We start from the raw sequence: 104,587 nt of genomic DNA on the forward strand, positions 1-104,587 counted from the left end.
GACTGGGTGTGCGTGGCACCGTCGAGCCGGGTGTCTTTACCGGCAGCTATCGAGTGCGCCCGGCGCTGCCGAGCGAACAAGTCACATTGCTCATACTGACCCGCTTTGTGCAGCAAACAGTCGCGGTCGGATCCAAACGCCGCTGCTACGCCGAACATTTTGTCGATACGATTCTACAACACAAAACGTGTACCGACTTCCGGCTCGTCCTGGTGATTGATGAAGGTGGCGAGGCAATGGCGCAGGTCCTGGCAAAGCGAGACCGCCGGATCGACGTGTTGGTACACCGCCGTGGCAGCGCGCCGTTCAATTTTGCAGCCAAGGCAAATTTTGCGGTGGCATCGGCCGCTACCGAACGGGTGGTATTACTGAACGATGATATGGAGGCGTTGGACGACGGCTGGCTCGACAGTATTCTGGAGCCATTGGAACTTCCAGGCGTCGGCATTGTCGGTGGGCGTCTGCTCTACGCCGATAACACCGTGCAGCATGCCGGCATCGTACTCGGCCTGCACGGCGCAGCGGGCCATGTGTTCTGTGGTACCGACGATGCTTATATCGGCTACAATGGCTTTACCCATGTGATGCGCAACTATGCCGCAGTAACTGGCGCTTTCATGGCCTTCCGGCGCAGGCTGTTCAACCGGATCGGGGGGTTCGACGAGCGCTATCCGATCGATTTCAACGACGTGGATTTCTGTCTGCGCGCGCTCGAAACCGGCCAACGGGTCGTCTACACACCGTTCGCGCGTCTGCGTCATTTTGAATCACGCAGCGCACCCCGCAGCGCGGCCGATTCAGTGGACACGGAACGGTTCTCCCATCGCTGGCAGGCCATTATTGCGCGCGACCCGTATTACAATCCCAATCTTTCACGCCACTCCAATCTCTGCGAACCGGCATGACATCGATGGCCGATATTCTGACCTGCCACAAAACTCTGGTGGAGCGTTTCGGTGCTGTCGCGACCGCCTGCGCCGATGAACCCTTTATTGTGCTCGTCAACGATCCGGCCAACCCTGTCACGTTTGGCGAATCGTATGCGCGCGCACAGCAATTCGCCGCGTTATTCGCCTCACGCGGTGTGCGGTCTCGCGATGTGATTGCCGTGCTGCTACCGACTCATCGTGATGCGGCTGCCGTGTTTTTTGGTGCCATGATAATCGGCGCGATTCCAAGCTTCTTTCCGCCGCTAAGTCCGAAGCAGGACGCCACGATTTTCTGGGCCTCCCACGGCGCGTTGTTCGCCCGGATCGATGTCGCACTGATTGTCACTGATGATTTCAATATCCCGCTGATTATTGAGCATCTTCCTGCCTATGCGCATCGCTGTGTCGACATTGAAGCCGATTTGCCGGGTCCGGACCGCACCCTGCAGATTGCGGCAGATCGCCGCGACATCGCGTTCCTACAGCACAGCTCAGGCACAACAGGCTTGAAAAAAGGTGTTGCACTGACCCACGGCATGGTGCTCGACCACATCGATGCAATGGTCGATTGTCTAGCGATCACCGAGCGCGACGTCATCGCCTCCTGGCTGCCGATCTATCACGACATGGGGTTGATCGCCTGCTTCGTAGCACCCGCTCTGCTCGGCATTCCAGTCGTCACGCTCGACCCGTTCGCGTGGGTGCGCAGGCCGGCGAGCCTGTTGGATGCAATTGCCGATTTCGGCGCGACGCTCTGCTGGCTGCCTAATTTTGCATTCCACCATATCATGCGCATGGCGGATCCCCGTGCCACATACGATCTGTCGTCCCTTCGCGCAATCATCGATTGTTCGGAGCCCTGCAAACCATCGACGCTGGATGCGTTCCGCGTGCATTTCGCAGCGCACGGGCTCAATCCAATCGCACCACAGGTCTCCTACGCGATGGCCGAAGCCGTATTCCTGGTCACCCAGACGCGGCTTGGCGCGATGCCCCGCAGCATGGATGTCGATGCTGAAACCCTTGATCGCGACGGTACTGCCGTGATCGTCAGCGATCCTCAATCGCGTCGCGCCATTTTATCCTGCGGTGTCCCGATGCGGGGTGTGCGTCTTCGCATTCTTGATGCCGATGGCGCACCGTGCCCGGATCGTCAGGTCGGGGCGGTCATGGTCTCGAGCGACTCCCTGTTCGAGGGTTATTTCCGTTTGCCGATGCCGCCCGGCAAACTCGAGGCAGGCTGGTATCATACCGGCGATCGTGGCTTCCTCGATGCGGGTGAATTATTCATCACGGGCCGCTCTGATGATCTGCTGATCGTTCACGGCAAGAATATTTATGCCCATGACGTTGAGTTCTGTATCAATACCCATTGCAACGTGAAGCCAGGCCGCACGGTTGCGATCGCACCGTTCAATGCGGCAACGGGCAGCCAGTCGCTGGTCGTCATCGCCGAGACCGAGGCGAGCGATCCGATCGTTCGACGCGCCCTTGCCCGATCAATCAAATCGGCGGTCCACGCGGAATTTGCCGCGACTTTATATGAGGCCATGATCGTACCGCCTGGATGGCTGGTGAAGACGACCAGCGGAAAATTATCACGTGCAGAGAACCTTGCTCGCTATGTCGCTGCCCGACCTGCTTTCCAGGCGGCGGCATCATGAGCCCGAAGCCGATCCCGCTTCGACCGTCACCTCCGCCGATTGGTTCAGCTTCCAAGATCGACCCGATTTTGCTCCATCGTTTTGAATTCGCAGTTCCGACGTCTGCGCTTCGCCTGGGCGAAGGTTGGGGATTGCCCGAGGTTGTGATGCGCTGGTCGCTCGGAGTCACCAGTGACATGATCGTCATGATTTCCGGTGCTCAGCAAAAGAATATCGACCGCCGAATTATCGGGGTGATCGAGGCGGCTCCGTATCTCGGACAGAATCCGCGTGCGTCGCAACGGATCTCCGTATACGTGAACGGGACCATCCAATGCGAAAGCGCTTTGAGTCGTCCAGGTCTGATTGCGTTTTTCATCCCGGATGAGGCGCTCGGCCAACCAATCAGCATCAGCCTCGACCATCCTGACGCCCTCTCGCCTGCCGCAGCCGGTCAGGTAGAAGATCGGCGAAGACTCGCTTTTGCGTGTCGTCGTCTGCACATCTGGTCAGTGGCCCGTTATCCACAGAGCACGCAGCCGTCCTTGTGCCCGGTACTCGGAACCCCCGCCGAATTGCTCAGTGCTTTCGAGAGCCTCGGTGATAATTGCGAATTCGGCATCGCACAACGCCTGAGCGGTTGCGAACCGTTGGGCCTGCTTCGCTTCACTGCAACACCATTGCCTTCGCTCATCGATCTGCTGCTGCATGAAGGTGGCGGAATCGGTGATCCCACGACGATCGAGCTTGATCTGCGCGGCGAGCCGCAGGAATACATTCTGACAGAAAAACGATACAATCTGACGTATCATACTTTTATCTATGCCGATCAAATGCCCGCGGCCCGGGTACGCCACCGCGAATCGCAGAAATTAACGCTGTTACGTCGGCGGATGCTCGATGATCTAAAGTCGGCGCGCCGCATTTATGTTGTCAAACATAACGTCGCCCTACGCGAGGAGGACGTTATTTCGCTGTTCCTGTTGTTACGCCACTACGGTGCAAACCGACTGCTCTACGTCGCCCCGGCGGAAATCGATAATCCACCTGGGTCGGTTGAACTGCTGATGCCGGGTCTCGCTCGTGGCTATATCGATCGGTTTGCCCCATACGATAACGCTGCCGATGTCTCGCTTGAGTGCTGGCTCGCGATCTGCCGTCAAGCCGAGCGCCTTCTGGCGGGGGACACACCGTGTTGATGCGCTCAGGATGCAGCTTTGCTGCCCGACTCTATAACAGTCAAAAAATCAGCGACGGTTTCCAGATGATCCATTTGCGCCGGCGTGAACACGATACCGAATTTCGTTTCGACGCCAAGAATAACGCAGGACAGATTGACCGAATCCCAGCCCGGGATATCCGCCAAAGCTGTGTCTGGTGTCAGGTCGAGCGTCGGATCGGCCAACTCCGTCGCAAAGATGTCGTGCAGAATCTTGAAGTCAGCGTTCATTGTCATCTCCTTCAATCACAATCGCCTGTTAGTCTATTTTCCGAGACAAGGCCAATGGTTATTCCGATATCCTCCCCGGCAATACGCGGTAACAGACTGTGAAAGGTCACCATTCATGGATCAACACGCATTCGACCTTGCCACCTACTTTCGCAAGGAGTCAGTTCGGCGTCGCCCGTATGGCGGCCAGCTGACACCTTCGTTCCAACACGCATTGGCGGCCTATCATAACGATATCGAGGAGCCAGACTGCGAGTTCTACCACAGCATCACACTGCCGGATGGTCGCGTGATGGACGGTGCCTGGGATCTGCGGGGTCACGAGGCGGACTATCTCGGCGGGATCCCCCTTGCCGGCAAGACGGTACTCGAATACGGGCCCGCCAGCGGCTTTCTCTCTCGCGCCATCGTCGAGGCCGGCGCCGACCTCACGGTGTTCGACCTGCCGATTGGCCACGGCCCCGAGATCATGCCATTCGGCGACATCACGATCGGTGAGGCCGCCATCAGCGGCGCCCATTCGGCGGGCCGGTTGCGCAACAGTTGGTGGTACGTCAAGCGTGCGTTTGGATTCGAAGCGCGCGCCGTCTATGCCGACATCTTTCATCAACCCGATGACCTTGGGACTTATGATATCGCCATTTTTGGTGCGATTCTGGTTCACCTTTCAAACCCGTTCCAGGCCCTGCGTGAGGCAGCCGCGGTGACCCGCGATACCATGATCATCACCGATTTGGTGTCCCTGCCTCCGATCCCCCAACTGCCCGGCCTTATGCAGATCGGCACCTCCGCGCCACCGATCGGCCATATTCACTGGTGGAACTATTCAACCAGCGCGTTTGAAGTCATGCTGAGTCGCCTGGGTTTTGCCAATCAGACCGTGACACTCCATTCACCCAGAGCCATGGCGGATCAGCCGCCCATGGTAACAATTGTTGCTCATCGGAACTGAAACATGATTCCGCCGTTCACCTACTGGACTGTTAGTTGGCTTTGAACAGGATCGCCCATGACAAAACTCGTCAGATCAAACCATAGTATGGCGACACCCAAATCGCTCACGCGGTTGGCGGACTCGTTCGTGGCTCAGGAAACGCTCGTCCAACCGATCGAGACAGTGTTGCCTGCATCGGTGGTGTTCACTAACGCGGGCCGGATCGGGTTTGATGCCTTCGAGCGCAAGATGTTGAATACCACGTACCGTTCACGCTTGGCCGCATTCGATCCGGTTGTGCTCGGGCGACTTCCGCGTGGCACCACAATGCTGGGTGGCGATTCCTACTGGATTTGGCACGAAGATTGTCTCGTCAGTGATCAGATCAATCCATTGACCAGCGATCGGCTGCAATCATTTGAAGCCCTGAGTTCGATGCCGTTCAAAACTGAGACCATCGAAGAGCCGTGCCTGCTCGTGGCCCGGTATGGCGACGTAACCTGGGGCCATTGGGTCGGTGAAATCCTGCCGCGCGCTGTCATGGCCGAACGCGCCCATCCCGGCCGGTTTCGTTTCGTACTGGGTCAATCGATCACGACCGCGCCCGAAACGCGAGGCTATGCCACAGTAATCCTGGAATCGCTCGCCGCGTTCGGGATTGGTGAAGAGCGGATCCTGAAAGTACGCCCCGATCGCCATTACCGGTTCAAATCTCTGCATGCCGTCAGCGGCATCTGGTCGATCGCGGGGATGAATCCGATCGTGATGGATGCCATGCGCGAGGCGATGCGTAAGAGCGTGAGGCCCGCCAAGCACCAACGCATCGCGATCTTGCGGCGCAATAACCACACCCGTGGCTTTCACAATGGCGAGGCCGTGCACGCCCTGCTGGCGGAAAGCGGGTTCCACGTCCCCACGATTGAAACGCTGCCGTTCAGGGAGCAGGTCAGCCTGTTCCTCGGTGCCGAGATGGTTTTCGGGGTTCAGGGGTCGGGTCTGATCAATCTGATCTTTGCGCCGCAAGGCGTCAGGGTAATCTCGATGGCGCCGGCCGCGTGGCAGGATTCGTACTTCCATCCGCTGATCCAGGCGCGCGACGGTTGGCACGCCGACTTGCGCGGCCCGACGCTGTGGACCGGCGAAGGATTGCAGCGCGACGCACCGTTCCTCGCCATCGAACCTGATATCACGGCGGCGATCACACATCTAGAGCAGGCACCGGCGGTTGTGGCACGGTCAGGAGTAATCGAGCTTGCCGGCAGTACGTTGCCCAGGCGGTTGGGCAGCCAGCTCAAGGAGGTCGCCTTCGGTGCGGCGGGCAACGCGTCTGACTACACACAGTTCGGCTGGTCGCATCCCGAGCAGACTCATACTTGGGCAGTCGGTCCGTTCAGCACGATGCGGCTGATGACGCCACAGAGCCATGGCCAAATCGTGCTCGAACTCGATGTCGTCGCTCTCGTGCTTGATCGCGGACTAATCGGGCGCCCGCTCGATGTCGTGGTGAACGGCGTGCCGGTCGGCGGAACCGTGGTCGATTCGTTCACCACGCTTGCCGTCGTGTTGCCCCATGCGTGTCTCGCGCGCCACGACAGGCTCGACATCGTGTTTATCCACCCGGTCTGCCTGTCGCCCCGCAGAACCGGCCATGGTGACGATGACCGCGATACCGCAATCAGTTTCCTGGCGTTACGCCTGATGGCAATCGAAGGTCTGCCGAACAGCGAACAGAAGGCCGCAGCCTGATGCGCTTGCAGATATTTAACTGTCACCACGCGGTGCCCGATCGTCCATTGACGATCGGCCCTTTTACCACGCTGGTGTCTGGTTTGCACTCCGATCCTGCGGGGCGGTACCTGGGCGATCTCGACGGCGCGAATATCGCACATCGGCTCGAACATTCGGAGATGCGCCAGCAATACCATGTTTGGAAGGATCATCTCTGGAAATATGATTATGTTGGTTTCGAACACTACCGCCGGCTGTTCTGCCTCGATCCGTTGCCCGGCTCCGAGATCGCGAGCCGCTACAAGGACTGGCGGCCGATCCGCCAACGCCTGCTGAGCGACCAGACGGCCTGCCGCCACGATCTGTGCTCATCGATGTTCGACCGTTATCTGGACATGCGGCGTGGCTTTGATCCCGGCGCAATCAGCCGGCTCACACAATGGATCGGTGCACACGACGTCATCGTACTGCGCGCGATTCTTCCCGACCCGATCGATACCCAATGGGCGACCACCCACATGGCCGAATACTGGCCTATCCTGGTGGGGGCCGTGATCAGCAGTTCATATTTCAAGGATCGGTCGGTGGAGATCGATTTTGCGATGAATCAGCCCGCCTATTGCAATATGTATATTCTGCGGGCCGAGATATTCGATGACTATATGAGGTTCTGGCACGAAGCCGTCGGGTTCATCGCCAGCCACATCACGGTCTATCCCCGTCTGGTCGGGCATTTCGCCGAGCGATTGTTCAACTTCTATCTGATGCAGAAACGCATGGAAGATCCGCTGCTGAAGGTCGGCCGGCTGCCCTATCTGTTTTTGAACACCGAGCTCGATGCGCACGCCGCGGCCTGATCGGCCGCCAGCATATCCATGATCGCATCGTGCACCACGCCCCGCTCCATCAGCGCGAGGCACCCGGACATGTGGCCGACCCCGAACCGGTAGGGGGTCGCAACCACCTGATCAAAACGGCGGATGAGATCGACATAATATCGTTCGGCGGGATTGTCGTGATCATAGAACACATGATGCGTCAGCCGGGCGGTCCGCGGCAGGGCCTCGAGCAACTCTGAAATCTCGTCCCCCCGACCAGCGTATGCCGTATAGGTCGCATCATCCATTACTGCCGGCGGTATCGCAGGCGGCAAGCCGGCCATCACCGCTCGATGGGCCGGCGCATGCCCAGTCTGGGGGTTGATGGTAAAGCTGTCGACCGCCAGTTCCGGGTGGCGCTGGCTCAGCATCGTGCCGATCATCAGGCTCGCGAAACCGCCTGAACTCAATCCGGACAGAACAACCCGCCGATACCCGCACCGAATGATCGGCGCCAGCATCGCGCAGATGGTATCGGCCTGATCGACATACCAACGGGCCGGGTCGACCCGTTCGGCGAACCGCACATGGTCAAGTGCCAGGCAGCGCGGGAGATCATAAAACTCCCAGCGCGTGTCTCGCCCATCGAACGGCCTGCCGATCGAGTTGAACAGCACGAGGAGAGCATCGAGCGAGCCCCCCAGACTCATCGCAACATTCAGTCGTTGCGGTGCCGGCGGTGCAGTTGCGCTGGCGCGCATCGAATCCAGAATAAAGCGCAGTTCGAGTTCAGGTGCCAACATAAAATCACCCGCAATCACGATCCGGCCGTTGTCATGGCGTGTTACTTCCGTGAACCGCGTCGTCGCGACGCCGTTCGACGCGTGAAACGTCACTATGCCATCCTCAAGGGTCCAAAGCGCCTCGAACGCGCCGTCGTGGCCGGCAACTGCGCCGTCACTAATCAAGCGAACGCGCTCAGCGAACACGGGGCCGTCGCTGCGACGGTACTGCCAGGTCCGGCCGAGCAGGTCAGCGTGAGTTATAGGCGCTGAATGTGCAGCGTGTTCAGGCATGCGATCGGCGATTGGGTTTCCTGACTCAAGGTATGGGCGCGGGCATCCGCCAGGAACGCCGGCGCGTTGAGTGCGACAAGGTCATCGACCGTCATGGCGCCGAAAGCAGTCGCGACGTCGCCCGGCAGCCCCGCCAGATAATCGCGTAACAGCCACTGCACCCCAAAAATCGGATGGCCGTGCGGCGGCACCGTGCAACTCAGTACATCGGCCTTGCCGGCAAACAAATTGGTCAGTCCTTGTGCCGTCATGTTATAATAGTGATGGGGAAAGCCGTGCACCGGCTGCAAAAACGGAACGTCGATCAACAATTCGCCGCCCGGCCTCACCACCCGCAGCAACTCCTGAGCGCATTTGAACGGGTCGCGCACGTGTTCCAGCACCGCAAGCGACAACGCGGCATCGAAACTGTTGTCTTCAAACGGAAGCGCTTCGCCGATCGCGAGGACGTCGGTCGATGGGTAATCGACGATCTCGACGTTTACAACACCTGTAGTGCGTTGCGGCCGCGAACCGGCGCCGCAATCGAGCACCACGCCCCCTCGGCCGGTTACCCGCTGGATCAGCGCCAGCGCCGCCGGGGTATACGGATTGGCGGATACGTTGGCGGTGCTGGCAAGATTAGCCTCGATCGCCAGCGGGACCGAAATCATATCGAACGCATTGCCGCGCTGCGGAAACGCGACCCTGCACGCCCGGCAGGTGACCGCTGCCGGGGTAATGTCAAGGCCTGTCGCACCGCAGGCCGGGCAGCGGAGATGAACCTTGCAAAAGGCCCGACTGGCCGCTCGCTTGGCGGCATCGTCGAGCCAGCGGTCATGCAGCGCATCTGTCACCTCGACTCGATGGCGCTCCCGATCCTGATTGATCGACACCATAATATCCAGAGTGCGCGAGGGTTTGAAAGCGCGTAGGTCGGCCACCGCGGTCAGGCCAGCCGTGAACGGAAACTGCGGCATCGCCGCGCGTACGTCGGGCCGTTCATACGATTCATGGGCGATCGGCGTTCCGTTCACCGTTACCATCGCTGCGGTCGGGGTCGGCCCCGCGACCCAGCCCGTGACCACCAGAATTTCGGAATCAACGACAGTGCGAGGTAGATCGATAAATGCCGGCATTGCCGTGTCCCTGTTTTTTGAGTCGCTGCAGCTGTTAAAGCGACTTGTGTCTAAAAACTTATATCTATGATGCATAATCGTGAACAGCAAATTATGTTGCGGCCGCACGTCAGACCGTTGGTTTAACCCCACCGCGCCCGGCCGTGCCCGCTTGACGCGATAATCCCAGGGCGATATGTCCAAGCCCACGCCAATCGGGTCTCATGGCTCCCAAGCCGTGGTCCGATTTTTTCTATTCCGCTTTCCAAAAGAGATACCTGAGTTCATGGCAAATATCGCATCCGCCCAGAAGCGCATCCGTCAAACCGTGGTTCGCACCGCCCGTAACAAGGCGCGCCGCTCACGGGTCCACAGTTTCGTCCGGAAACTGGAAGAGGCGATCGCCGGTGGTGACCACGCGCAGGCACGTGCAGCGTTCATCGCGGCCCAGCCGGAAATGCAGCGCGCGGTGACCAAGGGTGTGCTCAAGGCTAACACAGTATCACGGCGGATTTCGCGTCTCTCTGCGCGCGTCAAAGCCTTGGCGGCCTGACAGGTCTCGGCACGGGCCTTCTAGGTCCCGGAGCGTCCAGCCCTCGTCTGAAATGGGGCTGATAAAGTCCTGAAAATCACTCTTTATCAGGTTTTTGAGGCGGCCTGACCATGAGCCGCCCGCCTTCTGTCGTGCCCCGTGGGTCGCCGTACAATCAGACATGACCCGACGCGACAGGATTTTTTTACAGTTCGGAAACCCGTATCAATCGCCTGATTTCATGGAGAGATTTCGAAACCTCGACTTCAGGCCTCAGTTTTTTCGAACATAACATCTCTTGCGTCCGGGCCGTCACTTGGCCTACCTTCTGCTCCTCAGACAAGGTTCCAGCAGTCGGACGCTGAATGCACGAATGGTTGACACAACCACAGCGTGTTTCCAATTTATGTGACGTCCAGGTGTGGCGTTGAAGGCTCGGGGCACGGTGGAAATAGGGGAGGCGATGCTGTTGGAAGCGCAGGTAGGGCAGGTTTACGACGCAGACATCCCCCTTGAGGCCGGCAGCCAGCGGGATCCGTTGGGCGAGTCCGGGCAGGATGCGGCGCTGGCACTGCAATGGAGCCGCGTTCGAGCGCGCTTGCAGGATGAAATCGGCGAAGTCGAATACCGCAACTGGCTCCGTCAGGCGGCCCTCCACGGGCTTGATGGCGATGAGATCACGGTGATGCTGCCGACGCGCTTTTTGCGCGATTGGGTCAACAAGGAATACGGCGGATTGCTCACCAGCCTGTGGCAGTCCGAGAACCCTGCGGTTCGCCGGGTCGACATCCGCACACGTCCGGCCGGCGGCATCACCGCCGTGCCCAATCTGGCCGAGCCGAGTGCGGTTCTCGCCAAATCGACCCAACCCGCCCGCCGTGACGCTGAAGACCGGTCTGAAACTGCCGCCCCGCTCGACCCTCGCTTCACGTTCGACACGTTCGTGGTCGGCAAGCCGAACGAATTTGCCTACGCCTGCGCCCGTCGCGTCGCTGATGGCCATGCGAGCCCCGGCTTCAACCCGCTTTTTCTATACGGCGGCGTCGGCTTGGGCAAAACCCATCTGATGCACGCGATCGCGTGGGAGCTCTCCCAGCGGGCCGACGAAGTCACGGTCGCCTATATGTCGGCCGAGAAATTCATGCACCGTTTCGTCAGCGCGCTGCGCCGGCAATCGACCATCGAGTTCAAGAACGAATTGCGTAGTGTCGACGTGCTGATGGTCGATGATCTGCAGTTCCTGATCGGCAAGGACGGCACCCAGGAAGAATTCTTCCACACGTTCAACGCCTTGGTCGATAGCGGCAAGCAGATCATCGTGTCCGCCGATAAGTCGCCATCGGATTTGTCCGGCATCGAAGATCGGCTGCGCACCCGCCTTGGCTGCGGCATGGTGGCCGATGTTCATGCTACCACCTATGAATTGCGCCTCGCCATTCTGGAAGCCAAGGCCGCACGCGCCGGCGTGCCGGTGCCCGGCCGGGTCATGGAGTTTTTGGCCCAGAAAATCACCGCGAATGTCCGCGAACTCGAAGGCGCGCTTAACCGACTGATTGCCCACGCCCATCTGTTCGATCGCCCGGTCACGCTCGAAGCCGCGAACGAGGTGCTGCACGATTTGTTGCGCGCCTATGATCGCAAGATCACCATCGAGGAAATCCAGAAGCAGGTTGCGGAGCACTACAACATCCGGATCAGCGAAATGTCCTCGGTCCGCCGTGCCCGCAACATCGCGCGCCCGCGCCAGGTCGCCATGTATCTCGCCAAGCAACTCACCAGCCGGTCGCTGCCCGAGATCGGGCGCAAATTCGGCAATCGCGACCATACCACCGTGATGCATGCGGTCGCCAAGGTGACCGAACTGATGGCCGCCGACACTGATTTCGCTCAGGACGTCGATCTGTTGAAACGCATCCTGACGGTTTGATGCCGCAGGAACGGCGCAGAAACCTCTTGAGTACCGGGAACAAAACAGCAGCAGACCAACACCCTGGTCATAAGCCCGCGCCGATACCGCGGCACGAACCCACCGTAGAAAAAAGTTTTTTGCTTCTTTTTTACAAAAAAGAAACGCTTTCTTCTCTGATATCGCGCGCACCAGCCCGATGATCACCGGCAATATCCTGGTCGTCGACGACGAGCCTCAGATCCACCGCTTCCTCAAACCAGCGCTCGAAGCCGCCGGCTTTACCGCGTTACGCGCCGAAACCGGCACGGAAGCGCTCCGTCTGGCTGCTTCGGTCGCGCCCGACCTCATCCTGCTCGACCTCGGCTTGCCGGATATCGATGGTCAGGCCGTGCTCGTACGCCTGCGCGCCTTCTGTTCCGCACCGGTCATCGTGCTCTCCGCGCGCGACCGCGAGGTTGAAAAAATCGCAGCGCTCGATGGCGGGGCGCATGATTATGTTGAAAAACCCTTCGCACTGGGCGAGTTACTCGCCCGGATCCGTGCCGCCCTGCGTCTGCACGCGCACGCCGGCGACCCGAGCCCCGGGCTAACGCTCGGCAACCTGACGCTCGATCCTGAACGCCGCGCCGCCAGTCTTCTGATTGAGGGGCAATCGACCGACCTCGGTCTGACGCGGATTCAATACACGCTGCTTGCCCTGTTCGTCCGCAACCAGGGGCGCGTGCTGACGCATCGGCAGGTACTGACGGCGGTGTGGGGGCCAGCGCACACCGAGGATATCGCCTATCTTCGGATCTATGTCAGCCAGCTGCGCCGCAAACTGATCGACACGGGGTTTTCCCTGATCACCGAGCCCGGCATCGGCTACCGCCTCACCGAGACCGTCCGGGCTAAATAATCAGCAGAATCAGAACCACCACAATCACCAAGCCCAGCCCGCCACCGTAATAAAGGCCATGGGCACCGATGAACAAACCGCCGTGCAAACCAAATCCGCCGCCAAGCACCAGGAGGATCAGGAGAATAATCAGCAGCAGACGCATGTCGGTTTCCATTCACGTTTTGACGATCATGATATGATTATTAATGTGCTCGGTTCCAATACCCGGCCGGCACAACCGTTGCTTTATGCTGCGACGTCCGATTTCCGTCGGCTTGGCTTGGCCAATGGAGCGGTGGATCCGCCGATGTGCCCACACGCCGTAACGGTCCGTGGCATGGTCCGCCCCCGGCATTGGCGCACTGGCCTGCTTGGGCTATAACATCGTCTTGCGTCCGCGGGCATTGCGGGTCGGCCGCATCATGCCGATGTGATGTCGACGTGATTCTCATTGAGGAAGGATCAGGATTATGGGTGGTTTGAGCATATGGCATTGGCTGATCGTTCTGGCGGTCGTGCTGATCCTGTTCGGCTCCGGGCGGGTCGGTAACCTGATGGGTGAACTCGGCAAGGGCATGAAATCGTTCAAGAATAATCTGGCCGACGACCAACCCAAAGATGCTTCCATGCTCGAACAGCACGTACCCCCACCGCCGGTGCAAGCGACCACCACCGATCGCACAAAGGTCTGAGGTAATCCCATGGGCTTCGATTCTCCTGTTCATTGGATCATCGTCATCGGCGTCATCGCCCTGCTGTTCGGCGGCTCGCGCGTCGGCAATCTGATGGGTGAAGTCGGCAAGGGCATCAAGGCGTTCAAACAGAACGTGTCCGATCACGACCCCGCCAAGCCGGCCGAGCCGATCAATCAGCCCGCACCCCAGGTGCAGACCCGCGTCGTCGATGGTGCTCCGCCCGCCGAAACCGTGGTTCGCCAACCCGATCCGGTCAGCGCGTCGGACCAGACGCGTCTCTGACCAAGGCGATCCTGATGCACAACAGCCTGCTCCAGGCGGCGCGCGGCCTGGTCGCGATCGGTGCGCGCATGGATGCGCGCGGCTGGGTGCCGGCCTCCTCGGGTAATCTGTCGGCACGGCTGAGTGATCAGTCCATGGCCATCACGCGCAGCGGCGTGCACAAGGGGCGGCTGACCGAGACCGATATCATCGAGGTCGATCTCGATGGCGCACCGCGTCACCAGGCCGATAAGCCGAGCGCCGAGACCCTGCTGCATTGTCAGCTCTATCGTCATTTCCCCGCGGTCGGCGCCGTGCTGCACGGCCATTCGGTCGCGGCGACCGCACTCTCGATGGTCACTCACGAGCAATCTCTGGTCTTGCAGGATTACGAGATCCTCAAAGCCTTCCCCGGCGTCACCACGCATCAGACCGTCGCGAACGTCCCGGTGTTCGACAATGATCAGGACATCGCCCGCCTGGCTGGCCAGATCGCGCCCTCGCTCGATGCGGCGCCGATCGGCTATATCCTGCGCGGTCATGGCGTCTATGCCTGGGGTCCGGACATCGAGCGCTGCTTCTGGCGGCTCGAAGCCCTGGAATTCCTGATATCCTGCGAATGCGAACGGAGACAAATGCGATGAGCGGCCTGCGGATTTTCGACGACAACGCCCCCGGCGCGCCGGTCCTCGACACCGGTGATGCGACCGAAATTGCCGCACATCTCGCCACCATCGGCGTCCGCTTCGAACGCTGGGACAGCCCGGTGACCCTGCCGCCCGATGCTGAGGCGGACGCGATCCTCGACGCCTATCGCCCCTATCTCGACCGGCTGATGGGTGAAACCGGCGCCGGCTCCGCCGATGTCATCAAAATGACGCCCGATCATCCGCAAGCCGGCACGCTGCGCGAAAAATTCCTCAACGAGCACAGCCACACGGAGGACGAGGTCCGCTTCTTCGTCAGCGGCGCTGGCCATTTCGTCATGCACACCGAGGGCAAGGTGTTCGACGCCCTCTGCACCAAGGGCGATCTGATTTCGGTTCCCGCCAACATCAAGCACTGGTTCGATGCCGGCGAACGCCCGGATTTCATCGCCCTGCGCATCTTTACCGACCAGTCCGGCTGGGTCGCGCATTTCACTGGTGATGCGATCAGCGCGCGCTTCCCCGTCACCTGACATCGCCGGCACGTGACCATGCCTGACACCGCGCCGCCGGCGGTCGTGCTGCTCGATATCGAGGGCACGATCGCGCCGATCAGCTTCGTACACGAGGTGCTGTTTCCCTATGCGCGCACGCGTCTGGGCGGTTTCCTGGCACGCCACGCCGATGAGCCTGACATTGTGGCAGCTCTGGCCGAACTCGATCAGATCACGCCCGGCGCGCCACCACTCGAAACCTTGCTGGCCCTGATGGACCGGGATGCGAAACTCGCCCCGCTCAAGCATATCCAGGGCCGTATCTGGGCGCAGGGCTTCGCCGCCGGCGCGCTGACCAGCGATTTCTACCCCGATGTCCTGCCCACCCTGCAAGCCTGGCACGCAGCCGGCACCACCATCGCGATCTATTCATCCGGTTCCGAACAGGCGCAGCGTCTGCTGTTCCGCCATAGCATCGCAGGCGATCGCGAGAGCCTGATCAGCGCCTTCTTCGATACCAGGATCGGCCCCAAGCGCGAGGCCGCCAGCTACGCCGCCATCGCTCGCAGCTTGGCGGTGCCCCCCGGCGCCGTCCTGTTCCTTTCGGATGTGGAAGCGGAACTCACCGCGGCGGCAGCAGCGGGGCTCGCCGTCTGCCAACTGGTCCGCCCGGCGGATGGTACGATCGCCGGCACCACCCACCCTCATGCCGCGGAATTGACCAGCGTCGCACGGCAATTCGGCCTATCTCAGCCGGAATAACGGAGGCTGCCCGATGTCAACGCTGACCCAACGAAGGTGGACGGCAACCCTGCCCGCACGCCTGAACACCGACCCCTGGCGCGCGTTCGGCCTGGGCCTGCTGGCCGCCCTGGCGCTGCCCCCGTTCTATCTGCTGCCGCTGCTCTGGTTGGTGGTGCCTGGCTTGCTGCGCAGCCTCGCCCGTGCCGGAAGCTGGCGCCGTGCGATCTGGATCGGCTGGTGCTTCGGCTTTGGTTTCAACCTGCTCGGTCTGTTCTGGGTCACCGAGCCCATCCTGATCATGGCGCAGCAATTCTGGTGGGCAGTGCCGATCGCGGCACCCGGCCTTGCCGCCGCCACCGCCTGCTATTTCATGCTGCCTGCCGTCGCGGTGTACTGGATCCGCCCGTTCCGCAACCATGCCGCCGCCGCGGCGATGGTCCTGATGTTCGCCGGCGTCATGGTGATGGCCAATCTGGCGCAACAATTCCTGTTCACCGGCTTCCCATGGAATTTCTGGGGAGCGGACTGGTCGATTCCCGGCGAAATCGGCGTGATCATGATGCAGCCGGCCGCCTGGGGCGGTATTTTCCTGCTCACCCTGCTCACCTGCCTCGCGGCCGGCCTGCCGCTGCTCGGTCGGCGCGGCTGGATCGCGAGCGCCATACTCATGTTCTGCTGGGTCACCTTCGGCCTCGTCCGCACCGCCGCCGGGCCCGCACCGGACCGTGACCTGACGGTCGCGATGATCCAGCCGCGCTTCGCGGTGCCCGGCAGTTTCACCCGTCCAGCACTCGAGGCGCGCTGGCAGCGCGACCTGCACATGACGCAGCAGGCCATGCAGCAGGCCGGCCCCGGCCGGAAAGTCATCGTCTGGCCCGAAACCGCGAGTCCCGCCCTTTTGCAGTCCGATGCATCCGCCCGTGCCGCCATTGCCGCCATCACCGGTACCACGCCGGTCCTCGCCGGTTCGTTTCGTTACGGACGCACCGGCAAGGTCTATAATTCACTCATAGCGGTCGATGGTCCGGGTCCCGCCGTCGCCTGGTACGACAAATGGAAACTGGTGCCGTTCGGCGAATACACGCCGGCCATCATCCCGTTCAAAATCACCCCCGGCGGCGGTTTCGCGCCCGGCCCCGGTCCGCGCACCCTGCATGTTCCCGGCATCCCGGCGGTCGGCCCGCTGATCTGCTACGAATCGATCTTCTCGGGTGAAATCGTCGACAAGGCGGATCGCCCGGGCTGGTTGCTCAACATCAGCGACAACGCCTGGTTCGGCGACAGCACCGGCCCGCATCAGAATTTCGCTACAACCCGCCTGCGCGCGGTCGAGGAAGGGTTGCCCCTCGTGGTCGACACCAACTCTGGGATTTCCGCAGTGATTGGCCCGCACGGCCGCATCCTGGCCCGGCTCGGCCTCGATCGGCGGGGCCTCCTGGTGCACAAACTTCCGGTTGCATTGCCGTCAACCCCTTACGCCAAGTTCGGGCTAACCATTGCCGGGATCATTGCTTTTTATTCAGTGGCTCTTGCCGTTGTCATGCTGATATTCTCGATAACGCCCAAGGTTAATAAAACCTGAAAAAAACGTCTTAAAATTTGTTCGAGCTTGCAGAATTTTGAAGGTGCTGCTATTGCAGATTGTCAAGTCCGTGCTCTAATAACGATCTGCGGTAGAATTAGCGTCGAAACACCCTGTTTTCTTAAAATATAGACATAGTTGTATTTCTGGATGATACTAAGGCAGTTCAGGGGCTTGGAACTCGGTTAGGCGCTGGTCCGGGTTGCTCGGATCAGGGTCGTGATAAATGGCATGAGTGGCACCACAATAGTGTTATGCTCATTGATTGTAATCGATATGGCAGCGGTGCCCTTAACGGCCCAACGCTTGGAGAGTCGGAAGTGACCAGGGTGGCAAATGAAATGACCGAACGTGGCGAACGAGACGGGCGCCCCAGTCCAATCGATGTCCATGTCGGTTCACGAATCCGGCTACGGCGGACCTTGCTGGGCATGTCGCAGGAAAAGCTGGGGGACGCACTGGGGCTTACCTTCCAGCAGGTCCAGAAATACGAGCGCGGCGTCAATCGCGTCGGCGCATCGCGCCTGTTCGATATTTCACGCGTGCTCGATGTACCGATCAGTTTCTTCTTCGACGATATGCCCGAAGGCATGGACGCGACGCCGATGTCCGGGCCCCGCGGCCGCAGCCATGGCTTTGCCGAATCGCAGGAACCGTTCGGTGTTGGCCTCGATGATCATATGACCAAGCGCGAAACCCTCGAACTGGTCCGCGCCTACTACCGCATTGCCGAACCCACGGTCCGCAAGCGCATGTTCGATCTGATCAAGTCGCTTGCGCCATCCGATACGTTTCCGTCCGAGTAGGCGCAGGTCGATCCGAGCAAGCCCATCCGCGTGCGGGAACCGCCCGGACGTTACAGGGTCGGGTTGTTCCAAAAAATTGCAACCGGCGCATTAAATCCGCCCGCCATCTCGGAAAAATCAAATGAGGCGGGGCGGATTCGCGTGCCAATATTAAAGCCTGAACATTAAACCGGTTGCGCGCTTGTGAAGGCGCGACACACTTCGCTACAAGCATAGCCATGAGGGAACCACCCGCAGCGGCACCAATCATTGCACCAAGCCTGCTCGCCGCCGATTTCGGCCGCCTCAACGACGAAGTCGCGGCAATCGAGCGGGCAGGGGCCGATTGGCTCCATCTCGATGTTATGGACGGGCATTTTGTTTCCAACATCACCTTCGGCCCGCTGGTCATCAAAGCACTCCGCCCTCACTCCAAACTCGTGTTCGACCTGCATCTGATGATCGCCCCGGTCGATGCCTATCTGGCCGATTTCGCCGCTGCCGGCGCCGATCACATCACAATCCACGCCGAGGCCGGCCCCCACCTGCATCGCTCACTGCAAGCGATTCGCGCGCTCGGCAAGAAAGCCGGTGTCGCCCTCAACCCCGCCACCCCGATCGATGCGGTCGCCAACGTGCTCGACCTGATCGACATCATCAACGTCATGACAGTCAATCCCGGCTTTGGCGGTCAGAAATTCCTGGCCAGCCAGCTGCCGAAAATCGCTGCCCTGCGCTCGATGATCCGGCAGAGCGGCCGCAAAATCCACATCGAGACCGACGGCGGCATCGACCCGGCAACCGCGCCGCAAGCGATCGAGGCTGGAGCCGATGTGCTGATCGCCGGCAGCGCGATTTTCGGCAAGCCTGACTATGCTGCCGCCATCGCGGCGCTGAAACCCTCATTATGAGTGGCCGGTCATGAGTGAAGGCGGCCCGATGATGCGCGGCGCCCGACAATGGATGGCCAAACTCGCCACCCTGCGTGGTGGCGGCGTGCCGGACGCACCCGCCTTGCCGGTGCGCGATCCATGGCCCGGCGAACCGGGCCGCGGGGCCCGGATCATCAAGGGCGAACTCGAGTATCGCGGCGCCCTCCGCCCATTGCGCCCGGGCGGTTTCTCCGCAAGCGATGCCTCGCCATTGATGCTCGCGCATATCCACGGCTTCGGCTGGCTGCGCGATCTGCGCGCCCTCGGCACCGATGCCGCCCGCTCCCGCGCCCGCGCCCTGATCACCGATTGGATCGGCTGCGACCAACTTCCCGCCATCGCGACCGCGCCGCCGGTCAGCGGTGCCCGGCTCACCGCCTGGCTCGGCCATTACGATTTCTTCGCAGCCTCGGCCGATGACGATTTCCGCCAGATGCTGATGGCACGGCTCGTGCACGATGCTCGGCAACTTGCCGCCGCCATGCCGATCGAAGCGCGCGACGGCCGCGCCTTCACCGCCATCAAGGGGCTGATCGCCGCCTCGGTCGCCCTGCCCGAACATGCGGCCTTCCTGCCGCGCGCCCTGAAATTCCTGGTGCCGGAAATCGGCCGCCAAATCCTGCCGGACGGCTCACACGCCGAACGCAGCCCCGCTGCCCATCTCGCCGCGCTGCAGGACCTCACCGAGATTCGCGCCCTGCTGCAATCAGCCCGCGCCGAGGCCCCGCCGCAACTTCCCGGCACGATCGAGCGTATGGCGGTCGCGCTGCGTGCGCTCCGCCACGCCGATGGCGGTCTCGCACTGTTCAATGGCACCGCGGAAGACTGGCCCAATTTGATCGACCTGGTGCTGAGCCAGGCCGGCCGCACTGGCCGCAGCAACGTCTCGCTCGCCCAGTCGGGTTTTCATCGCCTCACCGCCGGCAAAACGACCATCATCGTCGATGCCGGCGCGCCGCCCGGCCAGGGCATGGATCGTTTCGCCCATGCCGGCACGCTTGCGTTCGAATTTTCGGTGGGACGCGAACGCCTCATCGTGAATTGTGGCGCGGCGCCCGCCTCCGCCACCGAATGGCGCGACGCGCTGCGCGCCACCGCCGCCCACTCCACCCTGATCATCGCCGATGTCTCATCCTCGGAAATCAGGCCCGAAGGCCTCGGCCGCCGCCCGAGCACCGTCGAACTCACCCGCCACGAGGCCAATGGGGCGCATTGGCTCGAGGCGAGCCACGATGGCTGGAAAAAACCGTTCGACGCCATTCATCGCCGCCGCCTCTATCTGTCCGAAAGCGGCGAAGACCTCCGCGGCGAAGACAGTGTCGAAGCCGGTCAGCCGCAGCCCTTCACCCTGCGGTTTCACCTCCACCCCAACGTCACCGCAAGCATCCAGCAGGATAACGAAGCCGCGTTGCTTCGCCTGCCATCAGGTCAGGGCTGGCGCCTGCGGGCGGGCGGTGCCGCTCTCACCGTCGAGGAATCCATCTATTTCGGCGGCGCCGAACCCCGCCGCGCCGAACAGATCGTTCTCACCAGCACCCAGGATGGCCCGCAACAGGTCAAATGGGCCCTGACCAAAATGGGCTGAGCGCATGGCACGCATTCTCTTGACCGGCGGCGCCGGCTTCATCGGCTCGCACACCGCCGTCGTCCTGCTCGAGCGCGGCTACGATGTCGTCCTGCTCGATGATTTCTCGAACGCAGCGCGCGACGTACCGGCCCGCCTGCACCGGATCACCGGTGTTTCGGTGCCCCTGATCGAGGCGGATATTCGCGACGAAGCAGCCATGGCGGCAGCCCTGGCCGCATTCCCGATCGATGCGGTCATTCATTTCGCGGCGAAAAAAGCGGTCGGCGAGAGCGAGGCCGATCCTCTTCTCTATTACGACGCCAACATCGTCGGCACCGTGCGCCTGCTGGCCGCCATGCGCCGCGCCCGCGTCGGGCGCATCGTGTTCTCATCCTCCGCCACCGTCTACGGCGAGCCGGATGCCTGCCCGATCACCGAGGATGCGGCCCTGCGAGTCACCAACGTCTATGGCCGCACGAAACTGGTGATGGAGGGCATGATCACCGATCTGGTGCGCACCGGCACGCTGCAAGCGGCGGCGGTGCTCCGCTATTTCAACCCGGTCGGCGCGCATCCATCCGGCGTGATCGGCGAAGACCCCAGCGGCGTGCCGGCCAATCTGATGCCCTACCTTTGCCAGACCGCCGAAGGCAGGCGGCCGCATCTGAACGTGTTCGGCAACGACTACCCGACGCACGATGGTTCGGGTGTGCGCGACTTCATCCATATCATGGACCTCGCCGAAGCCCACGAAGCCGCACTGCGCCGCGTCCTCGCCCATGACGGTGATTTCACGGTCAACCTCGGCACCGGCACCGGCTATTCGGTGCTGGACATGATCGCCGCGTTCGAAGCCGCAACCGGCATCAAGGTTCCGTACAAAATCGCCCCCCGCCGCCCCGGCGACGTCGCCGCCTGCTACGCCGACCCCGCGCGTGCCGAAACCCTGCTCGACTGGCGCGCCACCCGCGGCATCGAAGACATGTGCCGTGACGCCTGGCGCTGGCAGAGCAAAATCGCCCTGACCAACCAGACCGCCTGACCCCATACGCCCGCGCGTCCCCATCATCGCGGCCCTGCCATGCGCCCCCGCCACCTCGTCTATCTGATCGGCGAAGACTGGTTCTTCGCCTCGCATTTCCGCGCCCGCGCCAGCGCCGCGCGCGCGGCGGGCTGGCGCGTCTCGGTCATCACCCGCACCGGTGCCGCAGCGGATACCTTGCGCGCCGAAGGCTTCGATCTCCACAGCGTCGATTTCAAACGCGCCCGGATCGACCCGATCGCGGAATTTCGTCTGGCCCTGCACATCGCGGCACTCTACCGCGAACTTCGCCCCGATCTGGCCCACCACGTCGCCTTGAAACCCATTCTGCTCGGCAGCATCGCAGCCCGCATCGCCGGCGTCCCGGCCATCGTCAACGCGCCGGTCGGGCAAGGGTTCGTGTTCGCCTCGCGCACCGCCAAGGCCCGCCTGCTGCGGCCGTTCGTAAGCACCGCGCTGCGGGCGACCATCGGCACCCGCAGTGCCATCGCGGTGTTCGAAAACGAGGAAGATCGCAGCGCGATGATCGCATCCGGTGCCATCCGCGCCGATCATACCGTCCTGATCCGTGGCGCCGGCGTCGATCTCGCCCGTTTCCGACCCCATGCGCTCAACGCAGCGCCCATCCGCATCGTGCTCGGTGCCCGCATGCTGCGCGACAAAGGCGTCCGCGAATTCATCGAGGCCGCGGCCATCCTGCAAGGGCAGGGGACGGAATTCATCCTCGCCGGTATGCCCGACCCCGACAATCCCGCCTCGCTGACTGAGGCCGATCTGCGCGCCGCCCACCACGTTACCTGGATCGGCCATTGTGACGACATGGCAGCCCTGTTCGCAACCTGCCACATCGCCTGCCTGCCCTCGTACCGCGAAGGCCTACCGAAATTCCTGCTGGAAGCCATGGCGTGCGGCCTGCCATGCGTCGCAACCGATGTAACCGGCTGTCGCGATGCGGTGATCGCGGACCAGACCGGCCTGCTGGTGCCGCCGCGCGACGCACCAGCCCTCGCCGCCGCCCTCGCGCGTCTCATCGCCGATCCGTCGTTGCGCGCAGCCCTGGGTCAGGCCGGGCGCGCACGGGCCGCGCAGCTTTATGCCGAGCCGGTTATTTGCGCCGAGACGCTCACGGTCTATGAACGCGCCATCACACAAGGAGCAGGGCGATGAACCTTTCTGTCCCAAGCCTCATCACGGCAGCCGCGCTGATCGGCCTCGCGGCACTTCCAATGGCGGCCACCACCGGCATCGCCCACGCCGAGACGCGGATCGGCGCGGTCTCGACCAATTTCCGGCTCCTGGGTGCCGACGACAAAGTCGTTGTCGAACGGCTGGAAGACCCGAAACTCCCCAACGTCGCCTGTTACGCCAGCTTCGCCAAAACCGGCGGCGTCAAGGGCAGCCTCGGCGTCGCGACCGATCCGTCCCGCTTCGCGCTCTCCTGCATCGCCACCGGCCCTGTCACGCTGCCGGCCGGCCTGCCGGCAAAAAAACAGATCGCGGCGATTTCTGCCTCGTTCCTGGTCAAACATTTCAACCTCTATCGCCTGGTCGACCCCGATCACAAGGCGGTGGTCTATATGCTGATCAGCACGAAAATCATCCACGGCTCGCCGGCCAATGCGGTATCGGCGGTCCCTGTTACCGGCGGCTGATGCCCATGAGGTAAGGTAGGCAAGCACTTCTTTTTTTGAAAAAAAAGAAGCAAAAAAACTTCCGTCCTGTTGTTCTGTGCCGTTGAAACCGTTTCCGCCTACTTGAAGGCTCTGTATGCACGATAAAATCATTATCCAGCGGGCGCTGATCTCGGTGTCCGACAAGACCGGTCTGCTTGATCTCGGCCGGGCCCTGGCCGGCCACGGCGTCGAAATCCTGTCCACCGGCGGCTCGGCGAAAACCCTGCGCGACGCAGGCATTCCCGTCATCGAAGTCGCCGACTACACCGGCGTGCCCGAAATGCTTGACGGCAGGGTCAAAACCCTGGTGCCGAAACTGCACGGCGGCCTGCTCGGACGGCGCGACCTGCCGGCCCATGTCGCCCAGATGGCCCAGCACGGCATCCCGCCGATCGATCTGTTGGTCGTCAACCTCTACCCGTTCGAGCAGACCGTCGCCAAAGGGGCCGCGTTCGACGAATGCGTTGAAAACATCGATATCGGCGGCCCAGCGCTGATCCGCGCGGCAGCAAAAAACCATGATTTCGTCACCGTCATCACCGATCCCGCCCAATACCCCGATCTGACCGCCGCCCTCGCTGCCGGCGGCACCACCCTGACCCAGCGCCGCCATTACGCCGCCGCTGCCTATACGCGCACCGCCACCTACGATGCGGCGATCGCCACCTGGTTCACCGCCCGCAACGGCGATGCCGACCCCGATCTGCGCGTCACCGAAACCGTGCCGCCGCAGACCGGCGAAATTTTCCCTGCCCGCCTCGCCATAGCCGGCCTCAAGCACCAGGCGCTGCGCTACGGCGAAAACCCCCACCAGATCGCCGCCTTCTACAAAACCGGCGACCGCCCCGGCGTCGCCTCCGCGCGGCAGCTTCAGGGCAAGGAACTGTCCTACAACAACATCAACGACACCGACGCCGCGTATGAATGCGTCGCCGAATTCGATCGCCCCTGCGTCGTCATCGTCAAGCACGCGAACCCCTGCGGCGTGGCGACCGGCGTCGACCTCGCGCAAGCATGGGATCGCGCCCTGGCCTGCGATCCGGTCAGCGCCTTCGGCGGCATCATCGCCGTCAATCGCCGTCTCGATGCCGCATCGGCCGAAAAAATGGCGAGCATTTTCTCCGAAGTGATCATCGCACCCGATGCCGAACCCGAAGCCATCGCCGTGCTCGCGCGCAAGAAAAACCTCCGCCTCCTGATCGCCGGCGCCCTGCCGGACTCGGCGTCCGATGGCCTGACATTTCGCAGCGTCGCAGGCGGCTACCTGGTGCAGACCCGCGATTCCGGCCGCATCACGCGCGATGACCTCAAAATCGTCACCCAGCGCGCGCCGAGCAACGCGGAGTTCGACGATCTCTTGTTCGCCTTCCGTGTCGCCAAACACGTCAAATCGAACGCGATCATCTATGCGCGCGCCGGTGCCACCACGGGCATCGGTGCCGGCCAGATGAGCCGGGTGGATTCCTCGCGCATCGCCGTCCTGAAGGGGGGCGACAGCATCGCGGGCTCGGTCGTCGCCTCCGATGCGTTCTTCCCGTTCGCCGATGGGCTGGTCGCCGCGATCGAAGCGGGGGCCACCGCCGTCATCCAACCCGGTGGCTCGATCCGCGATGCGGAGGTAATCGCCGCGGCCGATGCCGCCGGCATCGCCATGGTCTTCACCGGTATGCGGCATTTCCGCCATTGAGCCCGCACCCCACCGGCAAAATCTTCGGCGAGGCAACCGGCCCCCAGCGCCTCGGCCTGCCCGACCCCACCCGCATGAGCGAAGCGCAGCACGCCGCCCATGATGCCATCGCCGCCGGCCCGCGCGGCAAGGTGGAAGGCCCGCTCGCGGTCTGGCTGCACAGCGCCGAACTCGCCAACCGCGCCCAGGCGCTCGGCGAATACTGCCGCTTTGGCTCCTCCCTGCCGCCGCGCTTGTCCGAACTCGCCATTCTGGTCATGGGTGCTTTCTGGCAAGCCGGCTTTGAATGGCACGTCCACGCCCCGATCGCCGAAGCCGCCGGCATCGCGCCCGCGATCATCGCGGCCATCAAAACCGGCAACCAACCGGTCTTCACCGAACCCGATGCGCAAGCGGTCCACGATTTCGCGCGCGAACTGCTCCACACCCGCGCGATATCCGACGACACCTACAAAATAACCCGCCACGCACTCGGCGACCGCGGCCTGGTCGATCTGGTTGGCGTGCTCGGCTATTACGGGCTGATCTCGATGACAATAAAAGCGTTTAGAGTTGATATTCAGGACTAGATCATCATAATTGTATAAAATCTTATTATTGAAGTATCGATGTCGTAATTTGTGTCAGTATTTCTTACGCATATCAATCTTTGAAACGATTATGGCTTTGAAAAATAACGGATATTTATTTGGCACGGAGTTTGCTTATGAGGGGCTTGGCTCAACCTCCTATAGGACATTCCAATGAAAAGACTTTTGCTTGCTTCAGTATTTAGTGTGGCTTCCATCGCCAGCTTCGCGTCAGTCGCACTCGCAGGACCGATCTCCCCGACGCTGTCGTTGGGCTATTCGATTAATGATGGACCAATCACAACGCTTCAATCGGGTAGTGCGAACTTTTTCAACCAAACCTATTCGTTCGGAAATTATGCGGTGTCTGTGACGGCCAATGACTTTGGTGCGTATTCGTTTGACCTCGGTGTAAACGGTGCCGTCGGACAAGGTACATTTTCAGAACCGATTACCGTGTATCTAACCGAACAGAATGTCTCGGCTTACGGTCCGATTGCGGTTAGTGGGCTTCTTACCAACACGCCCCAAGGCGGTTCCTCGCCAATGGGCTTGACCTTTGCGGTGCTGGGTTCAACGGCGAACGCTTTATTTGCCGGCACAAACCTCGGGATGGCGACGATTGACCCGAGCCTTACCGACGCCGCGTCGGTGTTCGACCCGTCGTTCATCGTGAACGGTCAGTATTCGCTGACGCAAGCGATCACGATCTCACCTAATCTGACCGGGGCGACTGCTTTAAGTATCGACAGCCGTGTTTCCGTTCCCGAACCCGGCTCGCTTGCCCTGCTCGGCACGGGCCTCGTTGCCCTCGGCCTGCTCGTCCGCAAACGCCAGAAGCGCGCCTAATCTTCCATTTCGCCTACTGCTAACACGCCTCCGGTCCATACCGGAGGCGTTTTTTTTTTGGCACGACGGCAGCCCCCCAGCAAAGCGCGCCCAATCATCGACCAATCGATCATTTTGTCTGGAAAACTTTACACTCCCGAAATATCGAGTTCGCAATTACCTGATTCAAAACGATATAAAATTTGGCACCAAAATTGCTTACCTTCAATTGCAGCTCAAAAATTTACTACCGGAGATTGTTTTATGAAAAAACTCAAAGCCGTCCTACTCGCCAACGCCCTCGTGCTCGGCCTCAGCGGTATCGCCCATGCGGGCCTCGCGCTCAACGATACCTACCAGTTTTCGGTCTGGAGCGGCACTTACACATCGCTCGGCATCACCGGTAACGCCACCACCAATCTTGGCGATGAGCCGACTGGTGCTCCCACGGCCCAGTTTACCTACACCGGCCCGCTCAACTTCGTTAACGACGGATCACAATCCAGCACCAATCTCGCCGGCGCATTTTTCGGCACCTACGCCAGCGGTATCGATGCGAACGGCTTCGTAAGCAACACGGGTCAGTACTCCGGCGCCGCCGATTTCCTCGCGCACGATCAACTGAGCAGCATCGGTCTGAGCGGCAACGCACTTGTCACTTACATGATGATCACCGGGGTCTACACCGCTGCCGCCGGTACCAATGTCACCATCAGCCATGATGACGGTGCCTCGCTCTATGCCGGTATCGGCAACACCCCGGTCATTCAGAGCGGTTCATTCACCGGACAGATTCCCTCACCCGGCGTCCTGCCCGTAGCGACCGATGCACCATTCCGACTTGTCTATGTCGAAGCCAACGGCGCTCCCTCGGTCCTGCAGGTTTCGGTTCCGGAACCCGGTTCACTCGCCCTGCTCGGCACCGGTCTGCTCGGCCTTGGCCTCGTCCTGCGCCGCCGCAACCGCAACCGCACCTGATCAGCCACGCCAACGCGCGATCCTGGCGCGAGTTGCCAGGATCGCCGCGGCCACACTCCGGCGCGGTGCCGCGCGCATCCAGCGCATCGCCACGCTGCCATCCGCCAGGCTGGTCTTGTACCGGTCATCCCCCGCCAGAAAATCGTAACCATCCAGCCCAAGCGCCTGATAATGCCGCATCGCCGCGACATGGCACACCAAGCCGGGTTTTTCATGCGGTTGCGCCGGATCATACGCAAACCCGCTCTGATACGAGCTGACCCGGCCGCGCCACACGAAATTATACAAATACCCGATCACCCGGTCCCCCGCCGCCACCCGCAGCACATCGACCGCACCGCACGCCACACCGCGCGCCACCAGCGCCGCATGAAACCGCCCAAACCCAGCCCCGGCGAACGCCCCCGCCTTGCCGCGCGTCTCCCACGTCTGCCGGTGCAAATCCGCCAGCGCCGCCAGCCAGGCCTCTGCCTCCACCACCGTTGCCGCCCGCGCCACCGAAATCGGGCCGCTGGCCTCATACCGCCGCCACGCCCGGTTGATCTGCTGGCGCGTATTGGCGGAAATAACATCGAGGCAATCGGCCCCCGCCGCCCGCAACCGCGCGAGGTCGCGCCACGGTGCCGCGCGCAGCATCCCGCCATCCGTCACGCCGGCCAACCGCGCCGCCGCCGCATCCTCCGGGCCAAGACCCGACAGGCGCAATATCCAGCCCAACCCGGCACGCGGCCGCAGCGCAGCCTCAAACCATGCCGCCCGCGCCTCCGGCCGGTCCCGCACCACCAGCGGCCCGTTATGTTCGATGAACACGCTGTCCTCATCCGCGACGCCGGTCTCCGCGAGCCAAAACTGGCTCAGCCCGAATCGCCGTCCACCGTAGCCCAGCAGCCCGATCGCAACGATCCGCTCCTCCGCCTCGATCGTCAGCACCAGCGCACGGCGAAACCGTTCATCGAACCGGCAGCCCAGCCACAACCACGACTGAAACACCGAGCCATCCGCCTCGGCCTCGACCCGCCGCCACAAATCCCCCAGCTGCTGCGCGTCGCCGGCCGGGCGAAGCGCCGCCACCAATCCCCGGCCGGCCGCCCATCGCTTGTTAGACCCGGCCATCCATGTCATCGTGCCATCGTATTGGAATTGCCGAAAGCCGCAATGTTCCCGGATATCCTGCCGAACCCCCGCGCCGTGAGCATGCGCCAGCCCACCCGTGTCGCCACCGTGCTGATCGACACCGAGGAGGATTTCGACTGGGCGGACCCGACCGAAGGCACCGACTACGCGACCGCCTACCTGACCCGCATCGCCGATCTGCAACCCATCTTCACGGCGCATGGCGTGGTGCCGACCTATCTGGTTACCTACCCCATCCTCGAAAACCCCGACCTCGTGCGCCTGTTCGCCCGCTACCGCGATCGCGGCGAAGCGGCGCTCGGCATCCAGCTCCACCCCTGGGTCACCCCGCCGTTCGAGGGTCATGGCACCGCTGCCCAATCCTTCGGCGGCAATCTCGCGCCGGATGTCGAAGCCCGCAAGCTCGCCGCCCTGTGCACCCGCTTCACCGCCTGTTTCGGCACCGCACCGCTGGTGTTTCGCGCCGGCCGCTACGGCCTCAGCCGCCAGACCGCGACCCTGATCGAGCAGGAAGGCATCCTGATCGATACCAGCATCGCGCCGCGCACATCGATGCTCGATGAAGCCGGCCCCGACTACAGTAGGATCGATTTTTCCCCCTTCTGGTTCGGTGCCCGGCGGCCCATCCTCGAACTGCCGCTCGGCCGCGCCATCGTCGGCTGGGGCGGCAGCGCCGGCAGCCGGCTCTACCGGACCTTGATCCGCTCGAACGATGCCTGGGCGCCGCTTGCCGGCCTGCTCGCGCGTATTGGTTGCGCCGAACGCATCACCCTGTCACCGGAAGGCAACGACCCGCGGGCAATGATCCGCCTGGTCAAAGGCCTGCTCAACCGCGATCGCACCATCCTGCCGCTCAGCTTCCACAGCTCCTCGGTGGCCCCCGGCCGCAACCCCTACGTCCGCTCGCGCGCCGATCTGCACCGCTTCTACGACGATCTCTCGTCGATTCTCTGCACCCTGTCCGATGATTTCGGCTGCCGCTTTGCCGCCGCCACCGATATCCTCACCCTCCTCGATCAGCCCCCCAACCCAGGCGGCCGGCCGTGAGCGCGCGCGACGGCATCATCCTGATCGCGAATAATTTCCCGCCCGTGCAAGGCGGCTCGGCGGTGGTGTACGGCGCGCTCGCCCGCCAGGCCGCCCCGCAGGTCAGCGTGCTGGCACCGCGCGTCAGCTATACCGATGGTCTGCCTTTGATCGGCTGGCGCGAACACGACCGCGCCGCCGCCCAACCGCGATCCGGCGCGCCCGGCTACCGCGTCCACCGGCTCGCCCTGCTCCGCACCCCGATCGGTGGTCCCCAGCAGGGCGGCATCGGTCGGCTGCGCTTCATCGCGCGCGACCTGCTGATCCGGCTGCGCATCCTCGCCGCCCTGCGCGCCATGCTCGGCTCCGGGCGCATCGGGGCGGTCTGCATCGGCGAACTCGTGCCCTCCGGCTGGCTGTTCGCCGTCCTGCGCCGCTGGCCCGGCGTGCGCCGCATCGTCTATATCCACGGCGAGGAAATCACCACGCGCGATGATTACGACCCCGATTGGTCGCGCCGCCGCCGCAGCCTCGCCGCCGCCGATGCCATCATTGTGGTCAGCCGTTTCACCGCCGAAGCGGTCCGCACCCTGCTTGCCGGCACGTCCGCGCCGCCGATCGTCCTGATCGAAAACGGCGTCGATTTCCGCCGCTTCTCATCGAGCGCGCGGCGCCCCGACCTGATCGCGCATTACGGTCTGGAGGATAAATTCGTCTATGTCTCGGTCTGCCGCCTGCTCGAAAAAAAGGGCATCGATCACGCCATCCGCGCCTTCGCTTCGGTCTGGGCCGATCACCCCGAATGCCGGTTTCTGGTCGTCGGCGCCGGCCCCTTTGCCGATACCCTGCGCGCCATCGCAACCGAATCCGGTGTGGCCGATGCGGTCATTTTCGCCGGTGCGGTCGCCGATGTCGATCTGGCCGACCATTACGCGCTGGGCGATGTGTTCGTCATGCCCAACCGCGCGCTACCCTCGGGCGATACCGAAGGCTTCGGCCTGGTCTTCCTGGAAGCCAATGCCGCCGGCCTGCCGGTCATCGCCGGGCGCGACGGCGGCAGCGTCGATGCCGTGACCGATGGTATCAACGGCCTGGTGGTCGATGGCCACGCGATCCCCGCGATCGAAGCCGCCATGCGCCGCCTGCACGACGACCCAGCCCTGCGCGCCCATATCGCCGCCCAGGGGCTCGCCTGCGCCCAAGCCGCCGATTGGCAGGTCAAGGCGCGTGACTTCGTCGCCGCCTGCCTCGATCGCACGCCCACCCCCAATTCCGCATGACCCAGCATGACCGCGGATGATATCACGGCCGGCCCGGCGCGCCTCCTCGCCTGGTCAGCGCTCGACGCGCCGACCATCGCCCGCTTCGCTCATCCCACGGCCGATCTGTTCGCAAGCCATCTCTGGTTCGATCTACTGGCCCGGGCCGCCGCACCGCCGGGCCTCATAGCCGGCTGCGTCATTACCGCCGATGCCGCGATCCCAGTCTGGAGCCGGCAGGGCAGGGTGGTCGCCGGCCTGTCGAGCCCCTATTCGCTCGCCTTCACCCCACGCCTCGGCGCCACCCCGGCCGCCGCCGGCCGCACCTTCGCCCGCATCGCCCGCCGCCACGCCACACTCCGGCTCGATGCGCTCGACCCCGCTCAACCGGGCCTCGCCCCGTTCCTCGATGCGATAACGTCCAGCGGCATCATCGTGCAGCGCTTCAGCCATTTCGGCGACTGGCAAGCCCCGGTCGAAACCGACCGTTTCGATGCCTGGCTCGCCGCCCGCCCCGGCAGCCTGCGCAGCACCATCACCCGCAAACTCAAACGCGCGCGCGGCGCCACATCGTTCAGCTTCATCGACTCCGAAGCGGGCCTCGCCGCCGGCATCAGCGCCTTCGAACAGGTCTACGCCGTTTCCTGGAAACAGCCCGAACCCTTCGCCGCGTTCAACGCCGCCTGCATGCGCAGCCTCGCCGATGCCGGTCTGCTGCGTCTCGGCATTCTCGCGACAGCGTCGGGCCCGATCGCCGCGCAATACTGGGCGGTGTCCGGCGGCCGTGCCATGCTGTTGAAACTCGCGCATGACGAAGCCCACACCGCCCTATCCCCCGGTACCGTCCTGACCGCGCAGATGCTCGCCGCCATTCTGGCCCGGGATCGTCCCACCGCGCTCGATTTCGGCCGCGGCGATGATCCCTATAAACGCCTCTGGGTCGACCAGCGGCACGAACGGATCGGCGCCCTGCTGATCAACCCGCGCCGACCGGCGGGCGTGCTCGCACTGGTCCGCGGTCAGGTTGGTGCGTTAAGACGTCGGCTCAGACAAAGGAAGGACAACACTTAAGCAAGCGCTTCTTTTTTGAGAAAAAGAAGCAAAAAACTTTTGGTCCTATAGGGCTGTGCCGGTGCCAACGCCCGTGCCCCAGATTAACAAAAGTTTTTTGCTGCTTTTTTCCAAAAAAGCAGTACTTCCCTACCCCTTCCGCCGAACCAGGACCCATTCTGCATGCGTATTCTCTACAGCCACCGGATCCAGTCGCGCGATGGCCAGTCCGTCCATGTCGAAGACCTCGTCGCGGCATTCCGTGCCGCTGGCCACGAAGTTCTGGTGGTCGGCCCCTCATTTTACGAATCGACCGGCTTCGGCGCCGAAACCACCTGGGTCGCCAGGCTGCGCGCCGCCCTGCCCGGCGCAATCGGCGAACTGGCCGAACTCGCCTACAATATCCCCGCCTGGTGGCGGCTGCGCCAGGCGGCCGCCGGTTTTAACCCCGATTTCATCTACGAGCGCTACAATCTGTTCTACCTCGCCGGGATGTGGCTCGCCCGTGAGCGCAAAATCCCTTTCCTGGTCGAGGTCAATTCACCGCTCGCCGAGGAGCGCATCGCCCATGGCGGGCTGAAACTGCACGGTCTCGCCCGTTTGGCGGAGCGCGCGGTCTGGCGCGCCGCCACCCGCGTGTTCGCCGTCACCAAGGTGCTCGGCGCGCGCATCACCGCGGTCGGCGTCGATCCCGCCAACCTCGTCATCACGCCCAACGGCATCAATCTCGACCGTTTCGCGCCCCGCCCCCCAACCACCGATCGCCGCGCGGTGCTCGGCTTCATCGGTTTCGTGCGCCCCTGGCATGGTATCGAACCGGTGATCACCGCGCTGGCCGAAAGTCCGGACAAATTCGATTTCGTCATCGCCGGCGAAGGTCCCGCCCGGCCCATCCTCGAATCCATGGTCGCATCGGCCGGCCTCGCCGATCACGTCAGCTTCGCCGGCCTGGTCGCGCGCGATGCGGTGCCCGGCTTCCTTGCCGGTATCGACATCGCCCTGCAACCCCGCGCGGTCGACTACGCCTCGCCGCTCAAACTGTTCGAATACATGGCCGCCGGCTGCGCCATCGTGGCGCCGGATCAACCCAATCTGCGCGAGATCCTGGTCGATGGCGAAACTGCCCTGCTGTTCGAGCCGGAAAACTGGGCCGCGCTCTGGGCCTGTATCGCCCGCCTCGCCGCCGATCCCGCCCTGCGCGCCCGCCTCGGCCAGGCCGCGCGCGCCGAGGTGATCAGCCGTGACTACACCTGGGCCGGCAACGCGCGCCGGGTCATCGCATCGCTGCCGTCATGAGCCGCAAGCAGCGCATCCTGCACGTCTTCCCGAGCTTCGCCGCCGGTGGCGCACAGATGCGCATGGCCGCACTCGCCAATTATTTCGGCGCACGTTTCGCCCACACGATCATCGCGCTTGATCACGAGACCACCTGCCGCGATCGGCTCGACCCGGCGCTGGATGTAGCATTTCCTGCCGCGCCCGCGATGCGCCAGCCCTTGCCGCAGCGCCTGCTCACGATCGCCGCAGCCATGCGCACCCACCAGCCGGATCTCCTGATGACCAGCAACTGGGGCGCGATCGAATGGGCGATCGCCAACCGGCTGGGCCCGCGCATCCGCCACATCCACACCGAGGATGGCTTCGGCCGTGACGAGCGCGACCGCCAACTGCCGCGCCGGGTATGGACGCGCCGGCTGATCCTCCGATCGAGCACAACGATCGTCCCCTCGCAGACCTTGCTGGACACCGCGACCACCATCTGGCGCCTGCCGCCCCGCGCCCTGCACTACATTCCCAACGGCATCGATCTTGCCACATTCACCCCGGCCGCCGCGCCGCGCAACGGTCCGCCGGTGATCGGCTGCGTCGCCGCCTTGCGGCCGGAGAAAAATCTGGCCCGCCTGCTCCGCGCCGCCGCCATCGCGCGGCGTCACCACGCGTTCGATCTGGTCCTGCTGGGCGACGGGCCGGATCGCGCCGCCCTCGAAGCCCTGGCAAACGACCTGTCCCTCCCGGTCCGCTTTCTCGGCGCGCTGGCCGAGCCTGCCCCGGTATATCGCGAGTTCACCATCTTCGCATTGAGTTCGGATACTGAGCAGATGCCCCTGTCGGTGATGGAGGCCATGGCGTCGGGCCTGCCCGTCGTCACCACGCGCGTCGGCGATATCGCCCGCATGGTCGCACCGGAGAACCTCGATTTCCTGACCGCGCGCGATGATCAGGCGATGGCCGATGCCATGGGTGAATTACTCGCGGACCCGGCACGACAGACCTCGATCGGTCTTGCGAACCGTCGCCACGCCGAACAGCATTTCGATTTCAGCGTTATGGCAGCGCGCTGGCAGGCCCTGATGGCGCCGGACGAACCGCGCGCGGCGCCAGACGCAGCCTAAAAAATCCGCATTCCAAGTTCAATGATCGCCCACCAGCAAATCAAAGCCAGTGCGATCATGATCGGAATCGCCATGCGCAGACTGAGCCGCTCATGATCCCCCGCCCCGAGACCAGGCTGCACCTGATCATCGGTCTGATCCCAGTTGCGCCGGTCCGGCCGCACCAGCACGGTCCGCCTGCGCAGACCAAAGCCCCAGCCACGCCGGCCGGCCGGTCCGTCGAAGCCACCCGCACTGTTGGGGCGCTTCGTCATGATGTGCGACAAGGAACGATAGATGAGCACTCCCTTCGAACGATAGACAACACCGAGACCCATGAACTGATTCCCAAAAAATGACTATCGCACCATTTTTGAACTTCGTCTTGATCATTCATATTAAAAAGCTGTTAACACAAGGTTAATTGTCCAGAAGAAAAGGAAATGGACCGGCCGCAGCCGTCGTTGTTCGCGTATCGGTAGGTGAGGTTTCATGATATCGTGTCGCTATTATTGATGGTTCGACGTCCAGCGCCGGTCAATTTCGCGTCCCGGTCGGACGTATCGGGAGATTTGAGTAGATGTGTGGTTTTACCGGATTATTCGCCCCGCGGACCGCGCGGTGCGACGCGCGTGACATCGACACCGCGCTACTGCATCGCATGACGGCGGCAATCGCCCATCGCGGTCCCGACGACGAGGGATTTCATACCGAACCTGGGATCGGCCTCGGGTTTCGCCGCCTCGCCATCATCGATCTCGCCGCCGGCCACCAGCCGATGGCGAACGAGGACGGAACCGTCACCATCGCCTTCAACGGCGAGATCTATAATTTCCAGTCGCTGCGCGACGAGTTGCTCGGGCTCGGCCATGTCTTCGCGACGCATTGCGACACCGAGGTGATCATCCACGGCTGGGAAAGCTGGGGCCTCGCCGTGCTGGACCGGCTGGACGGCTTCTTTGCCTTCGCGCTGTGGGACCGCCAGCAGGCAACCCTCCTGCTCGCCCGCGACCGGCTGGGCAAAAAACCACTTTATTACGGCACCGCCCCCGATGGTAATTTGGCCTTCGGCTCCGAACTCGCTGCCCTGACGCCGGTTCCCGGCCTCACCGACCGGCTCGATCCCGCCGCCCTCGAAGATTATCTGGCGTTCGGCTATGTCCCAGACCCGGCCTCGATCTATCAGCGCATCCGAAAACTGCCGCCCGCGCATTTCATGCTGATCGAGGCTGGCGCACCGCTGCCGCCGCCCCGCCGCTACTGGACCCTGCCGGAACCCACCACCCCGCCAGCGAGCCTCGATGAGGCCGCCGCCGATTTGCGCACAAGGCTCGACAAGGCTGTCGCCGCCCGCATGATCGCGGATGTGCCGCTCGGCGCGTTTCTCTCGGGCGGCGTCGATTCCAGCGCCATCGTCGCCCTGGCCGCGCGCCACGCCAAATCGCCCTTGCAAAGCTTCACCATCGGCTTTCCCGGTACCACCGATGAACGCGCCACCGCCGCCGCCATGGCAGAGCATTGCGGGGCGCTCCATACGTCAGAAGTGGTCGCACCGACCGACGTGATCGACGCTGCCCGCCACCAGGCCGAGGTGTTCGGCGAACCGTTCGGCGATCATTCCTCGGTCCCCAGCCTCGCCGTCGCCAGGCTGGCACGCGCCGGTGTCAAGGTCGCGTTGTCCGGCGACGGTGGCGATGAGGTGTTCGGCGGCTACCGCCGCTATCGCTGGCATGCCATCGCCGATCAGGCCCGCCGGCTGCTGCCCGATCGCGCCCGCCGCGCCTTGCTCGCCCCGATCGCCGCCGCCTATCCCAAGCTCGACCGCGCGCCCGCCTGGCTGCGCGCGAAAACCACCCTCACCGAAATCAGCCTCGATTCCGCCCATGGCTATTACCGAACCCTTTGCAAACTACAGGATACCGAGCGGCGCGGCCTGATGTCGCCCGCGTTGCGATCCCTGCTCGATGGCCACGACCCCGCCGCCGGTATCATCGCCGCCCTCGATACCGACGCCGATCCCCTGCGCGCCGCCCAGATGGTCGATCTCGCGACCTATCTGCCTGGCGATATTCTGGTGAAGGTTGATCGCACCAGCATGCGCAGCGGCGTCGAAGTCCGCTCGCCGCTGCTAGATCCCGCACTGCTCGCCTGGGGCATGGGCCTGCCGCCGGCCCTGAAGCTACGCGCCGGGCAGGGCAAATCGGTCCTGCGCGCAGCCGTCGCGCCGCTGCTGCCGCGCGACGTGCTCGATCGGCCGAAACAGGGGTTCGTCGCGCCGATTTCCGCCGAGTTGCGCCGCGCCGCGCCGCGCCTGCGCGGCACGTTGCTCGGCGCCGCGATGCTCGATACCGGCTGGTTCGACGGTGCGGCGATCGGCCGCATGATCGACCAGCACGAATCGGGGCAGCACGATCACGGCTGGAAACTCTGGCACCTGCTGGTGCTGGAAGGGTTTCTCGCCCGCCACGCTGGCGCCGCCATGCCCGCCGCCACCCCAGTCCTGGTCGCCTGAGCACATGGCCGATCCGATCGATCTCCCGGCCGATGCCGGGCTGAAAAGCCTCGCCCGTGAAGGCTCCGTTCTCTCGCGTACAGCGCGCGGGGCCGGTTGGATCGTCGGCTGGCGGTTCATCAACCGCATTCTTGGGCTGATGAGCACCCTGATCCTGGTGCGCCTGCTCGCCCCCTCGGCATTCGGCATTGTCGCACTCTCGATGAATTTGATGTTCAGCCTTGCCCAATTGTCCGAAGTCGGCATCCAGGGCGCGATCATCCGCAACGAGCGCCCCGATCGCGAATTATACGACACCGGCTTCACCATCAACGCGATCCGCGGCTTCGCCACCGGCATCATCATTGCCGCATTCGCCGTCCCGATCGCCGGGTTTTTCCACAATCCAGACATGGTCGACGTGCTCTACGTCGTTGCGATCGGCAGTTGTGTCAGCGCGCTCGAAAACATCGGCGTGGTCGATTTCGTCCGCTTCATCGCGTTCGACAAGGAGTTTCAATACAAGCTGGTGCCGCGGATCATTTCGGTGATTTCCGGCATCGTGCTCGCCTTCTGGCTGCGCAATTACTGGGCATTGGTGTTCGCGATCCTGATCAATCAGGTCGCGACCGTGGCGATCAGCTACTGGATCCATCCCTACCGGCCGCAGTTCACCCTGTCCGGATGGCGGCGGATTTCCGGCTATTCCAGCATGATCTGGCTGCTCAATCTGGTCGGCGTCGTGCAGAGTGCCACCAGCAACATCGTGATTGGGCGGGTTTCCGGTACTGCGGATGTCGGGATCTACGGCGTGGGTGCGGAAATTTCCGGCCTGCCGAGTTCGGAACTGATCGGCCCGCTCTGCCGCGCCGCTTTCGCCGGCTTTTCCGAGGCGCGACAGGCCGGCGACAACGGTGCCGTGATGATGCTGCGCCTGCTCGGACTGATGGCGTTGATCACGGTGCCCGCCGGTTTCGGCTTGTCGCTGATCGCCTACCCAATCATCAAGCTCGGCTTTGGCGCAAAATGGCTCGGCGCGGTGCCGATCCTGGAGATTTTCGGGATTGCCACGACCGTGACGATCTTCGGCTCGATCGCAACCACCCTGTTTGCGGTACAGGCATGGCTCAAGGCCAGCCTGAAGCTCGATATCGGGCTCACCATCCTGCGCGTCGGCCTGCTGCTGGCCCTGGTGCCGCGCTACGGGCTGATCGGCGCGGCGGTGGCTGTCTCGATCGTCGATGTCGTCGCCCAGGCAGTCTATTTCATGGTGATGACACAGCGCCTGCATGTTGGCATCGCCGCCATTTTCGCGCGGGTGTGGCGCACGCTGATCGGTGCCGGCGTGATGACGGCCGTGCTGCTGACGGCGCATCTCGGCTGGGGCACCTGGGCGGGACGCAACTTGATACTGGCTACCCACATGGCGGGTGCCATCGCGCTCGGTGTCGCGAGTTACGGGTTGACCGTTCTCAGTCTTTGGCTGATCAGCGGTCGCCCGGACGGGGCTGAAGCCGATCTGCTGCTATCGGTGCGCCGCCTGTTAAAGCGCTGAACGAACTGGCTCCGCGTTCGATGCGACCACTTTCGGCAAATGTTCAGGCACGCGACCGAACCAAACGCGCGGTCTGCAATGCAAGCAGCACCGCGAGCATCGGCGGCAGCGCAATCACCGCCGGCCACCCATTCGTCAAAGCGGCCGACGTGGCTGCCCCCACCAGATATAACGACATCGCGCCGATCTGACGCCAGGTGATCGGCTTGAGCCCCCCGCTCGGCGTTCCCGGGCGAAGCGCGCGGATCACGCCCATCATGATCATCGTCAAAGTGGTGGTGAACACCACCGTCGGAATCCCCGGCAGATCGATCGCGCGCGCCGCCACGCTTTGAACACCCATGGCACCCGCCGCCAACAGGATCAGCACGAATAACGGCGCATGATACACCGGATGCGGCAGCACCGCCCACAGCACCGCGACGCCGATCAGACAGATCGATTCGACCAGCAGCAACCGATGAACCTGTATCGCGGGTGATGCTGTCTTGTCATGCAGCAACGTCGCGGCACCGCTGCCGATCGCAAAGCCCGCGAGCGCTGCCAGCGATCGCGCGGCATCGAGCAGATGCCCCCGGCCGAGGGCCAGCCCCAGCAGCGCCGTGTTCCCGGTCATCGCCGAGGTAAACACGTCGTGCAGTTTGAGGAAGGCGAACACATCGGCGCTGCCGGCGGCAAACGCCAGCGCACCGATGATCCGGTCCGCTGGCGTCAGAGTTGGGGTGTTGGCATGGTCCATACGGCGGGTCTATTCCACATTGCCCGCCGAATGGACAGCACCGCCGATCGCGGATGGGTCGTCTTATTCCGCCGCCAACAGCGCACTCCGTCGCGTTGCGGCACTGACCACGGCGAGCACCACGATATTGGCGATCAACGCGATGATGCCGACGTTCAGGTCCTTGATCGCCTGCGGCAGAAACGGCATCAGGCTGCCGACCGAGGCATGGCTGAACGTGAGCCAGGCCGCAACGCCGACACCGACCACAATCCCAGCCATCGCCCCCTGGCGGGTCGCGCCGGAGTTGGGAAACAGGCTGGCCACCAGGGCCGGGAACATCTGTGTCACGAAACTGTAGCCGACCAGCAGGAGCGTCACGATGGTCGAATTGCCCGTGAGCGTAAAGAACACGGCAATCGCCATCACCACCGGTACCAGACATTTTGCCAGAAACACGATCTGATCATCGGTCGCGTTCTTGTTGTAGGCACCGTAAAGATTGCGCGCGGTCAGGGTCGCCGCGGTCATCGTGATCATCGACCCGGGGACGAGGGCGGTGAGCACGCCGGCGGCGCCGACGATGCCGACGGCCCAGGGCGGCAAGGTCGCCACCACCAGTTTGAACAGCGCGAGATTACTGGCGGCCCCTTTGAGAGCAGGAATTTTCAGCACCGCAGCGAAGCCGACGAAATAGACGAACAACAGGATCAGCTGATAAATCGGCAACACCATCGCGTTCTTGCGGAACACCTTGGCCTCGCGCGCGGTGTAGCAACTGGCCAGCGAATGCGGCCACATGAAGAAGCCGAGTGCGGTGAGCAGCACCGTCGAGACGAACCACCAGACCGATTGCCCCTTGGGCGCGAAGGTGAGGAAGCCGGGCTTGGCCTTGGCGATTTCCGTAAACATCGCGCCGACGCCGCCGTACAGATGAATCGGCAGATAAATCCCAAGGAACAGCACGACTGACAGGATCATGATATCCTTGGCCACCGCGGTCCACGCCGAGCCGCGCACTCCGGAGCTGATCACATAGATGGTGACCACGACAGCACCGATCAGAACGGCCACCGTGTTGGAAATCCCGCCATAACCGGCAGCGACGACGATGATACCAAGGCCGGTGAGTTGCAGCACCAAGTAGGGAATCAGAGCGACGATATCGACCAAAGCGACGATGATGCCCAGTGCCGGACTGTCGTATTTATGCGCAAAAAAATCGGGCTGAGAGACTAGATGATGCTGCTTGGCGTAAGTCCAGACCTTCGGCAGCATGAAATAGCCGAGCACATAGGCGATCGTGCCATAGGCCAGAATGTAATAGGCCGGCGCGCCCTGGCCGTAGGCGAAGCCCGAAGCGCCGAGGAAGGTGAAGGTAGTATAGATTTCGCCGGCCAGCAGCAGAAATACCAGAACGAACCCGAAACCGCGATTGCCGACGGTCCATTCTTCGAGCCCCATGGTATGGCCGCTCCGCGCGCCGATACCGAGCAACAGCGCAAACACAGCCGTGAGGCCGAGCAGGATCAGGGCGATCGTCATCGCGCATCTCCCCGATTAGCGGGATCGATGGCGTAGACGATGCCCATGATGATCGCGAGCAGCACGATCCAGACGGAGATCCATCCGAGCGGGAACGGCATACCCAGAATGAGCGGGTGGACGTGGTTGTGAACAACCGGCCCTGCCAGCATCAGAATGCATGGAACGACAGCAAGCCATTGAAATGGTTTCATAATTGCCCCCTTGTTATGTGTGCCCAGCGCTTCTTTGCAACACTGTGTGCCGAGACGGAGTTGCTGACAAGCGGAGGTGGAGGGGCAGATGGCCAGATTTGCCTTTTATCAACGGGTCAGGCGTGGCGCCGCACGCGCTCGTCACAATCCCGATCGGGACCAGGAGAGTTGCACCACCAGACAGGCGTCTTCAGCGTCGGCGGACGAGATCGTTGATGAAGCCGAGTTTTTCGATCACCGCGGGCGACAGGATGAATGGATAGAGGTCGCCATGCCCCATACTGCGCGCCAGGCTGTTCATGGCAAACGTCAGCGGCAGCCACATAGCGACCATCTCCTCGATGGATTTCGCGCGATACGGGTCGAAATCGGCCGCCAGCGGTGCGGTGCCGGCGGCCTCACCGGGTGGCTTTACCCGCAAGCCGAAGGCGGTTGCGGTTTCGATCGTATCGACGATGTGGAGATACTGTGCCCAGGTCTCTGCGAAATCTTCCCACGGATGGGCCGTGGCATAGGCACTGATATAATGGTCCTGCCACCCGGGCGGTGCCCCTTCGGCGTAATGGCGCTTCAGCGCTTCGGCATAATCCTGCCGGTCATCGCCGAACAAGGCACGGCAATCGGCGAGCTTGTCGCCGTCGCGCACCAGGATGTCCCAGTAGAAATTGCCGATCTCGTGCCGGAAATGTCCCGACAGGGTCCGGTAGGGTTCGCCCATCGCGGCCCGGTTGCGCTCGCGGATCGCGTCTTCCGCCTCCTCGATATTCAGGACGATCACGCCTTCGTCGTGGCCGGTCAACGGCTTCGGCTTGCCGGGGACGGGCGCGAGGAAATGAAACTCCAGCCCATGGGCCGGATCTTCAAGGCGGTCGGGAATCGGCAAGCCGAGCTGGCGAAGCGTGTAGATCAGCCAATGCTCCGCCAACTCGATCCGGCGGAACCGCGCCAGGTTGGTCGTGTCATCGAGGTCGGGCACAATCCGGTTGAACCGGCATGCCTCGCACAACACCGCGCCATTGCCCAACTCGGCCGGTACCACCCAGTTGCACGCGTCATACAACGCATTCGCGCAGAACCGAACCCGCCGATCAGGCGCCGCCAGCGGCTGCCACAAACCGGCCGAGCCCGCCTCTTCATCCAGACACACCAATGCACTCAGCGTATCTGTATCAGACAGATAGCCGAGCCAGTGGTTACAGGACTCACAGTACCGATTTTCGAAGTAAAGCCGGGCACCGCAGAATTGGCAAAGAAATAATCGCATGACGCACGCCCCCACCGGGGCGGTTTCGCCAAGATTACTTGATCTTGGCTTCCTTGAACGCGACGTGCTTGCGCACCACCGGGTCATATTTCCGGAACTCGAGCTTACCCGTCTGTGCCTTCGCGTTCTTGCGAGTCACATAGAAAAAGCCGGTGTCGGCGGTGGAAATCAGTTTGATCTGGACAGTGCTTGATTTGGCCATGAGTGTTCTCCGATGCGGGGGATATGAGGGAGCTGACCGTCCCGGTCAAGTGCCATTGGCGGACGGGCTGGGTGGTGGATTGCCCGATGCCGCCAGCAACGGCCGGATCAGGGCGGCATGATACGCGGCTGGATCGTCGATCAAGGCGGTCGCTGCCGCGAAATAGCCATTGGCACCCACCGTCGCGGGGCAGGAATCTCGCAATGCCAGCACTTCGGCCAGCGGCATTGGCGCCCGGGCGGCACGCGTCTCGGCCAGCGGTTTCGCCAGCATGTTATCGCCCGACTTGAGCGCGGCGATCTGCTGGTCCAGCACATTGGTGCCCAGGCTGACGCAGACCTGCGGAAATACCCCCAGGCCCTGGAGCGGCCAGCCACGGGGGGCGATCATCCGGCTCCACGTCACGTATAATTCGCCGCCGCCCGGCAAGGTGGTCAGGCTCTGTACCAACCCTTTGCCCAGCGTCGCGCTGCCGACCACCACGGCGCGATCATTATCGGCGAGCGCCGCTGAAAACACCTCGGCCGCGCTCGCCGTGGCCCCATCGACAAGAATGATCACCGGCAGACCATGCGCGATATCCGCACCCTCGGCATGAAACAATTTATCCGCCGCCGGATCGCGCCCGATCGTGCGGATGATCGTGCCGTGGCCCAGCAACGTGTCGACGCTGAGCGCCGATTGCCGCAACACCCCGCCACGATTGCCGCGCAGATCGATCACGATGCCTTTGGGCTCCGGTGTTGCCGAAACCAGCGCCCCCAAGGCCCCGGCGAACTGCTCACCGGTATCGTGATCGAAGCCGATCACCCGGATTACCCCGATCCCATTGTCCATCGCGCCGAACACGCTCTGCGTCGGCACCAGGCCGCGCGTCAGGCGGATGGTCTGGGGCAGGCTCGTGGGCGGGCGCACGGTAATCCTGATCGTCGAGCCCAGCCTGCCGGCCAGACTCTGCTGCAGCGCCGCAAGATGCTGCCCCGCCGTCGCCGTGCCATCGATCGCGAGAACCGCCATGCCAGGCGCCATCCCCGCCTGGTCGGCCGGGCCGGAGGGGGCAACCCGCGCGATCAGGATCGCGCTGCCCTCGCGCCCCAGCGTCAGCCCGAGCCCGGCATGACCAAGCCGCATCGCCCGGTCTTCATCCGCCTCGCGCGGCGCTTCGTAGCGCGAATACGGATCGAAATGATTGAACAATTCGTCGAAAAAACTGCGGATCACGCCCTCGGTGCCGGCCCGCGCGAGCGCGGGCGAGGCGGTGAACGCATGCGCCGCCACAGCGGCACAGGCATCGCCCCAGGCGGCGGCATCGGCCGGCGGCGGTGCCGCGGCGGCAAACAGCACCCGGTTCGGCCCATAGAGCAGCAATTTGCCCGCTTGTTCCTGCACCGACAGGTCCGGATCGAGCGCCGTGATACCCGACAATCCCCAGACCGCCATTTGCGGAATGCTAAGCGGTTCCAGCGTGCGCGGCGCGATGAACGCGAGGGCCGCACCCCACACGGCGCCCGCGCGCGCCTGATCGAACGCCGGTGCCGCCGCATACGCGCCGCACAACGGCAGCACGACGCAGAGCAACGTGATTGCCCGCCAGAACGATCGTGCCGGGCGGCGGCTCATCGCTGCTTGCGCTTGCCTGATTTCGGCGCGCGGCCGGGCGATTTGCTTCCCTTGCGGCGGGGGTTGTTGCCGCCCTCGCGCCCTGGTGCTCGATCGCCCTTGCCGGAAAACCGTCCGCCTTCGGGCCGGTCGCCGCGCGGCCGGCCGCCCTCGATCATCGAAAACAGCAACCCGCCGGTCACCGGCTTGGCCTCGCGCAGGCGCACCATCACCGGATCGGACAAATGAAATACCACCCGGCTGCGCTTGCCCGACAGCGTGCTGCGCGCCTCGTCGAAATGCCAGAAATCATCCGCCAGCAGCGCCATCGGGATGAAACCCGAAGCGCCGGTCTCGTTCAGCGTCACGAACAGGCCAAACCGCGTTACCCCGGCGATCCGTGCGGCGAAATCCTCGCCGATTCGCTCGGCCAGATAGGCCGCCAGATACCGATCGGTCGATTGCCGCTCGGCATCGGTCGCGCGGCGTTCCGTGATCGTGATGCCCTGGGCAATCGCGGGAAACTCGCCACCCGCCTCGATGCTCAGCCCGTCGGTGCCGAGTTTCAACCCGGCGATCAGCGCGCGATGCACCAGCAAATCCGCATACCGGCGGATCGGCGAGGTGAAATGCGCGTAGGATTTCAGCGCGAGGCCGAAATGCCCGATATTTTCGGGCGAATATTCCGCCTGCGACTGGCTGCGCAGCACGGTTTCATTGACCAGCGGTGCGGCATCGGTCCCGGCGACCAGCTTGAGGATATGGTCCAGATCGCGCGGGATCAGCTGGTCGCTCTGCTTGAGCGAAATATCGAACGTCGCCAGCAGCGCGCGCAGCGCATCGAGTTTTTCGGGCGAGGGCGGCGCGTGGATCCGGTACATGCAGGGCTGGCGCAGCCGCTCCAGCTCCTCCGCCGCCGAGACATTGGCGAGGATCATGAACTCCTCGATCAAGCGGTGGCTGTCCAGCCGGGCGCGCGGCACCACGCTCGCGACCTTGCCGTCCTCGGTCAGGGTGATCTGGCGTTCCGGCAAATCCAGATCGAGCGTGCCACGCGCCTGACGCGCCGCGATCAACGCCCGGTAGGCGGCATACAGGTGATCGAGCGTGGCCTCGGGCAGATCGGCGCCCGATCCCGCATCATGCGCCACCTGTACCGCCTCATAGGTCATGCGCGCGAAGCTGCGCATCAGGCCGCGGCCGAACCGGTGCGACTGTTTGCGCCCCTCGGCATCGATCGTCATTTCGACGAACAGGCACCCGCGATCCTCGTTCGGCCGCAGGCTGCACCAGCCGTTCGACAGCGCCTCCGGCAGCATCGGCACCACGCGGTCGGGGAAATACACGGAATTACCGCGCACCCGCGCCTCGCGGTCGAGCGCTTTGCCTGGCCGGACATAATGCGCGACATCGGCAATCGCGACGATCAGGCGAAACCCCGAACCAGCGGGCTCGGCGAACACCGCATCGTCGAAATCGCGCGCATCGGCCCCATCGATCGTGATCAGCGGCACGCGCCGCAGATCGGTCCGCTTGCCGAGGCGGGTTGCCCGTGCCGCCTCGGCCTCGTCGAGCGCGGCCTGCGGGAAATCGACCGGAATGCCGAGCGAGGCGATCGCGATCAGGCTGATCGAGCGCGCATCGCCCATCTTGCCGAGATGCTCGATGATCCGAGCCGGCTTGGCGCCATGGCCGAAGGCGGGCAGGGGGGTCGCGCGCACCACATCGCCGCCGGCCGCGCCGTTGGTCTCACCCACCGGCACCATCCATTCCGAGCGGCTTTTGCGCTCGACTGGCTCGATCCAGCCGCCCTGCGTCTCGTTGGGTTTCGCCGCGCGGAATACGCCGATAATCGTCGCCGGTTCGTCATCGAGCCGCTTCAGCGTGCGCCCCTCGTACCGATCACCATCAATCCGCCGCACCCGCGCCAGCACGCGCGCGCCGGGCGCGAGCGCGGGTTGGCCGCGCTGTTCGGGCTGCATGAAAATGATCGGCGGCCGCCCCTTCTGGTCCCAGCCGACCGGCCGCGCCAGCGGATCGCCATCGCGGTCGGTGCCGGTGATTTCGACCACGCAGCGTTCGGGCAGTACTTCGGCCTCGCGCACCTGCTTGCCGCCCGCGCGCACCAGCGCGCCATCACGCTCGAGCTCGCGCAGCAACCCGCGCAACGCCGGCTTCTGCTCCGGCGTCAGGCCGAAGGCGCGGGCGATATCGCTCTTGCCGAGCCGGGTGCCCGCCTCGCTCAAAAACTGGCGCAGCACGGCAGCGCTGGGCAAGCCTGGCTCAGGCTTGCCGGGTCCGGGCTTTGCGGGTTTTCGTGTCATGCCGACGGCGTGCCTTGGTTGGGGTTCCGATCGACGGATGGCATGACGATCGGGCCGTCCAGAAACCAGGGCCTCTGGACTTGGTTCACAGTGTCGCCCGACGCGTCAGCTGATCTGTTCAATCGGTTCCGCATACCGCCAATGTGGCGCGCCGACAACGCTGATGCAGCGTTTCGCCGGGCACCACACAGCAAGTTTTCCGACTATGGTGTTCTTGCCACAATCAGCCGGTCGAGCGAAGCGTTGAACAGCGCGCCCAGCAGCAGCGTATAGGCCGTTAGATAAAACCACATCATCAGGCCGATGATCGTGGCCAAGGGGCCGTAGGTGTGGCTATAGGCGGCAAACTGACCGACATAGACTGCAAACCCGTAGGACAGGATCAGCCACAGCAGAATCGCGACGGCGACGCCCGGGATCACGGTATGGCCGAGGTCACGCCGAAACGCCGGGCCATAGCGATACAGCAGCCCGAGGGCGACGGCCATGAACGCCATCATCAGCAAAAACCCGATCACGATGGCAAGAATAGCGGATTCCTTGCCCAAGCCGAAAAACGTGAACAGCAGCGGCAAGCCCACCAGCACACCGATCGCGATGACCGCGCCGATAATCGCAACCAGCGTCATCCCGAGTGTCACCAGCTGAAACCGGATGATGCCGCGCGATTCTTCGCGCTTGTGGATCACGTTCAGCGCATAGATCAGCGCCTTGGTGCCGGAGGCGGTGGAATACAGGGTAAACACCAAGGAAATGGCGAGCCCGATGCCCAAGCTGGTCTTGCCGCCGGACACCAGTTGCTGGATCCGCCCCGCAATCAGCTGAAATGCCGCCGGCGGCATCAGATGCTTCAAATATAGCAGTTGCGGCTCGACCGTAATCGGGTTGAACGCCAGCCCGTACAGCGAAATCAACGTCGTGATCGCGGGAAACAGCGCGAGCGTCGCATAGAACGCGCATCCGGCCGCCACGAGCGACATCTCGCCGCTCAGCAGCGAGACCACGGCGGTCTTCAGGCCACTCCACCACAAGGTCACATCCACTCGCGGGCTCAAGCGCCCCTCGCCAGAAAATCCCGGATCGCATCGATCGTCGGTGTGTCCATCAAGGCGGGCGCGTGGCCCGCCTGCGTCACGGTCAGTGTCGTCCCACCGGCGGTGGCCATGGTAGCAAAGGTCGCTTCGGTGAGCAGATCGCTATCCTCGCCCCTGATCGCCATCACCGGCACACGGATCGCCTGCCAGATCCCGGACAGGTCGGCATCCATCGGGATCGAGGCGCGGATCGGATCGGCGATCGCGGGATCGTAGTGCAGCGCAAATCCGCCACTCGCGACCGGACGCGCCGAATAGCGCGCTAAATGGCGCCATTGCGCATCGCTCAGCCGGCCAAACGGCGCGTGAACGAGCCGCAGATGCGCCTCGAGCGCGCCGATATCGGCAAAGGTATCAGGTGCCTTGGTCATGTAATCGCGGATCCGCGCCAGCGCTGCCGCCGGGATCAACGGACCGATATCGTTCAGGACCAGCCGCGTGATCGGGGTATGGGGCGCGGCGGCGACCATCATGCCGCAAATACCGCCGAGCGAGGTGCCAACCCAGGCGACCGGCTTGTTTAAATACGCGAGCAGATGCGCCAGCGCCACGACATAACTCGGTGGCTGATACAGGCTCGAATCGGCGAGCCAGTCCGACCGGCCACGGCCCGGCAGATCGGGGCAGATCACGTGGTAATCATTAGCCAGCGCCTCGGCCAGGATATCGAAATCCCGCCCGTTCCGCGTCAATCCATGCACACACATAACCGCGGGTGCTGCCGGATTGCCGAATTCGACAAACCCCAGGCGGTGAAAATCAGCGCCCAGGAGGTAAGGAATTGCCGCTTGCCGTGCCATGTGCGCGAAGCGTTAAATGATCTGGTCGCGGCGCAGTGCCGCGCGTTCTGATGCATCGAGTCCAAGCATATCAGTCAAAACCTCATCGGTATGCTCACCCAACATGGGGGGCGGTAACCGATAATCCACCGGTGTTGCGGATAAACGGACCGGATTTGCGACCAATTTCACAGGATTGCCGTCCTTCCCGGCGATCTCGATCAGGTTGCCGCGCGCAATGACGTGCGGGTCGGCGAACACCTGTTCGAGCGTGTTGATCGGGCCGCAGCCAACTTTGATCGCCTCGAGTTCGGCGAGCCACCATGCCGAGCCGTGGGCCGCCAGCACATTGGCCAGGGTTTCGGTCACCAACGCGCGATTAGCCACGCGCGCCGCGTTGGTCACGAATTTGGGATCGGCCAGCAGATGATCGAGACCAAATCGCTGGCAGAAGCGCGCAAAGGTCGCATCATTGCCGATCGACAGCACGATATGGCCATCGGCCGTCGCGAAGACCTGATAGGGCACGATGTTCGGGTGCTGATTGCCCAGACGCGGCGGGTTCTGGCCGGAGGCCAGATAGTTCATCCCCTGGTTGGCGAGCCACGCCACGTTCGTATCGAGCATGCCGATATCGACCTGCTGGCCCAGACCGGTCGCTTCCCGGTGGCGCAAGGCGGCGAGCACGCCGATGGCACCATAAAGCCCGGCAAACAGGTCAGCGACCGGCACGCCCACCTTCATCGGCTGCCCATCGGGCTCCCCGGTCAGGGACATCACCCCGCCCATCGCCTGGATCAGACTGTCATAGCCCGGCCGTGCCGCATAGGGTCCGGTCTGGCCAAAGCCGGTGATCGAACAATAGATCAACCCGGGATGCAGCTTGCCGAGTTGCTCGTAGCCAAGCCCGTAGCGGGCCAGCGTACCGACCTTGAAGTTTTCGACCAGAATGTCGCATCGCGCGATCAGATCATGTGCCAGCTTCTGGCCCGAAGGTTTGGCGATATCGATGGTGACCGATCGCTTGTTGCGGTTGGCCCCCGCAAAATAGGCGCTCTGATCGGTGCCCGGCATCGCCGGCGGCACGAACCCCCTCGTATCGTCACCGCTGCCGGGTTTTTCGATCTTGATGACCGAAGCGCCTAAATCGGCCAGCATCTGCACACAGGTCGGCCCGGCCAGCACGCGGGTCAGATCGAAGATTGTCAGCCCGGCGAGCGGCCCCGATGGCTGCGGCGTCTGGGTGGAATTGGCGTGTGACATGGACGACCTCCGACAATGGGAGTGTCGGCATAGCGGACCGCCTCGTTCGAGGTCAAAACGGCTTGGACATCACGCGTCAGGGTGTTCAGGACAGGCGCAAAAGAAGCACTTAATTTTTTAAAAAAAGCAGCAACAAAACGTCGATTGCTATGGCCTCGGCCGCCGAAAGCGGTCGTACTTTTGCTCAAAAACAGTGCTTCCCTTGCCTCGCTATCCGCCCCCCGCGCCTCTGCGGCGGCTGTTTTCAGCCGCGCAGACGGTGCCGCGGCAAGGGCGCGCATGTTCGGAGCGCCAAGCGAACAAGCCGGTTTGCCACAATGGGCAAACCGGCTCGTTCGGCATCCTGGGCGAGAGAGATCAACCGATCGGTCAGGATCAGAGGGCTGACGATCGGGGTATGATGGTCGGCGATTTTCGCCGTCGCATAATCGGACATCGTGGGTTTTTCCTTTGACAGACCAGCCTTTTTGGCTGACCCCAACTCACCACGCCGAAGTTACGTTTCAGTTAACAAAAAGGGTCACGGACGAAAATAAGTTTCCGTTGCGGTTCAGCGTTCATTTTCGTCGGCGTCGCGCTCGACCTCGATATCGGTCTCGATCGCATCCGCATCGTCTTCCAGATCGTCCGCATCCTCCAGAATGTCCTCGTCGGCGCCATCGTCGACGGCGTCGACCTCAGCATCGTCGCCCGGCACCAGCGCGGCTTTCGGCGATTTCTTGACATCATCAGGGATCGGCGCGTTACGCTTGAGCTTCGGCTGCTCGATCGGCTGCTCGGTGCCGCATTTCGGGCAGACGGCCGGCGATTTGCCCAGATCGAAAAACCGTGCGCCACAAGAGACGCAGGTATGTTTGTCGCCAAGTTCCGGCTTCGGCATGAGCCCCTCGTACAAATAAGGAAATGGTCGCTTCAGGGCGCGCGCCATGCCACCCATCGCCCGCTATGTCAAACGCGCCACATCATGCTAAGCGCCGCGCCATGAGCTCCGAAACCCCGCACGCCCACCGTTCCCATCGACCGGCCACGCCGCTGAGCGGTTCAATCACCGTGCCGGGCGATAAATCGATCTCCCATCGCGCGCTGATGTTCGCTGGTCTCGCGATCGGTGAAACCCGCATCACCGGCCTGTTGGAAGGCGAGGACGTGCTGCGCACCGCTGCCGCCATGCGTGCCCTCGGCGCCGCCGTGCGCCGCGACTCGGATGGCGCTTGGCTCGTCGCTGGTACCGGCATCGGCGGGTTGCACAGCCCGGATGACGTGCTCGACATGGGCAATTCCGGCACCGCCGCGCGGCTGCTCTGCGGCGTTCTGGCCAGCCATGACATTTTCGCGGTGATGACCGGCGATGCTTCGCTGCGCCGCCGGCCGATGCGCCGCGTGATCGACCCGCTGGCCGCCTGCGGTGCGGTATTCGCCGCGCGCGAGGGCGGCCGCCTGCCGCTCGCCGTAACCGGTGCCGCCGATGCACGGCCGTTGAGCTATCGCCTGCCGGTCGCTTCCGCCCAGGTGAAATCGGCCCTGTTGCTCGCTGGGTTGAACGCGCGCGGCATTACCGAGGTCGAAGAACCGGAACCGACGCGTGATCATTCCGAAAACATGCTGCGTCATTTCGGGGCCGTCGTCAGTGTGGTGCCCCACGGCGCGGGCAAGCTGATCCGCCTGCAGGGCCAGCCCGAACTGATTGCCGCCGATATCATCGTACCGGGCGATCCGTCCTCCGCGGCGTTCCCGATCGTGGCCGCGCTGCTGGTGCCGGGCTCGCGCATCACGATCGCAGGCGTCGGCCTGAACCCGTTGCGTACCGGCCTGTTCACCACGTTGCTTGAAATGGGTGCTGATATCACCATCACCAACAAGCGCGAGGCCGGTGGTGAGCCGGTCGGCGATCTGGTCGTCGTCGCCTCGAGCCTGCGCGGGATCGACGTGCCGGCCGCGCGCGCGCCCTCGATGATCGATGAATACCCGATCCTGGCGGTCGCCTGCGCCCTGGCGCGCGGCCCATCACGGCTGCGCGGACTCGGCGAACTGCGGGTCAAGGAAAGCGACCGTCTGGCCGCAACGCTTGCGATGTTGCGGGTCAACGGCGCGCATGTCGAGGTCGAGGGCGATGACATGATCATCGACGGCGGCGCCAACCGGCTGGGCGGCGGCACCGTGCTGACGCAGATGGACCATCGGCTCGCGATGAGCGCACTGGTGCTGGGCATGGCCGCGGATGCGCCGGTGATGATCGACGATGCGCGCTTCATCGACACCAGTTTCCCCGGGTTTATGGGCCTGATGCGAGGCCTGGGAGCCGCGATCGAGGCTGAACCGGAGGCTGCATGAAACCGATCGTCATCGCCATCGATGGTCCGGCGGCGTCTGGCAAGGGCACGCTGGCCCGGCGCCTGGCGGCAGCCTTCAACCTGCCCTATCTCGATACCGGTCTGCTCTACCGCGTGGTCGCCCGCCGCGTGCTCGACCACGGCGGCAATCCGGCCGATCCCGCCATTGCCACGGCTCAGGCGCGCGGGCTCGGCCGGCTCGACCTCGGGCGCGATGATCTGCGCACGCCCGAGGTTGATCTGGCGGCGAGTGCGGTCGCCTCGATCGCCGCCGTGCGCGCCGCCCTGCTCGATTTTCAGCGCAATTTCGCCGCGAGTTCCGGCGCCGTGCTCGATGGGCGCGATATCGGCACCATCGTGTTCCCGCAGGCCGCGGTAAAACTGTTCATCACCGCCTCGCTCGACGTGCGGGCCCAACGCCGGTTCGCCGAACGCCAAATACAGGGCCATACCGCGACGCTCGATGCGGTGCGCGCCGACCTCGCCGTCCGTGACGAGGCGGACCGCACGCGCACCGCCGCCCCCTTGCGCCCGGCGGATGATGCCCACGTGCTCGATACCAGTGCGCTCGACGCCGACCACGCCTTCGCCGCCGCCGCGGCATGGGTCAACCAGGCGCTCGCGAAAGTATAACCCGTTGTTTGGGCTTCTGTGGCAGAAGGGTTTCGCAATCCAACGAATCGAGGCCGGCACGTGACTGATCTGTTCGACCAATCCGCCGCATCGGCGGCGTATACCGCCAAGGATATCGAGGTTCTGGAAGGCCTGGAACCGGTCCGCCGGCGGCCCGGCATGTATATCGGCGGCACCGACGAGGGCGCGTTGCATCACCTCGCCGCCGAACTGCTCGACAATGCGATGGACGAGGCGGTCGCGGGGCATGCCTCGATGATCGAAATGAGTCTCGCTGCCGGCAACTGGCTGAGCGTGCGCGACAACGGGCGTGGCTACCCGATCGATCCGCATCCGAAATTCAAGGACAAATCGGCGCTCGAAGTCATTCTCACGACGCTGCACTCGGGCGCCAAATTCTCCGGCAAGGCCTACGCGACATCAGGCGGGTTGCACGGCGTCGGCAGTTCGGTGGTCAATGCATTGTCCGAGCGGCTGGAAGTCGAGGTTGTGCGCGATCGCGTGCTGTGGAAGCAGGATTATGCGCGGGGCAAGCCGCTGACGCCGCTGATCAATGCCGGCCCGATGCCGAACCGGCGCGGTACGCTGGTCCGCTTCACCCCCGATCCTGAAATTTTCGGCACGCTGCGGCTCAGCGCGGTTCGGCTGTACCGGTTATGCCGCTCGAAAGCCTATCTGTTCCGCGGCGTGCGCATCCGCTGGTCGTGCGATCCGGCGTTGATCCCGCCGGGCAGCGAGATCCCGGCCCAGGCCGAGCTGCATTTTCCCGGCGGGCTGGCCGATTCGCTGGCTGAGGAACTCGGCAGCACGTCAAAACTGGTCGTGCCCGTCTGGGCCGGCTTGGCCGATCTGCCGGATGCGGCGGGGCGGATCGAATGGGCGTGCGCCTGGCTGGATAACGGCGATGCCGCGCTCGACACCTATTGCAACACGATCCCGACCCCGCAGGGCGGCACGCATGAGGCGGGGTTTCGCGCGGCGCTGTTGAAGGGGTTGCGTGGCTTCGGCGAGCAGCGGGGCAACAAGCGCACCAGCGTCATCACCGGCGAGGATGTTACGGGTACTTTGTCGGCCAAGATGTCGCTGTTCATCCGTGATCCGCAGTTTCAAGGCCAGACCAAGGAAAAACTCACCTCGCCGGAAGCCCAGAAGGTCACCGAAGCCGCGCTGCGCGACCGGTTCGAACATTTCCTTGCCGGCGATCCCGCGAGTGCTGACAATCTGCTGGCCTATGTGATCGAACGCGCCGAAGAGCGCATCCGGCGCCGCGAGGCGAAGGACACGCCGCGCAAATCGGCGACCAGGCGGTTGCGTCTGCCGGGCAAACTGACCGATTGCACCCGGGAATCCCGCGAGGATACCGAGATTTTCCTGGTCGAAGGCGATTCCGCGGGCGGGTCGGCCAAGCAGGCGCGCAACCGGGAGACCCAGGCGGTGTTGCCGCTGCGGGGCAAGATTTTGAACGTCGCTTCGGCTTCGACCGAAAAACTGCGGCAGAATCAGGAGTTGAAAGACCTGATCGAGGCGCTGGGTTGTGGCGTGGGCGATCGGTTCCGGCTCGACCAGCTGCGCTACGGCCGCATTATCATCATGACCGATGCCGATGTCGATGGCGCGCATATCGCTTCGCTGTTGATGACGTTCTTTTACCGCGAACTGCCGGAGTTGATCCGCGCCGGGCATGTGTTTCTGGCGCAACCGCCCTTGTTCCGCCTGACCCAGGGCAGCAAATCGGTCTACGCGATGGACGATGCGGAGCGTGACCGGTTGCTGAAGACCGCATTCAAGGGCAGCGCGAAGGTCGAGATCAGCCGCTTCAAGGGCCTCGGCGAAATGCCGCCGGCGATGCTGAAAGAGACCACCATGGACCCGAAGCGGCGGGTGCTTCTGCGCGTAATGACGCTGCCGGAGGCGCGGGCGGAGACTGCGGAGATGGTCGAGAGCCTGATGGGGCGCAAGCCGGAGTTACGGTTCCGGTTCATTCAGGATCGGGCGGCGGGGGCAGGGGAGCTGGATGTTTGAGGGCCGCCATAAGGACGAGGCGATTGCCTACGCCATATTTAATTCGGCCTTCACTGCCCAGCGACAAACTGACGAATGATGTTTCCCGCGCGTGGAAAATCAGCCGGAATCGTGGCGGGTCCTTTGTTGCGGCGCTCGCCAATCAACTGCGCGAGATCGGAGACGTTGGAACTCCATGATATATCGCTGACGCGAGCGACTTCGCGCAGAAAGCTGGTTTGGTGATCGCCCGCTCCGCGCGGATTAGGGAATGCAACAAAGGGTTTTCGCGCGATTAAAAGCTGGATCACTGTAGCGCCCCCATGCGAGATGACGAGCGTTGCCTGGTCGATCAGGTCGGCAATACTGGGTCGGCCGATAAACTGCTCGCCGTTCGCGAGTTGATATTTAGACTGGCCGGTTTGGCAGATCAGCGGCTCGCCGAGTTTGCCCTGACCAGCGAGTTGATCAATTTCACGCAGTAATTCATCGAACGGCATTGTGGTGCCGACTGTCACGAAGATCATAGAATACTGCCTAATTCACTGGCGGGGTAGCGTTCTTGCAATTTTGGCCATTGCACGAGAAAGCGTGACGACAAGCGCAGGTGATAAATCATGCGGCCCGTGTTCGAGAGTTTATCGACGCGCGTGATACTCTCGATATAGACGGATCTGCAGCGCGTCGATCGGCCGGCGAGCAGCATTGGCACAGCGTGGCTACATCCTATTGCGATGATAACATCGATCGCTTCGGTGCGGATCACACGGCGCGTGGTCATGAAAGTCTTTATGAAGGCATCAATGCTGCGCAGATATGAGCGCTGGGTCATCGAGGAAAACGAGGGTACTTCATAGCGCACTCCAGGCGGGATACCGGGCTCACCCGGTTCGCCGCCGAACCTGGTTGCAAGGTAAACGAATCGAAAACCAGACTCGATTTCCCGCAACAAGCATTGCGTCTCGAAGGTAAATCCGCCGCCCGATAAAATGATTAACGCGATCGGCTTTGAATTTTTTGTCATACGTCTAACTGAAAAAATCCAATCTTATACAAACATTGATCTACTTTTTGAACGTTTAAAAATCTGTATAAATTCGCATTGAGTAATATTTCTATTTATAATTCCATCAATTCAAAAATATAATTTAAAACACACAACCTCTGAAACTGAGATGCATCTTTAATTTTTTCTGGCTGAACAAAACTATCTGTAGCGGATGGATCTGATTTGATCGTCGTCGTAAGGTATTGTTCAGATATTTCTAATGGAAATTGACCTCGTTTCTCTAAAAAGTACTTTATTTTGAAATTATAGGGCCTGGCTATAATCGGCTGTACTAGAAGTCTTAAATCGCCCAATCGCCGCCGCCACGGCGGATCACGGTCGAATGCATAGCCGTGTGACGACATATGGGCGGCGATTGTGGGCGACAGTGCGTTGATCAGGCGACCTTGGAACACGCCGAAATGCTTCAGGGCCAGCGGCACTTGCAGAGCCGCGCTGACGATCGCGGGTTCGAGGTAGGGGGTGGCACGGTGGCCGAAGCGATTGTCGAGGCTGGTGTCGCGCCCGAACCAGGAGCGGCAACGCAGATGGGGATAGAGGCTCTGAACATGCGCGCGGGTGAGGTGCGGGCGGTCGAGGTCGAACAAGGTGATGATTTTGCGGCTGAGATTGGCTTCGTATTCGGCCTGCAGTCGCGGATCGACCAGAATGGCGGGATCATAGCCGCTGAAGAACGCGCGGACAAAGCTTTTCACGCTCATCGACTGGCCGCGGAATTTGAAGAAATTACGGAATACCTCGCCGCCACCGCCGTTCATGATAACGCCGTCGCCGGCACAACGGTCGATCCGGGCGTAGTTTTCGGAATCCGAGCAGAACATCCAGTATTGTGAAAACCCATCGTTCATTTCGGCACTGGCGCGCAGCATTTCGGGAAAGGTTTCGAGGGTGACCGGGCGGATGCGCGTCTTGTCGATATGTTCAAAGCTGACACCTTCGGCGCGGGCAAGTGCCGCGGCGTGGCGGACGTCCGGCGCATCTTCGGCGCCGTAGACGAAAAGATGCGGTTCGACACCGCAGTCGCGCGCGAGGGCGAGCAGCAGGCGGCTGTCGTAGCCGCCGGAGAAGCTGATGCGGATGCGATTATCGAACGCGGAGGCATAATCGCGCATCGTGGCGCGCAGGCTGGCGAGGCTACGTTCGATCAATTCGCCGATCGGCGCGGGGCGTTCGGCCTCGATCAGGCGGGGACGGGCGATATGTCGGCGGTTGGTATCCGCGAAGTCGATGGTTTCGCCGAGGTCGAGCCGGTCGATTTCGGTGACCGGCGTGCCGGTGCCGAGGGTGACGCCGCCGATGACGTATTCGAGACATTCCGCGGCACGGATGCTGCGACGCGGCAGGCAAGCGGCAAGTGCGAGGAACGCGGTGCTGAACAGGGTGCGGCGATCGTCGATATAGAGTTCGTACGTGCCGTGTGGGTCGGCATGGAGTGTGGTTCGACCCTGGCGGCTGATCAGCAGGAGATAGGCACCCCGGCATCGGTCCCGAGGCGGGTCGGGGTGGGTAAAATACGCGCGCAGGGCTTCGATGCCGGTTTTGCCCTGAAACAGAAAGGTGCCGACGGCGAGGGCGAAATCGCCATTGTCGAATTGCAGGATCGTGGGCGTTGTTCGGCGATATTTCGGGTAGACGTCGATCAGCAGATGATCAGTTTCGACGGTGACCGGGTCGGTCAGCCCGGCGCGCGCGAAATGCGGGCGAGCGATGCCGGCCAGAGCTTTGCGATGCGCCAAGCTCGGATCAGCAGTGATAAATAGCCCGCCCATATTCGTCAGTGAGCCTTGCGCGATGAGAGCGGAACAACCCAGAATTGTTCGGTGGTTTCGTAGCCTTGCATGTCGATAAACGGCGCACCGCTGTGTAGCAACCAATCATAGGCTTGAAGCGCTTCGGCGGAATGCGTGGCGTTATAGACGCTGGCAAGTGCCGCTAGGCGCGTGAGCCCGTAGTCTCCAATGCTATGCGCCCAGCCTGTGCCATTTGCCTGACCACCATCACGGGTATCTTGATCGAGTTGAGCCCATGTCGTTGCTATTTGCTTGGAATTTTTGTTTTGAATGAACAGGTTATACGAAATGCCGTTATGACGGTTATAACCAGTCGTTTTTGTCAGGAGACTGCCGGCAAGAAAGTGATCTTCCCATAACAGAATTTTTCGGGCGCCTGATATTCCCTGGAAAGCCATTGTTGCCATTGTAGTTGCAAAATAATCTTGTTGCCACGGCGCAAAGGCGTTGGTTCCGCTTCCGTACGTTCCCACTACATAACCATAGATATCTCCTTGCTGCTTGGTCCAGAGCGGGATGCTCTTTTCGAGAAAGGCCATGTTGTTCTTTATCACATGCTGAAAATAATGGCGCATCGGAGACCCATCAGGATTGATATAAGCGGCGTCTGCCACCTCGCGCAGACTCCAGGCGGCGCCGCGGACTTGTTCGCTTGGGCCGACAATGATGCCTTCACCATTGTTGCGAGCTTGTGGCGCAGGCCATTGGCCCACTTCAGAATAATCAGCCTCGGCGTTCTGTTGGTCGAGGTAGTAGCGCCGGCCGGTCAGCAAGTAAGGGATATATGACAGATCTGGCTCATGGGCGACGTCGAGCGCCCAGCCGGTCTTTCCATCCACTTGCTGAGTCAAGCCAGTGGTGTAGGGAGCCGAGCCGCCGCGACCATCGACCCACAGATTGGGGAAATCCGCTGTGGTCACGAATTCGCCGGTTTTGGGATAGAAAAAATGCCACGGCACCGCACCCGCGGCATCGGCCTGCCCCATGGCATATTCGGCGGCAACCGGATTCTGGGTGATCAACCAGATCGTGTTGGCTGCGTTGGTCGGCCCTATATCACCGCGACCACCGACGCCGGGCATGTATTGCGTGACGCCGTTCACCGCTAATGGCGCATCCCACCCCGGTGCCGTGATCGATTTCAATTCGTCGACGAGCGTGCTGCGAGTCATCCCCACTTTCAACTCATACGCAGGCACAATGCCGATCCGCTCCATCGCCGCGACATCGTGCACCACGTTGATCGGGGCGCGGCCGCCGGAGCGGATGATCGTGTGCCAGTCCTGGTACTGGAATTGGTGAATGTGCGGCACTGCGAACACCGGCTTGCCGTTCTGGGCGATGATGATGCCGTAGGTTTCGGTACCCCCTTTCGGGCTCATCGCGATGTCGTTGTTCAGTTGCACATCCGCCGCCACGCTGCCGCTTGCGTATGCGCGGATATCCAGCACCAGCCGCAGCGAGCCTTGGATGTGCCGTGAGACCCGGGTTTCCGAAACCAGCGGGCCGGCGAGCCAAGGCGAGGTTTGCCCGGCGGCCCGGGCTTTGGCGAGCAGCTTGGCGGCGTATACGGTCACGTAGCGCGTCGGCATGCCGGGGTCGTTCAGCGCGAGGGTGATGGTGATGTCGTGTTTTTCCAGCGCGGGCATGATCGCGACGGTGCCCGGGGTCGGCGCGGCCTTGCGCAGCATGACCGGCGCATCGGCGCCGCTGGCCATCGCCGGGGCGCGCAGGGTCACCACGCCGAACAACACCGAACCATCCGGATAGCGGTTCTTGACATCGATCTGCGCGGGTTCGCTCTTGCCGCCGACCATTGCGGTGATCGCTTCGCCCTTGGGCAACTGCCCGCGCGCGAACACGGTGCCGAAGGTGATATAGCGCGGTGTAATCGCGTGGGTCAGGGTGTTTTCCAACACCACACCCACCAGGTCGCCCGGTGCGGTGGGTTGCGGCACGGCGGGTGCCCGGATCAGGTCCGCGGCCAGAACAGTGCCGTTGAGCGCCAGCGCCGCGCTGCAAGCGAGGCATATGCTGGCGATGCCTGCCCTGATCCGCCGATGCCGTTTCATGCAACCTCCGTGTATGTCCCCGCGCTATCGTGCCCGAACTGGCGATGCGGCGCCAGAGCGTCTAGCCGGCCGGGTCGGTTTCGATCGGCCAGTCCATCGCGGCGAGGCGGCCCGGTGCGAGCAGCGACATGACGATACCGAGGGCGAACAATGCCGCCGCGCAGCCGACCGCCCAGAGCGCCGGGCCGTGGTCGAGCACGCCGAACCCCAGCAGCGCCATTACCGCAAACGCGCCCGCCATGGCGAACATGAGCGTGACGCCCTTGCCGCCAAGTTCGCGCCAGAGCAGAGGCAATGCCGGCGCGTGGCTGGCACCGAACACTGCGCCGAAGGTGCAAAATGCCACCGGTATCGCCTGGATCGGTGTAACGACGCCGAGCGACAACGCAACGGTGACGACCACGAGCGCGTTGATCAGGCTGATTTCGATCATATTGGTGCGAAACGCCCGCACCATGGCGGCGGCGAAACCGCTGCGGCCACCATAGCGCCCCGCCATATAGAGCGCGGGCCAGTCACCACGGCTGATCAGCCATTGGCCGCTGCCGAACAACCCGAGCGCCACGCCGAACCCGATCGATTGTGGCGCCTGCTTGATCAGCGCGGCGATGAAATCATGGCCGGTGATCCAGGCGAACGCCGGCATGTAAAGAAGTAGAACGCCGATCTGAATACAGGTGACGATCAGCAGGCCGATCGGGCCCAGCGCGATGCCGAGCATGGCAGGCAACGGCTGCACCGGCATGAAGCCGGGTTTCCAGGTCATGATCCGGCCGATCGGCCGCAGGATCGTGCGCAGAGCGCCGGTTCGCGGCGCGGCGGCGGCACGATCGGCGCGATCCGCTTGCGCTTCGTCCTGGCTCGCCGCCCGTGCGGGGACATAGCGCAGGCCGGAGACGACGAGTGAAACCGCGAGACCGGTGATCAACAACGCGATCGGTGCCGGCGCAAAGACGACGTATGCGAGATAATGCGGCTGTGATCCGACGAACATGACGGGTAGAAACAGGAGTCCCCGAAGCCGTGTGACCCCCTTGGCCTGTCCGGTCGCCCCCCCGCTGCTGAACGCGGCACCGGTCGCCATGGCCAGCGCAGCCAGCGCGAGCGCGCCGGCAATGGGGGCGCCGAACCCTATCAGAGGGATCGCGAACAGGGCGGTCAGGATCACCAAGGTGATGGCAACGGCGCTGAGTTCGGCCGATTTCAGATCGGGGATGGCGGTTGCAAGATTGGACCGCACCTGCCGCCAATAATGCATCGTAAAACAGGCCGGCACGTAGAAAGCGACATACCACCAGAAAAACAGGAACATCGAGCGATGCAGGAACAACGCCTGAATACCGCCAATCGCTACGATCGCCGCCGCCTTCGGCGCGCTGATCGCACCCGCGGCCAGCATGCAGCCGGCGGAGGCCAGCATCGGGTTCTCGCGCACGAACACTGGCGAGGCGTAGTTGCGCAGCGCGGCCGCGGCGAGGCGCGGCTTCATCGGGTCATTTCCAGAAATGCCGTTTCCAGATCGGGGATGCGCACGTCGGGCGCTGCCCCGAGCGTCGCGGCCAGCGCGGCGGCGCTTGCCTCGTCCCAGCCATCGACCAGCAAGGCGCCCGTGTCACGATCTTCGGCAAGGCACGAGACGTGTTGCGGCAACGCGTCGCGCGGTGCGGCCACCCAGCGCGCGGAGGTGCGGAACCGCGCCATCGGCGTATCGTGGATGATGCTGCCGTGCCGCATGAAAATCGCGCGGGTCGCGATTTTTTCGAGGTCGGAGAGAATATGCGAGGAAATCAGCACGCTCCGCCCCTCCTGCGCGCAGAATCTGGTCAGCAGCGCCATGAAATCGCGGCGCGCCTGCGGGTCGAGGCTCGCGACCGGCTCATCCAGGATCAGCAGATCCGGCGCATGGCGCATCGCCAGCACGATCGCGAGGCGCTGTTTCTGGCCACCGGAGAGGGATTTGACCCGCGCCTTCGGGTCAAGCCCGGCCCAGTCCAGCAGCCAGGGCGGCGGCGCGCCCGGTTCCTGCGCATAGAATTTGCCAAGATAAGTGATCAGCTCGCCGACCCGGAACCAGCCGAACCCGCTCATGGTCTGCGGCACGAAGCCGGTGCGGCCGCGCAGCGCCGGCGACAATTCGGCCGCCGTTTCACCAAACAACCTGATCGAGCCGGCGGAGGGCAGCAGAAACCCCAGCAGGCAGCCGATCAACGTGGTCTTGCCCGCACCGTTCGGGCCGAGCAGGCCGACGATTTCACCAGGGCCGACGGTGAACGTCACGTCGGCCAAGGCGATCCGCGTGCCGAATTGCTTGCCCAGCGCCTCGGCCGCGATGAACGGTCCGGCGTATCCTTCAGACATTATGCCTCTCCTGCGTTTGACGCAGGCTATGGGATCGAGGTCGCGTAAGTCAAAGAAAAGGCTTCTTTTTTATATAAAAGAAGCAAAAAATTTTCGTGAATTGATAACCATGGCTTCGCTCAGCGGCGCAGGATGGTGCGGCCGGCGAAGCGGCCGGCGGTGCCCAGCTCCGCCTCGATCCGCATGAGCTGGTTGTATTTCGCGGTGCGGTCGCTGCGGGCGAGGCTACCGGTCTTGATCTGCCCGGCGTTCACCGCAACCGCGATATCCGCGATCGTCGCATCCTCGGTCTCGCCCGAACGGTGGCTGATGATGGTCGCCATGCCGGCACGATGCGCGAGCTCGATGGCTTCCAGCGTTTCGGACAGCGTGCCGATCTGGTTGACCTTCACCAGGATCGCGTTGGCCGATCGCGCCTCGATGCCGCGGCGCAGCCGGGCCGGGTTGGTGACGAACAGATCATCGCCAACCACCTGCATGGTGCCGCCGAGTACGCTGGTGAAATGCGCCCAGCCTTCCCAATCATCCTCGGCCAGCGGATCCTCGACCGAGATGATCGGGAATTTTTTGGCGAGAGCCGCGATGTAATCGGTCATGCCGGCGGCATCGAGCACTTTGCCCTCGCCTTCCAGGTGGTATTTGCCGTCTTTGAAAAATTCGGTCGCCGCGCAGTCGAGCGCGAAAGCGATGTCTTCGCCAGGCTTGTAGCCCGCCTGCTCGACCGCCTTGCTGATGAAACCGAGCGCCTCTTCGGCCGATTTCAGGCCGGGGGCGAAGCCGCCCTCATCGCCGACATTGGTGTTGTGCCCGGCATCGTGCAGGATTTTCTTCAAGGTGTGAAACACTTCGGCACCCATCCGCACCGCATCGGCCACGCTCGCGGCACCAATCGGCTGGATCATGAACTCCTGAATGTCGATCGGGTTATCGGCATGTTGGCCGCCGTTGATGATGTTCATCATCGGCACCGGCAGGGTGCGCGCGAAGCTGCCGCCGATATACCGGTAGAGCGGCACGCCCAGATCATCCGCCGCGGCTTTGGCGACCGCGAGCGACACGCCGAGAATCGCATTGGCACCCAGGCGGGATTTGTTCGGCGTGCCGTCCAGCTCGATCATCAACTCGTCGATCATGACCTGCTCGGACGCATCCATGCCGCCGATCGCATCGAAAATCTCGCGCTCGACCGCGGCGACCGCCTTGGTGACGCCCTTGCCGCCGTAGCGGGATTTATCGCCATCGCGCAGTTCGACCGCTTCATGCGCGCCGGTCGAGGCGCCGGATGGCACCGCGGCCCGGCCCATGGCACCCGAATCGAGCATCACGTCGACTTCGACCGTGGGGTTCCCCCGGCTGTCCAGAATTTCGCGGGCGACGATATCGGCGATGGCGCTCATGGTGGCTCCCACTGGTTGATGCCCGGGCTGATACGGCACCCGGCGCAAGACGTGCGGGAAATACGACAAGCGGTGAGGGCGCGCAATTACCGGAGCAAGAACATTCCCTCGACCTCGACCGCACCATCGAGCGGCAAGGAAGCAACGCCGATGGTCGACCGGGCGTGCCGTCCGGCATCGCCGAACACCGCGACTGCGAGGTCGGAGGCACCGTTCATCACCTTGGCGGCGTCGGTGAAAAATGGCGTCGCCGCGATGAAGCCGCCCAGCCGCACCACTTGCGCGACCGAGGCCAGGCCTTCGGGCAGGCTCGCTTGCAGTTGGGCGAGCACATTGATCATGCAGAGCCGGGCCGCGCGGACGCCCTCGGCGATATCGACTTCCTGACCCAGTTTGCCGGTCACCGCGACCTGACCGTTTTCATAGGGCAACTGGCCGCTGACAATGGCGAACCCACCCGCGATCACGACCGGTACATAATTGGCAACGGCTTTGGCAGGCGTCGGAAGCACGATCCCGAGTGCGGCAAGGCGCTCTGTGGCACTCATTCTCAACTCACCAGTTTCAGGGTGGGGCGCTGGCGCCGGGGCCGGCTGCCCTCGGCCGCCGGCAGATCGAGCGGCAGCAACGGTGTGGCCGGGGCCTCGCTGGACGCGGCCGTCGCGTCGTCGTTGGTGGCGGTCGCGAGATCGTGCCGGTCGAGGTAGTTGGCGGCCAGATGGCGGAATACGTAGTCGATCAGCGAGCTTGCCTGGGTAATTTCGGCATCGCCTTCCACCGCACCGGCGCTGCCGAACCGGGTGAACGCGAATTCATCGACGAAGTCATCGAGCGGCACGCCGTGCTGCAAACCAAGGCTGACGGCGATGGCAAACGCCTCGGCCAGCCCGCGAAATGCGGCGGATTCGCGGGGCAAGGTCAGGAATATCTCGCCCAGCCGGCCATCCGGATACTCGCCGGTGCGCAGAAACACCTTGTGGCCGGCGATGGTGACTTTCTGGGTATAGCCACCGCGCCGGGCGGGCAGTTTGTCGCGCGCGGTGCCGCGCGCCGGGGTGCGAACCGGCAGGCTGGTCTGCAACGGCGGCAGAATCGTGCAAAACGGTGCGATGGCATCATGCATTGCCTGCAGGCCGGCCCGATCGGCGATGCCGAACGGATCGGCGCCGGCGATGGTTGCCGCCAGCGCATCCTCGGCGGTGCGGCCCGATGCGGCCAGGCGGGCGCGCGACCAGGTGGCCAATTTGCCTTCGCCGTTCAGCGCCGAGAGCGGTGCCGCGATGCCGATGGTCTCGACGCCGAGCAACGCCTCCACCGGCCCCGGCGGCAACAGGCCGGTCAGGCTGAGGTGCTGGCGCAGACCCAAGGCTTGGGCTTGCCCCTGCGCGCGCAGCGCAGCGGCGCGGACCGCCTCGATCGGGCAGGTGCGGGGCAGCGGCGCGGTGGTGATCGCGCAACCGGGTGCCATGCCGCGCGCGAGCAGACCAGCGGAGGCGATATCGGCCTGCGCCGCGAGCAGGGCGGCGAGGCTCGCCGCCAGCGATCGTGCGGCATCGCTGGCGTAATCGAGGTCGAGTCGGGCCAGCAGCATGGCCAGATCGGCCATGCCGAGCGCGAGGCGCTGAGCCGATGGGTTGCTGAGGCTGAGTGCGATGACCGCGGTGCGGACCGCCTCGCCGAACCCTTCGGTGTCGAACTGCTGCGCGTCGTCGAGAAACTGCGACACGTTGAGGACGAAGCCGGGGATCGCTTCCGGCACGCCGCGCCAGATGCCGGGGGAGGGCGCGCCACGCCGGCCGATCAGCAGGTGATGCAGCACGTTGGCCAAATCATCCTCGATCCCGGCGGCGGCGGCGCGTGCCGCGATCGGCTCGATCCAGGCGGATGCCGCGGCCGGTGCCTCGACCAGGCGGGGCGATGCGCGCAGAGCGACCAGGCCGGCAGCGGCTTGTTCAGGCCAGGCGACCGGGATAACCGCTGGTTCCGGCGTCGCATCCGGATCGGAGCCGATTTCCAGGCGCCGCATGCGAATGCCGCGCCAGGGCAGCGGCGGGTGGGAGCGGTACGAACCGGCGTGATCTTTGATCATACTACAACTCTAGTCCGTTCGCAGCGCCGTTTCCAGCGCGATTCCGCGTCATGTTGTGGATATCGATGACGGCCGCCACAAAATGTTGTGGATAACCGTGCTGTCTGGTGCAGTGCGGCACGGATGGACCGATCTGACCAGTTCCTTTATAGAGACGAGCATGAACGCAACCGACGACACTGTGGCGGGCGAAGACGCGCGGCACGATGGCAAAAACCGGGCGTCGCGACCCGGGGCTCCCAGCTTGGCATCGCTGGGCGGCTGGCGGGCGCTGATCAACAACCCCGGCCTCATCCTCAACACGTTGCGCCACGGCGGGGCCGTCGGCCAGGACGCGCTCGGCAACCGGTATTTCGAGGAACGCCGGCCGACCCGGCAGGATGGCCGCGCCCGTCGCTGGGTGCTCTACGCCGGTCGCGCGCGCGATGCCTCGCTGGTGCCGCCCGAGTGGCATGCCTGGCTGCATTTCACGACCGATGCGCCGCTGTCCGACGCCAATCGCCGCCCTTGGCAACGGCCCCATGAGCCGAACATGACGGGTACGGCATTCGCGTACCGCCCGAAAGGGCACGATTATGCCGGCGGGGCACGCCCCCATGTCTCAGCCGACTATGAACCATGGACACCGGACGCCTGAACCAGCAGACATAGGGTTCCCCGTGATTTCGTCCGTAGACCCCATCGTTAGCACGCTAGACAGAAAGTAGCAGATGCAGAGCCGTTTTTCCGAAATAATCGCCGGTCTGGCCGTTCTTGTCGCGGTGGTCGCCTTCCTGGTTTTCGCTTTCTCCCGCACACATACTCAGCCCAGCGATGGCTATATGCTGCACGCCCAGTTCGGCAGTATCGGCCCCTTGAAGGTCGGTTCGCCGGTAAAGATTGCGGGTGTGACGGTCGGCAAGGTCGCCGCAACGACGCTCAACAAGGCGACCTACGCCGCGATCGTCGATTTCGACATCGATCCCGGCGTCAAAATCCCGAAGGACAGCAGCGCCGCGATCGAAAGCGCTTCGTTGCTTGGGGGGGACTATCTATCGATCGCGCCTGGCGGGTCTGATACGATGCTGAAGCCGGATGGCGCGATTGTGGTGACGCAATCGGCGATCAACATCGAGTCCCTACTTGGTAAATTCGTCTTCAGTGCGGCGAATTTCGCCAGCACCGCCGCCAAGGGCAAGTCTGGCCAGCCAGACGCGAGCCCGCCTGCGGCTGGCACGAAGACGAGCCTGCCCGGGTTGACCCCGGGTGCCAAAGCACCGTGATCCACAAGGCCGCGCTGGGGATGGGGGCGGTGCTGCTGGCAGCGATGCCGTGGGCAGGGGCGCAGAATAACCAGCCGGCCAGCCTGGCGCCGGTGCCGTTGTCACCTTCAATCATCGCAACGCCGAATGCACCATTGCCGGCGCCGGTGCCGCCATCACCGGCACCATCTCAGGCGCAATCACTACCCGCCCCCGATCTGCCCGCGCCGAATTTGCCGGTTGGTACACTGACCGCGCCCCCGCCGGATGCGGCCGTACCGGGTCAGTTACCGGTCACGGCGGGCGGTTCGCCAAACGGGTCCGGCGGCGCGCCCGCACAAATAAAACCGATCTGGGATCAGCGCGCTGCGGCGTTGCTCGACGTGCTCGACAAGGAAGATGGCGCAGTTCACCGGATTAATGTGCCGGTAGGCTCGAGCACGTCTGAGGGCAGGTTGTCGATCGAGGTGGGCGCCTGTGTTGTCCGGCCGAAGGACATGACGTCTGATGCTGCAACGTTTCTGACCGTCACGTCGAAACCTGTGGACGGAAATGCATCGTCAACCGGGGATACCCCTCTGTTTCGCGGATGGCTGATCCGCTCCGAACCGGGTGCCACGGTGGTCGGTGATGCGGCAGTGACATTCCGGTTGATCGGGTGCGGCGGTGGTTGATCGACGGTGTCTTGAATGCATCAAATTGTAAATACCGCTGACGTGACAAGATCTTAATTGACAAGAGCGTATCAGAAGTAGATCAGATTATTGTAACCTACGCTGGACGTTCCAAATTCCTGCCGAACGATGTTAACGAATGGAGGCTTTATGAATTATCGCTCAATACTGTTTGCCGCAACCTGCGGTGCAGCAATCGTCGCGGCTGCGCCGATGGCGCATGCCCAGATGGCAGGCGGCCCGGCGCCGGTTACGGGTCCCTACGTGGACCTTGGTCTTGGCACCAACCTGATGCAGACCCAGAAGTATACGTACGCTCAGCCGAACGGCGGCCAGACCGGTCATTTCGTGTTCCGCCCCGACTACGCCGGCCAGATCGGTGTGGGTTATGGCCTCGGCAACGGGTTTCGCGTCGAGCTCGATGGCAATTTCTTCCGCAACAGCGCCGTCAAAGCCGATGACAATTTCAACGGCAACAACCGCGTGCATGGCGGCGTCAACACCTACGGCGTCTTGCTGAATGGCTATTATGACATTCCGACCGGCACGAATTTCGTACCCTTCGTCGGCGGCGGTGTCGGCTACGAGTGGCAGAAGTTCCAGCACATCGGCGTGCCGGCCCCCTATGGTGACAGCTACAGCGGCACCTATGGCAGCTTCGCATTCGATGTCGGCGCGGGCGTTGCGTACAACATCCCGCAGGTTCCCGGCCTTGCTCTGACAGCGCAGTATCAGTACACCGAACTGACACATCAGCGTAAGTACAACGACACCGGTGTGCCGAACACCTTTATCGGCGTTGGTCACTCGGGCAATCACGAAATCCTGCTCGGTGCCCGTTACGAGCTGTTCCCGCCGGCACCGCCGCCGCCGCCCGCTCCTGCGCCGACCCCGGTTGCAGCCCCGGCCCCGGCCCCGGCACGGACCTATCTGGTGTTCTTCAACTGGAACAAGGCCGACCTGACGCCGCGTGCGACACAAATCGTGGCCGAGGCCGCTCAGGCATCGCAGACGACGCACGTGACCAGCCTGAACGTGAACGGATACACCGATACCTCGGGTACACCGGCCTACAACGAGAAGCTCTCGTATCGCCGTGCCGACAACGTCGCCGCCCAGCTGGTGACGGATGGCGTGCCGAAGAGCGACATCGTGATCAAGGGCTATGGCGAGACGCATCTGCTGGTCCCGACCGGTCCTGGCGTGCGCGAGCCGCAGAACCGCCGCGTGGAAATCATCCTGAACTGATTTTCGCTTGAATGACTTTGAAAAACCCCGGCCTCGGCCGGGGTTTTTTTATGCGAGACCAGTTTTTCGGTTGCTTCGGTTACTATTCTGTCATAATAGGCACGGTGTGCTTCGATTATGTGACTTGTCTGCCACAGCCTTTTGAAATCAAGTGAATCACTGCCGAACACGATGCGCTGCACCTCCTCCCATGACGTTCGCGGTGCTAAGTAGACTGCATCGTTTGGTATCGCCGGTTCGAATGTTTCAACACGGGTCCGGGCGCACGAGGAGACAACAGATGAGATTCCGCACAACCCTGCTTGCGGCTACCTTTATTGTGGCGCCGGCCTTTCTGCCGATCGCCGCGAAGGCACAGCCGGTCACCGGCCCCTATGTCAGTGCCGGTCTTGGCTACAACATGCTCAACAGCCGCAAGGTTAAGAGCGTCGCGATCGACGGCGTCAGCACCAACCTCGGCGCGAAGGCCTTGTTCAGCAACGGCTTTACTGGTGAAGCATCGGTCGGTTACGGTTTCGGCAATGGTTTCCGTGTTGAACTCGAAGGCGATTACTTCAACAACCAAGTCAAGAAGCTCGATGTTGGGCCGTCGCAGTTCGTTGCCAGCGGCAATGAAAAAAAGTTCGGCGCGATGGTGAATGCGCTGTATGACTTCGATGTTGGCATTCCTTACGTTTATCCGTTTGTCGGCGTTGGCGCCGGCTATCAGTTCCTCGACTGGCGTAACGTGAACATTCCGGGCACCGGTAGCTATATTAATGGCACGCCGGGCTCGTTCGCCTATCAGGGCATCGTCGGTTTGTCGTTCCCGATCCCGGGCGCGCCTGGCTTGTCGGCGAATGTTCAGTACCGCTATATGTCGACCATCGGCAGCCAGCATTACAAGGGCATTCAGGACGGCATCCCGGCGACCTTCAAGGTCGGTCGCGATTCCAACAACATGGTCCTGGTCGGGATGAGCTATGAGCTGTTCCCGCCGGCACCCCCTGCACCGCCTGCTCCTGCGCCGACCCCGGTTGCAGCCCCGGCCCCGGCCCCGGCACGGACCTATCTGGTGTTCTTCAACTGGAATAAGGCCGACCTGACGCCGCGTGCGACACAAATCGTGGCCGAGGCCGCTCAGGCATCGCAGACGACGCACGTGACCAGCCTTAACGTGAACGGCTACACCGATACCTCGGGCACTCCGGCGTACAACGAGAAGCTGTCGTATCGCCGTGCCGACAACGTTGCCGCCCAGCTGGTAACGGATGGCGTGCCGAAGAGCGACATCGTGATCAAGGGCTACGGCGAGACGCATCTGCTGGTCCCGACGGGCCCAGGCGTGCGCGAGCCGCAGAACCGCCGCGTGGAAATCATCCTGAACTGATTTTCGCTCGAATGACTTTGAAAAACCCCGGCCTCGGCCGGGGTTTTTTTATGGGGGATCGATAAATCGGCATGGTTGCGTGTGGCGTGGGTGCAACGCCGCGTTCAAATCCCGCAGGACCCTGCGGCCAACCCTGATTTGGCGCTGGTGCAATGCTATCTATGCGAAGCGTGAGGCGTCGCGTCGGCGCGGGATCATGACAGAAAATCAGGAGACGGCAAATGAAGTTCCGCAAAATGTTGATGGCGAGCAGTGTTGTCGCGGGCATGTTCCTGTTGCCGATCGCCGCCAGTGCCCAACCGGTCACCGGCGCCTACGTGAGCGCGGGCATCGGTTACAATGTCATGAACGGCCGCGAGACCAAAGGCTACGCGATCGGAGGTGTCGAGACCAACCTGCATGAGCGCACTCTGTTCAAAAATGGCTTCACCGGCGAGGCGTCGGTGGGTTACGGCTTTGGCAACGGGTTTCGGGTCGAACTCGAAGGCGATTACTTCGATAACCAGGCCCACAAAGTCGACAGTGCAACCGGGCAGGTCCCTGCGAGCGGAACCGAACGCAAATACGGTGCGATGCTGAACGGGTTATACGATTTCGATATCAGCAGCCCTTATATCTACCCCTTCATCGGCGCCGGCGTGGGTTACCAGTTCTTGGATCTGCGCAACGTGAAGACGCCGGCGAACGGTGCCTATATCAACAGCACACCCGGTGCTTTCGCCTATCAGGCGATCGTCGGGCTGTCGTTCCCAATACCGGGCGCAATCGGCCTGTCCGCCACCGTGCAGTATCGCTACCTCGCGACGGTCGGCAATGAACATTACAAGGGCACTGAAGGCGGCGTTCCAGCGACGTTCAAGGTCGGGTCAGATTCCAACAACATGGTTCTGGTCGGCTTGAACTACGAATTGTTCGCACCGATGCCCCCAGCGCCGCCGGCGCCGGCGCCGACCCCGGTTGCAGCTCCGGCTCCAGCGCCGGCGCGGACCTATCTGGTGTTCTTTAACTGGAACAAGGCCGACCTGACCCCGCGTGCGACGCAGATCGTGGCCGAGGCCGCAAAGGCATCGCAGACCACTCATGTGACCAGCCTGAACGTGAACGGTTACACCGATACCTCGGGTACGCCGGCCTACAACGAGAAGCTGTCGTACCGCCGTGCCGACAACGTCGCCGCCCAGCTGGTGACCGATGGCGTGCCGAAGAGCGACATCGTGATCAAGGGCTACGGCGAGACGCATCTGCTGGTCCCGACGGGCCCTGGCGTGCGCGAGCCGCAGAACCGCCGCGTGGAAATCATCCTGAACTGATTTTCGCTCGAATGACTTTGAAAAACCTCGGCCTCGGCCGGGGTTTTTTATGCCAGCAACAGCGACTGGAGCCGGTCCCGGCCGCTGGCGGTAATGCCGATGGCATCGAAATACCCCTGGGGTCCGCCCCAGGTCTGGTCGATTGCGGCGAACGCGGCGTCGAGATAGGCGGGATCGGTGCGGCCCAACTGATCCAGCGTGCCCGGATCGATGACACGCCCTAGCACCGTTCCCAAGGTCCGTGCGAAGTGGCGGGTTTCAACCGCAATGTCGATCCGGTTGGCGGTCTCACGGTAATCGGCCGCAATGGCCGCCGGTTCAATTCCCAGCGCGGTCAGAATCAACGCGACCGCAACGCCGGTCCGGTCCTTGCCGACGTGGCAATGCAGCAGCATCGGCACGCCCCAGCCGCTCGCGGCGGCCTCGAGTGTGGCCTGCAGCGCCGGTGCGAGCAGGCGTGGCAATGATGCGTACAGGTCGAGCATCGCCCGCCGCGCGCCGTCCGGACCAGGTTCATGCGCCAACCGGTCGATCAGCGGTTGCATGCCGGCTTCCCGGTCGGTTTCGGCCGGCATCGCGATGGTTCGGGCGGGTGCGAGCCCGGGCCAGAGAGTCGGAAACCGCCGGCGCTCCGCAGCACTGCGCAGGTCACATACCAGCTTGATGCCGAGCGGTTCGATCGCTGCGATATCGGTATCGGTCAGTGCCGATAACGCACCTGATCGATAAACCATCCCGTGCCGCAGCCTGCGCCCGCCGCTTGCGGGCAAGGCATCGACGGCACGAAAATTGGGCGCGCCGGCCAGCAAGGTCACGGCTTCGGCGCGAGGCGCTCCATCCGGCGGAACGCGCTGCTTTCGACGATGCCGCATTCGAGCACCACAATCGGCTGAATCGCCGGCGTCTGGCGGGCAAAATCGTCCAGTTGGGATTGCGAATTCAGCGCAAGGACCTGGCCGAACAGTGTCTTGCTCTGATTGCAGAATTCGCTGCCTTCGTGAATCCCCGCCGAGGATTGCACATTGGCAAGGCTGGTCACGTAACTATCCTCATAAGTATGGAACAGCCGGCCATGTTCCTCACGGAAATAAGCATCCACCGAATGCTGCTCGTCCAGAATATGCGCGTGAAACTTGGTCATGAAGGTATCGTAATCGCTGCGCTGGTCGCAGGTGAGGGCGCTGACCATCAGCGTGCTCTTCAGGCCGATGACGTCGAGCGCCTGCTGCGTGCTGGGCACCATGCAAGCCATGGCGTTGCCGCCCATGAAGGTCGCGGCGATGAGGCCGAAGGCGATGCGGCTGGCGGTACGGCGCATAAAAATCCCCACACAATAAACCGAAGCGGCCGGGCATTGTCCCGACCGCCTTCACTTAGTCTTGGAACTATCGAAAAGTAAAGTAAATTATGGCGTTCAGCTCGCGGCCTCGTTGAACTGCAGCACCGGTGTCACATTGGTGAAGTTCGGCACATCGCCCATAATCGCAGCGCCGTGCGCCGCCGCTGCCTTGCCAAACGCCGCCATGCTCTCGAATTCGAGCAGCGTGATCACACCGAATTGGGGTGCGGCACCGTCCGGACCGGGCACGCCCTTCATCACGCGTGCGCCGTGCAGACCCATCGAGCCCCAGAGGTCATGGACCATCTTCATATGAGTCGCGTGATAATAGGCCATGTCGAAGGTGGCGTCGGCGGTTTGCGGATACAGCACTGAAATCGTGATCATGGTCGTTCCCTCGTTGAGTTTGCCCCATACTGCCGTGGTCGTTGGACCGAAGCAACCCAGGCGCTACACCTTGGCGACCCGCAATGCATTCGTGCTACCGCTCTCGCCGAACGGCACGCCGGCCACCACCACGAGCTCCTCGCCCGGCTGAACGAAACCCTCCTGGCGGGCCAGCCGCACCGAGAGGTTGACGGCGTCGGTCATCGAAAACACCTGCTCGGTCACCAAGGCATGCACGCCCCACACCAGCGCGAGCCGCCGGGCGGTATCCATCGAGGGTGTCAGGCCGATCACCGGGCAATGCGGCCGCTCGCGCGCCACCCGCAGGCCGCTGGCCCCGGAACTGGTGAACGCGGCGATCGCGCGCGCGCCGATGGTATGGGCCACCTGGTCGGCCGCGCGAGCGATCGCATCGGCCGATGAATGCTCGGGATCGGGGCGTTTGGCATCGATGCCGAGGCGCCAGTCCTCGTCGCGCTCCACCCGCGCGATGATCCGGTCCATCATGTTCACCGCTTCACGCGGATACTGGCCGGCGGCGCTTTCGGCCGACAGCATCACGGCATCCGCCCCGTCGAACACCGCGGTCGCAACGTCCGAGGCTTCGGCGCGGGTCGGTGCGGGGGCGGAAATCATGCTTTCCAGCATCTGCGTCGCCACCACGACCGGCAGGCCGCGCGAGCGCGCCGCGCGGATGATCCGCTTCTGCGCGATCGGCACTTCCTCGGGCGGCAACTCCACGCCGAGGTCGCCGCGCGCGACCATCACGGCATCCGATGCATCCATGATCGCATCGAGATTATCGAGCGCCTGCGGTTTTTCCATCTTCGTCATGATCAGGGCGCGGCCGGCCGCGATCGCCTTGGCTTCCAGCACGTCTTCGGCGCGCTGCACGAAGGACAGGCCGATGTATTCGACGCCATGCTGCAAGGCGAATTCCAGATCGATCCGGTCCTTCGCGGTCAGCGCCGGAATCGGCAGCACCACATCCGGCACGTTGACACCTTTGCGGTCCGACAACGGGCCGCCGTTGACCACTTCGGTCAGCAGATGATCCTCGCGTTTGCGCAGCACGCGCAGGCGCAGCTTGCCGTCATCGAGCAGCAGCGTGGCCCCGATGCTGGCCGCCGCGATGATCTCGGGATGCGGCAGATTGACGCGGCGCGTATCGCCGGGCGCGGGGTTGAGGTCGAGCTGGAACTCCGAACCGGTCTGCAACTGGATGCGCCCGCCGCGGAACTGGCCGACGCGCAGCTTCGGGCCCTGAATATCCGCCAGAATCCCGATCGGCCGGTCAAACTTATGCTCCAGCGCACGGATCATCTCGATCCGCGCTGCGTGATCCTCATGGCTGCCGTGACTGAAATTGAGCCGGAACACATCGGCCCCCGCCTCGAACAACTGCCCGAGCATTTCGAGCGTGGAGCTTGCCGGGCCGAGGGTCGCGATGATTTTGGTGCGCCGGTGCCGCCTGAGCCGAGATGCCATTTTTGTCCCCTTTGGTCGCGCTGGAGCGCTGGTTCTGCTAGACCACCGTATGGCAAACAAGTGCGGCCCTGACCACACGCCGCACCGGTAAGGAGATGGACGTTATGGACATGACCACGATCGACGATGCAACCCGCACCGAACTCGAAGCCGCCGCGTTTCGCCGCCTGGTCGCGCATCTGCGCGAGCGCAGCGACGTACAGAATATCGACCTGATGAACCTGGCCGGGTTCTGCCGCAATTGCCTCTCCCGCTGGTATCGCGAAGAGGCTGCCGAGCGCGGCATCGACATCGCCGATCCGGCAGCGCGCGAAATCGTGTACGGCATGCCCTACAAGGAATGGCAGGCACTGCACCAAAAAGGCGCATCACCGGCGCAGCAGGCTGCGTTTGCCGCAGCGGCCAAGTCCGGTCATTGAGCCCCCAAGGCCGATCAACAGGCCATTGACCGGGTCGCGGCGCGGCTCTATCCCGCCCGCTCCCCTCAGGCTGGAGATCCCCGATGGCATTCGATACCGCTGACCAGGCGACCGCAGACCACGCGACCACCGGCAATATTGCCGCCGATCGGTTGAAGAGCATCGTCGAGCGCATCGAGCGCCTCGAAGAAGAGCGCAAGGCTCTGGCGTCCGACATCAAGGATATCTATTCCGAGGCCAAGTCCGCCGGGTTCGATGTCAAAGTGCTGCGTCAGTTGATCCGTATGCGCAAGCAGGAACCCGCCGAGGTCGAGGAACAGGAAATGCTGATCGATGTCTATCGGCGCGCGCTCGGCATGGCCTGAACGGGTCATGTTGTTTTGGTAATATTACCAGAATCATGATGGCGCACTCTCGATCCGTTTGCTCGCTCGCCTATCTGTGATGCACGAAAGGCCGGTTCGATCCGGCCCTGCACAACAGAGACAAGGAGCGAAGCAATGGTCGACCATAATCGCGTTGAAGGCGCCGCCAAGCAAGTCAAAGGCAGTGTCAAGGAAGCCGTCGGCAAGGTGACCGGCAATAAGCAGACCGAAGCCGAAGGCAAGGCCGAGCAGATTGCCGGCAAGGCTCAAGGCAAAGTTGGCGAAGCCAAGGACAAGGTTCGCGACGCCGTCAAGCGCTGAACCGGGCTTTTTCCTGACGATGGCTGCCACCGGCCGGGGCCGGTCGGCGGCCGTTTTTCAAACTGACAAAGGGATAACTTCACATGGGTATTATTGCATGGCTCGTTCTGGGCCTGATCGCGGGCTTTATCGCCAGCAAACTGGTCAACAAGCAGGGTGAGGGTATCGTGCTCGACATGGTGCTCGGCATCATCGGTGCGATCGTCGGTGGATTCATTTTCAATGCCTTCGGCAGCGTCGGCGTCACCGGCTTCAACATTTATAGTCTGATCGTGGCGGTGATCGGCGCGGTGGTGGTTCTGGTGATCTACCACGCTCTGGTTGGCGGCCGTCGCCGCATCTGAACGGAAAATCCAGGGGCTATGCCCCTGGATGGTTCGATCGTTCAGCCGGCCGAGGCCTTCAGCAGTCGCGCGGCCTCGACCGCGAAATAGGTCAACACGCCTGAAGCCCCTGCGCGGCGAAAGCCGAGCAGGGTTTCCAATATTCCCCGCTCGCGGTCGATCAGACCCAACTCCATTGCCGACGCCAGCATCGCGTACTCGCCCGACACCTGATAGGCGAATACCGGCACATGGAACGTGTCGTGCACCCGGCGCACGATATCGAGATACGGCATCCCGGGCTTGACCATCACCATATCGGCGCCCTCGTCGAGATCCATCGCGACCTCGCGCAGCGCCTCGTCGGAATTCGCCGGGTTCATCTGGTAGGTCTTCTTGTCACCCCGCAGCGCCGCGTTCGATCCCAGCGCCTCACGAAACGGGCCATAGAACGCCGAGGCGTATTTGGCCGCGTAGCTCATGATCCTGGTATGGATCAGCCCTTCGCTATCGAGTGCGGCGCGAATACTGCCGATCCGACCATCCATCATGTCCGACGGTGCGATGATGTCGATCCCGGCCTGAGCCTGGTTGACCGCCTGACGCTCGAGAATCTCGACCGATTCGTCGTTCGCGACATAATTATCCCGCAGCACGCCGTCATGGCCATGATCGGTATAAGGATCGAGCGCCACATCACCGATCAACCCCAGATCGGGAAACTCCGCCTTCAGCAGCCTCGCCGCCTGGCAGATCAGATTGTCGGGATTGAGCGCCTCGGTGCCTTCCGCGTCTTTCAATGCCGTGGGTGTGGCGGGAAACAGCGCGATCGCCGGAATCCCGAGCTTCGCCGCTTCCTCCACATGCGCGGCCAGCCGATCGAGCCCGACCCGCACCACACCGGGCATCGAACTCACCGGCGTCGGTTCGCCATCGCCCGCGCGGACAAAAATCGGCCAGATCAGATTATCGACCGACAGGGTGGTTTCGGCCACCATCCGGCGGGTCCAGGCATCGACGCGGTTGCGCCGGAGGCGTGTGGTCGGGAAACTGCCGGTGATCATGCTAAAACTCCTCGTATCTGGCCGTGATCACGCCATCGCGCGAAGCGGCGGATTGCGCAAGTTCTGTCTCGTTCTGGCCGCTGATCCTGGCACATCTGCCCGCGCAATAAGGCCTGTTTCACCCCAAACGGTCCGCGTGCTAAAGCCGCGCGATGAGCATCGCGAAAACCCTGATCGTTGGCGCCGATCACGCCGGCTACGCCCTGAAAGACACGCTGGCCCAGGCGGCCCGCGATGCCGGCTGGACCGTGATCGACTGCGGTACCAACGGCCCCGCCAGCGTCGACTACCCCGATATCGCGCACGCGGTGAGCGACCGGATCGAGGCGGGCGACGCACACCTCGGCCTTTTGGTCTGCGGCTCGGGCATCGGCATGGCGATCGCTGCCAACCGCCACGCCGGCATCCGCTGCGCCCAGGCGCATGACGCGACCGAAGCGCGGTTGTCACGCTCGCACAACAACGCCAATATGCTCGCCCTCGGTGCGCGCATCACCGGTGAGGTCGTGGCGCTCGATGCGCTGCACGCCTTCCTTTCGACCGATTATCAAGGTGGGCGGCACGATCTGCGGCTCGCGAAACTCAACCCGGAGCGGACCCGATGAACCAGCAGACCCCGATTGCCAGTATGGACCGGTTTTTCAACGCATCCCTCGCGGAAACCGACCCCGATCTCGCCGCCGCGATCGCCCAGGAACTGGCGCGCCAGCAGGACGGCATCGAACTGATCGCCTCGGAAAACATCGTCTCGCGCGCCGTGCTCGAAGCCCAGGGCTCGGTGCTGACCAACAAATATGCCGAAGGCTATCCCGGCAAGCGCTACTACGGCGGCTGTGCCGCGGTCGACATCGCCGAACAACTCGCGATCGACCGGGCGAAGCAGTTGTTCGGCTGCGAATACGCGAACGTCCAGCCCCATTCCGGCGCGCAGGCCAACCAGGCGGTGTTTCTGGCGCTATTGAACGCGGGCGACACCATTCTCGGCATGTCGCTCGCGGCGGGCGGTCATCTGACCCATGGCGCGGCGCCGAACCTGTCCGGCAAATGGTTCAAACCGGTGCAATACGGCGTGCGCCGCGAAGACGGCGTGCTCGATTACGAGGAACTCGAAAGCCTGGCGCGCGAACACAAGCCGCGCATCATCATCGCCGGCGGCTCAGCCTATCCCCGCGTGATCGACTTCGCCCGCATCCGCAAAGTGGCCGATGAAGTCGGCGCCTATTTCATGGTCGACATGGCCCATTTCGCCGGCCTCGTCGCAGCCGGCGTGTTTCCCTCGCCGTTGCCGCACGCCCATGTGGTCACCACCACGACCCACAAGACTCTGCGCGGTCCGCGCGGCGGCATGATCCTGAGCAACGACCTCGATCTCGGCAAGAAGTTCAACTCCGCGGTGTTCCCCGGCCTGCAGGGCGGCCCGCTGATGCATGTGATCGCGGCGAAAGCGGTCGCCTTCGGCGAGGCACTGCGCCCCGAGTTCCGCGCCTATCAGAAAGCCCTGGCGGAAAATGCCAAGGTGCTCGCCGCGACGCTGGTCGAAGGCGGCGTCGACATCGTCACAGGCGGCACCGATTCGCATCTGATGCTGGTCGATCTGCGGCCGAAAAACGTCACCGGCAAGGCTGCCGAAGCCTCGCTCGAGCGCGCGCACATGACAGCGAATAAAAATGCCATCCCGTTCGATCCGGCGAAACCGGCCGTGACCTCCGGCATTCGTCTCGGCACGCCGGCCGCGACCACCCGCGGCTTCGGTGCCGCCGAATTCCGCCTGGTCGGCCAATATATCGTCGAGGTGCTCGATGGGTTGTCGGCCTCGAACGATGGCGCGAACAGCGCGGTCGAAGCCGCCGTCGGTGCGAAAGTGCTGGAACTCTGCAAGCGTTTTCCGATCTATCGGTAAAGCCCGATGCGTTGCCCGTTCTGCGGCGAGGCCGATACGCAGGTCAAGGATAGCCGGCCGAGCGAAGACGGCAGTGCGATTCGCCGCCGGCGGTTCTGCCCGCAATGCAGCCAGCGCTTCACGACGGTGGAGCGCGTGCAACTGCGCGAACTGGTCGTGGTCAAGGCCGATCAGCGCCGGGTCGCCTTCGACCGCGACAAGCTGGCCCGTTCAGTGCGGATCGCCCTGCGCAAACGCCCGGTCGAGGACGAGCGGATCGAGCGGATCGTCAACGGCATCGTTCGCAAGCTCGAAGCCTCCGGCGATGCCGAAATTGCCTCCACCGCGATCGGCGAACTGGTGATGGACACGCTCAAAGAGGTCGATGCGGTCGCCTATGTCCGCTTCGCCTCGGTCTATCGCGACTTCCGCGAAGCCAAGGATTTCAAGACCTTCCTCGGCGCGATGGACCCGCCGAAATGACCGATGCCGATTGCATGGCCGCGGCGATCGGCCTGGCACGGCGCGGCCTGGGCGAGACCGCACCCAACCCGAGCGTCGGCTGCGTCATCGTCAACGCCGGCCGGGTCGTGGGGCGTGGCCGCACGGCGACCGGCGGGCGGCCGCATGCCGAGACGCAGGCGCTGGCGATGGCCGGTGCCGCGGCGCGCGGTGCAACTGTATATGTCACGCTGGAACCTTGCGCGCATCACGGCCGCACGCCGCCCTGCGCGCAAGCCCTGATCGATGCCGGGGTGGCGCGCGTCGTCGTCGCGATGCGCGACCCCGATCCACGGGTGAACGGGGCGGGACTCGCCATGCTGCGCGCGGCCGGCATCGAGGTGACCGAGGGTGTCGGGATGCCCGCGGCGCTGGCGGTGAACGCCGGGTTTGTCTCGCTGATCGAGCACGGCCGGCCGCTCGTCACGCTGAAACTCGCCACCTCGCTGGATGGCCGCATCGCGACGCGCACCGGCGACAGCCAATGGATCACCGACGATGCCTCCCGCCGCACCGCCCACACGCTGCGCGGGTCGCATGACGCCGTGATGATCGGCGTCGGCACCGCGCTGGCCGACGATCCGGAACTGACCTGCCGGATCGATGGGTTTCGCGCGGCTCCGATGATCCGCATCGTGGTCGATTCCCATCTGCGCCTGCCCCTGAACAGCCGCCTCGCGCGCGGCGCCGACGCGCATCCGCTCTGGATCATCCATCGCGACGGCGCCGATCCCGCCCGGCATGATGCCTTCGCTGCCCTCGGCGCACGCCTGTTCGCGGTGCCCGCCGCTGAAATCGGCGTCGAGCCGCAGGCGGCCCTGCGGGCACTCGGTGCCGCGGGCATCACGCGGTTATTGGTCGAAGGCGGCGGCACCCTTGCGGCCTCGTTGCTGCGTGCCGATCTGGTCGATCAGATCGCCTGGTTCACCGCCCCCCTGGTGATCGGCGGCGACGGTATTGCCGCCATCGCCGGGTTCGGCGTTGCGGAACTCGCCGCCGCGAAACGACTGACCATGCTGAGCGCAAATGCCAGCGGTGCGGACCGCCTGGCAACCTATCGGAGACAGGACTGATGTTTACCGGGATCATCACCGCCGTCGGGCGGCTGACCAGCAAATCCCCGCCGACCGCCGAGCGCGACGCGCGCTTCGTGATCGGCGTGCCGGATCGCAATGCCGCCTGGGCGGATCTCGACCGGATCGCGCTCGGTGCCTCGATCAATTGCTCCGGCTGCTGCCTCACCGTGATCGAGGCTGGCAGCGACTGGTTCGCGGTCGACGTTTCGGGCGAGACCTTGTCCAAGACCACGCTCGGCGCCTGGACCGAACAAAGCCCGATCAATCTGGAGCGCGCCCTGCGGATGGGCGATGAACTTGGCGGCCACGTAGTGTCCGGCCATGTCGATGGTCTGGGCACGGTGATATCGATGACGCCGGAACACGGCTCGACCCGCTGGCAGTTCAGCGTGCCGCAGGCGCTCGCGCGGTTCATCGCACCCAAGGGTAGCGTTGCGATCAATGGCGTGTCACTCACGGTCAACGAGGTCGAGGGCAACACCTTCGGCGTCAATATCATCCCGCATACCGAACTCGTCACCAATTTCGGCACGCTGGCGGTAGGGGATGCGGTGAACGTCGAAATAGACATGCTGGCCCGCTATGTCGCGCGGCTGGCGGAGGTTTCGTGATGGATCAGAGCAAGATGAATGCATTGCAGACGGCATCGCTGCAGACCTATTTGTCCTCGGCCGCGGAAATCATCGATGAAGCGCGCGCCGGGCGCATGTTCATCCTGGTGGATGACGAAGACCGCGAAAACGAAGGCGATCTGGTGATCCCCGCCCAGTTCGCGACGCCGGATGCGGTGAATTTCATGGCGAAACACGCGCGCGGCCTGATCTGCCTCGCCTTGACCAAGGCGCGCTGCGAGACGCTGGGCCTTAAAATGATGGCGCAATCGAACGGTTCGCGCCACGAAACCGCCTTCACGGTCTCGATCGAGGCGCGCGAGGGTGTGACCACCGGCATCTCGGCGGCGGATCGGGCGCGCACCATCGCGGTCGCGATCAATCCGGAATCCAGTGCTGCCGATATCGCGACACCCGGCCATATTTTCCCCCTGATGGCGCGTGACGGCGGCACGCTGGTGCGCACCGGCCACACCGAAGCCGCGGTCGATATCGCGCGGCTCGCCGGCCTCACCCCGGCCGGCGTGATCTGCGAGATCATGAACGAAGATGGCACGATGGCGCGGCTGCCCGACCTTGTGAGTTTCGCCCAATATCACAACCTCAAACTCGGCACGATCGCCGATCTGATCGGCTATCGCCGGCGCGTCGAAAAACTGGTCCGCCGGACCGGCGATGGCGCGCTGACCGATGGGGCCGGCCAGCAATGGCGCATGGTCAGTTTCGAAAACACCGTCGATCACGTCGAGCATCTCGCGCTGGTGAAGGGCGATGTCGCGGCCGATGATCCGGTGCTGGTGCGGATGCACGCCATCAGCACGATCGACGATATTCTGGGCGGCGATCATATTCGCGATCTGCGCCGCGCGATGGCACAGATCGCCGAGGCGGGCAGGGGGGTCGTCGTGCTGATCCGCGAGGCGAGGCCGGATGCGATCTCGACGCGCCTCGCCCAGATCATGGGCGGTGCGCGCACCGGCACCGTGCTGCGTGACTACGGCATCGGCGCACAGATTCTGACCGATCTTGGCGTGCACGACATGATTTTGTTATCGAATCACAAGCGGGCCGTTATCGGGCTGGAGGGCTACGGGTTGAACATCGTCGATCAACTGCCGATCGAGGGCAAGGCAACACCATGAGCACCGCCGATGCCCTGGCACCCATTGTGCCGGTCGTGCCGGGTAGCGCACCGCATGTGCTGATAATCCGCGCGCCATATTACCGCGATATCGTCGATGGCATGACCACTGCGGCGGGGGCCCTGCTGGCCGAAGCGAACGCCACGGTCGAGACCATCGATGTCGCCGGCGCCTACGAACTTCCCCAGGCCCTGCGCATCGCGCTGCGCGGCAAACAAGCGTTCGATGGTTTCGTCGTGCTTGGTTGCGTCGTGCGCGGCGAGACCGATCATTACGATTACATCTGCAGCACCGCCATGAACGGGCTGATGAACGTCGCCGTGCAATACGGTATCTGCCTCGGCACCGCGCTGCTGACGGTCGATACCATCGCCCAGGCCGAGGCGCGGTCGGCCGAGACTGGCTCTAACAAAGGTGCGGAAGCCGCCGCCGCCTGCCTCAGGCAGATCGCGCTCGCACGCCTTCTGGGGGCGGCATGACCGCGGCATCGGGCAAGGGCGTGCGGCCGCGCACGCTGGCACGCGTCGCCGCCGTGCAGGCGCTGTATCAATGCGAGCAGAACGGCGAAACGGCTGAAACCGTTATCGAACAATTCATCCGCCACCGCATCGGCGCGCTGCCCGGCAAGCCCGGCGTGGCCGATGGCCGGGTACCGGAAGCGCATGCGCCGCTGTTCGGTCGCATCGTGCGTGTGGCGACCGAACAGCAGGATGTGATCGACCCGATGATTGTTAGCCTGCTGCCCGAAGCCTGGCCGATGGCGCGGCTCGACCCGGTGCTGCGCGCCCTGCTGCGCGCCGGCGGTGCTGAGTTATGGATGACCGACGGGCCGCCGCCCCGCGTCGTGATCAACGAATATCTCGATGTTGCCCACGGATTCCTGAAAGAGGACGCCGTGCAACTCGGCAACGCCGTGCTCGACCGCATGGCCCGGATTCTGCGCCCGAACGATTTTGCCGAGGCCGAAGCGGGGTGAGCGGCAGCGAGTTCGACCGGATCGCGCGTTATTTCGCGCCCCTGGCGAACGAAGCGGCGCTCCGCCTGACCGATGACGCGGCGGTATGGTCGCCGCCGCCGGGGCGGCAATTGGTGCTCACCGTCGATCAGATGATCGAAGGTATCCATTTCCTGCCCGACGATCCGCCCGATTGCGTCGCCCGGAAACTGCTCCGCCGCAACCTGTCCGATCTCGCCGCGATGGGTGCCGCACCGATCGGGTATTTGCTGACCACGGCGTTGCGCGCGGCAACGCCGGAGGCGTGGCTTGCTGATTTCGCCGATGGTCTGGCGCAGGATCAGCGCACCTATAACATCACGCTGTTTGGCGGCGACAGCACCTCGACCACTGGGCCGATCATGACATCGGTCACCATGATCGGGCACGTAGCACCCGGCACGGCGCTGCTGCGCACCGGTGCCCGGCCCGGCGATGCGATTTTCGTGACCGGCACGATCGGCGATGCGGTGCTGGGGCTGGAGGCGGCGCGTGGCAACATTGCTGACCCGGGCAGTTTTTTTTCCACGCGCCGCCTGCTGCCCGAACCCAGAGTGGGCCTGCCGCTCGCGGGCCTGGTTCATGCCGCGATCGATGTGTCCGACGGTCTGATCCAGGATCTCGCGCATCTCTGCACCAACGCAGGCCTCGGCGCGGTGATTGAGGCGGCGCTGGTGCCGCAATCATCCGCCGCGCGCTCTGCCGGCGATGCCTGGCTCGAAACGCGCCTGACCGGCGGCGATGATTACGAATTGATCCTGGCCGCACCCGCCACGGCCGAGCCTGCGCTGCGCGCCGCGTGCGGCACGGTGCCGCTCACGCGGATCGGCACGATGACCGCCGCGCACAGCAACATCATCATCAACGATGCTTCAGGCACCCCTCTGCATTTCGCCCGGCAAGGCTGGCAGCATTTCTGAGCCGGTTCAGCCCGGCGCGGTAAACGCCACGTCTTTCTTGAAGGAAAACGGATCGGTCGGGTTGCGCTGTGCCAGGATATCCGCAAGCCGCAACTCGACCGATCCCAGAATCCGGGGATGCGTCAGGCAGTAGAACTGCTCAGCCTCAATCGCCGCAAAGGTCTTTGCCGCGACATCACCAGCACTCAGCCGCCCCGAAGTCACCGCCTTGCGCGTCTGTTCGTCGGCAAGCCGCTGGCTCTCGGTAGCCGGCGTCGTGTTCGTCAGATCCGCCGGCCGGTTGCGCCCGGCATCCTTGATGCCGGTATCGACGAAGGCTGGGCACAGCACAGTAACGCCGAGCTTCGATCCGGTGATCCGCAAATCCTGAAACAGCGTTTCGGACAGCGTGACCACGCCATGTTTCGAAACATTATACGGCCCCATCGTCTGCGCCGAGAGCAACCCTGCGACCGAGGCCGTGTTGATGATATGACCTTCATGTTTGCCCGCGATCATGCGTGGCACAAAGCAGCGCACACCGTGGATTACACCCCACAGATTGACGCCGAGCACCCATTGCCAATCGGCAACCGAATGTTCCCAGATCAAGCCGCCAGTGCCGACGCCGGCATTGTTGAACAGCAGATGCACATGGCCAAAGGTATCGAACACGGTGGCGGCGAACCCATCCATCGCATCGGCGTCACTAACATCGAGCCGATGCGCGATCACCGCAGCACCCGCAGCTTGAAGCTCTGCGGTGATGGCATCGAGTGCGTCCTGCTGGATATCCGCCAGCGCCAGTTTCATCCCCCGTGCCGCCGCAATCCGGGCAAACTCGCGCCCGAAGCCGCTGCCCGCCCCGGTAATGACGGCGATGCGATCTTTGAAAATCTTCATGGAACCACCACGATTTTGCCGGTCACCTTGCGGTCCGCCATGTCCTGCAGCGCCTGCGCCGTGTCGGCCAGCGGATAGGCCTTCGAAATCAGCGGCCGGATCTGGCCGTTCTGCAACATCGCGAACAAATCCTGCATCATCGCGATCTGGTTCTTGGGCTCGCGCCGGGCGAAATCGCCCCAGAACACGCCCACCAGCGAAGCCCCTTTGAGCAACGGTAAATTAAGCGGCAGGCTGGGGATTTCACCATCCGCAAAGCCGATGACGAGATACCGGCCACGCCAGGCAATCGAGCGGAATGCCGGCTCGGCAAATCGCCCGCCGACGGGGTCGAAAATAATATCGGGCCCGCGCCCCTCGGTATGCGTCTTGATCGCGGCGCGCAAATCCTCGGTGCTGTAGTTGATCGTGGCATCGGCGCCGCGGTCGCGGCAGATCACCAATTTGGCATCGTTCGAGGCAGCGGCAATCACGTTCGCGCCGCGCGCCTTCGCAATCTCAACCGCCGCCAGCCCCACACCACCAGCCGCACCCAGCACCAGCACGGTATCGCCCTGCTTGACGCCGCCGCGATCGATCAGCGCGTGGTGCGAGGTGCCGAACGCCAGAATGAAGCCTGCGGCGACATCGTAGGGCACATGGTCAGGGATCGGCACGCACAGATGCGCATTAAGCGCGATTTTCTCAGCAAACCCGCCGGTCGAGCACAAGGCCAGAACGCGATCGCCGATCTTGAAGTCGGTCACGCCTTCGCCAACCGCCTCGATCTCGCCTGCCACTTCCGCGCCCGGGGTGAACGGCAGGGTCGGCTGGACCTGATATTTTTTCTGAATAATCAGAACATCGGGAAAATTCACGCCCGCAGCATGAATTTTGATGACGACTTCACCCTCACGTGCGACCGGATCGGCAATCTCGCGATGCTGCAGCGTCTCCGGCCCGCCCCATGCCGCGCAGACGATTGCGCGCATCAGAGCGGCAATCCCGGTTCGGACAAGCCATCCGCGATCATCACGTTCGGATAGCCGCCCGACCGTGCCGGATCGGTGTTCTGATAGCGGCGCTGTTCCAACCGCGCCAACTGGTCGCGGTGGACTTCATCGGGGCCATCCGCCAGCCGCAGGGTGCGCTGATGAGCGTAGGAACTCGACAGCCAGGTGTCAGCAACGCCGCCGCCGCCGAACGCCTGGATCGCCCAATCGACGATCTTGCATGCGATATTCGGCGCCACCACCTTGATCATCGCAATTTCGGCCCGCGCACCCTTGTTGCCGACCGTGTCCATCATATACGCGGCTTTCAGCGTCAGCAGCCGCGCCTGATCGATCATGATCCGTGATTCCGCGATGCGCTCACGCCAGACGCTCTGCTCGGCAACCGGCTTGCCGAACGCGGTGCGCGATTCCAGCCGGCGGATCATGCGTTCCAACGCGCGTTCGGCAACGCCGATCGAGCGCATGCAGTGGTGAATCCGTCCCGGCCCCAGCCGGCCCTGGGCAATTTCGAAACCGCGGCCCTCACCTAACAGAATGTTGGCGGCCGGCACGCGTACATTGTCGAAAATCAACTCGGCATGGCCATGCGGCGCATCATCATCGCCGAACACCGGCAGGGCGCGTTTCATGGTGACGCCTGGATGGGGAAACGGCACCAGGATCATCGATTGCTGCTTATGTCGATCAGGGTTGGCGGGGTCTGATTTTCCCATCACGATCAGCACATGGCAGCGCGGATCCGGCGCGCCGGAGATCCACCATTTATGGCCATTGATGACATATTCATCGCCATCACGCCGGATCTCGGTCTCGATATTGGTCGCATCGGACGATGCGACGCGCGGCTCGGTCATCGCGAAAGCCGAGCGGATTTCGCCGGCCAGCAGCGGCTTCAACCACCGCTCCTTGTGCTCCGCCGCCGCATAGCGGGTCAGCACTTCCATATTGCCGGTATCCGGCGCCGAACAATTGAACGCCTCGGGCCCGAACGGGCTGCGCCCCATGATTTCGGCAAGCGGCGCGTATTCCATATTGGTCAGCCCAGCGCCGTGTTCGGACTGCGGCAGAAACAGATTCCACAACCCTTCGGCTTTGGCCCTCTGCTTGATCTCGCCTAACAAAGCGAGCGGCTGCCAGCGGTCGGCCTGGCTGTGCGCGGTATGGAACAGCGCCTGTTCGTTCGGATAGATATGCGCCGCCATGAAATCCGCGACGCGCGCGCGCAAGGCCTCGGTCTTGGTGGAATAGTCGAAGTCCATGGCGGCATTTCCCTTATCATCGTGCAATTTTTCCCGATTGTGCGGCTTGCCCATGCGTTACGCAAGTCCCCCATGCGGCATTGCGCCGCAAGCTTGACACGCCGTGGCGCGATCAGGATGCTCCCTCCCAAGCGGAGGAAACTTGCATGAATGACGCATCGGCACCGAAACTGGTTGAGGTTCTGCCGCAGCATCGCCTCGATGATGCGCGGTTGACCGACTATCTCGCCCGTCACATCGCGGGCTTCACGCCGCCCGCCGTCATTCGCCAGTTCCAGGGCGGCCAATCGAACCCGACCTATCTGATCGAGGCATCGGGCCAGCGCTACGTGCTGCGCAAAAAACCACCCGGCACGCTGCTGCCCTCGGCCCACCAGATCGACCGCGAATACCGCATCCAGAGCGCGCTCGCTGCCACCGCCGTGCCGGTCGCGCCGATGCTGCACTACTGCGACGACGAAACGATTATCGGCACCAGCTTCTACCTCATGGCGCATGTCGCGGGTCGGGTGTTCCACGATGTCATGATGCCCGGCGTCAGCGCGCCCGATCGCGGGGCGATCCAGCGCAATCTGATCGAGGCGATCGCAGCGCTGCACAGCGTCGATTATCGTGCGGTCGGGCTCGAAAGCTTCGGCCGGCCGGACAATTACGTCGCCCGCCAGATCGATCGCTGGACCCGCCAATACGAGGCCTCGAAAACCGAAGACCTCCCGGCCATGACCAACCTGATCGCCTGGCTGCGTGCGAACATCCCGGCGCGTGATGAAACCGCGATCGTGCACGGCGATTTCCGGCTCGGCAACATGGTCGTCGATCAGGACCAACCCCGCATCGCGGCCGTGCTCGACTGGGAATTGTCCACGCTCGGCCATCCGCTCGCCGATCTCGCCTATTGCTGCATGTCCTACCACCTGCCGCCCGGATCGGGTCCCGCTATGGCTGGCTACCAGGGCATCGATGTCGCCGCGATGGGGCTGATGAGCGAGGCCGAAGCGCTCGCCCTCTACGCCAGCCTGACCGGGCGCGCGGCGATCGAACACTGGCAGTTCTTCATGGGATTCTCGCTGTTCCGCTCCGCCGCGATCGTCGAAGGCGTCTACGCCCGCTCCCTCGCCGGCAACGCGGCCGATGAACGCGCGGGACGCATGCACGACATGTGCATCGCTGTCGCTGAGACCGGGTGGAACGTGGTGCGTGGGGGCTAGGATGAAGTAAGAGAGAACTTCTTTTTTGTAAAAAAGAAGCAAAAAACTTTCTGAATCTGGGACGCCGGACGTTTCAACAGTACGCACCAAATTAGCGAAGTTTTTTTTGCTTCTTTTTTGTTCACAAAAAAGAAGACGTCTTCCTTCCCTTGGCCGCGCCCCGTCACCTTGCGCCCAAGCCTGCCCGCCCTGTAAGGCTGAGCCCCCAAGATCGAGCGATCGCCAGCAAAAGGTCCCGGCCATGAAATTGTTCTACTCTGCCACCAGCCCCTATGTTCGCAAGGTGATGGCCTGCGCCATGGCGCGCGGCATCGAGGCGCAGCTCGAAAAAATCCCGACCAATCCGCACGAAAGCCCGGCCGCGCTGGTCGCCGCCAACCCGTTGTCGAAAGTGCCGTGCCTCGTCACGCCGGACGGGTTTGCCCTGTTCGACAGCCCGGTGATCTGTGAATATCTCGATACGATTGGCGAAGCCCTGCCGCTGTTTCCCGCCAGCGGTGCGGCGCGCTGGGTCGCGTTGCAGCATCAGGCGATCGGCGATGGCATTCTCGATGCCGCGGTGTCGCGGCGGATGGAGAGCGTCAAGCCGCAGGAAGCCGCGCGCGACGCCTATATGCTGCGCCAGAAACAAATCGTCGAGCGCAGCCTCGCCACGCTTGATCGCGATCTGCCAGGCAAACTGCTCGACATCGGCACCATCGCGCTCGGCTGCGCGCTTGGCTACCTCGATTTCCGCTTCGCCGATGAAGCCTGGCGCAACAACGCGCCCCGGCTGGCCGCCTGGTTCGACGGCATCGCGACCGATCGCGTCTTCACGGAAACCGCCCCGCCCGGCTGATTGCGTCCGATCGGTCTCCGCGTATCACCCCGATGCGTGCCCCGATCCCCGAGTTGACGTCCGTGTCCACCAGCGGTTGAATGCCTGAAAACAATCAGGAGGACGCCATGGATGCCATTGTCTCGCAACCGAGTCTGATCGTCACAGGCTGGCTCGACCGGTTCGGTGCCGCGCTCGAACGCGGCGATATCGCTGGGGCGGTCGCGCTGTTCGCGGCCGATTGCTACTGGCGCGACCTCGTCACCTTTACCTGGAACATCAAGACGGTCGAAGGTCGCGACCAGATCACCGACATGCTCTCGACAGTCCTCGCGGACATCGCACCGAGACATTTCATCATCGAGGGTGAGGCAAGCGAGGCGGGTGGCGTGACCGAAGGGTGGTTCACCTTCGAAACCGCCACCGCGCGCGGCCGCGGCCATATCCGCCTGCAAGCCGGCCTGTGCTGGACCCTGCTGACCACCATGACCGAACTCAAGGGGTTCGAGGAACCGCGCGGCGCCGCCCGCCCGATGGGGGCGGCGCACGGCGTCCAACCCGGCCGTAAATCATGGCTCGATGAACGTCAGGACGAAGCCGCCAGCCTCGGTATCACCGAGCAGCCCTATTGCGTCATCATCGGCGGCGGTCAGGGCGGCATCGCGCTCGGCGCCAGGCTGCGCCGGCTTGGCGTGCCGACCATCATTCTCGAAAAAAACGAGCGCGCGGGCGATAGCTGGCGCAAGCGCTACAAATCGCTCTGCCTGCACGATCCGGTCTGGTACGATCATCTGCCGTATCTGCCGTTCCCGGATCACTGGCCGGTGTTCTCGCCGAAGGACAAGATCGGTGATTGGCTGGAATCCTACGTCAAGATCATGGAGCTGAATTACTGGACCCATACCGAGGCACAATCGGCCCGCTACGACGATGCGGCGGGCACCTGGGTGATCGAGGTTCTGCGCAACGGCGCGCCGATCACGCTGCGGCCGCAGCATCTGGTCCTGGCCACCGGCGTGTCCGGCTTTCCCAACGTGCCCAGCTATCCGGGCCACGAAACCTTCCTGGGCGAGCAGCACCACTCCAGCCGCCACCCCGGCGGCGAGGCCTATGCCGGCAAGCGCGCCGTGGTGATCGGGTCGAACAATTCCGCGCATGATATCTGCGCCGGGCTGTGGGAGCACGGCGCGGACGTGACCATGGTGCAACGATCCTCCACCCATATCGCGCGGTCCGACACATTGATGGATCTCGCCCTGGGCGGGCTCTATTCCGAACAGGCGCTGGCCAACGGCATCACCACCGACAAGGCCGACCTGATCTTCGCCTCGATCCCGTACCGGATCATGGCCGAATTCCAGAAGCCGGTTTACGCCGAGATGAAGCGGCGCGACGCCGATTTCTATGCCAGGCTCGAACAGGCCGGTTTCATGCTCGATTTCGGCGATGACGGTTCGGGCCTGTTCATGAAATACCTTCGCCGCGGCTCGGGCTATTACATCGATGTCGGCGCGTCCGACCTGGTCGCGAACGGCAGCATCAAGCTGAAATCGGGCGTCAGCGTCACCGCCATCAAGCCACACGCCGTCGCCCTCAGCGATGGCTCGGAGCTGCCCGCCGATCTGATCGTCTACGCCACCGGCTATGGTTCGATGAACGGCTGGGCCGCGAAACTGATCAGCCAGGAGGTGGCCGACAAGGTCGGCAAATGCTGGGGCTTCGGCTCGGACACCACCAAGGACCCTGGCCCGTTCGAGGGCGAGCTGCGCAACATGTGGAAGCCCACCCAGCAGGACGGGCTATGGTTCCACGGCGGCAATCTGCACCAGTCGCGGCACTATTCCCTCTATCTGGCGCTGCAACTCAAGGCCCGGATGGCAGGCATCGCGGGGTCAGTCTACGGCCGACAGGCGGTGCATCACCGCGCGTAGCAGCGCAGGGCGTTGGTCGCGAACACCGGCTCCGCCGCCGCGGGCATGACATCGCGCACCAACGCCTGGGCGGCGGCGAGCCAGGGCTGGTAATCGGCGGCGAGGCGCAGCACCGGCCAGTCGCTGCCCCACATCACGCGCGCCGCGCCGAACCACTCCAGCACGCAGCGCGCCACCGGCGCGACCGCGGCGAACGCCGGCGCCGGCCCGGCCTCGGTGATCAGGCCCGAGAGTTTGCAGCTGATCTCGGTCTCCCCGGCAACGCGACGCATCCCGTCCGACCACGCCGTCACGTCACCCGACGCGATGTCCGGCTTCGCCGCATGATCGATCACCATCGCGAGCCGGGGATGGCGTCGCGCCAGGCTGAGGCAATGCGGCAGATGGCGCGGGCGGATCAACAGATCGAGCACCAGCCCGCACGCCGCCATCGCGTCCAGCCCGCGCGCCACGTCAGGCCGCAGAATCCAGGCGGCATCGGCCATGTCCTGCAACATCGGCCGCAACCCGACCAGATCGGGCGCGCGGGCCAGCGTCTCGATCCGGCGGGCTGCGTCAGGTGCTGCCAGATCGGTCCATCCCACCACGCCGTGCACGAAGCCGCCGGCGTGCTGCGCGACGTCGAGCAGATAATCCGTCTCCGCCGCGGTCGGTGCCGCCTGCACCAGCACCACGCGATCGACGCCGCTGGCAGCGGACCGCGCATCCGCGGTGGTGAAATCACGGCAGATCGGCAGATCCGGCGTCAGCCAGCCGTAATCCCCCCGGTCGACCTGCCAGACATGCAGATGGGAATCGACGATCATAGCCCGGTCAGCGCGCGGTCCAGATGCACATAACCGCCATCCACATGGTGGAACTGCCCGGTGATGTGGCGCGCCGCATCCGACAGCAGAAACACCACGCTCGCGGCGATCTCGGCCGGTGTGGTCATCCGTGCCCCAAGCGGGATCATCCTTGTGATCGCCGCGCGCCGCGCCGCCGGATCGGGCATGCTTGCCAGCCACTGCCGATACATCGGCGTGTCGACCTCGGCCGGCACGACGGCATTGACCCGCACCCCGGCCCCGGCGAGTTCGGCCGCCCATTCCCGCGTCAGGCCCAGCTGCCCGGCCTTGGCGGCGGCATAGCCGGAGGTGCCGCCCTGACCGGTGAGCGCCACTTTCGAGGCGATATTGACCACCGCCCCCCGGCGCGCCCGCAGATGCGCCGCGCACAGATGCATCATGGTGTAATAGGGCACCAGGTTGCGTTCGAGCGAGGTGCGGAACGCCGCGACCCCGGCATCGAGCCCCGCGCCGTCGTTCACCCCGGCGTTATTGACCAGCCCATCGATCCGGCCGTGGGTCTCGATCACGCCGCTCACCGCCGCGGCACAGGCCGCCGGATCACCAAGGTCGAGCGCATAGGCCTCGCCCGCAACCGGCCGCGCCGCGCGATCGAGCACGATCGGCACGGCATGTTCCGCACGCAGCGCGGCAACGATCGCCTCACCGATGCCGGCGGCCCCGCCGGTCACCAGAATGATCCTGCCGGTGAGACCCATCTCCATCACGGCGCTCCGGTGAAGGCGTAATCGCGCAGCGATTGCGGCTTGATCGCAATCGAGTAGCCCGGCGCCCGCGGCGGCATATAGGCCGCATCGCGAATGACGCAGGGATCGATGAAATGCTCATGCAGATGATCGACATATTCGACCACGCGGTCGTCCATCGTGCCGGAAATCGCCAGGTAATCGATCATCGCCAGATGCTGCACATATTCGCACAGCCCCACCCCGCCGGCGTGGGGCCAGACCGGGAGCCGGTATTTCGCGGCCATCAACAAGACCGCCAGCACCTCGTTCAACCCGCCCAGCCGGCACGCATCGATCTGCACCACATCGATCGCGCCGCGCATGATGAACTGCTTGAACATCACCCTGTTCTGGCACATCTCGCCGGTCGCGACCCGGATCGGTGCCACCGCCGCGCGGATCGCCCGATGCCCCTCGACATCGTCAGGGCTGGTCGGCTCCTCGATGAACCACGGATCGGCAAAGGCCAGCCGGCCGACCCAGTCGATCGCTTCATCCACCTCCCAGACCTGGTTGGCATCGATCATGAACCGGCACGCCGGGCCGGCGATCTCGCGCGCAATCCGTAACCGGCGGATATCATCCTCGACCGATTGGCCCACCTTGAACTTGATGTAGCGAAACCCCTGATCGACCGCCTCGCGCACCAACCGGCGCAGTTTATCATCGTCATACCCGAGCCACCCGGCCGAGGTGGTGTAGCACGGATACCCTTTCGCCAGCAGCGTCTGCAGCCGCGCGTCCTTGCCGGCCGCCGCGTCGCGCAGCAGCGCCAGCGCTTCCTCTGGCGTGATGCAATCGGTGATGTAGCGAAAATCGATCGCGCGGACCAACGCCTCCGGGCTCATCTCGCCCACCAATTGCCAGACCGGCTTGCCTTCAGCCTTCGCCCATAAATCCCACACCGCATTGACGACGGCGGCGGTCCCGAGGTGGATCGCCCCCTTGTCCGGCCCGATCCAGCGCAGCTGGGAATCACCCGTTACATGCCGCCAGAACCGCCCGGGATTGTCGGTGATCCAATCAAGCTCCAACCCCACCACCAGCGGTGCGATCGCGCGGATCGCCGCAACCGCAATCTCGGTTCCCCGCCCGATGGTGAAGGTCAGGCCATGCCCGTCCAGCCCGTCCTGGTCGGTATGCAAAATGACATAGGCGGCGGAATAATCCGGGTCCGGGTTCATCGCATCGGACCCGTCCTTCAGCCGTGAGGTCGGAAACCGCAGATCGAACGTCTCAAACCCGGTAATCCGCACCTGCGTCATCTCCCCGTTTCATCGTTCGATCGCGGTCCACTGGATCAATGGCCGGACCAATGGTATGGCGTTATCAAATGCATCAGGGTCGCGCAAGCGGACCGCGAAGGAGTCCTCACCCATCATGGCACTGGCGCCCATCCGCAACCGCCGCCTGTACCGGCAGATCGCGGACCAGATCAGCGACCTGATCGCCGGCGGCACCTATCCGCCGGGCAGCTATCTGCCCGCTGAGCGCGACCTGTCGGCAAGCCTCGGCGTCAGCCGCTCCTCGGTGCGCGAGGCGCTGATCGCGCTCGAGGTGATCGGCCTGGTCGATGTCCGCGTGGGCGATGGCGTGCAGGTGTGCGCCCTGCCGCCGGAACCCATCGCGTCACCCGCCCGCGCCTCGCTGATGCAGCAGGCGATGCGCCTGACCAAACCAGGCCCCGATCCCGAATTGCCGGTAGCGCTCGACCTCGATATCGAAATCCCGCCCTTCGCTTTGTTGCAGGCACGGCGCGTGATCGAACCCGAATCCGCCGCCCTGGCCGCACGGCGCGCGACCGAGGCTGATATCGCCGCGATCGAGGCCGCCTTCGCCGCCGATGCCGCCGAGACCCGCACCCGTTCGACCACCCATCCCGGCGACCGGATGTTTCACATCCGCATCGCCCAGGCGAGCGGCAATGCGGCGTTCGAGCAGTTCACCATCATCCTGCTCGGCCACGCCTATGGCGGCATGTTCCGTCGCCTGCAGTCGCTCTACACCACAACGGATATGGCGTCCCGCTCGCAGACCCAGCACGCCGCCATTCTCGATGCCATCCGCGCCGGCGCCGAGGCGCGCGCCCATGCCGCCATGGCCGCCCATCTCGATATGGTGATCGATGTTTTCATGCGCGACTGAGGTTATCCCACGCTTAGCCGCGCGGCGCCGCTTGTCAGATGCGGCGCTTGTTGGTACGCGGCATTATTGGTCCGACCTTTAGGCCAATCAATCAGGCCGGTGCGGCGGTCGCCGCCATCGGCCAGGGGGAAACGAACATGCGGACATCATCCGCACCGCCGCACCGCCCGCCTGCGCGAGCAGGTCGATGAGCGCATCCGGGACCGTATCGAGCACCGCGGCGCTCGAAGTGTCCGGCATCGAAAAACGCTTCGGCGCGGTCGAAGTTCTGCGCGGCGTTTCGATGCAGGTCGCACCCGGCGAGGTGCTCGGCGTGGTGGGCGATAATGGCGCCGGCAAATCCACCCTGATGAAAGTGATCTCGGGCGTCCATCGCGCCGATGCCGGCAACATTCGCCTCGCCGGCCACGACGTTGCGTTTCGCACGCCCCGCGACGCGCGCGACGCCGGAATCGAAACGATCTACCAGGATCTCGCGCTTGCCGACCATCTCGATGTCGGCGCCAACATCTTTCTCGGCCGCGAACCGATCCGCCGGTTCGCCGGGCTGATCCCGATGCTCGACGAACGCAAGATCCACGGCGAGGTCGCTGCCCTGCTCGGAAGGATCGAAAGCCACATCCCCGATCCCTCGGCCCGGGCGCTCGATCTTTCGGGCGGCCAGCGCCAGGCCGTCGCGATCGCCCGGGCGCTGTATTGGAAAGCCAAAATCGTCATCATGGACGAACCGACCGCGGCCCTCGCGGTGATGGAGACGGAAAACGTCCTGAAAATGGCCCGCCAACTCGCCGCCGAGGGCATCGGCGTGCTGTTCATCGGCCATAATCTGGTCGAAATCCTGAAAATCTGCGACCGCGTGATGGTGATGTATCGCGGCCGCAAAGTGTTCGACGTGCGTTGCGCCGATACCTCGCAGACCGAACTGATCCGCTACATGACCGGCTACGCCGATGCTGAAACCAATAAAACCGAAGGGGAGTACCAATAATGTCCAGAATTACACTGTTGCTCGCAGGCGCCGCACTGCTCGCCGTCCCGCTGCAGGCGATGGCGAAAGACGCCACCGTCGCCGCACTCGCCACCCCGGCAAAACCGGCGAAGGCCTATCATTTCGAACTGATCACCAAATCGAACGCCTCGCCCTATTGGCTCGCGGTGCGGTCCGGCGCCGATGAGGCCGCCAAAAAATACGGTGCGACCGTCAGCTTCGAGGCACCCGCCAGCGGGCTCGATCTTGCGGGGCAGATCGGCATGGTCAACAACGCGGTCACCGCCGGCACCGATGGCCTGATCCTCGCCGCGCAAAACCCGCAGGCCCTGCTCAAACCGGTGAAATCAGCACTCGCCGCCCATATCCCGGTCGTCACGGTCGATTCCGGCCTGTCGCCCAACATCGCCGACACGTTCCTCGCGACCTCGAACATCGGTGCGGCAGCGGCGCTTGCGAAATACACCGCCGCGCACCTGATGCACGGCAAGGGCCAATACGCAATCGTCGATTTCAACCATACCGCCTCGACCGGCATCGCCCGCCCGAAGGGCTTCATGCAGGGCATGAAAGCCTATACCGGCATCAAGCGGATGGGGCCGATCCAGTATTCACAAAACGACGTCAGCACCGGCCTGCGCATCGCGACCACCATGCTGACCCAGTATCCCAAGCTCGACGTGATTTTCGGTGCGAACGACCGTGCGGCGCTCGGCCCGGCCGAGGCGGTGCAGCGGGCGCATTCCAAGGTCAAGGTGGTCGGGTTCGACGCCGATCTGGGCGAGATCGCCTATGTCAAAGCCGGCATCATCCAGGCCTCCATCCTGCAATCGCCCTACGACATGGGCTATTACGCGGTGGTCGCCCTGCTCGACAAAATCGCCGGCAAGACCCTGCCGAAGCGCATCAGCACGCCCTATTTCCTGCTGACGCCGGCGAACCTCGGCTCCGCCAAGGCAACCGCCGCAATCCGCCAGTACGCGCCCGACTACAAGCCGGCCGGCTGATCGCACAATGGACCAGCGCGTCGCGCCCAAGCCCGAAATCGAGACCATGCCGCGCGGGCGCGCCGCCCTGCGCTTCGTGCGGCAACTGGCCTTCGCGCTGATCAGCATCGTCGTGCTGATCATCATTTTCGGCATCCTGAACCCGCGCTTCCTCAGCGCGATCAACTGGTTCCACATCACCCAGCAGGTCGCCGTCATCGCGATTCTCGCAATCGGGCAGACCTTCATCATCGCAACCGCGGGCATCGACATCTCGCAGGGCTCGGTGGTCGCCTTATCCTCGATGATCTGCGCGATCATCCTGGTCGATACCCATCTGGGCATGGTCGCGGCGGTGGCGCTGACCCTGCTGCTCGGTGCGGTGGTCGGTGCCATGGTCGGCGGCTCGATCGTGGTGCTCGGCGTGCCGCCGTTCATCGCGACCCTGGGCATGCTCGCCATTGCGATGGGGGCTGCCTTGCTCACCACCAACGGCACCCCGGTGTTCGGCCTGCCGGATGGTTTCCAGGCGATTTCGCAAGGCACCATCCTCGGGGTCCCGAACATGGGCTGGATCGCGATCGTGATCGCCCTGATCGCGGCCTTCGTGCTGAACAAGACCCGCTTCGGCCGCTACACCCTCGCGATCGGCAGCAACGCCGAGGCCGCCCGGCGGGTGGGGATCAACGTACCGCGCCACCTGCTGATGATCTATATGCTCGGCGGCATCATCTCCGCGCTCGCCGGCATCGTCTACCTGTCCTACACGGCGGCGGCCCAACCGACCTCGGGTGGCAATTATGAACTCTACGCCATCGCCGCCGTGGTGATCGGCGGCGGCTCCCTGTTCGGCGGCGTCGGCACCATTCTCGGCAGCGTGCTGGGCGCCCTGCTGATGACCATCCTGAAAAACGGCACCCAACTCGCCGGCATTTCCTCCTACGTGGAACAGGTCATCCTCGGCATCGTGGTCGTCGGCGCCGTCTACGTCGATAATTTGCGGCGCCGGCTGCGTTAGTCAGCCCGACCCAGGCTCGGCACGGCCAGCCGATCCATCATTGAAATCGTTGAAAAAATTGGCGGAGGGGATGGGATTCGAACCCACGAGACGGTTTAACCCGTCTAACGGTTTAGCAAACCGCCGCCTTCGGCCACTCGGCCACCCCTCCGCCGGGGTACACGGCGTATGCAGGCGTGGTTCTAGTCAGCGCGGGCTGGTTCGTAAAGGGCGGATCGGTGGTTTGATGCGAAGGTGTCGCATATTCTGACAAATCGTTTATCTTGGTGCCCATGCCGATCAAACCGCGCCGCTGCGTCGCTGCGATCATGAACCCGCTGGGTCCAGGCGAACTCGCATGAGCCTCGGGCGGGGTGCTGCGCATGGGGCGGCCTGGAATCTGATGACCGCGGTCGGCGAGCGGGGGCTTGGCTTCATCGTGCTCGCGATCCTGATCCGCCATGTCACGCTGCGCGATGTGGGTGTGGTGGCGATTGCCTCCGCCCTGTCGGAGATCGGCCGGATGGTGACGACCGGTGGCGCCGGCGAGCAGGTGATCGCATCGCCGGGGGATCGGTCGGTCGAGGCGGGGGCGTTCTGGGCGCAGATGCTGCTGGCGCTCGCGATGTCTGCCGCCTTGTTCGCCGCGGCACCCTTGCTGGCGATGGCGTATGACGCACGGCCGATCGCCTGGGTGACGCGGGCTCTTTCGGTTAATATCGTGATCGGCGCGTTTCTGATCGTGCCGTCCGCAAGGCTGGCGCAGCGGTTCGGGTTTCGGGCGCTCAGCCTGATGTCGTTGGGTGCCACCAGCCTGGGTGGCGTGGTCGCGCTGGCGCTGGTGTTCACCGGCCATGGGCTGCCCGCACTGATCGCGCAGCGGATTGTGGGGATCACGTTTTATGCCGTTGCCGCCTCGATCACGGCGCGCTGGCGGCCGCCGGCGTTTCCGTCGTGGCGGGTGATCGGCGATGCGATGCGGTTCAACATTCCGATGATGGGGGCCGCGTTCGTCGATTATATCGCGGCGACGGGGTACGTCGTGCTGATAGGGATCCGCATGCCGGTGGCCGCGGTCGGGCAGTTCCGCATCGCGCAGCGCCTGGCCGAGGTGTTGCAGGAATTATCGATCTTTCCGGCGAGCAAGGTGTTTCTGCCGGTGTTCGTGGCGGTGCGCGATGAGCCTGAGCGGCGGTTTGCCGTGGCGCGGTCGCTGATGGATGTGATCGCGATTTTCTCGCTTGCGGCCGCGGCGATCGCCGGTGCGGTGGCCAAGCCGCTGGTGGTGCTGATGTTCGGGCCACGCTGGGTCGAGGCCGCACCCGTGTTTGCCGCGATGAGCCTGATCGTGCCGGCGGCGGCGATCTATGCCTTCGTCAATCCCATGCTCACGGCGTTGCGCCGGCCGGTGCTGGTCTCGGTGTTCGCCGGGCTCAATGCGGTGACGATTGCGCTGGCCGCCTGGTTTGCCGCACCGTTCGGGTTGATCACGCTTGCCTGGACACTCGCATTGCGGGGGGTGGTGACGGCGCTGCTGCTGCTGCCGGCGCTCTCGATCGGGATCGGCCGGTCGGCATGGCCGCTGCTGCGGCTGTTCGTGGCACCGTTCATCGCCCTGATTGCCGCACGGGTTGCGGCGGCGGCCGCGGTATCGGCGTTTGCCGGCGGTGCCTCGCTGGGGGCGGGGGTGATGGTGGCGCAACTGGCGATCGGTGGTCTGGTGGCGGCGGCGGTGTTTCTGGGGGTGCTGCTGATCCTGGCACCGCAGCGGGTCATCGCACTGGCGCGGCGCCTGCTTGCGATATTTCGCCGGACGGTGGTGGTGGCGGAGGTGGCGGAAGCGGGCTAGGCGCGTCGCCGAAAATGCGGGCGAAGCCTGATCGCAGCGCGGCATCGACCGCTGGCATGGGTGCGGCGATCCCGAGCGCTGCCAGCGAGGTCACGCCGTGGGCGCTGATGCCGCAGGGGATGATGCCGTCATAGGCCGCGAGGTCGGGGGCAACGTTCAGGGCGATGCCGTGATAGCTCACCCAGCGCGAGACCCTGACGCCGATCGCGGCGATTTTGGCTTCGCGGCCGCTGGCCGGATCGGCGACCCAGATGCCGACGCGGCCTTCGCGGGTTTCGCCGTGCACCCCGAAAACGGCCAGGGTTTCGATCAGCCAGGCTTCGAGCCCGGCGACGAACTGGCGGATGTCGCGCGCGGGCACGATGCCGTGTGGGCGGGCGAGGTCGAGCATGACATAGGCGATGCGCTGGCCCGGCCCGTGGTAGGTCCATTGGCCGCCACGGCCGGTGCGGAAAATCGGCGTGGCGCCAGGGGCGACGAGGTCAGTATCCTGCGCCGAGGTGCCGGCGGTGTAGAGCGGCGGGTGTTCGACCAGCCAGATTTGCTCGCGGGCTGTCCCTGCGCGGATCGCGGCGGCGCGGGCCTGCATGGTCGCGAGCCCGGCCTGGTAATCGAGCAGGCCGGGTTCGGTTTTCCACTCGATCGGGGTGGTTGTTGATACCGGCTGATCCATCGGCTATAGCGCTCCCGCGACGGTGCGGCCGTGGCGAAATGGTAGACGCGCAAGCTTGAGGTGCTTGTGGGGGAAACCCTGTGGAAGTTCGAATCTTCTCGGCCGCATGACCCTCCCCGATCCGGGGTTTTTGCCGTTTTTTCGTAAAAACGACGACCTTGCTTTTTCCCGATCGATGCCAAGCAGCCATGCGGTGCTGCGGTTGCCCGGATGTGAGGCATCGCGCATTGTCGGGGCAGCAGGGAGATCAGATAGCATGGACGACACGCTCCGTAAGGCCGCACTCGATTATCACCGCTACCCGCGGCCGGGCAAACTCACCATCACACCGACCAAGCGGATGGAGACCTCGCGCGATCTCTCGCTCGCCTATTCGCCCGGCGTGGCGGCCGCCTGCCTCGCGATCAAGGACGATCCGGATACCGCCTATGACTACACGATCAAGGGCAATCTGGTCGCGGTGATCACCAACGGCACCGCGGTGCTCGGGCTCGGCAATATCGGGGCGCTCGCATCCAAGCCGGTGATGGAGGGCAAGGCGGTGCTCTTCAAGAAATTCGCAGGCATCGACACGTTCGACATCGAGGTGAACGAGCCCGATCCGGATAAATTCATCGAAGTGGTCGCCGCCCTGGAGCCGAGTTTCGGCGGCATCAATCTTGAGGATATCAAGGCGCCGGAGTGTTTCCGGATCGAGCAGACCTTGCGGGCGCGGATGAATATTCCGGTGTTCCACGACGACCAGCATGGCACCGCCATTATTGTGGGTGCAGCGGTGCTGAATGCGCTGAAGGTGCAGGGCAAGTCGATCGAATCGGTGAAAATCGTCTCGTCCGGCGCCGGTGCGGCAGCACTTTCCTGCGTCAATATCCTGATCGCGCTGGGGGCTCTGCGCGAGAATATCACGATGACCGATATCGAAGGCGTGATCTATCAGGGGCGGCCCAAGCTCGATGCGACGCTGGAACCGGTGGCGCGCGAGACCAACGCGCGCACTCTGTCCGAAGTGCTGGACGGGGCGGATATTTTTCTGGGGCTTTCGGCACCCGGCGTGTTGAAGGCGGAATGGCTCGACAAATTCGCGCCGAATCCGCTGATCCTGGCGCTGGCGAATCCCGAGCCTGAAATTCTGCCCGAGCTGGTGGCCGCGCATCGGCCGGATGCGATCATCTGCACCGGGCGGAGCGATTTTCCGAACCAGGTCAACAACGTGCTGTGCTTTCCGTTCATTTTTCGCGGCGCGCTCGATGTCGGGGCGACGGCGATCACCGAGGGGATGAAACTGGCCGCGGTCAAGGCGATTGCCGAACTCACGCGGATCGAGGCATCGGACACGGTGGCGGCGGCCTATGGCGGCCATGCGCCGGTGTTCGGGCGGGATTACATCATTCCCAAACCGTTTGATACGCGGTTGATCCTGCATATTGCCCCGGCGGTCGCCCGGGCGGCGATGGCGGAAGGGGTCGCGCGCCGGCCGATTGCGGATTTTGATGTCTATATCAGGGAACTCGAGCGGTTCGTGTTCCGCTCCGGCCTGCTGCTGCGCCCCGTCATCGAGGTGGCGCGGTCGGCGAAATCGCGCATCGTCTATGCCGAAGGCGAGGACGAACGGGTGCTGCGGGCGGCGCAAAGCGTGGTCGATGATCATTTGGGCGTGCCGCTGCTGGTCGGTGATACCAACGCCATCGTGCAGCGGATCGGCGCGCTCGGGCTGCGGATGAAACCCGAACAGGATTTCCGGGTGATCGACCTCGCGCGCGATACCGCCCTGTCCGCCAGGCTGCTCGCCGATTACCAGCGCCTGGTCGGCCGTCGGGGCGTGCCGCCGGATGCCGCGGCGCGCCAACTCGCGCGGCGGCCCACCGTCGCGGCGGCGATGATGCTGGCCTCCGACGAGGCGGATGCCGCGATCTGCGGCGGACTCGGCGATTGGTCGCGCCAGTTCCGCTACGCGCTGCCGATCATTCCGCGCCAGAAAGGCATCAACCGGATCTCCGCCGTTACCGCGCTGATCCTGCAGAGCGGCAATCTGTTCTTCTGCGACACGCATGTGAACGAAGATCCGAGCGCCGAAGATATCGCGGAAATGACCCATCTGGCGAGTGCGATGGTGACGCGTTTCGGGATCGCACCGAAAGTGGCGCTGCTGTCGCATTCCAATTTCGGCGCCGCGCAATCGGCCTCGGCGCGCAAGATGCGCAAGGCCCTGGCACTCATTCGCGCGCAGGACCCTGACCTCGAGGTGGACGGCGAAATGCACGCCGATGACGCGCTGTTCGAGCCGATCCGCAATCGCTCGGTCTGCGATTCCCGCCTGACCGGCTCGGCCAATCTGCTGGTGATGCCGAATATCGACGCCGCCAATATCAGCTTCAACCTGCTGAAAGCCGCCGGCGAGGCGGTGACCGTGGGGCCGCTGCTGCTCGGCCTCGCCAAGCCGCTGCATATCGCGGTGCCGAGCGTGACGGCGCGCGGGTTGGTGAATATGAGCGCGGTGGCGGCGATGGAGGCTGTGCTGGCGGGGTAGGGAAGGGAAGGCTTCTTTTTTGTAAAAAAGAAGCAAAAAACTTTTTGACTCTGGGACTGGGGGTTTGGCTGGATTTCGCCACCTCCGCACGCCCATATTGTTACGATATCGTAACGATATGGGCGTGCGGAGGTGCGTTGATCACGCGGGCTGAATTTTGAAAGCGGGGGTTGGTGTGGGGGATTCGGACGCGGTGGGTTCCGGGGTGCCGAAGAGGATGTGGCGGCGGGAGTCGGGCGGTGGGTCGGGGGCGAAGGGGGGTTCGGTGGGCAGGTCGATGCCCATGGCGTTGTAGAGCGGGGTCAGGATGCGGATGAGTTTTGGGTTGGCGGCAAGGAATCCTGCAAATTCGGGGTCGGCGAGGATGTGTTGCAGGGTGAAGCGGGTGAAGCCGGTTTCGGGGATCAGGCGGTAGAGCCAGGCTTCGCGGCACGGCAGGGTGAGGCGTTTGCGGCGGGCGCGGGGTGGCTGCTCGGGCTGTGGTTGGGATTCGGGTGGGATTTCGGGCGTTGGTTTGGGGGTTGGTTTGGCGCGGGGTGGCATGGGGCCGCGGGCGAGGGCGGCGAGGAAGCGGGTGGTGAGGTTTTGCAGGCGGGTCCAGATCAAATTGACCATGGGGACGGGAACGTAGCCGGCGGGGCCGTGTTCGGCCACGGCGTCGCACAGCGCGTTCATCATGATGATGAAGCAGCGGATGACGAACGGGGGGTTGGTTGGGGTTGCTGACACGTTGGTAGCATAACCCGCCAGGGTGGGGGGTGAGAAAGCAGAAAATTCCGGCGCAACCCGGCCTTCGCCCCACAACAGCAACACCCCGCCCCGCCGAAATGCAAAAAAACGGCCCGTCGGGGGCAATCGCGTGATTTTCCGCTTGTTCAACAACGCGTTTGATGGCTTCGATGCTAGTGCATGAAGATGTCCGATCGAACCCGGGATCGAAATTTGTGAAGAGCGACGTCGATCGCTGGTTGATCGCCGCCGTGCTGGGACTGGCGGCACTCGCCGTGCTGTTCTGGCCACAACCAAACGGCAAACGCGATTGGCACACCGGATTGCGCCACCCCGCCCTGTGGGTGCTGCTGTCGCTCGCCGCCAGCTTCGCCGCGACCGCCTGGCTGCCCGGACGCGGTATCGTCGTGCTCGGCTTGCTCCCATTCCTCGGCACACTCTGGCCCCGACGCACCACCCCACCCAACCCACCACCCCAGCCGCCCCGCGCGGCACCACCGCCCAAAATAATGTCGCGCGCCGAAGCCCTCGATGTGTTCGGCCTCACCCCCAGCACGACACGCGAAGAAGTGCTTGAAGCCTACCGGCATATGCTGTGGTTCGCGAACCCCGATCACGGCGGCTCCGAATGGCTGATCGATAAATTGAACGAAGCCCGCGACGTCCTGCTCAAACGGTGACACCCCAGCATGAGATCCAGGGTTTTTGCGTGTGAGCCTTGGGTAAGGAAGGCGGGGGGCTTTGCCCCCTCGACCCCCACTAAGGGCGGAGCCCTTAGAACCCGCTAGTTTTAGGCAAGGGGAGGGCGCAGCCTCGGACTTTCCGCTGATCTGACCTGGACAGCCCTCCCCTTGCCTAAAACTAATAGATGTAACTGCCCAGGTATGTTCTGCTCCGGCATTTGACCGACTACGGGCAAGTGTGAGTCAAGGTGTGTATGGCATCGCCCGCACCTCCTGCTGCATTGGATATTCCGGCTGATGTTGCCTTCTACCAGGCGATCATCGCTGAATTGCGTGCTCAGAATGCGGTGCTTTTGGCGCGCGTGGCGGAGCTTGAGCGCCAACTTGGGCTGCATAGCGGCAACAGCGGCAAGCCGCCTTCCAGCGACGGGCTGAAGAAGCCGCCGCGCACCAGCAGCCTGCGCGCGGCGTCGGGCAAGCCCTCCGGCGGCCAGTCCGGCCATCCCGGCAAGACGCTGAGCCGGGTGGCGCACCCTGATACGACAATTGATCATTTTCCGCCGTCGTGCAGCGGCTGCGGTGC

105 protein-coding genes and 2 tRNA genes (1 of these 107 running past the window's edge) are annotated in these 104,587 nt (G+C 63.6%); 66 read left to right on the plus strand and 41 right to left on the minus strand.

Annotated elements, in window-relative coordinates; genetic code table 11:
- The 3 genes in view from BW994_RS04515 to BW994_RS19070 are tightly spaced (at most 5 nt apart) and all read left to right on the plus strand, a layout consistent with a single transcriptional unit that may run on beyond the window.
- Positions 1-905, plus strand: partial view of a glycosyltransferase gene (locus BW994_RS04515; RefSeq protein WP_051657113.1) — the end only. It extends 3,118 nt beyond the left edge of the window; only the last 905 of its 4,023 coding nucleotides appear in the window; the start codon falls outside the window, past its left edge; the stop codon is at positions 903-905.
- A 5-nt stretch (positions 906-910) separates the two neighbouring features.
- Positions 911-2,593, plus strand: a complete 1,683-nt coding sequence (locus BW994_RS04520) for an AMP-binding protein (RefSeq protein WP_162176767.1) — start codon at positions 911-913, stop codon at positions 2,591-2,593.
- The gene (locus tag BW994_RS19070) at positions 2,590-3,771 is read left to right on the plus strand and encodes a hypothetical protein (RefSeq protein WP_139333978.1); all 1,182 of its coding nucleotides are present in this window, start codon (positions 2,590-2,592) and stop codon (positions 3,769-3,771) included. The genes BW994_RS04520 and BW994_RS19070 overlap by 4 nt, the downstream gene beginning before the upstream one ends.
- Positions 3,772-3,776: 5 nt before the next feature.
- Here the strand turns inward: BW994_RS19070 and BW994_RS04535 are convergent, their stop codons facing one another.
- Positions 3,777-4,022 (minus strand): acyl carrier protein, encoded by a 246-nt coding sequence (locus BW994_RS04535; protein ID WP_029310496.1) that lies wholly within the window; start codon positions 4,020-4,022, stop codon positions 3,777-3,779.
- 115 nt (positions 4,023-4,137) lie between these two features.
- On the opposite strand from BW994_RS04535, the gene BW994_RS04540 reads away from it, so the two are divergent.
- From BW994_RS04540 to BW994_RS04550, 3 genes are all read left to right on the plus strand, one after another.
- Positions 4,138-4,974, plus strand: coding sequence for a class I SAM-dependent methyltransferase (locus tag BW994_RS04540; RefSeq protein ID WP_139333980.1), 837 nt, complete (start codon positions 4,138-4,140; stop codon positions 4,972-4,974).
- A gap of 87 nt (positions 4,975-5,061) precedes the next feature.
- The gene (locus BW994_RS04545; RefSeq protein WP_029310498.1) at positions 5,062-6,702 is read left to right on the plus strand and encodes a glycosyltransferase family 61 protein; all 1,641 of its coding nucleotides are present in this window, start codon (positions 5,062-5,064) and stop codon (positions 6,700-6,702) included.
- Between the two features lie 74 nt (positions 6,703-6,776).
- Positions 6,777-7,541 carry a DUF4422 domain-containing protein gene (locus BW994_RS04550; RefSeq protein WP_217696435.1) on the plus strand — a complete coding sequence of 255 codons (765 nt, stop codon included), beginning with the start codon at positions 6,777-6,779 and terminating at the stop codon, positions 7,539-7,541.
- Here BW994_RS04550 and BW994_RS04555 read toward each other — a convergent pair.
- A complete protein-coding gene (locus tag BW994_RS04555; protein ID WP_217696436.1) occupies positions 7,496-8,578 on the minus strand; it encodes a hypothetical protein in 1,083 nt (360 codons plus the stop codon). The two genes, BW994_RS04550 and BW994_RS04555, sit on opposite strands and share 46 nt — an antisense overlap.
- Complete coding sequence (locus tag BW994_RS04560; protein WP_211252744.1) at positions 8,545-9,879, minus strand: methyltransferase domain-containing protein; 1,335 nt, start codon at positions 9,877-9,879, stop codon at positions 8,545-8,547. Before BW994_RS04560 ends, BW994_RS04555 begins: the two co-directional genes overlap by 34 nt.
- 82 nt (positions 9,880-9,961) lie before the next feature.
- Here BW994_RS04560 and rpsT point away from each other — a divergent pair, with 82 nt between their 5' ends.
- The 3 genes from rpsT to BW994_RS04575 all read left to right on the plus strand — a co-directional run bounded on the left by rpsT (position 9,962) and on the right by BW994_RS04575 (position 13,014).
- Complete coding sequence (gene rpsT / locus BW994_RS04565; protein ID WP_029310502.1) at positions 9,962-10,228, plus strand: 30S ribosomal protein S20; 267 nt, start codon at positions 9,962-9,964, stop codon at positions 10,226-10,228.
- 442 nt (positions 10,229-10,670) lie between these two features.
- On the plus strand, positions 10,671-12,134 hold the full coding sequence (gene dnaA / locus BW994_RS04570; RefSeq protein WP_081848975.1) for a chromosomal replication initiator protein DnaA: 1,464 nt from the start codon (positions 10,671-10,673) through the stop codon (positions 12,132-12,134).
- 178 nt (positions 12,135-12,312) lie between these two features.
- The gene (locus BW994_RS04575) at positions 12,313-13,014 is read left to right on the plus strand and encodes a response regulator (RefSeq protein WP_029310504.1); all 702 of its coding nucleotides are present in this window, start codon (positions 12,313-12,315) and stop codon (positions 13,012-13,014) included.
- On the opposite strand, the gene BW994_RS19075 is transcribed toward BW994_RS04575, so the two are convergent.
- Positions 13,007-13,171: a DUF3309 domain-containing protein gene (locus tag BW994_RS19075; RefSeq protein ID WP_245801510.1), complete on the minus strand. Its 165-nt coding sequence runs from the start codon at positions 13,169-13,171 to the stop codon at positions 13,007-13,009. The two genes, BW994_RS04575 and BW994_RS19075, sit on opposite strands and share 8 nt — an antisense overlap.
- Positions 13,172-13,466: 295 nt before the next feature.
- On the opposite strand from BW994_RS19075, the gene BW994_RS04580 reads away from it, so the two are divergent.
- The 16 genes from BW994_RS04580 to BW994_RS20120 all read left to right on the plus strand — a co-directional run bounded on the left by BW994_RS04580 (position 13,467) and on the right by BW994_RS20120 (position 27,480).
- Positions 13,467-13,688 carry a twin-arginine translocase TatA/TatE family subunit gene (locus BW994_RS04580; protein WP_029310505.1) on the plus strand — a complete coding sequence of 74 codons (222 nt, stop codon included), beginning with the start codon at positions 13,467-13,469 and terminating at the stop codon, positions 13,686-13,688.
- A gap of 9 nt (positions 13,689-13,697) precedes the next feature.
- On the plus strand, positions 13,698-13,973 hold the full coding sequence (locus BW994_RS04585) for a twin-arginine translocase TatA/TatE family subunit (protein WP_029310506.1): 276 nt from the start codon (positions 13,698-13,700) through the stop codon (positions 13,971-13,973).
- Positions 13,974-13,987: 14 nt separating this feature from the next.
- Positions 13,988-14,596, plus strand: a complete 609-nt coding sequence (locus BW994_RS04590; RefSeq protein ID WP_029310507.1) for a methylthioribulose 1-phosphate dehydratase — start codon at positions 13,988-13,990, stop codon at positions 14,594-14,596.
- On the plus strand, positions 14,593-15,132 hold the full coding sequence (locus BW994_RS04595) for a 1,2-dihydroxy-3-keto-5-methylthiopentene dioxygenase (RefSeq protein ID WP_029310508.1): 540 nt from the start codon (positions 14,593-14,595) through the stop codon (positions 15,130-15,132). The genes BW994_RS04590 and BW994_RS04595 overlap by 4 nt, the downstream gene beginning before the upstream one ends.
- 18 nt (positions 15,133-15,150) lie before the next feature.
- Positions 15,151-15,855: an acireductone synthase gene (mtnC, locus tag BW994_RS04600; protein ID WP_029310509.1), complete on the plus strand. Its 705-nt coding sequence runs from the start codon at positions 15,151-15,153 to the stop codon at positions 15,853-15,855.
- A 13-nt stretch (positions 15,856-15,868) separates the two neighbouring features.
- Positions 15,869-17,419 (plus strand): apolipoprotein N-acyltransferase, encoded by a 1,551-nt coding sequence (gene lnt, locus BW994_RS04605; protein WP_029310510.1) that lies wholly within the window; start codon positions 15,869-15,871, stop codon positions 17,417-17,419.
- Between the two features lie 341 nt (positions 17,420-17,760).
- The gene (locus tag BW994_RS04610; protein WP_029310511.1) at positions 17,761-18,225 is read left to right on the plus strand and encodes a helix-turn-helix domain-containing protein; all 465 of its coding nucleotides are present in this window, start codon (positions 17,761-17,763) and stop codon (positions 18,223-18,225) included.
- A 218-nt stretch (positions 18,226-18,443) separates the two neighbouring features.
- On the plus strand, positions 18,444-19,115 hold the full coding sequence (gene rpe / locus BW994_RS04615; protein WP_029310512.1) for a ribulose-phosphate 3-epimerase: 672 nt from the start codon (positions 18,444-18,446) through the stop codon (positions 19,113-19,115).
- A gap of 10 nt (positions 19,116-19,125) precedes the next feature.
- Positions 19,126-20,721 carry a heparinase II/III family protein gene (locus BW994_RS04620; RefSeq protein ID WP_408734941.1) on the plus strand — a complete coding sequence of 532 codons (1,596 nt, stop codon included), beginning with the start codon at positions 19,126-19,128 and terminating at the stop codon, positions 20,719-20,721.
- A 4-nt stretch (positions 20,722-20,725) separates the two neighbouring features.
- Positions 20,726-21,745, plus strand: a complete 1,020-nt coding sequence (gene galE, locus BW994_RS04625; protein ID WP_029310514.1) for a UDP-glucose 4-epimerase GalE — start codon at positions 20,726-20,728, stop codon at positions 21,743-21,745.
- A 39-nt stretch (positions 21,746-21,784) separates the two neighbouring features.
- Positions 21,785-22,912, plus strand: coding sequence for a glycosyltransferase family 4 protein (locus BW994_RS04630; protein ID WP_029310515.1), 1,128 nt, complete (start codon positions 21,785-21,787; stop codon positions 22,910-22,912).
- A complete protein-coding gene (locus BW994_RS04635; RefSeq protein WP_029310516.1) occupies positions 22,909-23,397 on the plus strand; it encodes a CreA family protein in 489 nt (162 codons plus the stop codon). The genes BW994_RS04630 and BW994_RS04635 overlap by 4 nt, the downstream gene beginning before the upstream one ends.
- 115 nt (positions 23,398-23,512) lie before the next feature.
- Positions 23,513-25,105, plus strand: a complete 1,593-nt coding sequence (gene purH / locus BW994_RS04640; protein ID WP_029310517.1) for a bifunctional phosphoribosylaminoimidazolecarboxamide formyltransferase/IMP cyclohydrolase — start codon at positions 23,513-23,515, stop codon at positions 25,103-25,105.
- Entirely contained in the window at positions 25,102-25,674 is a 573-nt protein-coding gene (locus BW994_RS04645) for a carboxymuconolactone decarboxylase family protein (RefSeq protein ID WP_245594035.1), read from the plus strand. Before purH ends, BW994_RS04645 begins: the two co-directional genes overlap by 4 nt.
- 174 nt (positions 25,675-25,848) lie before the next feature.
- On the plus strand, positions 25,849-26,523 hold the full coding sequence (locus tag BW994_RS18810; RefSeq protein WP_081848976.1) for a PEP-CTERM sorting domain-containing protein: 675 nt from the start codon (positions 25,849-25,851) through the stop codon (positions 26,521-26,523).
- A 243-nt stretch (positions 26,524-26,766) separates the two neighbouring features.
- Complete coding sequence (locus tag BW994_RS20120; RefSeq protein ID WP_029310520.1) at positions 26,767-27,480, plus strand: PEP-CTERM sorting domain-containing protein; 714 nt, start codon at positions 26,767-26,769, stop codon at positions 27,478-27,480.
- Here BW994_RS20120 and BW994_RS04660 read toward each other — a convergent pair whose 3' ends face one another.
- Complete coding sequence (locus tag BW994_RS04660) at positions 27,481-28,602, minus strand: GNAT family N-acetyltransferase (protein WP_139333982.1); 1,122 nt, start codon at positions 28,600-28,602, stop codon at positions 27,481-27,483.
- A 33-nt stretch (positions 28,603-28,635) separates the two neighbouring features.
- Here BW994_RS04660 and BW994_RS04665 point away from each other — a divergent pair, with 33 nt between their 5' ends.
- The 5 genes from BW994_RS04665 to BW994_RS04685 all read left to right on the plus strand — a co-directional run bounded on the left by BW994_RS04665 (position 28,636) and on the right by BW994_RS04685 (position 34,342).
- Positions 28,636-29,661 (plus strand): polysaccharide deacetylase family protein, encoded by a 1,026-nt coding sequence (locus tag BW994_RS04665; RefSeq protein ID WP_051657125.1) that lies wholly within the window; start codon positions 28,636-28,638, stop codon positions 29,659-29,661.
- Entirely contained in the window at positions 29,658-30,920 is a 1,263-nt protein-coding gene (locus BW994_RS04670) for a glycosyltransferase family 4 protein (RefSeq protein WP_029310523.1), read from the plus strand. Before BW994_RS04665 ends, BW994_RS04670 begins: the two co-directional genes overlap by 4 nt.
- A 6-nt stretch (positions 30,921-30,926) precedes the next feature.
- Positions 30,927-31,970 carry a GNAT family N-acetyltransferase gene (locus BW994_RS04675; protein ID WP_051657116.1) on the plus strand — a complete coding sequence of 348 codons (1,044 nt, stop codon included), beginning with the start codon at positions 30,927-30,929 and terminating at the stop codon, positions 31,968-31,970.
- Positions 31,971-32,132: 162 nt separating this feature from the next.
- A complete protein-coding gene (locus BW994_RS04680) occupies positions 32,133-33,245 on the plus strand; it encodes a glycosyltransferase family 4 protein (RefSeq protein ID WP_029310525.1) in 1,113 nt (370 codons plus the stop codon).
- Positions 33,242-34,342: a glycosyltransferase family 4 protein gene (locus BW994_RS04685; protein WP_029310526.1), complete on the plus strand. Its 1,101-nt coding sequence runs from the start codon at positions 33,242-33,244 to the stop codon at positions 34,340-34,342. Before BW994_RS04680 ends, BW994_RS04685 begins: the two co-directional genes overlap by 4 nt.
- On the opposite strand, the gene BW994_RS04690 is transcribed toward BW994_RS04685, so the two are convergent.
- The gene (locus BW994_RS04690) at positions 34,339-34,596 is read right to left on the minus strand and encodes a hypothetical protein (RefSeq protein ID WP_217696437.1); all 258 of its coding nucleotides are present in this window, start codon (positions 34,594-34,596) and stop codon (positions 34,339-34,341) included. The two genes, BW994_RS04685 and BW994_RS04690, sit on opposite strands and share 4 nt — an antisense overlap.
- 305 nt (positions 34,597-34,901) lie before the next feature.
- Here BW994_RS04690 and asnB point away from each other — a divergent pair, with 305 nt between their 5' ends.
- Both asnB and BW994_RS04700 read left to right on the plus strand, forming a co-directional pair.
- Complete coding sequence (gene asnB / locus BW994_RS04695) at positions 34,902-36,833, plus strand: asparagine synthase (glutamine-hydrolyzing) (protein ID WP_029310528.1); 1,932 nt, start codon at positions 34,902-34,904, stop codon at positions 36,831-36,833.
- Positions 36,834-36,837: 4 nt separating this feature from the next.
- A complete protein-coding gene (locus BW994_RS04700) occupies positions 36,838-38,367 on the plus strand; it encodes an oligosaccharide flippase family protein (protein ID WP_029310529.1) in 1,530 nt (509 codons plus the stop codon).
- Positions 38,368-38,410: 43 nt separating this feature from the next.
- Here BW994_RS04700 and BW994_RS04705 read toward each other — a convergent pair whose 3' ends face one another.
- From BW994_RS04705 to BW994_RS04760, 12 genes are all read right to left on the minus strand, one after another.
- On the minus strand, positions 38,411-39,106 hold the full coding sequence (locus BW994_RS04705) for a YoaK family protein (protein ID WP_029310530.1): 696 nt from the start codon (positions 39,104-39,106) through the stop codon (positions 38,411-38,413).
- A 63-nt stretch (positions 39,107-39,169) separates the two neighbouring features.
- The gene (locus BW994_RS04710) at positions 39,170-40,630 is read right to left on the minus strand and encodes a sodium:solute symporter family protein (RefSeq protein WP_029310531.1); all 1,461 of its coding nucleotides are present in this window, start codon (positions 40,628-40,630) and stop codon (positions 39,170-39,172) included.
- Positions 40,627-40,824, minus strand: coding sequence for a DUF3311 domain-containing protein (locus BW994_RS04715; protein ID WP_029310532.1), 198 nt, complete (start codon positions 40,822-40,824; stop codon positions 40,627-40,629). Before BW994_RS04715 ends, BW994_RS04710 begins: the two co-directional genes overlap by 4 nt.
- A 190-nt stretch (positions 40,825-41,014) precedes the next feature.
- Positions 41,015-42,088 carry a zinc-binding metallopeptidase family protein gene (locus tag BW994_RS04720; RefSeq protein ID WP_029310533.1) on the minus strand — a complete coding sequence of 358 codons (1,074 nt, stop codon included), beginning with the start codon at positions 42,086-42,088 and terminating at the stop codon, positions 41,015-41,017.
- Between the two features lie 34 nt (positions 42,089-42,122).
- Positions 42,123-42,290: a 50S ribosomal protein L33 gene (rpmG, locus tag BW994_RS04725; protein WP_029310534.1), complete on the minus strand. Its 168-nt coding sequence runs from the start codon at positions 42,288-42,290 to the stop codon at positions 42,123-42,125.
- A 45-nt stretch (positions 42,291-42,335) separates the two neighbouring features.
- On the minus strand, positions 42,336-43,910 hold the full coding sequence (locus BW994_RS04730) for a S41 family peptidase (protein ID WP_051657117.1): 1,575 nt from the start codon (positions 43,908-43,910) through the stop codon (positions 42,336-42,338).
- Positions 43,907-46,213, minus strand: a complete 2,307-nt coding sequence (gene rnr / locus BW994_RS04735) for a ribonuclease R (protein WP_029310536.1) — start codon at positions 46,211-46,213, stop codon at positions 43,907-43,909. The genes BW994_RS04730 and rnr overlap by 4 nt, the downstream gene beginning before the upstream one ends.
- 203 nt (positions 46,214-46,416) lie before the next feature.
- Positions 46,417-47,268 carry a YihY/virulence factor BrkB family protein gene (locus BW994_RS04740; protein ID WP_035227794.1) on the minus strand — a complete coding sequence of 284 codons (852 nt, stop codon included), beginning with the start codon at positions 47,266-47,268 and terminating at the stop codon, positions 46,417-46,419.
- Complete coding sequence (locus BW994_RS04745) at positions 47,265-48,107, minus strand: alpha/beta fold hydrolase (RefSeq protein WP_029310538.1); 843 nt, start codon at positions 48,105-48,107, stop codon at positions 47,265-47,267. Before BW994_RS04745 ends, BW994_RS04740 begins: the two co-directional genes overlap by 4 nt.
- A gap of 12 nt (positions 48,108-48,119) precedes the next feature.
- Positions 48,120-49,349 (minus strand): CaiB/BaiF CoA transferase family protein, encoded by a 1,230-nt coding sequence (locus tag BW994_RS04750; RefSeq protein ID WP_051657118.1) that lies wholly within the window; start codon positions 49,347-49,349, stop codon positions 48,120-48,122.
- A gap of 244 nt (positions 49,350-49,593) precedes the next feature.
- The gene (locus BW994_RS04755; protein ID WP_139333983.1) at positions 49,594-49,785 is read right to left on the minus strand and encodes a hypothetical protein; all 192 of its coding nucleotides are present in this window, start codon (positions 49,783-49,785) and stop codon (positions 49,594-49,596) included.
- Positions 49,786-49,899: 114 nt separating this feature from the next.
- The gene (locus BW994_RS04760) at positions 49,900-50,286 is read right to left on the minus strand and encodes an FYDLN acid domain-containing protein (RefSeq protein ID WP_408736043.1); all 387 of its coding nucleotides are present in this window, start codon (positions 50,284-50,286) and stop codon (positions 49,900-49,902) included.
- A 44-nt stretch (positions 50,287-50,330) separates the two neighbouring features.
- Here BW994_RS04760 and aroA point away from each other — a divergent pair, with 44 nt between their 5' ends.
- Genes aroA through parE form a run of 3 tightly spaced genes read left to right on the plus strand, consistent with a single transcriptional unit; the run spans position 50,331 to position 54,334 of the window.
- Entirely contained in the window at positions 50,331-51,680 is a 1,350-nt protein-coding gene (gene aroA, locus BW994_RS04765) for a 3-phosphoshikimate 1-carboxyvinyltransferase (RefSeq protein WP_029310542.1), read from the plus strand.
- Positions 51,677-52,312 (plus strand): (d)CMP kinase, encoded by a 636-nt coding sequence (locus tag BW994_RS04770; protein WP_029310543.1) that lies wholly within the window; start codon positions 51,677-51,679, stop codon positions 52,310-52,312. Before aroA ends, BW994_RS04770 begins: the two co-directional genes overlap by 4 nt.
- 60 nt (positions 52,313-52,372) lie before the next feature.
- Positions 52,373-54,334 (plus strand): DNA topoisomerase IV subunit B, encoded by a 1,962-nt coding sequence (gene parE / locus BW994_RS04775; RefSeq protein WP_029310544.1) that lies wholly within the window; start codon positions 52,373-52,375, stop codon positions 54,332-54,334.
- A 50-nt stretch (positions 54,335-54,384) separates the two neighbouring features.
- Here parE and BW994_RS04780 read toward each other — a convergent pair whose 3' ends face one another.
- The 9 genes from BW994_RS04780 to BW994_RS04820 form a co-directional block, all read right to left on the minus strand.
- Complete coding sequence (locus BW994_RS04780; RefSeq protein ID WP_051657119.1) at positions 54,385-54,840, minus strand: glycosyltransferase; 456 nt, start codon at positions 54,838-54,840, stop codon at positions 54,385-54,387.
- Positions 54,837-55,337: a glycosyltransferase family protein gene (locus BW994_RS04785; protein WP_051657120.1), complete on the minus strand. Its 501-nt coding sequence runs from the start codon at positions 55,335-55,337 to the stop codon at positions 54,837-54,839. Before BW994_RS04785 ends, BW994_RS04780 begins: the two co-directional genes overlap by 4 nt.
- A gap of 95 nt (positions 55,338-55,432) precedes the next feature.
- Positions 55,433-57,118, minus strand: coding sequence for an asparagine synthetase B family protein (locus tag BW994_RS04790; protein WP_139333984.1), 1,686 nt, complete (start codon positions 57,116-57,118; stop codon positions 55,433-55,435).
- A gap of 38 nt (positions 57,119-57,156) precedes the next feature.
- Positions 57,157-59,244, minus strand: coding sequence for a hypothetical protein (locus tag BW994_RS04795; RefSeq protein ID WP_139333985.1), 2,088 nt, complete (start codon positions 59,242-59,244; stop codon positions 57,157-57,159).
- 61 nt (positions 59,245-59,305) lie between these two features.
- Positions 59,306-60,733: a hypothetical protein gene (locus tag BW994_RS04800; protein WP_029310549.1), complete on the minus strand. Its 1,428-nt coding sequence runs from the start codon at positions 60,731-60,733 to the stop codon at positions 59,306-59,308.
- On the minus strand, positions 60,730-61,602 hold the full coding sequence (locus BW994_RS04805) for an ABC transporter ATP-binding protein (protein ID WP_051657121.1): 873 nt from the start codon (positions 61,600-61,602) through the stop codon (positions 60,730-60,732). Before BW994_RS04805 ends, BW994_RS04800 begins: the two co-directional genes overlap by 4 nt.
- 119 nt (positions 61,603-61,721) lie before the next feature.
- The gene (gene eno, locus BW994_RS04810; protein WP_029310551.1) at positions 61,722-62,999 is read right to left on the minus strand and encodes a phosphopyruvate hydratase; all 1,278 of its coding nucleotides are present in this window, start codon (positions 62,997-62,999) and stop codon (positions 61,722-61,724) included.
- 86 nt (positions 63,000-63,085) lie between these two features.
- Positions 63,086-63,547, minus strand: a complete 462-nt coding sequence (locus BW994_RS04815; RefSeq protein WP_029310552.1) for a RidA family protein — start codon at positions 63,545-63,547, stop codon at positions 63,086-63,088.
- 2 nt (positions 63,548-63,549) lie between these two features.
- Entirely contained in the window at positions 63,550-65,088 is a 1,539-nt protein-coding gene (locus tag BW994_RS04820; protein WP_029310553.1) for a TSCPD domain-containing protein, read from the minus strand.
- Positions 65,089-65,248: 160 nt separating this feature from the next.
- Between BW994_RS04820 and BW994_RS04825 the strand changes: the two genes are divergently transcribed.
- The 6 genes from BW994_RS04825 to BW994_RS04850 all read left to right on the plus strand — a co-directional run bounded on the left by BW994_RS04825 (position 65,249) and on the right by BW994_RS04850 (position 70,930).
- A complete protein-coding gene (locus BW994_RS04825) occupies positions 65,249-65,725 on the plus strand; it encodes an NADH:ubiquinone oxidoreductase subunit NDUFA12 (RefSeq protein WP_139333986.1) in 477 nt (158 codons plus the stop codon).
- 73 nt (positions 65,726-65,798) lie between these two features.
- Positions 65,799-66,350: an outer membrane lipid asymmetry maintenance protein MlaD gene (mlaD, locus tag BW994_RS04830; RefSeq protein ID WP_035227800.1), complete on the plus strand. Its 552-nt coding sequence runs from the start codon at positions 65,799-65,801 to the stop codon at positions 66,348-66,350.
- Positions 66,347-67,003, plus strand: coding sequence for a DUF2155 domain-containing protein (locus BW994_RS04835; RefSeq protein WP_051657122.1), 657 nt, complete (start codon positions 66,347-66,349; stop codon positions 67,001-67,003). The genes mlaD and BW994_RS04835 overlap by 4 nt, the downstream gene beginning before the upstream one ends.
- 150 nt (positions 67,004-67,153) lie before the next feature.
- A complete protein-coding gene (locus BW994_RS04840) occupies positions 67,154-68,251 on the plus strand; it encodes an OmpA family protein (protein WP_076454383.1) in 1,098 nt (365 codons plus the stop codon).
- Positions 68,252-68,531: 280 nt separating this feature from the next.
- A complete protein-coding gene (locus BW994_RS04845; protein ID WP_029310558.1) occupies positions 68,532-69,620 on the plus strand; it encodes an OmpA family protein in 1,089 nt (362 codons plus the stop codon).
- A 221-nt stretch (positions 69,621-69,841) separates the two neighbouring features.
- Entirely contained in the window at positions 69,842-70,930 is a 1,089-nt protein-coding gene (locus BW994_RS04850; protein ID WP_029310559.1) for an OmpA family protein, read from the plus strand.
- A 47-nt stretch (positions 70,931-70,977) separates the two neighbouring features.
- Here the strand turns inward: BW994_RS04850 and BW994_RS04855 are convergent, their stop codons facing one another.
- The 4 genes from BW994_RS04855 to pyk all read right to left on the minus strand — a co-directional run bounded on the left by BW994_RS04855 (position 70,978) and on the right by pyk (position 74,144).
- Entirely contained in the window at positions 70,978-71,802 is an 825-nt protein-coding gene (locus BW994_RS04855) for a tyrosine-protein phosphatase (RefSeq protein ID WP_245801511.1), read from the minus strand.
- Positions 71,742-72,248 carry a hypothetical protein gene (locus BW994_RS04860; protein WP_029310561.1) on the minus strand — a complete coding sequence of 169 codons (507 nt, stop codon included), beginning with the start codon at positions 72,246-72,248 and terminating at the stop codon, positions 71,742-71,744. The genes BW994_RS04855 and BW994_RS04860 overlap by 61 nt, the downstream gene beginning before the upstream one ends.
- 96 nt (positions 72,249-72,344) lie before the next feature.
- Entirely contained in the window at positions 72,345-72,656 is a 312-nt protein-coding gene (locus BW994_RS04865) for an EthD family reductase (protein ID WP_029310562.1), read from the minus strand.
- 63 nt (positions 72,657-72,719) lie between these two features.
- Positions 72,720-74,144 (minus strand): pyruvate kinase, encoded by a 1,425-nt coding sequence (gene pyk, locus BW994_RS04870; RefSeq protein WP_029310563.1) that lies wholly within the window; start codon positions 74,142-74,144, stop codon positions 72,720-72,722.
- Between the two features lie 104 nt (positions 74,145-74,248).
- Between pyk and BW994_RS04875 the strand changes: the two genes are divergently transcribed.
- The 4 genes from BW994_RS04875 (at position 74,249) to BW994_RS04890 (ending at position 75,593) form a co-directional block, all read left to right on the plus strand.
- A complete protein-coding gene (locus BW994_RS04875) occupies positions 74,249-74,563 on the plus strand; it encodes a DUF1244 domain-containing protein (RefSeq protein ID WP_029310564.1) in 315 nt (104 codons plus the stop codon).
- A gap of 83 nt (positions 74,564-74,646) precedes the next feature.
- The gene (locus tag BW994_RS04880) at positions 74,647-74,928 is read left to right on the plus strand and encodes a DUF2312 domain-containing protein (RefSeq protein WP_029310565.1); all 282 of its coding nucleotides are present in this window, start codon (positions 74,647-74,649) and stop codon (positions 74,926-74,928) included.
- A 135-nt stretch (positions 74,929-75,063) separates the two neighbouring features.
- On the plus strand, positions 75,064-75,249 hold the full coding sequence (locus tag BW994_RS04885; protein ID WP_029310566.1) for a CsbD family protein: 186 nt from the start codon (positions 75,064-75,066) through the stop codon (positions 75,247-75,249).
- Positions 75,250-75,332: 83 nt separating this feature from the next.
- On the plus strand, positions 75,333-75,593 hold the full coding sequence (locus tag BW994_RS04890; RefSeq protein ID WP_029310567.1) for a GlsB/YeaQ/YmgE family stress response membrane protein: 261 nt from the start codon (positions 75,333-75,335) through the stop codon (positions 75,591-75,593).
- A 41-nt stretch (positions 75,594-75,634) separates the two neighbouring features.
- Here the strand turns inward: BW994_RS04890 and hemB are convergent, their stop codons facing one another.
- Complete coding sequence (gene hemB / locus BW994_RS04895) at positions 75,635-76,636, minus strand: porphobilinogen synthase (RefSeq protein WP_029310568.1); 1,002 nt, start codon at positions 76,634-76,636, stop codon at positions 75,635-75,637.
- 152 nt (positions 76,637-76,788) lie between these two features.
- On the opposite strand from hemB, the gene rpiB reads away from it, so the two are divergent.
- From rpiB to thiL, 9 genes are read left to right on the plus strand one after another with little or no spacing between them, the layout of a single operon-like run.
- Positions 76,789-77,241: a ribose 5-phosphate isomerase B gene (rpiB, locus tag BW994_RS04900; protein WP_029310569.1), complete on the plus strand. Its 453-nt coding sequence runs from the start codon at positions 76,789-76,791 to the stop codon at positions 77,239-77,241.
- On the plus strand, positions 77,238-78,536 hold the full coding sequence (gene glyA, locus BW994_RS04905) for a serine hydroxymethyltransferase (RefSeq protein WP_029310570.1): 1,299 nt from the start codon (positions 77,238-77,240) through the stop codon (positions 78,534-78,536). The genes rpiB and glyA overlap by 4 nt, the downstream gene beginning before the upstream one ends.
- Before the next feature lie 6 nt (positions 78,537-78,542).
- Positions 78,543-78,998 (plus strand): transcriptional regulator NrdR, encoded by a 456-nt coding sequence (nrdR, locus tag BW994_RS04910; RefSeq protein ID WP_029310571.1) that lies wholly within the window; start codon positions 78,543-78,545, stop codon positions 78,996-78,998.
- Positions 78,995-80,089: a bifunctional diaminohydroxyphosphoribosylaminopyrimidine deaminase/5-amino-6-(5-phosphoribosylamino)uracil reductase RibD gene (gene ribD, locus BW994_RS04915; RefSeq protein ID WP_029310572.1), complete on the plus strand. Its 1,095-nt coding sequence runs from the start codon at positions 78,995-78,997 to the stop codon at positions 80,087-80,089. Before nrdR ends, ribD begins: the two co-directional genes overlap by 4 nt.
- The gene (locus BW994_RS04920) at positions 80,089-80,703 is read left to right on the plus strand and encodes a riboflavin synthase (RefSeq protein WP_029310573.1); all 615 of its coding nucleotides are present in this window, start codon (positions 80,089-80,091) and stop codon (positions 80,701-80,703) included. The genes ribD and BW994_RS04920 overlap by 1 nt, the downstream gene beginning before the upstream one ends.
- Before the next feature lie 14 nt (positions 80,704-80,717).
- Positions 80,718-81,845, plus strand: a complete 1,128-nt coding sequence (gene ribB / locus BW994_RS04925) for a 3,4-dihydroxy-2-butanone-4-phosphate synthase (protein WP_029310574.1) — start codon at positions 80,718-80,720, stop codon at positions 81,843-81,845.
- Positions 81,842-82,324 carry a 6,7-dimethyl-8-ribityllumazine synthase gene (gene ribH, locus BW994_RS04930; protein WP_029310575.1) on the plus strand — a complete coding sequence of 161 codons (483 nt, stop codon included), beginning with the start codon at positions 81,842-81,844 and terminating at the stop codon, positions 82,322-82,324. The genes ribB and ribH overlap by 4 nt, the downstream gene beginning before the upstream one ends.
- Complete coding sequence (nusB, locus tag BW994_RS04935) at positions 82,321-82,821, plus strand: transcription antitermination factor NusB (RefSeq protein WP_029310576.1); 501 nt, start codon at positions 82,321-82,323, stop codon at positions 82,819-82,821. The genes ribH and nusB overlap by 4 nt, the downstream gene beginning before the upstream one ends.
- Complete coding sequence (gene thiL / locus BW994_RS04940) at positions 82,818-83,759, plus strand: thiamine-phosphate kinase (RefSeq protein WP_029310577.1); 942 nt, start codon at positions 82,818-82,820, stop codon at positions 83,757-83,759. The genes nusB and thiL overlap by 4 nt, the downstream gene beginning before the upstream one ends.
- A 6-nt stretch (positions 83,760-83,765) precedes the next feature.
- On the opposite strand, the gene BW994_RS04945 is transcribed toward thiL, so the two are convergent.
- The 3 genes from BW994_RS04945 to BW994_RS04955 are packed head-to-tail and all read right to left on the minus strand — an operon-like array spanning position 83,766 to position 86,895.
- A complete protein-coding gene (locus tag BW994_RS04945; RefSeq protein ID WP_029310578.1) occupies positions 83,766-84,641 on the minus strand; it encodes an SDR family oxidoreductase in 876 nt (291 codons plus the stop codon).
- A complete protein-coding gene (locus BW994_RS04950; RefSeq protein ID WP_029310579.1) occupies positions 84,638-85,612 on the minus strand; it encodes an NADPH:quinone oxidoreductase family protein in 975 nt (324 codons plus the stop codon). Before BW994_RS04950 ends, BW994_RS04945 begins: the two co-directional genes overlap by 4 nt.
- Positions 85,612-86,895, minus strand: a complete 1,284-nt coding sequence (locus BW994_RS04955; RefSeq protein ID WP_029310580.1) for an acyl-CoA dehydrogenase family protein — start codon at positions 86,893-86,895, stop codon at positions 85,612-85,614. The genes BW994_RS04950 and BW994_RS04955 overlap by 1 nt, the downstream gene beginning before the upstream one ends.
- A 146-nt stretch (positions 86,896-87,041) precedes the next feature.
- Here BW994_RS04955 and BW994_RS04960 point away from each other — a divergent pair, with 146 nt between their 5' ends.
- The 3 genes from BW994_RS04960 to BW994_RS04970 all read left to right on the plus strand — a co-directional run bounded on the left by BW994_RS04960 (position 87,042) and on the right by BW994_RS04970 (position 90,851).
- Complete coding sequence (locus BW994_RS04960) at positions 87,042-88,103, plus strand: phosphotransferase family protein (RefSeq protein ID WP_029310581.1); 1,062 nt, start codon at positions 87,042-87,044, stop codon at positions 88,101-88,103.
- Positions 88,104-88,344: 241 nt separating this feature from the next.
- The gene (locus tag BW994_RS04965) at positions 88,345-88,941 is read left to right on the plus strand and encodes a glutathione S-transferase N-terminal domain-containing protein (RefSeq protein WP_029310582.1); all 597 of its coding nucleotides are present in this window, start codon (positions 88,345-88,347) and stop codon (positions 88,939-88,941) included.
- A 107-nt stretch (positions 88,942-89,048) separates the two neighbouring features.
- Positions 89,049-90,851: an NAD(P)/FAD-dependent oxidoreductase gene (locus tag BW994_RS04970; RefSeq protein ID WP_029310583.1), complete on the plus strand. Its 1,803-nt coding sequence runs from the start codon at positions 89,049-89,051 to the stop codon at positions 90,849-90,851.
- On the opposite strand, the gene BW994_RS04975 is transcribed toward BW994_RS04970, so the two are convergent.
- From BW994_RS04975 to BW994_RS04985, 3 genes are read right to left on the minus strand one after another with little or no spacing between them, the layout of a single operon-like run.
- A complete protein-coding gene (locus BW994_RS04975; RefSeq protein ID WP_029310584.1) occupies positions 90,839-91,657 on the minus strand; it encodes an amidohydrolase family protein in 819 nt (272 codons plus the stop codon). The genes BW994_RS04970 and BW994_RS04975 overlap by 13 nt on opposite strands.
- On the minus strand, positions 91,654-92,403 hold the full coding sequence (locus BW994_RS04980) for an SDR family oxidoreductase (RefSeq protein WP_029310585.1): 750 nt from the start codon (positions 92,401-92,403) through the stop codon (positions 91,654-91,656). The genes BW994_RS04975 and BW994_RS04980 overlap by 4 nt, the downstream gene beginning before the upstream one ends.
- Entirely contained in the window at positions 92,403-93,692 is a 1,290-nt protein-coding gene (locus tag BW994_RS04985; protein WP_035227806.1) for an L-fuconate dehydratase, read from the minus strand. The genes BW994_RS04980 and BW994_RS04985 overlap by 1 nt, the downstream gene beginning before the upstream one ends.
- A gap of 115 nt (positions 93,693-93,807) precedes the next feature.
- Here BW994_RS04985 and BW994_RS04990 point away from each other — a divergent pair, with 115 nt between their 5' ends.
- The 4 genes from BW994_RS04990 to BW994_RS05005 all read left to right on the plus strand — a co-directional run bounded on the left by BW994_RS04990 (position 93,808) and on the right by BW994_RS05005 (position 97,564).
- Positions 93,808-94,572, plus strand: a complete 765-nt coding sequence (locus BW994_RS04990) for a FadR/GntR family transcriptional regulator (protein WP_029310587.1) — start codon at positions 93,808-93,810, stop codon at positions 94,570-94,572.
- 187 nt (positions 94,573-94,759) lie between these two features.
- Positions 94,760-95,560 (plus strand): ATP-binding cassette domain-containing protein, encoded by an 801-nt coding sequence (locus BW994_RS04995; RefSeq protein WP_029310588.1) that lies wholly within the window; start codon positions 94,760-94,762, stop codon positions 95,558-95,560.
- Positions 95,560-96,567, plus strand: coding sequence for a substrate-binding domain-containing protein (locus BW994_RS05000; RefSeq protein ID WP_029310589.1), 1,008 nt, complete (start codon positions 95,560-95,562; stop codon positions 96,565-96,567). Before BW994_RS04995 ends, BW994_RS05000 begins: the two co-directional genes overlap by 1 nt.
- Positions 96,568-96,574: 7 nt before the next feature.
- Positions 96,575-97,564 (plus strand): ABC transporter permease, encoded by a 990-nt coding sequence (locus BW994_RS05005; protein ID WP_029310590.1) that lies wholly within the window; start codon positions 96,575-96,577, stop codon positions 97,562-97,564.
- A gap of 59 nt (positions 97,565-97,623) precedes the next feature.
- Here BW994_RS05005 and BW994_RS05010 read toward each other — a convergent pair.
- Positions 97,624-97,715: transfer RNA gene (locus BW994_RS05010), tRNA-Ser, on the minus strand.
- A 186-nt stretch (positions 97,716-97,901) separates the two neighbouring features.
- On the opposite strand from BW994_RS05010, the gene BW994_RS05015 reads away from it, so the two are divergent.
- Complete coding sequence (locus BW994_RS05015) at positions 97,902-99,392, plus strand: oligosaccharide flippase family protein (RefSeq protein WP_029310591.1); 1,491 nt, start codon at positions 97,902-97,904, stop codon at positions 99,390-99,392.
- On the opposite strand, the gene lipB is transcribed toward BW994_RS05015, so the two are convergent.
- Positions 99,316-100,065 (minus strand): lipoyl(octanoyl) transferase LipB, encoded by a 750-nt coding sequence (lipB, locus tag BW994_RS05020; RefSeq protein WP_081848977.1) that lies wholly within the window; start codon positions 100,063-100,065, stop codon positions 99,316-99,318. The two genes, BW994_RS05015 and lipB, sit on opposite strands and share 77 nt — an antisense overlap.
- A gap of 24 nt (positions 100,066-100,089) precedes the next feature.
- Between lipB and BW994_RS05025 the strand changes: the two genes are divergently transcribed.
- Together BW994_RS05025 and BW994_RS05030 are read left to right on the plus strand one after the other, a co-directional pair.
- Positions 100,090-100,172: transfer RNA gene (locus tag BW994_RS05025), tRNA-Leu, on the plus strand.
- Between the two features lie 149 nt (positions 100,173-100,321).
- Positions 100,322-102,592 (plus strand): NADP-dependent malic enzyme, encoded by a 2,271-nt coding sequence (locus BW994_RS05030; RefSeq protein WP_029310593.1) that lies wholly within the window; start codon positions 100,322-100,324, stop codon positions 102,590-102,592.
- Between the two features lie 141 nt (positions 102,593-102,733).
- Here BW994_RS05030 and BW994_RS05035 read toward each other — a convergent pair whose 3' ends face one another.
- The gene (locus tag BW994_RS05035) at positions 102,734-103,321 is read right to left on the minus strand and encodes a hypothetical protein (protein ID WP_139333987.1); all 588 of its coding nucleotides are present in this window, start codon (positions 103,319-103,321) and stop codon (positions 102,734-102,736) included.
- Between the two features lie 215 nt (positions 103,322-103,536).
- Here BW994_RS05035 and BW994_RS05040 point away from each other — a divergent pair, with 215 nt between their 5' ends.
- The gene (locus BW994_RS05040; RefSeq protein WP_139333988.1) at positions 103,537-104,001 is read left to right on the plus strand and encodes a J domain-containing protein; all 465 of its coding nucleotides are present in this window, start codon (positions 103,537-103,539) and stop codon (positions 103,999-104,001) included.
- A 257-nt stretch (positions 104,002-104,258) separates the two neighbouring features.
- Positions 104,259-104,587: DUF6444 domain-containing protein (locus BW994_RS05045; RefSeq protein WP_083703295.1), on the plus strand; the 329-nt coding region annotated here is incomplete at its 3' end.

The organism is Acidiphilium rubrum (assembly GCF_900156265.1).
Lineage (GTDB): Bacteria > Pseudomonadota > Alphaproteobacteria > Acetobacterales > Acetobacteraceae > Acidiphilium > Acidiphilium rubrum.

Bases quoted from the DNA above. Each gene is read 5' to 3' on its own strand.
- BW994_RS04690 (WP_217696437.1), bottom strand. From the start codon at position 34,596: ATGACGAAGCGCCCCAACAGTGCGGGTGGCTTCGACGGACCGGCCGGC.
- BW994_RS04825 (WP_139333986.1), top strand. From the start codon at position 65,249: ATGAACGCAACCGACGACACTGTGGCGGGCGAAGACGCGCGGCACGAT.
- BW994_RS04630 (WP_029310515.1), top strand. From the start codon at position 21,785: ATGCGCCCCCGCCACCTCGTCTATCTGATCGGCGAAGACTGGTTCTTC.
- asnB (WP_029310528.1), top strand. From the start codon at position 34,902: ATGTGTGGTTTTACCGGATTATTCGCCCCGCGGACCGCGCGGTGCGAC.
- BW994_RS04665 (WP_051657125.1), top strand. From the start codon at position 28,636: ATGTTCCCGGATATCCTGCCGAACCCCCGCGCCGTGAGCATGCGCCAG.
- BW994_RS04715 (WP_029310532.1), bottom strand. From the start codon at position 40,824: ATGAAACCATTTCAATGGCTTGCTGTCGTTCCATGCATTCTGATGCTG.
- BW994_RS04535 (WP_029310496.1), bottom strand. From the start codon at position 4,022: ATGAACGCTGACTTCAAGATTCTGCACGACATCTTTGCGACGGAGTTG.
- BW994_RS04705 (WP_029310530.1), bottom strand. From the start codon at position 39,106: ATGGACCATGCCAACACCCCAACTCTGACGCCAGCGGACCGGATCATC.
- BW994_RS04815 (WP_029310552.1), bottom strand. From the start codon at position 63,547: ATGAGTGCCACAGAGCGCCTTGCCGCACTCGGGATCGTGCTTCCGACG.
- hemB (WP_029310568.1), bottom strand. From the start codon at position 76,636: ATGATCACCGGCAGTTTCCCGACCACACGCCTCCGGCGCAACCGCGTC.
- eno (WP_029310551.1), bottom strand. From the start codon at position 62,999: ATGAGCGCCATCGCCGATATCGTCGCCCGCGAAATTCTGGACAGCCGG.
- mlaD (WP_035227800.1), top strand. From the start codon at position 65,799: ATGCAGAGCCGTTTTTCCGAAATAATCGCCGGTCTGGCCGTTCTTGTC.
- BW994_RS04880 (WP_029310565.1), top strand. From the start codon at position 74,647: ATGGCATTCGATACCGCTGACCAGGCGACCGCAGACCACGCGACCACC.
- BW994_RS04620 (WP_408734941.1), top strand. From the start codon at position 19,126: ATGAGTGAAGGCGGCCCGATGATGCGCGGCGCCCGACAATGGATGGCC.
- BW994_RS04770 (WP_029310543.1), top strand. From the start codon at position 51,677: ATGAAACCGATCGTCATCGCCATCGATGGTCCGGCGGCGTCTGGCAAG.
- BW994_RS04680 (WP_029310525.1), top strand. From the start codon at position 32,133: ATGCGTATTCTCTACAGCCACCGGATCCAGTCGCGCGATGGCCAGTCC.
- BW994_RS04675 (WP_051657116.1), top strand. From the start codon at position 30,927: ATGACCGCGGATGATATCACGGCCGGCCCGGCGCGCCTCCTCGCCTGG.
- galE (WP_029310514.1), top strand. From the start codon at position 20,726: ATGGCACGCATTCTCTTGACCGGCGGCGCCGGCTTCATCGGCTCGCAC.
- BW994_RS04760 (WP_408736043.1), bottom strand. From the start codon at position 50,286: ATGGGTGGCATGGCGCGCGCCCTGAAGCGACCATTTCCTTATTTGTAC.
- BW994_RS05000 (WP_029310589.1), top strand. From the start codon at position 95,560: ATGTCCAGAATTACACTGTTGCTCGCAGGCGCCGCACTGCTCGCCGTC.
- BW994_RS04585 (WP_029310506.1), top strand. From the start codon at position 13,698: ATGGGCTTCGATTCTCCTGTTCATTGGATCATCGTCATCGGCGTCATC.
- BW994_RS04580 (WP_029310505.1), top strand. From the start codon at position 13,467: ATGGGTGGTTTGAGCATATGGCATTGGCTGATCGTTCTGGCGGTCGTG.
- BW994_RS04755 (WP_139333983.1), bottom strand. From the start codon at position 49,785: ATGTCCGATTATGCGACGGCGAAAATCGCCGACCATCATACCCCGATC.
- rpe (WP_029310512.1), top strand. From the start codon at position 18,444: ATGAGGGAACCACCCGCAGCGGCACCAATCATTGCACCAAGCCTGCTC.
- BW994_RS04875 (WP_029310564.1), top strand. From the start codon at position 74,249: ATGGACATGACCACGATCGACGATGCAACCCGCACCGAACTCGAAGCC.
- glyA (WP_029310570.1), top strand. From the start codon at position 77,238: ATGAACCAGCAGACCCCGATTGCCAGTATGGACCGGTTTTTCAACGCA.
- BW994_RS04710 (WP_029310531.1), bottom strand. From the start codon at position 40,630: ATGACGATCGCCCTGATCCTGCTCGGCCTCACGGCTGTGTTTGCGCTG.
- BW994_RS04985 (WP_035227806.1), bottom strand. From the start codon at position 93,692: ATGACGCAGGTGCGGATTACCGGGTTTGAGACGTTCGATCTGCGGTTT.
- BW994_RS04540 (WP_139333980.1), top strand. From the start codon at position 4,138: ATGGATCAACACGCATTCGACCTTGCCACCTACTTTCGCAAGGAGTCA.
- BW994_RS04995 (WP_029310588.1), top strand. From the start codon at position 94,760: ATGAGCGCATCCGGGACCGTATCGAGCACCGCGGCGCTCGAAGTGTCC.
- ribB (WP_029310574.1), top strand. From the start codon at position 80,718: ATGAATGCATTGCAGACGGCATCGCTGCAGACCTATTTGTCCTCGGCC.
- BW994_RS04965 (WP_029310582.1), top strand. From the start codon at position 88,345: ATGAAATTGTTCTACTCTGCCACCAGCCCCTATGTTCGCAAGGTGATG.
- BW994_RS04575 (WP_029310504.1), top strand. From the start codon at position 12,313: ATGATCACCGGCAATATCCTGGTCGTCGACGACGAGCCTCAGATCCAC.
- BW994_RS04800 (WP_029310549.1), bottom strand. From the start codon at position 60,733: ATGAAGCCGCGCCTCGCCGCGGCCGCGCTGCGCAACTACGCCTCGCCA.
- BW994_RS19075 (WP_245801510.1), bottom strand. From the start codon at position 13,171: ATGGAAACCGACATGCGTCTGCTGCTGATTATTCTCCTGATCCTCCTG.
- mtnC (WP_029310509.1), top strand. From the start codon at position 15,151: ATGCCTGACACCGCGCCGCCGGCGGTCGTGCTGCTCGATATCGAGGGC.
- BW994_RS04545 (WP_029310498.1), top strand. From the start codon at position 5,062: ATGGCGACACCCAAATCGCTCACGCGGTTGGCGGACTCGTTCGTGGCT.
- BW994_RS04855 (WP_245801511.1), bottom strand. From the start codon at position 71,802: ATGCGGCATCGTCGAAAGCAGCGCGTTCCGCCGGATGGAGCGCCTCGC.
- BW994_RS04970 (WP_029310583.1), top strand. From the start codon at position 89,049: ATGGATGCCATTGTCTCGCAACCGAGTCTGATCGTCACAGGCTGGCTC.
- BW994_RS04590 (WP_029310507.1), top strand. From the start codon at position 13,988: ATGCACAACAGCCTGCTCCAGGCGGCGCGCGGCCTGGTCGCGATCGGT.
- rpmG (WP_029310534.1), bottom strand. From the start codon at position 42,290: ATGGCCAAATCAAGCACTGTCCAGATCAAACTGATTTCCACCGCCGAC.
- BW994_RS04745 (WP_029310538.1), bottom strand. From the start codon at position 48,107: ATGGCACGGCAAGCGGCAATTCCTTACCTCCTGGGCGCTGATTTTCAC.
- BW994_RS04635 (WP_029310516.1), top strand. From the start codon at position 22,909: ATGAACCTTTCTGTCCCAAGCCTCATCACGGCAGCCGCGCTGATCGGC.
- BW994_RS04685 (WP_029310526.1), top strand. From the start codon at position 33,242: ATGAGCCGCAAGCAGCGCATCCTGCACGTCTTCCCGAGCTTCGCCGCC.
- pyk (WP_029310563.1), bottom strand. From the start codon at position 74,144: ATGGCATCTCGGCTCAGGCGGCACCGGCGCACCAAAATCATCGCGACC.
- BW994_RS05015 (WP_029310591.1), top strand. From the start codon at position 97,902: ATGAGCCTCGGGCGGGGTGCTGCGCATGGGGCGGCCTGGAATCTGATG.
- BW994_RS04730 (WP_051657117.1), bottom strand. From the start codon at position 43,910: ATGAGCCGCCGCCCGGCACGATCGTTCTGGCGGGCAATCACGTTGCTC.
- BW994_RS04610 (WP_029310511.1), top strand. From the start codon at position 17,761: ATGACCGAACGTGGCGAACGAGACGGGCGCCCCAGTCCAATCGATGTC.
- BW994_RS05005 (WP_029310590.1), top strand. From the start codon at position 96,575: ATGGACCAGCGCGTCGCGCCCAAGCCCGAAATCGAGACCATGCCGCGC.
- BW994_RS04950 (WP_029310579.1), bottom strand. From the start codon at position 85,612: ATGCGCGCAATCGTCTGCGCGGCATGGGGCGGGCCGGAGACGCTGCAG.
- BW994_RS04850 (WP_029310559.1), top strand. From the start codon at position 69,842: ATGAAGTTCCGCAAAATGTTGATGGCGAGCAGTGTTGTCGCGGGCATG.
- BW994_RS05030 (WP_029310593.1), top strand. From the start codon at position 100,322: ATGGACGACACGCTCCGTAAGGCCGCACTCGATTATCACCGCTACCCG.
- lipB (WP_081848977.1), bottom strand. From the start codon at position 100,065: ATGGATCAGCCGGTATCAACAACCACCCCGATCGAGTGGAAAACCGAA.
- BW994_RS20120 (WP_029310520.1), top strand. From the start codon at position 26,767: ATGAAAAAACTCAAAGCCGTCCTACTCGCCAACGCCCTCGTGCTCGGC.
- rpsT (WP_029310502.1), top strand. From the start codon at position 9,962: ATGGCAAATATCGCATCCGCCCAGAAGCGCATCCGTCAAACCGTGGTT.
- BW994_RS04555 (WP_217696436.1), bottom strand. From the start codon at position 8,578: ATGCCTGAACACGCTGCACATTCAGCGCCTATAACTCACGCTGACCTG.
- BW994_RS04785 (WP_051657120.1), bottom strand. From the start codon at position 55,337: ATGACAAAAAATTCAAAGCCGATCGCGTTAATCATTTTATCGGGCGGC.
- BW994_RS04820 (WP_029310553.1), bottom strand. From the start codon at position 65,088: ATGATCAAAGATCACGCCGGTTCGTACCGCTCCCACCCGCCGCTGCCC.
- BW994_RS04805 (WP_051657121.1), bottom strand. From the start codon at position 61,602: ATGTCTGAAGGATACGCCGGACCGTTCATCGCGGCCGAGGCGCTGGGC.
- BW994_RS04920 (WP_029310573.1), top strand. From the start codon at position 80,089: ATGTTTACCGGGATCATCACCGCCGTCGGGCGGCTGACCAGCAAATCC.
- BW994_RS04720 (WP_029310533.1), bottom strand. From the start codon at position 42,088: ATGCGATTATTTCTTTGCCAATTCTGCGGTGCCCGGCTTTACTTCGAA.
- BW994_RS04660 (WP_139333982.1), bottom strand. From the start codon at position 28,602: ATGACATGGATGGCCGGGTCTAACAAGCGATGGGCGGCCGGCCGGGGA.
- BW994_RS04890 (WP_029310567.1), top strand. From the start codon at position 75,333: ATGGGTATTATTGCATGGCTCGTTCTGGGCCTGATCGCGGGCTTTATC.
- BW994_RS04860 (WP_029310561.1), bottom strand. From the start codon at position 72,248: ATGCGCCGTACCGCCAGCCGCATCGCCTTCGGCCTCATCGCCGCGACC.
- purH (WP_029310517.1), top strand. From the start codon at position 23,513: ATGCACGATAAAATCATTATCCAGCGGGCGCTGATCTCGGTGTCCGAC.
- rpiB (WP_029310569.1), top strand. From the start codon at position 76,789: ATGAGCATCGCGAAAACCCTGATCGTTGGCGCCGATCACGCCGGCTAC.
- BW994_RS04945 (WP_029310578.1), bottom strand. From the start codon at position 84,641: ATGAAGATTTTCAAAGATCGCATCGCCGTCATTACCGGGGCGGGCAGC.
- BW994_RS04955 (WP_029310580.1), bottom strand. From the start codon at position 86,895: ATGGACTTCGACTATTCCACCAAGACCGAGGCCTTGCGCGCGCGCGTC.
- ribD (WP_029310572.1), top strand. From the start codon at position 78,995: ATGACCGATGCCGATTGCATGGCCGCGGCGATCGGCCTGGCACGGCGC.
- aroA (WP_029310542.1), top strand. From the start codon at position 50,331: ATGAGCTCCGAAACCCCGCACGCCCACCGTTCCCATCGACCGGCCACG.
- BW994_RS04990 (WP_029310587.1), top strand. From the start codon at position 93,808: ATGGCACTGGCGCCCATCCGCAACCGCCGCCTGTACCGGCAGATCGCG.
- BW994_RS04750 (WP_051657118.1), bottom strand. From the start codon at position 49,349: ATGTCACACGCCAATTCCACCCAGACGCCGCAGCCATCGGGGCCGCTC.
- BW994_RS04595 (WP_029310508.1), top strand. From the start codon at position 14,593: ATGAGCGGCCTGCGGATTTTCGACGACAACGCCCCCGGCGCGCCGGTC.
- ribH (WP_029310575.1), top strand. From the start codon at position 81,842: ATGAGCACCGCCGATGCCCTGGCACCCATTGTGCCGGTCGTGCCGGGT.
- BW994_RS04960 (WP_029310581.1), top strand. From the start codon at position 87,042: ATGAATGACGCATCGGCACCGAAACTGGTTGAGGTTCTGCCGCAGCAT.
- BW994_RS04975 (WP_029310584.1), bottom strand. From the start codon at position 91,657: ATGATCGTCGATTCCCATCTGCATGTCTGGCAGGTCGACCGGGGGGAT.
- BW994_RS04780 (WP_051657119.1), bottom strand. From the start codon at position 54,840: ATGATCTTCGTGACAGTCGGCACCACAATGCCGTTCGATGAATTACTG.
- BW994_RS04865 (WP_029310562.1), bottom strand. From the start codon at position 72,656: ATGATCACGATTTCAGTGCTGTATCCGCAAACCGCCGACGCCACCTTC.
- nrdR (WP_029310571.1), top strand. From the start codon at position 78,543: ATGCGTTGCCCGTTCTGCGGCGAGGCCGATACGCAGGTCAAGGATAGC.
- rnr (WP_029310536.1), bottom strand. From the start codon at position 46,213: ATGACACGAAAACCCGCAAAGCCCGGACCCGGCAAGCCTGAGCCAGGC.
- BW994_RS04845 (WP_029310558.1), top strand. From the start codon at position 68,532: ATGAGATTCCGCACAACCCTGCTTGCGGCTACCTTTATTGTGGCGCCG.
- BW994_RS04840 (WP_076454383.1), top strand. From the start codon at position 67,154: ATGAATTATCGCTCAATACTGTTTGCCGCAACCTGCGGTGCAGCAATC.
- lnt (WP_029310510.1), top strand. From the start codon at position 15,869: ATGTCAACGCTGACCCAACGAAGGTGGACGGCAACCCTGCCCGCACGC.
- BW994_RS04795 (WP_139333985.1), bottom strand. From the start codon at position 59,244: ATGAAACGGCATCGGCGGATCAGGGCAGGCATCGCCAGCATATGCCTC.
- BW994_RS19070 (WP_139333978.1), top strand. From the start codon at position 2,590: ATGAGCCCGAAGCCGATCCCGCTTCGACCGTCACCTCCGCCGATTGGT.
- BW994_RS18810 (WP_081848976.1), top strand. From the start codon at position 25,849: ATGAAAAGACTTTTGCTTGCTTCAGTATTTAGTGTGGCTTCCATCGCC.
- dnaA (WP_081848975.1), top strand. From the start codon at position 10,671: ATGCTGTTGGAAGCGCAGGTAGGGCAGGTTTACGACGCAGACATCCCC.
- BW994_RS04980 (WP_029310585.1), bottom strand. From the start codon at position 92,403: ATGGAGATGGGTCTCACCGGCAGGATCATTCTGGTGACCGGCGGGGCC.
- BW994_RS04520 (WP_162176767.1), top strand. From the start codon at position 911: ATGGCCGATATTCTGACCTGCCACAAAACTCTGGTGGAGCGTTTCGGT.
- nusB (WP_029310576.1), top strand. From the start codon at position 82,321: ATGACCGCGGCATCGGGCAAGGGCGTGCGGCCGCGCACGCTGGCACGC.
- BW994_RS04700 (WP_029310529.1), top strand. From the start codon at position 36,838: ATGGCCGATCCGATCGATCTCCCGGCCGATGCCGGGCTGAAAAGCCTC.
- BW994_RS04885 (WP_029310566.1), top strand. From the start codon at position 75,064: ATGGTCGACCATAATCGCGTTGAAGGCGCCGCCAAGCAAGTCAAAGGC.